Source organism: Blautia sp. aa_0143 (assembly GCF_004167315.1).
Lineage (GTDB): Bacteria > Bacillota > Clostridia > Lachnospirales > Lachnospiraceae > Blautia_A > Blautia_A fusiformis.
In genome coordinates this window covers 57,672-143,342 of record NZ_RCXU01000004.1, presented here as the reverse complement: position 1 = coordinate 143,342, position 85,671 = coordinate 57,672, and the positions used below count along the sequence as shown (strand labels likewise).

Sequence of the window (85,671 nt, the reverse complement as noted above, 5' to 3'; positions counted from 1 at the left end):
TCCTGTATCAGTTCCCGGATAAGTTTCTTAGCTTTATTCGCTCGTTTTCCTTGTAATTTGCAACTGAATACTGCGATCATCTGAACCAGATCTTCAACAAGTTCCTGCTGTTCGGATTTTTCAGTATTATCAATCTGTCGTTCCAGATCATCTTTCTGTTTATGGCTGGAAACGCGACAATATCCAATTGTAATGCGATTTTTAGGCTTTACATTTATTACCTGGTTGAGTTGCTCGTCAGAATAATATCTATAGCCGCTTACTGTAGTATGATGCGGATGAAGTTTTCCATTGGCATCCCAATTTCGTAATGTCTGGGCGGATACGCCTATAATTTTTGAAAATTCATGTATAGAATAATATTTACTCAAAGCATCAACTCCTTTCAATAATATTCTACTCTAATATCTTATAAAACCAAACATGTACTTATATGATTTTATAATTTATATTTAACTGTTAATAACCTCCTTATATAGAAATATAGAAATGAAAAACAGACTATAGGTGTAAAGTCCGATCCAGCTAATCTTAGCACAGTTTTTGACTGTGTGTAAAGAGAGGGAACGCAGATAAGTATCTTGTGCATCACGAAGCGTATTGCCGGTCACAGAATGAACAGCAATATGCTTCGCAGCGAATACGGATCGTCAATACACATCTGACGGTGAGAAAAACAGTACAGCCGGGAAATTTTTCGGCAGGAAAAACGCAGGATACAGAACGGTTTATAGGACTGTATAAAAAAATATGGAATTTTGCGTGCACATGTGGAAATGATAGCGTGCATGGAATTGTGTTAGGAACGGAAAAACAGATTATTCGGCAAATGACATTTATACATGTTTTGAGTTAGTAAAAACATACAAAAATACATATGTAAAAATGTTGGTTTTGCTACAAGGGGATAAATGAGCGCCAAAACATACTCAAAAATAGTAAAAATTGTGAGGGTATATAAAAAAACGTAAAAGAAACTGGAAAAATGACGGATAATTAACAAAGTGTGAACAAAAAATGGATAAAATGAATAAAAAGTAACATTTTTCCATATTGAAATGACAATAATCCATTTATCATTTTTCCATGTGCAATTATAATAATATCAACGGTCAGGGACGTGAAAAAATATAAAAACTGACCAAAAGAAAGAGGGAAAATAAGAAAGATTTAAAAGGAGGAAGAAGTTATGAATTTCAAAAGAGTAGCAGCATTATTGTTAGCAGGTGCCATGGTAATGACAGCAGTTCCGGTATATGCAAAAGGTGACGATGTTACACTTTCCGTATCCATCTGGGACACCAACCAGGAGCCGGGAATCAAAGAAATTCTCGCAGACTTCACAGAGAAGACAGGAATCAAGACAGAGATCTCCGTTGTTAAATGGGATGAGTACTGGACAATGCTCGAGGCCGGTGCACAGGGTGGTTCCCTTCCGGACGTATTCTGGATGCACTCCAACGAGAGTCAGAGATACATGTCCAACGATATGCTTCTTGATCTGACCGATAAGATCAAAGACAGCGATCTGATCGATCCGGAGAACTATCCGGAGGATATCTGGGGACTGTATACATACGATGATAAATATTATGCAGTACCGAAGGATATAGATACAATCGCTCTCTGGTACAACAAGACATTATTTGACGAGGCAGGACTTGATTATCCGACAGCTGACTGGACATGGGATGATGTTACAGAGGCAGCTAAGAAGCTTACTAAGGATGATGGTTCCCAGTACGGTCTCGGAATGAGAAATGATAACAACCAGGCCGGATACTACAACCTGATCTATGATAACGGCGGATACATCATCAGCGATGACAAGACAAAATCCGGCTGGGATGATGAGAAGACGATCGCAGCTATGCAGACACTGGAAGGATGGATCAAGGATGGCGTGATCCCGTCTCTTGAGACAATGTCCGAGAACAACGAGGACGTACTTTTCGAGGCTGGCAAGATCGCTATGACATGCCAGGGCTCCTGGATGCTTGCAGCATTTAAAGAGAACGAGTACACAGCAGCTAACTGTGATTGTGTAGAGCTTCCTAAAAACGCTGAGACGGGCAGAAGAGCTTCCTCATATAACGGACTTGGATGGGCAGCATCTGCTTCCGGTGAGCACACAGACGAAGCTTGGCAGCTGATCGAGTACCTCGGATCCAAAGAGGCTCAGGAGAAACAGGCTGAGCTTGGTGTTACAATGAGTGCATACAAAGATACATCTGATGCATGGGCTAAATCCGCAGACTTCAACCTTCAGGCTTATCTGAACATGATGGATGACATGGAGATCCGTCCATACTCCAAATCTACTGTAACATGGGAGAACGAGGACAACGAGATCCTTAAGGGCGTATACACAGGCGACATCACAATGGAAGAGGCTTGCAAGCAGATGGCTGATCAGATGAACGAGAAGCTGGCTGAGGAGTAAGCATTAAGAAACACCGATAATTAAGTGCAGTAATGAGAGGGGCCGCCGCACTCAGGTGCAGCGGCCTCATACATAGAAGGAATAGAAGGAGTGATTCTTATGGCTAAAACTACCAAGTCACAGGCACGGACAAAGAGAGAGCGCAGTGAGTTCCTCTGGGGCTGGCTGTTTATTCTCCCAACAACCATCGGATTGATCGTATTGAACATCATTCCGATCTTCCAGACTATTTACCAGAGCTTTTTCAAAACAGGAGATTTTGGTAAAGGAAATATCTTTATCGGTTTACAGAACTATCAGAAGGTTTTTGCAGATAAAGAGATCTGGCAGGCACTGATCAACACATTCAAATATGCGATCGTGGAGGTTCCTTTTTCCATTGTCATCGCACTTGTTCTTGCAGTACTTCTTAACAGAAAGATGAAGGGCCGTTCTGTTTACAGAACCATCATCTTCCTTCCGATGGTAGCAGCTCCGGCAGCGGTAGCCATGGTATGGAGATGGCTGTTCAACTCTGATTATGGTCTTATCAATAACGTTTTCCATGTTCATGTAAACTGGGTTTCTGATCCGAAAATTGCAGTATTTTCCGTTGCGATCATCGGTGTATGGTCTATCATCGGTTACAATATGGTTCTTTTTCTGGCAGGACTTCAGGAAATTCCGAGAGATTATTATGAAGCGGCAGAGATTGACGGAGCTACAGGTGTGAATGCATTCTTCAGCATTACGATTCCGCTTCTGTCGCCAACTATTTTCTTTGTACTTGTTACCCGTGTAATTGGATCCCTGCAGGTATTCGACCTGATCTATATGGTTATTGACAAGTCAAACCCGGCACTTACCAAGACTCAGTCACTGGTTTATCTGTTCTATAAATATGCATTTATCAATAAGAACATGGGATACGGCGCTACGATCGTAGTAGTACTTCTTATTATCACCATGATCCTGACAGTATTCCAGATGATCGGTCAGAAGAAATGGGTATTCTACAACTAAAAAGGGGGATTAACCATGGATAGTATGGAAACAAAAAAGAAATTAACCACTATTTTAATACATGTCATACTGATCATTGTGTCCATAACGATGCTTGTGCCATTTATCTGGATGATCCTGACAGCTTTTAAAACTGTAACGGAAGCAACATCTGTAGATCCTTTCACCATTTTCCCGAAAATATGGAGAAAAGACGCATTTATTTCTGTTATCAATAACATGAACTTCCTGCTTCTGTACAAGAATACACTGCTTCTGATCTTCTTCCGAGTAGTGTGTGCGGTTCTTACAGCAACTATGGCAGGCTATGCATTTGGACGACTGAACTTCAAGGGCCGTGATCTCTGCTTCAGTCTTGTACTGTTCCAGATGATGGTTCCGGTACAGATTTTCATCATCCCGCAGTACCTGATGGTCAGCAAGATGGGTATGTTGAATACGATCTTTGCCCTTGTATTCCCAGGTATGGTCACAGCGTTCGGTACCTTCCTTCTGAGACAGGGATATATGGGACTTCCGAAGGATCTGGAGGAGGCTGCCAGACTTGACGGATGTAACATCGGGCAGACCTTCCTTTACATCATGGCACCACTTACAAGATCCAGTATGGTTGCACTTGGAATTTTCACAGCTGTATTTGCATTCAAAGACCTGATGTGGCCGATGATCGTTAATACAGATAAGGATATGCTGGTACTTTCTTCCGCACTTGCAAAGATGCAGGGCCAGTACGTATCCAAATTCCCGGAATTGATGGCTGCATCTCTGATCGCCTGCATTCCGATGATCGTGCTCTACATGATCTTCCAGAAACAGTTTATCGAAGGTATTGCTACCAGCGGTGGAAAACTGTAATCAGAAATATTACATAAGGTAATATAAGACCGCTGACAATGTATATAACTGAGGATTTGGTTATTGAGATTGTCAGCGGTATTTTTATCGAAGCAAATGCCAAAATGCACAGTTATTTGATGATTCTTAAGGAAAGAGGCGGATATTTTTATCCGCAGTAAACGAAAAAAGGAGAAAATTATGCCGATCAAATTTCACGAGGGATCAAAGACATTCCACATTTATAACAAACATTTAAGCTACATCACCTGTATCATGGAAAATGGCCAGATGGAGAATCTGTACTATGGAAAAGCTATCCGCGATAAAGAGGATTTCAGTTATCTTCACGAGGAGATCATGCGTTCCCTGATGGCTGTATGCGTTCCGGAACCGGGACTTCTTTCCATGCAGTATACCAAACAGGAGTATCCTGTTTACGGAACCGGTGATTACAGAAATCCTGCCCTTACTGTTCGTCAGGAGAACGGAAGCGAGATCGTAGATTTCAAATATGTTTCTCATGAGATTTACGGCGGCAAGAAGAAGCTTGCCGGTCTTCCGGCAACCTACACAGAGAACGAGGAAGAGGCAACATCTCTGGACATTACACTTCATGATTCTGTGATGGACACAGACCTTGTTCTTACATATTCCGTATATGAGGATTACCCGGTGGTCACCAGAAGTGCACGCCTTGTTCAGAAAGGGGATCAGAAGATCCGTCTTGAGAACGTGATGAGTGCAGCAGTGGAGTTCCCGGATATGGATTATGAGATGATCCATCTTTCCGGTGCGTGGGCACGTGAGCGCTATGTAAAAACACGCAAACTTGAGATGGGTACACAGGCTGTACAGAGTCTTGCAGGAACCGGCTCCAGCTCTGAGCAGAATCCGTTTATCGCGCTGAAGCGTCCTCATACAACAGAAGATACAGGCGAGGTTTTCGGCTTCAGCTTTGTGTACAGCGGCAACTTCCTTGCACAGGTCGAGGTTTCCACCTACGAGATGACACGAGTTATGATGGGAATCAATCCACAGGGATTTTCCTGGGAACTTTCCAAAGATGAGGAATTCCAGGCTCCGGAGGTTGTTATGGTATATAGCGACAAGGGCTTAAATGGAATGAGCCAGGCTTACCACAGACTGTACCGTGACCGCCTGATGCGCGGAAAATGGAGAAATCATGCACGCCCGATCCTTCTTAATAACTGGGAGGCAACCTATTTTGATTTTGATGAGGAAAAAATCCTCAATATTGCAAAAAAAGCCAAAGAGGTTGGGGTAGAGCTTTTCGTTCTGGATGACGGATGGTTTGGAACCAGAAACGATGATTACCAGGGCCTTGGCGACTGGTTCGTAAATAAGAATAAGCTTCCAAACGGAATTTCCGGACTTTCCCGCAAGATCGAGGAGATGGGCCTGAAATTTGGCCTCTGGGTAGAGCTTGAGATGGTAAACAAGAACAGCGACTGCTACAGAGCACATCCGGACTGGCTCATCGGAGCACCGGACCGTTTTGAGTCCCACTCAAGACATCAGCACGTTCTTGATTTTTCCAGATCTGAGGTTGTGGATTTTATTTATGATTCCATCTCCAAGGTTATCGAGGAATCTTCCATTTCCTACATTAAATGGGATATGAACCGCTACATGTCCGAGCCTTTCAGCCGCGGCGCATCTGCAGCAGATCAGGGCAAGACTATGCATAAATATATCCTTGGTGTATATGAGCTGTATACAAGACTGACAGAGAGATTCCCTGACATCCTCTTTGAATCCTGCGCAAGCGGCGGAGCAAGATTTGATCCGGGAATGCTGTATTTTGCACCACAGACATGGACCAGTGATGATACCGATGCTGCTGAGAGAGAAAAGATCCAGTATGGTACTTCCTTCGTTTACCCCATCGTCAGCATGGGATCTCATGTATCAGCAGTACCGAATCATCAGCTGCACCGTACCACACCGCTTTCCACAAGAGCAAATGTGGCATATTTCGGAACCTTTGGCTATGAGCTGGATCTGAACCTTTTAAGTGCCAAAGAGATCGAAGAGGTAAAGGCACAGGTGGAATTCATGAAGGAACATCGTGACCTGATCCAGGTGGAGGGTGATTTCTACCGTATCTTAAGCCCGTTCGAAGGAAATGATACTGCATGGATGGTTGTTTCCAGAGACAAAAAGCAGGCAGTTGCCGGATACTATGAAAGACTGAACAAGGTCAATGCTTCCTGGATGCGTCTGCGCTTCAAGGGTCTTGACGAGGATCAGCTTTACAAAGTAAAATGGGAAGATAAGTGCCTGAAAGCTTACGGAAATGAGCTGATGTATGCAGGAATCCCGGTTGATCGTGACTACTGCAATAAGACAAACGGTGATTTCCATTCTGTATTGTATACAATTGAAGCAGAGGGCTGATTTCTGTAAATGATAGAATAAAAACTGTCTGCAGAAAAACATCCGCCTGACCAGAAAAATAACAGGCCGCCGGATATGGCGGCCTGTTATTGGGTGGCGAAGCAGCTCACAGGCAGAAACATAATATATGACATCAGGGAGGTGACAAGTTGCTTCATACAGTTGGTTTTACAAGCTCGGACAGCTTTAAATGTCTGGAGAATTTAAAGAAAGGTGCGGTGGATCTCTGTCTTACTTATTGTGGATGGGAAAAATGCGATCCGGGACATCGATTTGGACCAAATAACAGGATCTCTCATGTACTTCATATCGTGGAATCCGGAAGCGGAGTTTTTGAGATGGATGGCCATCAGTATCATCTGACAGGTGGAGAAGCATTTCTGATCCCATCCAGTGTGGAGGCCTGGTATGAGGCAGACATGGACAATCCCTGGACATATCGCTGGGTAGGATTTGAGGGAATGACTGCGGAGGAAGTGATCCATGTAAGCGGCTTCAGCCGGGAAAATCCGGTCCGAAGGATCCACTGTATGGAAAATGCTGCAAAATATATTGATGCAATGGTCCAGACCAACAAGCTCGTTTTTGAAAATGAGCTGAAACGGAACGGACTTCTGCTGCTTCTTTTTTCTGACCTGATCACAGATAACCGGGATGCATGTCTGAGAGAAGGCAAGCTTCTTCCATCCCACAGATATCCCAATTCCGTTTATGTGGAGCAGGCAGTGGATTACATTGCAGCCAACTTTGACAAGCGTCTGAAGATCAATGAGCTGGCAGACCGCATTGGTGTCAACCGGAGCTATCTTACCAGCTCGTTTAAAAAAAGCCTCGGATGCTCGCCGCAGGAATATCTTATGAATCTTCGCATCGAGAAGGCAAAGACTCTTCTGAAAAACGGAGATATTCAGGTCAGTGAAGTAGCTGCAAAAGTAGGGTATGGAGATCCGCTGGCTTTTTCCAAGGTATTCAAGGCAAGAACAGGAAGAAGTCCGAGAGAATACAAGGAAGAAAAGAGAAAACTTGTAGTGAAGGGGAAAAAAGGGGATTATACGGAATCTGAGGACTGATTCTGTGATATATTTCACGAAGAAAAAAACTCTCTGTCTGTGCCAGAATATATAAAATTCTGGTATCGGGCAGAGAGTTTTTTATGTCATAAGAAATGTTATAGAAAATTACTTCCAGGTATCTCATGCAACAAAACAACAATTATTAGCATCAAAGTACATATTTTAAACAAGTTTCTGGTAGTATGATAAGATCACAAAGAAAACGAAGCGGGACTGCACCGCAGAAATAGCAGAAAATCAGGAATTTTAAAGAAAAATATAACAATTCCGGATAAGAGATCCAACAAAGAAAGCAGGAGGAAACGAACATGATTAAAATTACATTCATGGGAGCTGGAAGCACGGTTTTCGCAAGAAATGTACTTGGCGACTGTATGTGCACACCGGCACTTCGCGAGAGCGAGATCGCACTTTATGATATCGACGAGAAGAGACTGGAGGATTCCAGGATTATCTTAAGTGCCATCAACCACAACGTAAATGAGGACCGCGCAGTGATCAAAACATATCTCGGTGCTGAGAACCGTAAAGATGCACTTCGTGATGCAGACTTCGTAGTCAATGCCATTCAGGTAGGCGGCTATGAGCCATGTACAGTAACAGACTTTGAAATCCCGAAGAAATACGGCATCAAACAGACTATCGCAGATACCCTGGGAATTGGTGGTATCATGCGTGCACTTCGTACCATTCCGGTTCTGGAAGAGTTCGCACGGGATATGGAAGAGGTCTGCCCGAACACTCTGTTCCTGAACTACTCCAACCCTATGGCAATGCTCACCGGCTATATGCAGCGTTTCACAAAGATCCGCACCGTAGGTCTCTGCCACAGCGTTCAGGTCTGCTCCCAGAAACTTCTTGAGGGAATGGGAATGGAAGACAAGCTTGAGGGACGTACCGAGCTGATCGCAGGTATCAACCACATGGCATGGCTTCTTGAGATCCATGACAAAGACGGAAACGACCTGTACCCGGAGATCCGCAGAATCGCCGAGGAGAAGAATACCTCCGACGAGAAGCATGAGGATATGGTACGTTACGAGTACATCCGTCATCTTGGATACTACTGCACAGAGTCCAGTGAGCACAATGCAGAGTATAATCCGTTCTTCATTAAATCCAAATATCCGGAGATGATCGAGGAGTTCAATATTCCGCTTGACGAATATCCGAGAAGATGTATCAAACAGATCGAGGGCTGGGAAAAAGAGCGCGAGGATATCCTCAAGGATGGCAAGATCGGCCATGAGAGAAGTAAAGAGTATGCTTCTTATATCATGGAGGCTGTTGTTACAAACACACCGTACAAGATCGGTGGAAATGTTCTTAACAACGGTTATATCGATAACCTTCCGTCGGATGCTTGCGTAGAGGTTCCATGCTATATCGACGGAACCGGTGTACATCCGGTAAAAGTGGGCAAGCTTCCTACACAGCTGGCAGCTATGAATTCATCCAATGTCAGCCCGCAGCTCCTTGCTATTGAGGCAGCAGTGACCAAAGACCGCCAGAAAATCTATCAGGCAGCCATGATGGACCCGCACACAGGTGCAGAGTTGAACATCAAAGACATCCAGGCAATGTGTGATGAGCTGATCGAGGCACATGGGGATTATATGAAGATGTACCGCTAAGGCAGGAAATGATCGGAAGGCAGCAAAAACTTTGAAATAAATATGCAAGGCGGCATATAAAGGCCGGAACACCAGAATGGGGAGGGTGTTCCGGCCTTTCTTTATATGGAACTTTTGATAAATAATAAAAACAACTTGTTCGCATGTATATACAAGTTATAAAATAATTACAGATGAAACGAACAGGATAAATACAGATCAAAATACAAACGAAGGGAGGAGCTTATGGCAGAAAACGGAAAAGCAAAATATTATGCACTGATGGAAGAAATGAAAACAGACATTCTTTCCGGAAAGATCCGTCCGGGTGAGAAGCTTCCCTCTGAAAACCAGCTCAGTGTACGCTATGGGCTGAGCAGGCATACGGTGCGAAAGGCTCTGGGGATCCTGGCAGGAGATGGATACATAGAATCCTTTCAGGGAAAAGGAACCTTCTGTGCGGATGTGCTCCGTCAGATTCACGGGACCGGAAACATCGCAGTGGTGACTACATATATCTCGGATTATATTTTTCCAAGGCTGATCCAGGGAATCGATGAGGTGCTGTCCGATAACGGGTACAGTATCATCCTGAAAAATACAGGAAACAGCCGCCAGAAGGAGGCAAGATTCCTGGAAGAGCTGATCAGCAAGGGAATTGACGGACTGATCATCGAACCCAGCAAAAGTGAGTTGTTGTGCAGACATGTAAGCCTGTACGAAACACTGGACAAGTATCAGATCCCCTATATTTTTATCCAGGGACTGTATACGGAGATGCAGGAAAAGCCCCACATCCTCATGGATGACGCAGGAGGCGGTTATCTTGTGACAAAACATCTCCTGGACTCCGGCAGGCGCAACATCGCGGGATTTTTCAAGGCAGATGACCGTCAGGGAATCGAACGGCATAAGGGCTATGTGAAGGCTTTGCAGGAGCATGAAATTGCCTATGATCCGGATAAGGTGGTCTGGTTTCACACCGAGGACCGGCGAAAAAAGCCGGCTCTTATGGTCCGGAACATGGTCCGACAGAACAGCTTTCCGGATGGGATCGTGTGCTACAACGACCAGATCGCTGTCCAGGTCATGGAAGAACTGGAACGTCAGGGCAAAAAGATCCCGGAGGATGTTGCGGTGACCGGTTATGACAATTCGCTGTACGCAAGACAGGGGCAGGGAATCACTACTATCACCCATCCCCAGGAAAAACTGGGTGAGATGGCAGCAAAGCTTCTCCTGGAAAAATTAAGTGGCGTGCCGGACGAAGAGAGTAAGGTGGAACGGCTGATCCGGCCGGAGCTGATCGTACGGGGCAGCAGTGTGAAGACAGGAATATGAACACAAATGCATGAGGGCAGAGAGATAATCACTTATCAGATAATGAAACATGACATATTTTACAGAGAACTTTATAACATTTCAGAAGGCTGGACACATGTTGGAAACAGAAATGTGTTACAGATTTTCAGGAATGTTATGCATATTATATAATTTTATATTTCAAGGAGGAATTTTCACATGAAAACAGGAAGAGATTACAAATTCTGGTTTTGCACAGGTTCACAGGATCTTTACGGAGATGAATGTCTCCGCAAGGTAGCCGAGCATTCAAAGATCATCGTAGAGGAACTGAATAAATCCGGTGTACTTCCGTTTGAGGTTGTATGGAAACCAACGCTGATCACAAATGAGCTGATCCGTAAAACCTTTAATGATGCCAATGCAGATGAAAACTGTGCCGGCGTGATCGCGTGGATGCACACATTTTCCCCGGCAAAATCCTGGATCCTTGGCCTTAAAGAGTATCGCAAACCGCTGTGCCATCTTCATACACAGTTCAATGTGGAAATCCCCTATGACACCATTGATATGGACTTTATGAATGAGAACCAGTCCGCACACGGCGGCCGTGAGTTTGGCCATATGGTAACCCGCATGGGAATCGAGAGAAAAGTCATTGCAGGACACTGGGCAGACAAAAAGGTCCAGGAGCGTCTGGCATCCTGGATGCGTACTGCAGTTGGTATCATGGAGAGCAGCCATATCCGTGTATGCCGTGTAGCCGACAATATGAGAAACGTAGCTGTAACAGAGGGCGATAAGGTTGAGGCTCAGATGAAATTCGGATGGGAGATCGATGCTTATCCGGTTAACGAGATCGCAGAATATGTACAGGACGTAAGCCAGGGAGATATTGATGTTCTGGTAGAAGAATATTATAATAAATATGACATGATTCTGGATGGACGTGACCCTGAGGAATTTAAGAAGCATGTAGCAGTCCAGGCAGGGATCGAGATCGGTTTTGAGCGTTTCCTTGAGGAGAAAAACTATCAGGCTATCGTAACACACTTCGGTGATCTGGGCGCCCTGAAACAGCTTCCGGGACTTGCGATCCAGCGACTGATGGAAAAAGGCTACGGCTTCGGTGGCGAGGGCGACTGGAAAACAGCAGCTATGGTCCGTCTGATGAAGATCATGGCAGCCGGCAAAAAGGACGCCAAGGGTACATCTTTTATGGAGGATTACACTTATAACCTGGTACCTGGTAAAGAGGGAATCCTTGAGGCACATATGCTGGAGGTTTGCCCATCTGTTGCTGATGGCAAGGTCAGCATGCGTGTATGCCCGCTTTCCATGGGAGATCGTGAAGATCCTGCAAGACTGGTATTTACTTCTAAGACAGGTCCTGGAATCGCAACATCCCTGGTTGATCTTGGAGACCGTTTCCGTCTGCTGATCAATGAGGTTGAGTGTAAGAAAACAGAGAAGCCGATGCCTGCACTTCCGGTAGGTACTGCATTCTGGACACCGAAGCCGGATCTTTCCACAGCAGCAGAAGCATGGATCCTTGCCGGCGGCGCACATCACACTGCATTTACCTATGACCTTACTGCAGAGCAGATGGGTGACTGGGCAGCAGCTATGGGGATTGAAGCGGTTTATATTGATGGCGATACAACGATCCGGAATCTGCAGAATGAGCTGAGATGGAACAGCATGTATTTCAGCAAATAATACGGGAGGTTTTTTACAATGGGATTAAATGAGACAAAAACAGCAATTCTTGAGAATCGCACGGCTCTTGGTATTGAGTTTGGTTCCACAAGGATCAAGGCAGTTCTGGTGGACGATAAGAACCAGCCCATCGCATCCGGAGCCTATGAATGGGAGAACCAGTATGTGGATGGTATCTGGACATACAGCCTGGAGGAGATTTGGAAAGGTCTCCAGGGCAGTTACCAGGATATGGCAGAAGATGTTCAGAAAAAATATGGAGTGGAGCTTACAAGCGTAGGTGCGTTTGGTGTCAGTGCCATGATGCATGGCTATATGCCGTTTAATAAAGAGGGAGAGCTGATGGTCCCGTTCCGTACCTGGAGAAACAACATCACAGGAGAAGCCTCTGAGAAGCTGGCAGAGCTTTTCCATTACAATATCCCTCAGAGATGGAGCATCGCACACCTGTATCAGGCGATCCTTAACGGTGAGGAGCATGTAAAAGATATCGATTATATCACCACTCTGGAAGCCTATGTGCACTGGAAACTCACCGGAAAAAGAGTCCTTGGTATCGGTGATGCGGCAGGTATGTTCCCGATCGACAGTGAAACGAAGGACTATAACGAGGAGATGGTTCAGAAGTTCGATGAACTGGTTGCGCCTTATGGTTTCCCATGGAAGCTTCGCGATATTATGCCGAAAGCTCTGGTGGCAGGTCAGGATGCAGGAGTTCTTACTGAGGAAGGCGCAAAGCTTCTGGATGTAAGTGGAAAGCTGAAAGCTGGAATCCCGATGTGTCCGCCTGAGGGAGACGCAGGAACCGGTATGGTTGCCACAAACAGTGTCCGCCGGCGTACCGGAAATGTTTCCGCGGGAACATCTGTATTTGCCATGATCGTTCTGGAAAAGGCTCTTTCCAAGCCGTATAAAGAGATCGACATGGTCACCACTCCGGCAGGAGATCCGGTTGCCATGGCACATTCCAACAACTGTACTTCGGATCTGAACGCATGGGTAAATGTGTTTAAGGAATTTGCAGAAGCTATGGGCATGGAAGTAGATATGAACAAACTGTTCGGAACTCTTTATAACAAAGCCATGGAAGGCGACCCGGACTGTGGCGGACTTCTTTCCTACTGCTATTTCTCCGGCGAGCATATGACCGGCTTTGAAGAGGGACGTCCACTGTTTGTACGTTCTTCTGAGAGCAAATTTACACTGGCAAACTTTATGCGAAATAATCTTTACACCTGCCTCGGCGCCATGCGTGTAGGTCTGGATATCCTTCTGAATCAGGAGCATGTAAAGATTGATAAGCTTCTGGGCCACGGCGGCCTCTTTAAGACAAAGGGTGTCGGCCAGCAGATCCTTGCAGATGCGGTAGATGCACCGGTATCCGTAATGTCTACAGCAGGAGAAGGCGGAGCCTGGGGAATCGCACTTCTGGCTTCCTATCTGATCAACAAAAAAGATGGTGAAGACCTTGCAGACTTCCTGGATGAGAATGTCTTCAAAGGAAACGAAGGCAGCACACTTGCGCCGGAAGCTGAAGGTGTGAAAGGATTCAACGCATTTATGGATCGCTATATGAAAGGTCTTGGCATTGAGCGTGCGGCTGTAGAGTCTGAGATCTGGTAAAACGAAGAATGGATTGAAATAAAAATCTTCGATTTACTGGCATAATAGAAAAATCCGTTAATTTCTTGTATGTGCTTAAAGAGGAATATAAATGAAGCAGATGGTTTATGAGAATAAGAAACCGACTCCGGGCCAGCTTGTGCATATCATGATCGACCGCCCAATGAACAGTTATCATCCGGAACACAAAGAGCTTTTTTACCCGGTAAATTACGGTTACATCGAAGGAATCATCGCTCCGGACGGAGAGGAACAGGACGTCTATGTTTTGTGTATCGATCACCCGGTAAAAGAATTTACAGGAAAAGTGATTGCCATCATCCATCGTCTCAATGATGTGGAAGACAAATGGGTGGCAGTGCCGGAAGATATGACTATGACAGCACAGGAGATCATGGAACAGGTTCAGTTTCAGGAGCAGTATTTTGAGACAGAGATAGAGATGCTGGAATAACAAAAATATAAAACAGGAGCAGACATGGTACGCCATGTGACTGCTCCTGTTTTTGTACAGGATCCATATATTATATATTTCTGTTATCTGCGATGCAGATAAACTGGATGACAGAGGATGCAAGGGAGCACCGGACTGGATTCTGTGAAAACAGAAATATATGAAGATTTGTGGATGGATTTTTCTGCTATGAAAATGAATGGATCTTATTGAAAATATTTCTTCATAATGTTATCATTGGACACGAAAAACACAGAAAAAATAAGAAAAAAAATTAAACGGTTGTATATGTGTCTGTAATATGACCAGAGACAGCCGGTCAGAGTGTCAGAGAGCAGAATGGTGGGTGGCTGAATGTTTGATGACCAGGGCTATACAGGAGGAGAACAGAATGAAATTAACCATGCTTGGAACAGGTAACGCACTGGTAACAGAGTGCTACAATACATGTTTTGTGCTCAGCGATGAGTACGGCCATTTTCTGGTTGACGGAGGCGGCGGAAATACGGTGCTTTCCCAGCTGAAGAAGGCTGGCGTTGATCTGATGGATGTTCATGAGATCTTTGTTACACATAAGCACGTAGACCATATCATGGGGATCGTGTGGGTGATCCGCATCATTTGCCAGAACATGAAAAAAGGCACTTATCAGGGCGAGGCAAACATCTATGCTCATGATGAAGTGATCGGACTTCTCAAAGACATGGCATTTAAGCTTCTGAATAAGAAGGAGACACAGTACATCGGTGACAGACTTCATCTGATCGAGGTAAAAGACGGCGAGAAAAAAACAATTCTTAATAAGAAAGTGACCTTCTTTGATATCGGTTCCACCAAGGCGAAACAGTTCGGTTTCCAGATGATCTACGACGGCGGTAAGGTGCTTACCTGCTGCGGAGACGAGCCATACAATGAATGTGAAGAGAAATACGCAAAAGGCAGCGACTGGATGTTCCACGAAGCATTCTGTCTGTATGGACAGCGTGATATCTTCAATCCATATGAGAAGCATCACTCCACAGTTAAGGATGCCAGTGAGCTGGCTGAGAACCTTGGAGTTAAGAATCTTGTCCTGTATCACACAGAGGATAAGAACATTAAGAAACGTAAAGAGCTTTACGGAGCAGAAGGCAGAGAGTATTATCACGGAAATCTGTTTGTTCCGGATGATCTTGATGTGATCGAAATGTAATAACTGTAAAAAGAAAGACTGGAAGTATGGCATATGCTGTATTTCCGGTCTTATTATATTTGGAAACAGAGAGGATACTAATAAATTTCATAGTACATCTGTCAGGTAGAAAAATACTTGTATGGCAAAAAGGTATCGTTTACAATAAAGAATACACACATAGCATTGCAAGAGCATGTCAATAAGAACAGATCTGAAAATTACAGATTCGGATCCGGCAAAAATAAGATTTTACAAATTACGAGGTGACAGAACATATGCCAGCAACAGATAACATCACACTTGAAAAAAAATACAGAAAACTCCAGGAAATCCTCCGTTCCCTTGGAAGTGTAGCCGTAGCTTTTTCCGGTGGAGTGGACTCCACATTTTTGCTGAAAGCTGCACAGGAAACACTTGGTGACAAAGCTATGGCCATTACCGCATGTCCATGCTCTTTCACCGACAGAGAACTGAAAGAAACGCAAGATTTCTGCCAGGAAAATCACATTTGCCAGGAGATATGCAAGATCAACGAATTCGACATCCCGGGGTTCCGTCAGAATCCGCCGGACCGCTGCTATATCTGCAAAAAAGCCATCTTTACCAGACTTTGGGAAGCTGCAAAGGCGCGCCATATGAACATGATCGTGGAAGGTTCCAACATGGATGATCTGGGCGACTACCGTCCGGGAAAAAGGGCTATCCAGGAGCTTGGAGTCCGCAGTCCGCTCCAGGAAGCAGGCCTCTATAAAGAAGAGATCCGGGAGCTATCAAAAGACATGAATCTTCCAACCTGGAACAAGCCATCTTTTGCCTGTCTTGCTTCCAGATTTGTATACGGTGAGACCATTACCGAGGAGAAGCTTCACATGGTAGATCAGGCCGAGCAGTTTCTGATGGATCTGGGATTCCATCAGTTCCGTGTTCGCATCCACGGTACCATGGCAAGGATCGAGGTTCCGGAAGAAGAGATCCTGAAAATTGCAGATAATGAAATAAGAACAAAGATCACAGAGAAATTCCGTACATTGGGATTTTCTTACGTGACTCTGGATCTTCAGGGCTTCCGTTCCGGAAGTATGAATGAAACACTGGGAAAATAAGTATCAGAAAATAAAATAATCCCCCGGAAATACCGCGCGAGAAGTATTTCCGGGGGATTGCTGCACGAATAGAACCGGAGGCTCCGTTACTGTGTTCAAATCTTAATTTTCGGATTGAGAATATTTGTCTGGCAGGCTGTATATCTTACATATAATCCTTCAGCACATCATGATCCCGCAGTACTTTCTCAACCACAGTACCCTTCACAACATTCAGAAGTGGTTTCTTCAGTGCATTCAGCGGCCCTGGCAGCTGGATCTCCAGCGGGGATTTTCCGTCCATCAGCTTCACACTGCTGTCCAGAAGCTCACGGATATCGTAAACGCTTCCCCATACTTCCGGAACCCCACGGTCTACACCGAAAAGTCCGTATACAGCCTCCATTGCAGTACGTACGGAATATTCTGTTGTGAATACGGTATCACGAGGAGTTTCCGCAAACTGGCCCAGGAATGCAAAGTTTACACAGCCATCCGGGATAACATCCGGGCGGTCACCTTTGGTACGCGGCATGAAGAAGGCGGTGATGTACGGCATCATGGTCGGAACGCAGACAGCGCTGTTTTCTGCCATATCGTCGATCTGATCTACCGGAACACCCAGGTGGTACAGCCATTCGGCGGTAATTTCCTTACCGGTACAATCCTTCATCGGCTTCTTGATATAATCACCGGGAACATCTGTGAACAATCCGTAAACCCATACACAGACCTTCTTCGGATCCTGTTCCCTGAACTGTCCCTGACGGTTGATGGTCCAGCTTAAGAGCCATTTGGAATCCTGGCAGCTTACGATACCACCGGTAACAACCTTGCCGGTACGTGGGTCACGCTGGCAGATATTGGTGATATAAGGGATAATACGGTCATCCAAAGTGGTGACAGTAGCGGATTCCCAGTTTGTTCTGGAAATGTCTGAGCAGAACTTTTCCGGATGTCCGAAGGAAGGATCCTGAGCTGCGATATTTTTCCACAGAGACCATACACCACTGGTACGGACCTCTGCATCACCGTTTGGTGCATGGTTCTGGTCGCCGTAGATCGTGCCCTCTGTACAGCTTCCGTTAGTGACGAAAACATAATCATTTTCTGTAAGAAGGATGCCCTGCTCCACATCTTTTACCTTGCATTCGATAGCAGTGGCGATCTTTTTACCATCTTTAAAATTAAAGATCACGTTTGTGACCTCAGTATTAAACTGGAAGTCAACACCTGCATCCTCCAGATATTTTTTCATGGGAAGGATCAGGGATTCGTACTGGTTGTACTTGGTGAATTTCAGGGCGCTGAAATCCGGAAGACCTGCAATGTGGTGGATAAAACGCTGGAAGTAAAGCTTCATCTCCAGAGCACTGTGCCAGTTTTCAAATGCGAACATGGTCCTCCAGTACAGCCAGAAGGTGGAATCAAACACTTCATCATCAAATACATCTTCGATGGTTTTATCGTAAAGATCCTCATCCTTTGTCATAAACAGCTTCATGATCTCCATGCAGCCCTTCTGGCTCAGGTTAAATTTTCCGTCGGTATGTGCATCCTGTCCACGGTTGACGGTTGCACGGCAGAGAGAATAGTTCGGGTCGTGCTTGTTCAGCCAGTAGAATTCGTCCAGAACAGAAGCACCCGGTTTTTCAAGAGAAGGAATACTGCGGAAAAGATCCCACAGGCACTCGAAATGGTTTTCCATCTCACGACCGCCACGCATGATATAGCCTCTGGACGGATCAAAGATTCCATCGCAGGCACCGCCGGCAATATCCATGGCTTCCAGGATGTGGATATGATCACCTGGCATCTGTGCGTCTCTTACCAGGAAGCATGCAGCAGCCAGGGAAGCAAGACCGCTTCCTACAATGTAGGCATGCTTGTCGTCCACACCTTCCGGTTTTTCCGGACGGGCAAAGGCTTCGTAGTTACCGTTGGAATAATAAATCCCTTTGCTGTTTTTGTCATGCTTTCCACGCTCGGTGTTGCGGTAGTTTGCAGTAGTTTCTTTCACATGGAGGGTTTCCTCTTCGTTGATCTCTCTTGTTTTTTTCATCAGCATGGCTGCGCCGGCTCCGGCTGCCGCAAGTGCTGCAAGTCCCATGAATCCTTTTTTATCTGACATATGACATCCACCTTTCGTAAATGAGATACCTGTTTGTATCGGATTAACTGTTCTTTGTTGCTGTTGAGGCTATGATAGCCCATCCGGAAAAAAGATTCTATTTACAAAATACCGAAAGTGTTCAGTTTTTTATCATTATGTCTGTTTTGATAAGTTTTTATTCTGTATGCATTTCTGCTGTTTTGTTTCTGGCGGCAAAATTGCGGATGGCGTTGTCGATGCTTCCGTACAGTGCGGTTGCGGTATCATCTGCGATTTCGCGATAATCTTCGCGCATGCCGTTTTTGATCCAGTCCAGCATGATCCCTACAAAGCTGTATTTATACAGATCTGCGATAAAAATTTTCTGTTCATCCGTGATGGGGATATCTTTTGATTTTTCTGTTACCACGCCCATAAGAAGATCGCAGGTAAGCTGGAACAGATAATTCTCGATCTGTTCCCGTCCCACACAGCGGTATACATTTAAGATAAACGGCTTGTTTTCCATCACGGCATCAGAGATCTGCAGAAGCCCTTCATGCCAGGTGGAAGAGGTTTTTTTGCCCTGAAGGGCAATTCTGGCATCTTCCAGACAGCACCACTCCACAAGATCATAGATATCTTTGAAATGATAGTAAAAAGTCATGCGGCTGATCCCGCAGTCCGTAGTCAGGTCGTTGATGGTGATCTTATCTAAAGGCTTCTTAAGAAGCAGATGTTTCAGGGATTCTTCCAGGGCAAGCTTGGTTGCGTTTGTCATGTCTTGCGGCCTCCTTTGGCAAGGTTATAGTTATTAATATAACATGAAAGTGCACAGAAAATCCATGTTAAACAGTGACTTTTCTGTGAGATTATGATAAACTGAGCCTGGAATATTTTGTGGAACAGAACGGAGCGTACTATGAAGAAAAAATCAGTTTGCATCCTGCTGATCTTTGCTGCCGTGATAGTACTTACTTATGTGACAGGAGAATCCTATTACAGAGGAATCAGTGAAAAAGCAGGGTTGGATAAACAGGAAGAGAAAATATATAAATACCAGTACGACATGATCGTGGACAGCCCCGATTCCCAGTTCTGGCAGGCAGTATATGACAGTGCGAAGAAAAAAGCAGCTCCCAATAATGTACTGATTGAGATCATGGGGCCGGACAGAGAAACATCCTATGATAAACTTGATTATATGAATATGAGCATTGCGGCCAAGGCGGATGGTATTATCCTGCAGTATAATGGAGAAGCCGGTCTGGAAGAAGCGATCAATACTGCAGTAAGAAACGGAATACCGGTGGTTACAGTCATGAGTGATGCGGTGCACAGCCGCCGCCAGAGCTTTGTGGGAGTCAGCGATTATCAGCTTGGCATGGCTTACGGGGAAATTGTTGCCAAATACGTGGATGAGAACACGAAGAAGATCCTGATCCTGCAGAAACGGGACATTGATGATATGAACGAAAGTCAGATATACACTCAGATCAGCAATGCGGTGAAGATGGCAGCTGGTTCTGAGGATATTGAGATCAAGGGAAGGAATCTTCTGTCAACAGGAACCTTTGAAACAGAGGAGGCAGTTACTGATATTTTTCAGCAGAAGCGGAATGTTCCGGATATCCTTGTGTGTATGGATGAGGAGACAACGGAGTGTGCAAGACAGGCAATTCTGGATTTCAACCTTGCAGGAAAAGTGAAGATCATTGGTTATTATACATCTGAGGATATTCTGGCGGCAGTTGAAAAAGGTGTTATTTCAGTTACCTGTGATGTGGACACGACCCAGCTGGGACAGTACAGTGTGGAGGCAGTTACCAGCTATATAGAAGATGGAAGAACCAATTCTTTCTACAACGTAGACATTAATTTTCTTGACAGAACAGCAGTGAAGAAGATGAGGAGGGAGGCAGTCACAGATGAAAAAGATCCGTTGGAGTGACTTTTCTCTTGTAAGCAAGATCATGATCGAGGTTGGCGTGCTGGCAGTTTTACTGTTCAGCATCAACATGCTGTTTTATGCGCGGATCAACAACTCCATGCAGGAGATGGATGATGTGTATGCCAGCAATGCCCAGATCACAGAGCTTGGGCAGGTTTTTGACGATGTGCAGGACAGTATGTACCAGTATCTGAAGGTAAAAAACTCTCAGGCACTGATGGATTATTATCAGAATGAGGCGAAATACAGGCAGGAGCTGGAGAAGTTAAATGAACGGAATATTGATGATTCCGTAAAACTTCTGGAGAAGAAGATACGTAAGATGTCGGAATCATATCTTTACTGTACCGCAGGAACTGTAGCTGCCAAGAGAGGCAGGAATGTGGAGAAATATAAGCAGGAATATGATGAAAGTCTGGAGCTTTACAGTTATATCCAGAGTTCTATGGATGAGCTGAACAAGCAGCTTTTTAAAGAAAATTCCCAGACTTATGCAGCTCTCCGGGCGGTTATGAGATATCTGGAGATCAGTAATATGATGATCATGCTTCTGGTGGTGATCTGTGGAATGTTCCTTCTGATCATGGCAACAAGGGAGATGTTCCTGCCGCTGACTAATATGGCAGAAACTGCACAGCTGGTAGGTCAGGGGAATTTTAATGTAAAGATGCCCCCAGCAGATTCCAGGGATGAGCTTGGAACGGTAACAAGAGCCTTTAATACCATGGTGGATAATCTTGGTCTTTACATTGCCAGGACAAAGGCCAGCATGGAAAAAGAACAGCAGATGATAGAGAGGGAGCTTTTGATGGAAACACATCTCAAGGAGGCACAGCTTAAGTATCTCCAGTCTCAGATCAATCCGCATTTCCTTTTTAATTCCCTGAATGCAGGAGTACAGCTTGCAATGATGGAGGATGCAGAAAAAACCAGTATCTTTGTGGAAAAGATGGCAGATTTTTTTCGCTACAATGTAAAGAAGGGTGAGGAAGATGCCACACTGGAGGAAGAACTGGAGGCTGTGGATAATTACATTTATATTCTGAATGTACGGTTTGCCGGGGACATCCATTTTTCAAAAAAAGTGGAATGTGATGTGGAAAATGTACGTGTTCCCAGTATGATCCTGCAGCCGGTTGTGGAAAACGCAGTCAATCATGGAATCCGGAATATAGATTGGGAAGGACATATTGATCTCAGTGTGGAGAAATGGAACGACCATATTGAGATCAGTGTTCGGGATAACGGACTGGGCATGACCGGAGAACAGATACAAAGAGTACTGTCAAAAAAAGTCCACAGCAGTTCAGGCGAGGGTGATTCCACGGGAATCGGAATGAATAATGTGATCAGCCGTCTGGAACTGTATTATGAGCGGGACGGATTAATGGAAATATACAGTGAAGGTGAAGGAATGGGAACAGAGGTAGTGATTAATATTCCTCTGGAGAGGAGCGAAAAAAATGTACAGAATCCTGATTGCTGATGATGAGGGGATCATGCTGGAATCCCTGAAAAATATTATAAGTTCCAACTATGGAAATGAATGTGAGATCCATACAGCCAAGACAGGCCGTGTGGTTGTGGAGGAGGCGGAGAAATATCCGCCGGATATCTGCTTTATGGACATTCAGATGCCGGGCTTAAGTGGAATCCAGGCAATCCGGGAAATTCAGAAATTTAACAGATCTGTGGTCTTTGTGATCATTACAGCCTATGATAAATTTAATTATGCCAGGGAAGCGGTAAATCTTGGAGTTATGGAATTTCTTACCAAGCCGGTAAACAAAAAGGTGATTCTGGAAATATGCTCCAAAGCTATGGAAAAGGTAGATTCCACAAGACAGAAGCGAAGCGATGATCTCCGTATCCGTGAAAAGCTGGAGACAGTTGTACCCATGATCGAAAGCGGATATATCAATAATATTCTTCTGCAGGATGATTTTCAGACATATCAGGATAATTACAGGGAGCTTCTGGATATCCGGGAAGAATATGGATATATGATCGTGGCTGAATTTGGGGATTCCACGGAAAATGGCGTTCTTACCAATGCGGTGGGGGCCAGTGTGAAGGCAAACAAATTTTATTCCACATTCCGGGAAATTGCTCAGGGATTTTTTGAATGTCTGGTAGGACCCATTATGGGAAACCGTATTGTACTGCTTGTTCCATACCGTAATTCCAGGGAGTCCTATGAGGAACGTGTGGAGGTTGTAACAAGAACCAGAAACATGGTACATAAGCTGGAAAGCAGGATCGACAGTAAATTTCGCTGTGGTATCGGCCGGGTGAAGGAGATGGGAAGCACCATGAAAGAATCCTTCAAGGAGGCCATGATCGCACTTCGGGAAAGCACCAGCCATGTGATACATATTGAGGATGTTCCGGCTGCACAGAAATATGACGGCGAATATCCAAGAGATCTGGAACGTCGCTATGAAAAGCGGGTGATGGATAAGGATGTGGCAGGAGCTTTAAGCTGTGCCGAGGAATTTATCCGGTGGATGGAGAAGCAGCCGGGAGTAGATCTGGAGGACATGCGCATCAAGATCCTGGAGCTTGCGATGGGGGTGGAAAAAAAGGCCTTTTTTGCAGGTACCGTGAAATATGCGATCAGCTGCCGCAGAAATTATATTCATGAGATCCAGGAATATACAGATATAGAAGGAATGAAAAAATGGTTCCTGGGCAAAACATCAGAAATCTGCAGTAACATGGAAAGTGCAAGGGAAAAAGAAGCGGTTTCTATTATCGAAAAAGCAAAGTCCTATATTCGGGACAATTACAAAAAAGATATTTCACTGGATGAGGTGTCACGGGAGGTGGATATCAGCCCTTATTATTTCAGCAAGCTTTTTAAGCAGGAGACCGGAGGAAATTTTATCGAGTATCTTACAGAAGTGCGGCTTCGGAATGCAAGAGAACTTCTCAAGGATTCAGGGCTTTCCATCAAGGAGATCTGTGCGGAATCCGGATACAGCGACCCAAATTATTTCAGCAGGATATTCAAAAAATACGAAGGCGTGACACCAAGTGAATTCAGAGAGAGGTTGAGGTAGACAATATGAGCGGGGGGAAAATGATCAGAAAGCTGTTGATCTTGCTGTGTCTGTTGACATTGATGCTGAATGGCTGCGCTTCCGAAAAAACAAAGCAGACAGCTGCACAGGAAAACGATACAGAGGAAGACAGTGGTGAAAAGAAAATTCAGATCGGTCTTACAGTGGATTCTTTTGTTATTGAGAGGTGGATTCGTGACAGGGATGTATTCGTGGCAACAGCAAGGGAGCTGGGAGCGGAAGTGAATGTTCAGGATGCGGGAGCAGATACAAAAGAGCAGATCAGCCAGATTGACTATTTTATCAAGAAGCATATGGACGTGATCGTGATCATTGCCAGAGACTGCAAAGCATTATCTGAGGCTGTGGAGCGTGCCCACAATGCAGGAATCAGGGTGATCTCCTATGACCGCATGGTAAATGATGCGGATACAGACATGTATATTTCCTTTGATAACCGGAAAGTCGGAGAGATCATGGCACAGTCCATGATGGAAGCGATCCCTGATGGCGGAAAGATTTTTATGATCCAGGGCTCTGCTTCAGATAACAATGTGGACATGGTAAAAGAGGGATTTGAAGACACTCTGAAAAACAGTGATCTGAAGGTAGTTTACGAAGCCAACTGTGAGGGCTGGATCGCAGAGCTGGCAGCAGATTATGTGGAGGAAGCACTGGAAGAGTATCCTGATGTAAAGGGAATCATGTGCGGAAATGATGATATTGCCAGCCAGGTGATACAGATTCTTGCGGAAAACCAGCTTGCCGGACAGGTGATCGTGGTAGGCCAGGATGGTGATCTGGCTGCATGTCAGCGTATTGTGGAAGGAACCCAGTACATGACAGCATTTAAATCTATCGAAGATCTGGCACGCCAGGCAGCTGAATATGCGGTGAAGATGGCAGAAGAGGGAAAGATTCCGTCAGATGTGACAGATACCATGAGCGATGGAAGCTATGATATCCCGGCGAAGGTGCTGGAACCGGTTGCCGTTACAAGGGATAATATTGATGAGGTGATCATTGACGGCGGTTTCCACAGACGAGATGAAGTATATCTCAATATAGATTACGATACAGAGTAATGCAGAACAGATTGCATACCGGCATATATGTGGCAGTGAAATTCTGCAAGTAATGTGGCAGTGTATCCATATGCGCAATAATACACAATTATGACAAAAATCAATAGCAGATTTTTGGTGCAAAAATGTCTTGCCTGATGCAGGGCATTTTTCTTTTGCAAAAAAATGTCTCTGTCCTTGCCAACTATGTCCAGACAGTCCTGTGTTATAGTAACATCATCAAAGGAAACGTGATTCCAAAAACAAATAATGAAACGGAGGATTTTACAATGAAAAGAAAAATGGTATCTGCACTTCTTTGCGCAACAATGGTAGCTGGTATGGTGGTAGTTCCGGCAGCAACAGCACAGGCAGCAGACAAGAAACTGATCGGTGTTACCATGCCGACCAAGGATCTCCAGAGATGGAACCAGGATGGCGATAACATGAAGAAAGAGCTGGAGGCAGCAGGATATGAGGTAGACCTTCAGTATGCATCCAATGATGTAAGCACACAGGTTTCCCAGCTTGAGAACCAGGTAGCAAACGGATGTGACCTTCTGGTTGTGGCATCCATCGATGGAAGCAGCCTTGGCGAGCCTCTGAAACAGGCCAAAGAAAAAGGAATTCCGGTTATCTCTTATGACCGTCTTCTTATGAATTCCGATGCAGTAACCTATTATGCAACATTTGATAACTACAAAGTAGGTCAGAAACAGGGCGAGTACCTGGTAGATGCACTGGATCTTGACAATCAGGACGGACCATTCAATATTGAGCTGTTCACAGGAGATCCTGGCGATAACAACTGTAACTTCTTCTTCGGTGGTGCAATGGATGTTCTCCAGAAATACATCGATGACGGTAAGCTGGTAGTAAAATCCGGTCAGACAGAGTTCGAGCAGGTTGCTACAGCTAACTGGGACAGTGCAAAAGCACAGGATAGAATGGATACTATCATCGCAGGTAACTACTCTGACGGAACAAACCTTGACGCAGTTCTCTGCTCCAACGATTCCACAGCCCTTGGTGTTGAGAATGCACTGGCAGCTTCCTACACAGGAGAATATCCGATCATTACTGGTCAGGACTGTGACACACCAAACGTTAAGAACCTTGTAGCCGGAAAACAGGCAATGTCTGTATTCAAAGATACAAGAGCTCTTGCATCTGCAGTAGTAAAAATGGTTGACTCCATCATGAAAGGTGAGGAGCCGGAAGTGAACGATACAAAATCCTATGATAACGGAACCGGTGTCATCCCGACATATCTTTGCGATCCGGTTGTTGTTACAACAGATAACTACAAAGAGATCCTGATCGACTCCGGATACTACACAGAGGATCAGATCAAATAATCAGAATTTTTAAGAAAGAAATTTATCACATGCAGGCGGGGAATATAACCGCCTGCATGAACAGTGGAAAGGGAGGGAAATTGAGTTGGCTAAGATACTTCTGGAAATGAAAAATATCACCAAAACTTTCCCAGGTGTAAAGGCACTGGATAATGTTAATCTCCAGGTCGAGGAAGGCGAGATCCACGCACTGGTAGGTGAAAACGGTGCCGGTAAATCTACATTGATGAATGTATTAAGTGGTATTTATCCGTACGGTTCGTATGAAGGAAATATTATTTATGATGGTGAGATCTGTAAGTTTAACACTATCAAAGACAGTGAACATAAAGGAATTGTAATCATCCACCAGGAACTTGCTCTGATCCCGTACATGACCATCGGGGAGAACATGTATCTGGGTAATGAAAGAGGCAAAAGCTTTTCCATCAACTGGAATGAAACTTATGGAGAAGCAGATAAATATTTGAAAATAGTAGGACTGGAGGAATCCTCCAGAACTTTGATCAAGGATATTGGTGTAGGTAAGCAGCAGTTGGTTGAGATCGCAAAGGCACTTGCAAAGAATGCAAAGCTGCTCATTCTGGATGAGCCTACCGCATCACTGAATGAAGATGACTCCAAAGCTCTTCTGGATCTTCTTCTGAAATTCAAGAAGCAGGGAATGACCTCTATCATCATTTCCCATAAATTAAATGAAATCTCCTATGTAGCAGATAAGATCACAGTTATCCGAGATGGATCTACCATTGAAACACTGGATAAAAAGAAAGACGATTTTTCTGAGCAGAGGATCATTCAGGGAATGGTTGGACGTGAGATGACAGATCGGTTCCCGAAACGTCCAAATGTAAAGATCGGCGATGTTTCCATGGAGATTAAAAACTGGAATGTTTATCATCCGCTGTATACAGAACGTAAGGTGGTAAATAACGTATCCTTTAAAGTACATAAAGGAGAGGTTGTCGGTATTTCAGGACTGATGGGAGCAGGACGTACAGAACTGGCTATGAGTATTTTTGGCAAGAGCTATGGAACTAAAATTTCTGGACAGGTGTTCATGAACGGAAAAGAAGTGAAGCTGAATACAGTTCAGGAAGCCATCGACAACAAGCTTGCTTATGTTACAGAGGATCGAAAAGGAAACGGGCTGATCCTTTCCAAGTCCATAAAGATGAACACTACGCTTGCAAACATGTCTGGTATCAGTAATGGAAAAGTGATCGATACGGATAAAGAATACGCAGTTGCTGAGGAATACAGGAAGAAACTGAAAACCAAGTGTCCGACAGTTGAGCAGAATGTCGGAAACCTGAGCGGTGGTAATCAGCAGAAGGTCCTTCTTGCAAAATGGATGTTTGCAGAGCCGGATATTCTGATCTTGGATGAACCTACAAGAGGTATTGACGTAGGAGCCAAATATGAAATCTACTGTATCATCAATGACCTGGTCGCAGCAGGAAAATCTGTGATCATGATCTCTTCTGAGCTTCCGGAAGTGCTTGGAATGTCAGACAGAATCTATATCATGAACGAGGGCAGATTCGTAGGAGAGGTAAGTGGTGAGGAAGCTACATCTGAGCTGATCATGTCCAGGATCGTGAAGTCAGGTAAAGGAGAGTAAGAAGATGGAGAAAAAGATTAGTTTTTCAGAAATATTAAAAAAATATACCATGGTCATTGTTCTGGTATTTGTTGTGATCATGTTTTCTGTGAACACAAAGGGCGTTATGCTTCTTCCGCAGAATGTAAATAACCTGGTAGCCCAGAATGCATATGTATTTATTCTTGCAACCGGTATGCTGTTCTGTATTTTAACAGGTGGTAACATCGATCTGTCAGTTGGTTCTGTTGTATGCTTTGTTGCTGCTGTCGGTGGTAAGATGATGGTTCTCAACAGTATGAACCCGTATCTCACTATGATCGTGATGCTTCTTGTGGGTATTGCCATTGGTGCATGGCAGGGATTCTGGATCGCTTATGTACGAATTCCTCCATTTATTGTTACTCTGGCAGGTATGCTTGCTTTTCGTGGCCTTTCCAACGTAGTTCTGGAAGGACAGACCCTGGCCCCGATGCCGGATGCTTATCTGGCTCTGTTCAATAACTATATTCCGGACTTCCTTGGTGGAGGTGAAGGATTTAACAGAACATGTTTCGTAGTTGGCATTATTGTCTGCATCGTCTATGTTGCACTTGTTATGAAAAACCGTGCAGACCGTGCAAAAAAAGGCTACAGTGTTGAGTCTTTCGGTGGTGTTGCAGTGAAGATGGTTCTGATCTGTGTAGTTGTTCTTGCATTCATGTTCAGACTTGCTCAGTACAAAGGTATCCCGAATTCTCTTCTCTGGGTTGCAGTGATCATCGCGATCTATACATACATTGCTTCCAAGACTACAACAGGCCGTTATTTCTACGCAGTTGGTGGTAATGAGAAGGCAACAAAGCTTTCCGGTATTGATACGAACAAAGTTTATTTCCTTGCTTACTTGAACATGGGTCTTCTGGCTGCTATCGCAGGTATGGTGACAATGGCCAGATTGAATTCTTCCAACCCGCAGGCTGGTACAAACTTTGAGATGGATGCGATCGGTGCTTGTTTTATTGGTGGTGCTTCTGCTTATGGTGGTACCGGTACAGTTCCTGGTGTTATCATTGGTGCACTTCTGATGGGTGTTCTGAATCTTGGTATGAGTATCATGGGTATTGACCAGAATATCCAGAAGGTTGTTAAAGGTATGGTTCTTCTGGCAGCGGTTATCTTCGATGTTGTCAGCAAGAGAAAATCTTTTATCGTAAAATAATAATAGTCAGCGAATCAGGACAGCAGGTTTTCGGAGTGATCCGGAACCTGCTGTTTTTGGGTGTATATACTGTTGTTTTATGTAAGGTTATTTTGTTACTGTTCACTGGTCAATGTCATTTAGTTAATTTTCAAGGTTAGATCTTATACATGAGGTCTAACCTCTTTTTTAGTTTTTCCCTAAATAGGGGTTGACACTTCAACTCAAATGTGCGGCCGCTCTCACTACTGATTGGTTTTTAGAAGTAGTGAGAGCGGCCCTTGTAGTTAAAGAAGCATCTGCACGATGCAAATACAACTACAAGGAGATTTTTTTATGCTACAAAACCAAATCAAAACCATATTTAAAAGGGCACTGAAAAAGTCTGATTCTAAAAAAGAATTGGGCTTTTTTGTGAAAATTTCGGTCGCCCGGCAAAGGAACCAGAAATGATGTTTAAACTGCTTTTCCTGAAAAAACTGTACGATCTTTCTGACGAAGCCCTGATTAGCAGCGCCCAGACGGACATGGCATATAAATTTTTCCTTGACCTGGAACCAGAAGCAAAAATGATAGATCCCAGTCTTCTCACAAAATTCAGAAAAACTCGTATTACAGAAGATATTCTGGAAGAAATGTTAAAAGAAACCATTCAACAGGCTTTGGATAAAAATCTGATCAAATCGGGAACCATTATCGTTGATTCCACCCATACAATTGCTTCTGTCTGGGCAAAATCTCCAACGCAGATTCTGCGGGATATGAGCAAACAACTTCGGAAAGAGGTTTATAAAACAGCTTTTGAATTATCAGAGCGATTTCCTGAGAAACCCTCTTTGGAAGCAGGACTGGATGAAGAAATTGCCTATACTAGGGAACTACTCCAGGTTCTGGAGGAAGGAATAAAATCCTGTGGAAATAAAAAGATACAGAAACTTTCTCATGAAATGAAAGAACTACTAGAAGATGAGCGGCTCAAAGAGATCCGATCCAAAGATGATAAAGATGCACGGTTTGGACATAAAACGGCAACCAGTACGTTCTATGGATATAAGAATCATCTTGCGATGACTGAAGAACGTCTCATTGCGGGGATCACTGTAACAGATGGAGGAGCACCAGATGGGCAGGAATTACCAAAACTGATAGAAAACGCGAAGGAAAATGGAATAAAAGTTACAGAAGTTATAGGCGATATGGCATATGTCAGTGATGACAATCTGGAAGTCTGCGGAAAAGAGATTACATTGATTGCCAGAACCAATACAGCAGTAGCTGCTGCAGCAAACGGGAACCTTGAGGAAGGTTTCTGCTTTAATAAAGATGCTGGGATGCTGCAGTGTCCTGCCGGAGAGCTTTCCACGCGTGTAGAAAAAAGAACGGCAAAAAATGGGAATACTTATTTAAGATATATATTTAGCAAAGTAACGTGTCGGAAATGTCCCCAAAGAGAAAAATGCCGTGTAGGAAGATCAAACGCTAAAACAAGAAGCTACAGTATCACGCAAGCAAGCGAGAAAAATCTTGAAAGGCTTAAATTTGAAGAAAGCGAATATTTTCAGGAGCGAATGAAGATTCGGCACAGGATAGAAGAAAAGAATGGAGAACTAAAGGAAGCTCACGGTTTGCGTAAAGCAGATTCGAGAGGTTTATTTGCTATGCATCTGCAAATGTATTTTACGGCATTTACAGCAAATGTAAAACGAATAGTAAGATTAGATGAGCTGGCTATGGAGTAAACCATAGCTTTTTATGATTTTCCTAAGTAAAGATTTGAAAATAATATAAAAGAAAAACTTCCACTTAAGAAGAAATGGAAGTTTTTCAGTGCCCTTCAAATACAAGGGGTGTGGCACTTTTATCTGCATACACGAAACATAGTAATGTTTTATCTCCGCTTACTTTTTTTCTGAATTCCTTTCATTTTCCGTTTTGTTATGAATTGATAGTCTGTTCTGAATCCACAGGTTTCGTGGAGATCGTCAGTGATTTTCTGACGTTCATATACCGGCATGAAACCCTGTTCTTCTACATCTGCAAATTTTATGTCTTTTAAAATATGGAGCAATTGTTCTGTAGTATAAGTTCCTTTCAAAGCGCGGTTTAATAACCGGATTTGTATAGGACTGAGTGATATAAAAGGACTCGGAATTTTTTGATTTTGATGTTGTTATACGCACAATAATTACCGCTTCCACTGTTATAGTACATATCACTAAATATTACTATATAATAAAAATAAAAATTTGACAAAAAAATAAGCCTGTTTCAAGGCTTTGCGGTACTTTTTTGAATTTCAATGTGTCAAACTCCCGTGTAACAAGAAAATAAAAAAATATAAAGTTTTAGTTGTTGCCCGTTATCTTTTCTGATATAATAAGTCCAAATCTTAATACTCTGCCGTGATAAAATGTGAAACTGTCACGAAGGAGGCTAAAAGGAGAAACTACAAATGAAAGAAAAGAAAGAACGGGCCAAACGTCTGCCCACTTTTGCGGAATCGATCACACCGATCGTCGCAATGCTCCTGATCCTTACCATCGGAAAAGGCGTATTCGGCTACAGCACAGAGCCGCTTCTGATCATGGTAGCTGCAATCGCAGCATTTATCGCGTTCCGTGTAGGCATTACCTGGGATGAGATGATGGATGAGATCTGCACCAAGATCGCAAAGGGCATGCCTGCCATCCTGATTCTTGTATGTGTTGGCGCTATGGTTGGTACCTGGATGGCATCCGGTACCATTCCGATGATGATTTATTACGGCGTCCAGATCGTAAACCCGAAATTCATGCTGGTTACCGCGTTCCTGATCGAGGCAGTGGTTTCGGTTGTTACCGGTACCTCCTGGGGTTCCGTTGCAACCATGGGTGTTGCCCTGATGGGAATCGCAAGCGCCCTTGGCGTATCCCTTCCGGCTACTGCAGGCGCCTGCATCGCAGGTTCCTACTTTGGTGACAAGATGTCTCCGCTGTCCGATACCACAAACCTGGCTCCGATCGCGGCAGGCAGCACACTGTATGAGCATATCGGACATATGTTCTACACCACTGTCCCAGCAACCATCGTTTCCCTGGTGGTATATGCCATTGTTGGTATGAACGCAGATGTAAGCGCAGATATTACTTCTGACACCGTTACTACTTTATTAAGCCAGCTTTCTTCCATGTACAGCTGGAACCTGCTGATCATCATTCCGGTAGTGATCGTGCTGGGCGGCTCCCTGCTTCAGAAGCCAACCATTCCGGTTATGCTTCTTTCTACTTTTGTAGCAGGCTTGGAGAGTGTCTTCATTCAGCACGTAGCGTTAGGAGATGTGTTAAAGGCAACCGTAAACGGTTTTGATGTATCCATGATCCACCGTGCAGGATTTGACACCGAGACCTGTTCCGAGGCCGTAACCAAGCTGTTAAACCGCGGCGGTATGAACGGCATTATGAGCACCACACTTCTGGTATTCTGCGCATTCTGCTTCGCAGGTATCATGAGCCGGGCTGGCTGTCTGGATGTGGTACTCCAGAAGATCTTAAGCGTGGCAAAGAGTACCGGTGCGCTGATCACCGCAACCGTTGCAGCCTGCATTACCATGGCACTGACCACCGGTAACTCTTACCTTGCCATTCTGATTCCGGGCGAGATGTTCCGTGACGCTTACAAAGAGCGCGGGCTTGCGGCAAAGAACCTGTCCAGAACCCTTGAGGATGCCGGTACCGTAGTTGTACCGCTGATCCCGTGGTCCGCAGCAGGTGCTTACATGGCTTCCACCCTTGGCGTAGAGACTTTGGATTACCTTCCATGGGCAATCCTGTGCTACACCGGCTGGATTTTTGCAATCATCTGGGGCTTTACCGGATTTGGTATTGCCAAGCTCGATGATGAGAAGAAAAAGGAGAACTAAATACGATGTCCAGAGTGCTTTTGATTAAAAACGCGAATCTGTATGATCCGGATCCAAAAGGAATCCGTGATATCCTGATCGTAGATGAAAAAGTATTTTCTGTGGCAGAACACATCGATCCACCGGAACTTTCTGCTCCGGTGGAAGTTGTTTCTGCAGATGGAAAAATGGTAATTCCTGGTTATGTGGACCAGCATGTTCATGTGATTGGCGGGGGCGGCGCAAAGCTTCTGGTTACACGGCTTTCTTCCCTGCATGAGGAAGTGCGTGATGCTGTAAAGGCAGGGGTTCCGGTGGAAAAAGCCATCCGCATCTGCGGGGAGAACCCGGCCAGAGCCAACGGATTATTCCCGAAAAAGGGCTGCATCCGTCCGGGCAGCGACGCGGATCTTGTGATCCTGGATGAGGAATTTCTGGTAGATACGGTATTTGTCCGTGGACAGAAAATGGTGGAGTATGGAAAAGCACTGGTAAAAGGCACCTTTGAGACAGACTGACAGAAGCTTTGAAATAGAAAAGCGGAAAAGAAAGAGACAGGAGAATTGACATTATGATCAAGTTACTGAAAAACGCGAATGTGTACGCACCGGAGAAACTGGGAAAGAAAGATATCCTTATTGAGGGGGAAAAAATCCTTCTGATGCAGGATACTATTGAGGGATATGAGGGACTTCCGGGAGTGGAAACCTATGATCTGGAGGGAAAGACCGTTGTTCCGGCTTACATTGACATGCACGTGCATATCACAGGCGGCGGCGGAGAGCAGGGGCCGGCATCCCGTGTACCGGAATCCCAGCTCAGTGAATTCTTCAAAAATGGTATTACCACGGTAGTCGGACTTCTGGGAACCGATGGCGTAACCCGCAGTGTGGAAAATCTGGTCGCAAAAGCTCGCGCCCTGACCGAAGAGGGCATGACCGTGTACATTCTGACCAGTTCCTATGGTTACCCGCCGACCACCCTGACCGGAAGTGTAGAGCGCGATATCATCCTGGTTCCACCGATGATCGGTGTGAAGGTAGCGGTATCGGACCACAGAAGCTCCAACCCAGGCGGAGAAGAGCTGATCGCGCTGGCTACTGCAGCGCGCAGAGCCGGCTTACTCAGCAATACCCCTGGCCTGGTAACCATGCACATGGGTGACGGAGAGGGAAGACTGGATCCGATTTTCTATGTGCTGGATCATTCCGACGTTCCAGCCAAGAACCTGCTGCCGACCCACATCTTACGCAATCCTGGACTGATTGATGCCGGCGCGGATCTGGTGCGCCGTGGCGGCTACATTGACTGCACCGCCGGCGCCGATGATGTGGAGGTCGAATCCGATGCTCTGAAGCTCTATGAGCTGTTGCACCGCGAAGATGTGAGCCTGGATCATGTAACCATGTCCAGTGACGCGTTCGGAAGCCAGCCGCGCTTCAACGAAGAGGGCGAGTGCATTGGCCTGACCTACGCGTCCCCGAAGTATCTGCACCGTACCATCCAGATCCTGGTAAGAGAGGGCATGCCGCTGGAGGATGCCTTACAGCTTCTGACCAGCACTCCGGCCGTACTCCTTGGCAAAGAAGGAATCAAGGGCTGTGTAGCGGAAGGCGCAGACGCAGACCTTCTGGTACTGGATGAGAATCTCAACATCAACAGCCTGTTTGCCCGCGGCAAGGTCGCTGTGTGGGAGCAGGAAGTGAAGATGAAGGGCAGATTCGAGCAGTAAGGAAAAACATACAGGAGAAGGACTGTGATTGACTTATTGGTGGTGCTTCTGCTTATGGTGGTACCGGTACAGTTCCTGGTGTTATCATTGGTGCACTTCTGATGGGTGTTCTGAATCTTGGCATGAGTATCATGGGTATTGACCAGAATATCCAGAAGGTTGTTAAAGGTATGGTTCTTCTGGCAGCGGTTATCTTCGATGTTGTCAGCAAGAGAAAATCTTTTATCGTAAAATAATAATAGTCAGCGAATCAGGACAGCAGGTTTTCGGAGTGATCCGGAACCTGCTGTTTTTGGGTGTATATACTGTTGTTTTATGTGAGGTTATTTTGTCGGTTTTCGTGGTTTTATGGGGGATGTGCTTGTTTTTAGGAGAACGTTATATTATAATAAGGGCAAGTGACAGAAAATACGAAATTATGTTGTCGGGAGGCTGTAATGGGAAATACAGTAACGATCTGTTTTGCAAATAATAAGGGCGGCAGCGGAAAGTCCACCAGCTGTTCCAATGTGGGAGCGGCACTGGCCGGCATGGGTAAGAAGGTACTGATGGTAGACGGTGATATGCAGCTGAATCTTTCCCTTTCTTTTTTTTCGGAGGAAGAAGTGCTTGAGATGGCAGCAGGGGAAAAGAATCTCTACTATGCTATCGGTCATCAGTCGGATCTCAGCGATTTTATCGTGCATACGAAGTATGAGAATCTGGATCTGGTTCCGTCGTCTACGCTGATGAGCTCCGTGGAATATGAGCTTTTTACAAAATGGCAGAGAGAGTTTATCCTGCGGAAATGTCTGCAGAAGGTTAAAGATTCCGGAGTGTACGATTACATTCTCATTGATGCACCGCCTACTCTTGGCGGCTGGGTGATGAATATTTTATGTGCATCCGATTATGTTCTTGTTCCGGTAGAGGCAAGTCCGTGGGGTATGTTTGGTCTTGCAAATATGTTTGATTTCCTCAATGAAGTCAGGGAGATCGCTCCGGATTTAAAGGTTTTGGGAATCGTAGTAACCAAGGCAGATGCCAGAAAGAATTATTTCAAACAGACTATGGAAACACTGAAAGAAATGGAAGGAATCTATCTTTTCGAATCTTTTATCCGTGTAGACAGCTCCATCGAATGGTCCCAGGACAGCAGTGAACCAGTTGTGGAGTTCAAAAAAAGCAGCCGCAGCGCAAAAGAGTACATAGCATTGGCAGAGGAGGTAATGAATCGTGTCAGTAGGTAAAGCAAGCATCGCAAGAGCAGTAAATGCAGAAAAAGCATCCAAAACAGAAACAAAAACAGAGGTAAAAGAGGCTGAGGTTAAAGCAGCAGAGAAGCCGTCAGAGGTAAAAGCTGAAACAGCTGAAAAAGCGGCAGAAAAAACTACAGCAAAGAAAACAGCAGCCAAAGCTCCTGCAAAGAAGACCACAGCAAAGAAAGCAGCCGCAACAAAAACAACAGCAAAGAAAACCACTACCAGAAAAACAACAGCACGTAAAACCGCAGCAAAGAAAACAGCTGCAGCAGAAACAACAGGAACTGTAGCCCAGAACGTGATCAGCGGAGGAAACGCCGACGAACTCCAGGCCAAATTCCTCACCCCAAAGAAAGATGAGCCGGACAACAACCAGCCAGTAGGAATTAAAGACGAGCTTCCGGTTTATCTGCTGTAATCTTTGATTGAATTTTTTGAAAAGATAGTAATTGACAAATAAAAAGACTGCTATATATCTATATCACTATTGATAAGGTATACAGCAGCCTTTTATTTTGCCCTATAAAAATCTCAGTGGGACAGCGAAGCGCCTCCCTCGTATCTTTCTACATATTGTAATATGCAGCATACAATCCATTCTTCTCAAGCAGTTCAGCATGAGTGCCTCTTTCGGCGATACCCTCCTCCGTGATCACAATGATCTCATCCGCATCACGGATCGTAGAAAGCCGGTGCGCGATCGTAATGGTAGTACGATTTTTTGAAAGTTCCTCCAGACTCTTCTGAATCCAACGTTCGCTTTCGTTATCCAGAGCGCTGGTGGCCTCATCCAGGATCAGGATCGGAGGATTCTTAAGGAATACACGTGCAATGGAAATCCGCTGCTTCTGTCCGCCGGAAAGGCGTGTGCCACGTTCTCCGACATAAGTGTCGTATTTATCCGGAAGCTCCATGATAAAGTCATGGATACTCGCACATTTGGCGGCTTTGATGATCTCTTCATCGGAAGCTCCGGGCTTTCCGTAGGCAATATTATCCTTGATGGTTCCATCAAAAAGATAGACATCCTGCTGTACCATACCGATCTGGCTTCGAAGGCTCTTAAGAGTCAGCCCGCGGATATCCTTTCCGTCTACAGTAATGGAACCGCCGGTCACATCATAAAATCTGGGCAGGAGAGAGCAGATCGTGGTTTTTCCGCTTCCGGAAGGTCCCACCAGGGCAATGGATTTTCCTGCCGGGATATCAATAGAGATATCGGAAAGCACAGGAGTTTCATCATCGTTGTAATGAAAAGAAACATGGTCGTAACGCACATGTCCTTTCACGTCCGTAAGCTCCGCAGCGTTGTCTGCATCCCTGATCTCGGATTCTGTTTCCATCACATCCAGGAAACGGCGGAAACCGGAAAGACCCTTCTGCATCATTTCCACAAGTTCCACCAGGATCTGGATGGGGCTGATAAAGATTCCGATATACAGGGCATACATGGCAAGATCTGCAGTCTGCATTTCACCCTGAGCAATCAGATAGCCGCCGTAAACAAGAGTTACCAGGTACATCATGCCCTGGAAGAAAAGATTGGAACTCATGAAGCTTCCCATGCAGTGATAATTATCTCTTTTGGAAACAAGGAACGCTTCATTGCTTTTCTTAAATTTGACACGTTCGATGTCCTCGTTTGCGAAGGACTGCACCACGCGGATTCCGGAAAGCGTATCCTGAAGGCTGGCATTTACATCTCCGATCTTACGACGGTTTTCCATGAAGGTTTCCTGCATTTTTGCATTCTGGCGGAAGGAAAACACAAACATTACGATCACCAGGAGGATCAGCGGCAGTGCAAGCTTCTTGTTGATGAAGACCAGGAAGATAAAAGCACCGACGATCTTTACCAGAGAGATAAAAAGATTCTCAGGACCATGATGTGCAAACTCGGAAATGTCAAAAAGGTCACTGACCAGCTTGCTCATCATCTGACCGGAATTATTCCTGCTGTAATAGGAAAAAGACAGCTCCTGGTAATGGTCAAAAAGCTCCCGGCGCATATCACGTTCCATCTTTGCACCCATCATATGTCCCTGACAGGTTACATAATATTTGCAGAGACTCTGCACAATGTACATAACAAAAAGAGAAGCTGCAATCACAGGGAGGGCATGAAGAATAATATCCTTATCCTGTGTAAAGAGAGTTTTTGTCATAGTACGAAGAATCTGGGGATAAGCAAGATCTACCAGACTGATAACGGCTGCACAGATCAGGTCAATAAAAAAGACCGCTTTGTACGGGCCGTAGTAGTGGATGAATTTCTTGATGGTATTCATCGGAAAAGTACCTCCGTTTTTATGAAATGTATAGTGTTGTCTGAGCAAAAAATATTGCTGCCGGACATTCTATGTTCATCTTATCATAAGTGAGAATAAAGTCAAGATAAGTGAATTTCTGGCCTGTTTCGTTTCTGTATACTTTCTGAGAACAGGAACTATATGGCTGCTGTTCACAGGAAATATTCCGCAAGAGATTGTTGGCAACGGAGCGGATAGTGATATGAGGAGATATTTTTTGGAAAAAATCAAATTACTCCTTGACACAGAAGAACAAAACCCGTATAGTGTATTTCAGATTTGGTGTGTAACTGATAAGCAGGCATTAACCAGTCATAAATGTTATTATTTTTATTTGACGTTTATGGGGGTTGGTGTCTTTTTTTGTTGCCCACTTAAAAGATTCCCGCTCCAAAACGTCGAAAGAAAAGGAGAGAGAACATGAAAGACAAAATTTTCGGAGTTTTGCAGCGTGTGGGACGTTCCTTTATGCTCCCCATCGCAATCCTTCCTGTGGCAGGCCTGCTTCTTGGATTCGGCAGTTCCTTCACAAATGAAACGACCATTGCAACCTATGGACTTCAGAAGATTCTGGGAGACGGAACCATCTTAAATGCACTCCTAGTCATCATGAACAAAGTCGGAAGTGCGGTATTTGATAACCTGCCTTTGATCTTTGCAGTAGGTGTGGCCATCGGTATGGCAAAAAAAGAGAAAGAGGTAGCAGCTCTTTCCGCACTGATCGCTTACTTCGTTATGAACGTAGCCATCAACGGTATGCTGGTAGTAAATGACAAGATCACAGCAGACGGACAGATCGCAAAAAGCGTTCTGGAAGGTACTGTAACTTCTGTCTGCGGCATTCAGTCTTTGCAGATGGGTGTGTTTGGCGGTATTATCGTCGGCCTTGGTGTTGCGGCTCTGCACAACCGTTTTCATAAGATCGTGCTTCCAAACGCACTTTCCTTCTTCGGTGGTTCCAGATTTGTGCCCATCATTTCCACCATTGTATATATGTTTGTGGGAATCCTGATGTATTTCGTATGGCCGGCAGTCCAGAACGGTATTTATGCTCTGGGCGGTCTTGTAACAGGCAGCGGCTATGTCGGAACCCTGATCTTCGGTATTATCAAACGCGCGCTGATCCCATTCGGACTTCATCACGTATTTTATATGCCATTCTGGCAGACAGCCGTTGGCGGGACTATGGAGGTTGCAGGCCAGATGGTACAGGGCGGACAGAACATCTTTTTCGCCCAGCTTGCAGATTCCGCAAATGTAGCGCATTTCAGTGCTGATGCAACAAGATATTTTTCCGGAGAGTTCATTTTCATGATCTTCGGTCTTCCGGGAGCTGCTCTTGCCATGTACCGCTGTGCAAAGCCTGAGAAGAAAAAAGCAGCAGGCGGACTTCTTCTTTCAGCAGCCCTTGCATGTATGCTTACAGGAATCACAGAGCCACTGGAGTTCTCCTTCCTGTTTGTAGCTCCTGCATTGTTTGCAGTACAGGTTGTTCTTGCAGGCGCGGCTTATATGATCGCACATATGCTGAACATTGCAGTAGGACTTACCTTCTCCGGCGGTTTCCTGGATCTGTTCCTGTTCGGAATCCTTCAGGGAAATGCAAAGACAAGCTGGTTCAGGATTATCCCGGTAGGTATCATTTACTTTATTCTCTATTATGTGATTTTCACCTTCCTGATCAAAAAGTTCAACTTTAAGACTCCGGGACGTGAGGATGACGACACAGAAACAAAGCTTTATACAAAAGCAGATGTAAACGCAAGAAAAGAAGCCGGAAAAGCCGGTGAAGCAGCAGGAAGTACATCTGCAGACCCGGTAAGCGAAGCCATCACAGCCGGCCTTGGAGGAAAGAAAAACATCAGTGATGTGGACTGCTGTGCAACAAGACTCCGTATCACCGTCCATGACGCAGCAAGAGTCAACGACGATATTTTGAAAACAACAGGTTCCAGAGGAATCGTGAAAAAAGGCCAGGGTGTCCAGATCATCTACGGTCCGCAGGTAACTGTGATCAAATCCAAGCTGGAGGATTATCTGGAGACAGCGCCGAATGAATATTTTGAAGGTGCAAATGAGAAAGAAACAGACAATGCGGAAAATCAGGCTCAGTCTGATACAGAGCGTACAGCAGAAAGTACAGGTGAGGCTACTCAGAACACAGCTCCGACATCCGAAGCCAGCACGCAGCCAGAGAAAAAGGTTCTCAGAACAGCGATTGTCTACAGCCCGGTAACCGGTATCGCCGCAGACCTTTCCACAGCGCCGGATGAAGGCTTTGCGGAAGGAATGATGGGAGAGGGTGCTGTAGTCACACCGAAGGACCCGGTGATCTGTGCTCCGGAAGACGGCGAGGTAGAGTTTATTTTTGACACAAAGCATGCCATCGGATTCCAGACAGATACAGATCTTCCTATGCTCCTCCATATCGGCATTGATACTGTAAAGCTGGAAGGAAAAGGCTTCGAGATCCTGGTAGAGCAGGGACAGCATGTAAAAAAAGGCGAGCCGTTGATGAAGATTGACATCCCGTATCTTATAGAAAACGCTCCGTCCTTATGTTCTCCGATCCTTTGCACAGAGATCGAGGATAATCAGAGAGTACGCCTTCTTGCCAATGGAGAGATCAAGGCAGGAGAGCCGCTGTTCGCAGTAGAGACTGTGGAAGAATAGGGAATTTTTCAGCAATAATATAGAAGATTGGTTTTGTGAAAAGCGCGCCTAATGCCCGGGCGCGCTTTTCCTGTGGCGAAGAAAATAACTGTCTGTCAGAAGGGCTTTACACAAAAGAAAGATTCTGTTACGATAAAGAAAATCAACAGCTGCAGATAAAAATGTCGACTGAAAATCCGGGGCAGACAGTGGTGGAATGTGGAAAAGCAGCAGGATATATAAAAATGGTGGGGAAAAAGATGTACAGAGTGAGCAAGGTATTGAACAATAACGGCATCATTGCCATAAATATGGAAGAAAACCAGGAATATGTACTTCTGGGAAAAGGTGTGGGATTTGGAAAGAAGGTCAGCCAGCGTTTTGAGGCTCCGGCAGACTGTACCATTTACAGGCTGGCTCAGGAGACAGAACGTGGCTCAGCAAAAGAACTGGCAAAGAGCGTAGCACCGGAATTTCTGGAGATTGCAGATGAGATATTGAGAGAAGCTGAGAAGACCTTTGGGGATACCATAGACAGAAGGATCCTGTTTCCCCTTGCTGATCATATTTCCTTTGCAGTGGGACGTATCCGGAATCATGAGCAGATCAGCAATCCCCTGACGGATGATATCAAGGTGCTTTTTTACAGTGAATTCAAGGTGGCGGAGGTATTGAAGAAGATCCTGAAGGAGAGGATGGATATTGAGATCGACGAGCATGAGGTGGGATATGTGGCACTTCATATTCACTCAGCGCTTGGAGATGAAAAGGTGTCTGTTGCCATGCAGACAGCAAGAACGGTACGGGAATGCATCGCCATGATCGAGATGGCCACAGGAAGAAAGATCGATGTGATCTCCCTGTCCTACAACCGTATGATGAACCATATCAAATATATGGTAGCCCGTGTCTCCACAGGGGAGACACTGAAGCTGGATATGAATGAATATATAGAAGAAAAATATCCGGAATCCTACAGGATCGCAGAGGATGTCTGCGAGAGTCTGGGCAAAAGCCTTGGGAAAAAGCTGGACCCTATCGAGATTGGTTATCTTGCCATGCATATTGAGCGGACAGTGGAACAATAAATGTAAATGGCTGATCCGCCTCAGGGATTTACACAATAAATTCAATAGCTTTTTTGACAGCAGTACTCATGGCAGTACTGCTGTTTGTGACTAAGCAGACCTCTCTCTGAGGGAGCGGTTCTTTAAGCTGAAGGGCAAAAATCTTCCCGTCATTGATCACTTCCCGGGCAAGGGGCTCGGGGTAAAAGCCGATTCCCAGATTGTGGACGATCATGGGAAGGACCTGGTCTGTAGTTGCTGCCTCGATGTCAGGATGAAAAGAAACACGGTTTTCCATAAAGTAATTCATATACATTTCTCTGGTGCTGGTCCCTTCCGCAAGACCTACAAAGGGCAGATCCTGAAGCTCATGGATGCTGATAGGGGCAGTAGCCAGATCCTTATATTTGCTTCCGCATGCAAGGATCTCCCGGTAACGCAGGAGACTTTTTTTCTGTAAAGGCTTGCGGATGGAGATCGGAGTGGTGACAATAGCGAAATCCACCGCATAATTTTTCAGTGCCTGTACAGCCTGTGGAGTAGAATGGTTAAAGAGGCGCAGGCGAACATGGGGATATTGCTCGCGGAACAGCTCCAGCTTTTCCAGAAGGATCAGACGCAGGGCATTTTCGCTGGCGCCGATGGAAACCAGGCCATGCTCCAGCTCTCCGTTCTGGCGGATCTCCTCTTCGCCGATGGACAGCTGCTCAAAAGCCAGGGCAACGTGTTCATAAAGCTGGCGGCCTTCCGGTGTAAGTGCGATTCCCTTGTTGGAGCGGAGAAAGAGCGTACATTTCAGCTCCTGCTCCAGGTTGTTCATACAGCGGGTGATATTTGGCTGATTGTTGTGAAGAGCTCTTGCTGCCTTGGTAAAGCTCTTATACTGGGCTACATAATAAAAGATCCGGTAGTAGTCGTAAGTGATCATATATTGTCTCCATCCTGTGATATGATTTTAATATGTTTACGATATTAATAATACTTTTTACATTTGCTTCTGAGCAAACTATAATACACCCGAGGAAAAAAATCAATGACAGGAGTGATTTAGAGTGGTTTCAGGAGGCAGAAAGCTGCAGAGCGCAGACCGGCAGATGTCAGAAGCTTTTATCACAAGTGTATTTCTGGCAATGTCCGGCGGATTTCAGGATGCCTACACATACTTTACAAGAGATGAGGTGTTTTCCAACGCCCAGACAGGCAACGTGGTTCTGATGAGCCAAAATTTTATGACAGGACAGTGGGGAGACGGTTTAAGGTATCTGTTTCCTATTTTAGCCTTTGCCATTGGTGTTGTAGCGGCGGAGCGGATCCAGAGTACCTTTAAATATGCAAAAAAACTTCACTGGAGGCAGATGATCCTGCTGATCGAGATCCTGATCCTTTTTGCGGTGGGATTTATGCCGGGAGAATTGGATATGCTGGCAACCGTACTGGTATCCTTTTCCTGCGCCATGCAGGTACAGACCTTCCGGAAGGTGGGCGGTTATTCCTATGCAAGCACCATGTGCATCGGAAATTTACGAAGCGGCACGGCGGCGTTGTCCGTGTATTGTCGTGAAAAACGTCCGGAACAGCTGAAGCAGGCTCTTTATTATTTCGGGATAATTTTCTTTTTTGCCATTGGAGCCGGCGGCGGAGGAAATCTGTCCATGAGGCTGGGGATCCCGGCAATCTGGGTATCGGATGTTTTGCTTCTGATCAGCTTTATTCTGATGTTTTCCAGTAAACATAGAGATTAGAAAGGGTGAGGAATTGTGGAAAACAGCACATTATTCCCAAGAGAGGAAAAGGCGGAGCTTTTATTTGAAAAGATCCTGAAGGATCCGGAGGCGTGCAGACGGCTGACGGAGACCTTCTATGAATCCATGGATGCGGATACAGACATAGAATGCGGATATCTTCCTCCGGAAAAATTCGCCTATGCATTGCTGGACGCATATAAAAACCGTGATCTGACAGCTCTCCTTATGGCAATCTGCCAGAACAGTATGTTTGATCTTCTGCGAAATTCTTTTCTGGCACCGTTCAGGTTCAATGCAGATGGACAGGAGAATCCGGTGTTTCTCACAGATGAAAAAGGAAATTTTCTGCGGGAAAAGGGAATTCATGTAAGTGACAGGGATTACGACCGGTTCCGCAGGATATACAGGGAGAAGCAGGGTGTAAAGATGTATTTGGCGTATGGCTACCGGAAGCGACATGCCTATGATGAAGCTACCATGGAAGTAGAAGAGTACAAAATGGGCGAACATATCGGTGTGTTGCTGGTGTATGAGCTTCCGGACAGCGTAAGGGAAAAGGAAACGGAGGCACAGGCCTATGCGGCTGTATGGGATATCATGATGGCAATTCAGAAGAAGCTTCCAAGAGCTTTTGTGTATTATGGGCAGGATTCTGTGGAGGATGGTGGAAAACGTTATGACGGACTGGGCGTTTTTCTCCCCATCCATAAATTTGCGGACCGCCTGGAAAAAATGATCGGGATCGCTGATGAGATCGTAATGAAATAGAATGTACAAAAAAGGACTGCTTTTGTATTGCTCCGGTTATCAGAAGGATAGCTGATGACCGGAAGCTACAGAAAGCAGTCCTTTTTGTATGCCCGTCAGGTGCAGTAGCGGAACATTTTGTCCGTAAGGATCCTGGCGAAAATAAGGCCCAGAGGAAGAGCAACGATGATCAGGATCGCAGCTGCAAACCAGGAGGCGGAAACATTCAGGGACATGATCCCCAGATTGTAGATCGCCCGGTAGAGATAAAGTCCGGGAACCATGATCACAATGGATGGTACGGTAATGGAAATCCTGGGATATCCCACTTTGGTTTTGATGAGGGAGGCCAGAAGTCCGGCTGTCAGTGCTCCGAAAAAAGCCGCGGCAGCAGGTGGGAAACCGGCAAGATCAACAAGCTCCAGACGTAAAGTGTTGGACAGTGCGCCGATGAATGCGGCAGCTGCGGCTAGACGGACAGGGCTGTTGAACATGACCGAAAAGCCGAATACCCCGCAGAAGCTTGCCAGAAGCCGGAACAGGATCCTCTGAGCTGCCGAAAGCTCCAGAGGCAGGAAATCCACAGGCTTCAGATGAAGAAGCAGTGCCATCAGCCAGGCAGAGACAGCAGCCACCATTACAACAATAATGGCGTAGGCCAGTCGTTCCAGACCGGAACGCATATCCAGCTTGGCAAGGTCGATCCCGCTTGTGATAAACGGAAAGCCCGGAATGATAAACAGCATGGAACAGATGTACCCGGCCTCATGCTGGACGGAAATGTGGAACAGAAGCTCTGCCAGCTTCAGGAAGCCTGCATATACAAGACAGGCGGAGGAAACAGAAACTGCAATGCACATAAACAGAGTAAAATGATGCTTGCCAAGCTTGCAGCGGATGGCGTTTCCGATGCCTGCGCCTGCAAAAGCCAGGATCATTTCCAGCGGGCCACCGCCCAGAAGAAAAGTAAATGCACCACAGGCCAGTGCAGAAGCCAGTCCCAGGGCGGCAGGGGAATAAAGCCCGTGGATCCGCTCGATCTCATCTAACTGACTGTGCAGTGCTTCACCGCTCATATGGATACCCTCCGCAGGAAAATCACTGACAAAATGTTCCAGCCTGTTCAGCCTGGAAGTATTTACGCCGGTGGTAGTCAGACTAAGTGCATGGGAAAAACTGCTCTCACCGTCAAAGCAGGTGTAGCTTATGGACATCAGTCCGATATCTGCGGAGCAGGTGATACCAAGTGCTTCTGACAAGGTATTCATGGAACTCCGTACCCGCCAGGCACCGGTCCCGCAGGAGAGAAGCATCATGCCTGTACGGCCGATCAGGGAAGCTTTTTCGGAAAGAGAAGCTTCGGTAATGGGCTGGCTGTTCCTGGCGCTTACGTAGTTGTGCCAGGGGATTTTCATATGATTACGTTTAACCGGAATATCTGACACAGAAATCACTTCTTTCTATATATTAAAATCATATAGTTACTATTATAAATATATATAATAACTATAATCAGATATATTGTAGCCATTATTCTGAAAAAGTCAAGTATAGATGGAGTAAAATCTGACAGTACCAAAACGTCACTGTTAAAGATTTATCATTTTTTTGCGGAAAATGAATTTTTTTGGTTGCTTTTACGTACAATTTATGTATAATTGTGGATAGGGATGTTGGAATGACCAATTCCTATGGCAGGATGACAAAAACCTGCAGCAGTAGGTGGCTATCATAATTACTATTAAAGAAGAGAGGTAAATGTTAAGATGGCAAAAATCGATTTAACAAAGTATGGTATTACCGGAACAACTGAGATCGTGTACAATCCTTCCTACGAGACATTATTTGAGGAAGAGACCAAACCGGAGCTTGAAGGATTTGAGAAGGGTCAGGTCAGTGAGCTTGGTGCTGTCAATGTAATGACAGGTATCTACACAGGACGTTCCCCTAAAGACAAATATATCGTTATGGATGAGAACTCCAAGGACACAGTTTGGTGGACATCCGATGAGTACAAGAACGATAACCATCCGGCAACTCAGGAAGCATGGAATGCAGTTAAAGATCTTGCCAAGAAGGAGCTTTCCAACAAGAAACTTTTCGTAGTAGATGCATTCTGCGGAGCTAACAAAGACACACGTATGGCTATCCGTTTCATCGTTGAGGTTGCATGGCAGGCACACTTCGTAACAAACATGTTCATTCAGCCGACAGCTGAGGAGCTTGAGAACTTTGAGCCGGATTTCGTTGTTTACAACGCATCCAAGGCTAAAGTTGAGAACTACAAAGAATTAGGACTTAACTCTGAGACAGCTGTAATGTTCAACATTACAAGCCGTGAGCAGGTTATCGTTAATACATGGTACGGCGGAGAGATGAAGAAAGGTATGTTCTCCATGATGAACTACTATCTGCCGCTTAAGGGCATCGCTTCCATGCACTGCTCTGCAAACACAGACCTTAATGGAGAGAACACAGCTATCTTCTTCGGTCTTTCCGGAACAGGTAAGACAACACTTTCCACAGATCCTAAGCGTCTTCTGATCGGTGATGACGAGCATGGCTGGGATGACAACGGAGTATTCAACTTCGAGGGTGGATGCTACGCTAAGGTTATCAACCTTGACAAAGAGTCTGAGCCGGACATCTACAATGCGATCAAGAGAAACGCTCTTCTTGAGAACGTAACACTTGATGCTGAGGGCAAGATCGACTTCGCTGACAAGAGCGTAACAGAGAACACACGTGTTTCTTACCCGATCAACCACATCGAGAACATTGTTCGCCCTGTATCTTCTGCACCGGCAGCGAAAGAGGTTATCTTCCTGTCCGCAGATGCATTCGGCGTACTTCCTCCAGTATCTATCCTGACACCGGAGCAGACACAGTACTACTTCCTTTCCGGATTCACAGCTAAACTTGCTGGTACAGAGCGTGGAATCACAGAGCCTACTCCTACATTCTCCGCATGCTTCGGACAGGCATTCCTTGAGCTTCATCCGACAAAATATGCTGAGGAGCTCGTTAAGAGAATGGAGAAGAGCGGTGCGAAAGCATACCTCGTTAACACAGGATGGAATGGAACTGGAAAACGTATCTCCATCAAAGATACTCGTGGTATCATCGATGCTATCCTTGACGGATCTATCCTTAAAGCTCCGACAAAGAAGATCCCATTCTTCAACTTCGAGGTTCCGACAGAGCTTCCGGGCGTAGATCCTGCAATCCTTGACCCACGTGACACATATGCAGATGCTGCAGAGTGGGAGACAAAGGCTAAAGATCTTGCTGCAAGATTCGTTAAGAACTTTGCTAAATATGAAGGAAATGCAGCTGGTAAAGCACTCGTTGCAGCCGGCCCGCAGGCATAATCAGTCATTCCAACTGAATACAGATCGTAGACTTAACCGGGAGCGGATTTATCCGCTCCCGGTTTTTTGACAAACAACTGAGGATCTATTGTTTGATATAGAACTGTGCAGTGCGAAGCATGTTTCCAGACATGGAATAAACAGAAAGTTGAAGATATCTACCTGTAAAATAAAAAACTTTGGCTTGACTAACATAAGGTTCATGGTGTATCCTTTCTGAGAAGTTGAGCGGGAGACCCGTAAGACTGTAAAAATTCTCTTTGCACTGCATTACATTCGAACAGGATGCGAGATCAACAGTACAAACTGAGCAGGCGATGCTTTTCGGAATCGAAAATATTTATCGAAGGCATGGGGCCGGGCCGCAGGAAGCGGCAGCGGATATGGATTTAAACGTAATTGCAAAGAACCTGCATTCACGGAATATGAGGTGAAGCAGAATGTGACTTTGCTTTCAGACATATCTGCGGGACAGTGTATGTTTCGCAGGTATGTCTTTTTTACTGCAAAATATGGATGGAACAGAAGGTAGAAGCTGGGATATCCCTATACAGAAAAGAAAGAACACCGGCGGAAAATCGCACTGCAGCGAGTAGTGAAGGAACCGCCGGTTTTTTCACGGAAAATGTTGTGCCATAAGAAGAACCTGATCATATATTTAAAAGGAGATTCTGTTTATGGAACACACAGAAAACAAAACAATTATACATGATACAGAAAAAACAGCTTCATGGGAACAGCAGACAGCAATGAAGGTATCCGGGATCAGTATTCTGGTAAACCTTTTATTATCTGTATTTAAACTGATCGCAGGTATTGTGGCACATTCAGGAGCGATGATTTCGGATGCCATTCATTCTGCATCAGATGTGGGAAGCACCTTCATCGTAATCATCGGTGTCCGTCTTTCAGCAAAGAAATCGGACAAAGAGCACCAGTACGGACATGAAAGAATGGAGTGTGTCTCTTCCATTGTCCTTGCAGGAATGCTGCTTGTCACTGGTCTTGGAATCGGAATTACCGGTGCCCGTGATATCGTAAAAAGCACATCCGGTGGAACCATTGCCATTCCGGGAACACTTGCACTGATTGCAGCAGTGGTATCCATTGTGGTAAAAGAGTGGATGTTCTGGTATACAAGAGGTGCTGCAAAGAAGATCAATTCAGGAGCCCTGATGGCAGATGCATGGCACCATCGTTCAGATGCACTTTCCTCTATCGGAGCGTTTGTCGGCATCTTCGGTGCAAGACTGGGATACCCGATTCTGGACCCGATCGCCAGTATCGTGATCTGCGTTATGATCGCCAAGGCATCGATCGACATTTTCAGGGATGCCATTGACAAGATGGTAGATCATTCCTGTGATGCAAAAACTGAGGAATTCATGAAGAGAGAGATCCTCAAGGTACCGGGCGTCAGAAGAGTAGACCTTCTTAAAACCCGTCTTTTCGGATCCAAGATGTATGTGGATATCGAGATCGCAGCAGATGGAAATATTTCCCTTTTTGATGCACATGATATTGCGGAAAATGTACATCATACGATCGAGAATAAATTCAAAGATGTAAAGCACTGTATGGTGCATGTAAATCCGATCAACGGATAAAAAAACAAGCTGCCGGAGCAACTGTGATCGTCATCCGGCGGCTTGTTTTTGTATAGAGAAACACCCGGTAGGGGAGCTACCGGGTGTTTCGAGGGGAGTATAAATAATTAAATAAGGGGTTATGTAAAAAAAATTTTTGAAGGGTAAATTCTTTTTACAAGAATGATTATAATATAAACTGGAAAAAAAAGCAATATGATTTTGGCGAATAATCTCCAAACTTTTTGGGATACTATTTCCTGTAATAAAAAGCGGCAGAAAGCTTCGGAAAGCCGTAAAATCAACTTCATCAGGAGGTAATTCAAATGGCGAAAAATTACGAAACAGACAGAAATGAGTCTAATTATGCAGGAAAAAATCACGGGGAAAGTGCTTCCAGAAATTGCGGAAAAAACAGCTCTAAGAACAATTCTGGAAATTCTTCCAGGAACAGTTCCAAAAGCAGCTACGGAAACAAAATTTCCGATGAATATGATTCTGAGAAGGACAGAGGCTCTGACAGATATTAAAGGATAAGAAAAGCGGGAAAAGTCAGAGATGGCTTTTCCCGCTTAAATACATATAAGGGAACATTCACCCGGAAGTTTCCATATAATATACCAAAAAGAGGAGATTTTTTCCATGTTTCAGATCGAAACTATCTCTGCAAAAATGCTGGATTATTATGTGGAGCGCAGCGACGCTGTTATCATAGATCTCCGGGATCCTGCCGCCTACAGAAGGGGACATGTCCGGAACGCGGTAAATATTCCATACAGAGAGCTGGAGGAATATCTTGAGAAAAAACAGGATCAGAAATATCGTTTTCCCAAAGATAAGCTGCTGATATTTTACTGCGACCGCGGCGGCGCCAGCATGCAGGCTGCCCGGAGCCTGGCAAGACAGGGCTGTCGTACCAGGTCCGTGATCGGTGGATTTGCAGCCTACAGAGGGAGAAATCTTGTGCGCGGATAAAAAAAGCGGACGATATCAAAATAGATTGCGAATGCATATCTGTAACAAATCTTGTATTTTAAAGGAAATCATGATAATGTAAAGAACAGAGATAAAAACCAATACAAATTACAAGGAGAAAAGCTTATGAAATATATGTTTGCGTCCGATGTACATGGTTCGGCATATTACTGCCGGAAAATGCTGGAAGCATATGACAAGGAGAAGGCGGAGAGACTGGTGCTTCTGGGAGATCTGCTTTATCACGGACCAAGAAATGACCTTCCGAAGGAATACGCACCAAAGGAAGTCATCCGCCTTTTAAATGAGAGAAAAAACCAGATCTATGCAGTACGCGGAAACTGTGAGGCAGAGGTGGATCAGATGGTCCTGGACTTCCCGGTTATGGCAGATTACTGTATCCTTGCCATCGAAGGAAAAACGATGTACGCCACACACGGTCATATCTATAATAAGGATAATCTTCCGCCGATGATGGACGGAGACGTTCTGATCCACGGTCATACACATGTGCTGAAGGCAGAAAATATGGGAAATTATATCCTTCTGAACCCAGGTTCCGTATCCATTCCAAAGGAGGGTAACCCGCCGACCTATGCAATTCTTGAGAACGGAATTTTTACCATTAAAGATTTTGAAGGAAATACAGTACGGGAGATCACTTTATGAATCTGTGGGAATTAACGGCGCCCTGTCATTTTGGAACAGAGGCGGTGCTGAAGCGTGAAATACTGGATCTTGGCTATGAAGTGACCAGGGTGGAAGACGGAAGAGTAACCTTTGAGGCTGATGCCCAGGGTGTGGCAGACGCCAATCTATTCCTTCGTACCACAGAACGTGTGCTTCTGAAAGTAGGCGAAGTAAAGGCTGAGACTTTTGATGAGCTTTTTGAAAAGACCAAGGCTCTCCCATGGGAGAATTACATACCGAAAAACGGTAAATTCTGGGTAGCCAAGGCAAACTCCATCAAAAGTAAGCTTTTCAGTCCATCTGATATCCAGTCCATTATGAAAAAAGCCATTGTAGAGCGTCTCAAAGGCATCTACGGGATTTCCTGGTTTCCGGAAGACGGTCCGGAATTTCCTATCCGTGTGGCCTTTATGAAAGACGTAGCTCTGATCGGAATCGACACTTCAGGAGTATCCCTCCATAAGAGAGGGTATCGCCAGATGACTGTCAAGGCACCTATCACCGAGACTCTTGCCAGCGCTCTTTTGATGCTCACCCCCTGGAAAAAGGATCGTATTCTTGTCGATCCGTTCTGCGGAAGCGGCACCTTTCCTATTGAGGCGGCAATGATGGCAGCGGATATGGCGCCGGGACTGAACCGTCATTTTCTGGCCGAGAGCTGGGAGCATCTGATCCCGAAGGAATGCTGGGAGGATGCAAGAGAAGAAGCCAGAGAACGTGTAAATCTTGATATTGAAACCGATATCCAGGGCTTTGATATCGATGCAGCTGCCATCAAGGCAGCACGCGCCAACGCAAAAATGGCAGGAGTGGACAGACTGATCCATTTCCAGCAGCGCCCGGTCAGTGAACTCCGCCATTCCAAACCCTTTGGTTTTATCGTGACAAATCCGCCATATGGTGAGCGGATCGAAGAAAAATCCAATCTCCCTGCACTGTACCGTGAGATCGGTGAAAGCTATAAGGGGCTGGATCGCTGGTCCATGTATCTGATCACTGCCTATGACAAGGCAGAGAATGACATCGGCCGAAAGGCAGATAAAAACCGTAAGATCTATAACGGAATGATGAAAACCTACTATTACCAGTTTCTTGGACCACGTCCGCCGAAGAAAGGAAGTATTAAAGAATGAAAAAGATCATTTTTGCTACCGGAAATGAGGATAAAATGAAGGAGATCCGAAGGATACTTGCGGATCCTTCTCTGGAGATCCTTTCCCTGAAGGATGCTGGGATCCATGCGGATATTGACGAAAATGGAAAAAGCTTTGAAGAAAATGCCATGATCAAGGCAGAAGCAATCAGTAAAATGACCGGCGAGATCGTTCTGGCAGATGATTCCGGTCTGGAGATCGACTATCTGAACAAAGAGCCGGGAATCTATTCCGCACGCTATATGGGTGAGGATACTTCTTACCATATTAAAAACGCAAACCTGATCCAGCGTCTGGAAGGTGTACCCGATGAGAAACGTACTGCACGTTTTGTATGTGCTATTGCGGCAGTTTTCCCGGATGGCAGAAGAAAGACAGTCCGTGCTGCCATGGAAGGCCGCATCGGCTACGAGGAAAAAGGGGAGAATGGCTTTGGCTATGACCCGATCTTTTATCTTCCGGAATATGGCTGTACTTCCGCAGAGCTTTCCATGGAAGAAAAGAACAGGATCAGCCATCGTGGAAAAGCTCTTTGCCTTATAAAGGAAGAGCTTGTATGAAGGTGCTGATCGTAAGCGATACTCACGGAAGAGATGAAAACCTGGAGATCGCGATAAATCGGGAGGCTCCTTTTGACATGCTGGTACATTGCGGAGATGTGGAAGGCAGAGAATTTTATATCGAAGCCCTTGCAGAATGTCCCTGCAGTATTGTGTCCGGAAATAATGATTTTTTCTCGGATCTTCCGAGAGAAGATGTGATCGAGGTCGAGGGAAATAAGATCCTGGTAACTCACGGTCATTACTACGGTGTATCCATGGCCTTTGATCAGCTGGCAGAAGCTGCCCGCTCAAGGGGATGCAATGCGGCTTTTTTCGGACATATCCACGTACCGGTTGTTGAAAAGGAAGCAGGTGTGCTTCTGGTAAATCCCGGAAGTCTGGCTTATCCCAGACAACGGGGACGCCGTCCAAGCTATGCAGTAATGGAGACAGATGGAAAGGGCGAAATGCACGTAGAGATCCGTTACCTCTGATTCCGGCAGAAAAAACAAATAAACTGTCATAATTGATAAAATTTGTGCCAATATTCAGCATATATTAGTCAAAAACGATTGCGAAAGTCAGCTATGTGCTATATAATGAACAAGTAGTTGTTTTCCAGTAATATAGAGCATTCTTTAGGGTACTGACCATGAATGGGTCTCGTTCCTGAGAATGCAGCAGAGCGGAATGAGAAGGTCCGCTTTACATAAATGAAGGGGGAAAATACGCATGACTGCGGTTATTATAGGGAGTATCGGCTTTTTATGCTGCTTCCTGTATGATCATAACAGTATCCGATTGAAAAAAAGCTTTCTTCATCCGTTTTTTAGCATAGGATGTTTCCTGATCGCAGTGTCAACAGGTCTGGTGATCCGGAGCTGCTGGCCGCGGCGGGGAAGTTCTTTTTTTATTTCTGCTGTTTTTCTGACAGCAGCGATCCTGTTTCTGGGACTGTTGATCTATACATTGTTTTTTGCGCTGCCCTTTGATGAGACATATGTCAAAGAAAATCATGAAAGGCTGGCCTATACAGAGGGTGTTTATGCACTCTGCCGACATCCTGGCGTTCTGTGGTTCGCCGGATTTTATTTTTGCCTGGCCGGATTTCTGGGATCCGGGAAGGCAATGGGGGCTTTTGGGGTCCTTATTGTATGGAACATATTGTACATTTTTTACCAGGACAGGATCGTGTTTCCGGAAACATTCAGTAATTACGGAGCGTATCAGCAGACAACTCCCTTTCTGATCCCAGACCGAAACAGTACAGCTGCCTGCATAAAAACATGGCGAAAAGGGGGGAAAAGGCGGTGAGTCTTGGCGAAAAGCTTCGAAAACAGCAGTATGATGCTATCTGGAAAGAATATTGCGGATTTCTTGATCTGACAATGCAGGATTACATGAAGATCCAGAATCGTCTGATGGAAGAGCAGATCCAGCTCTGGTCAGACTGTGAACTGGGCAAAAGCATTCTGAAGGGCAGGAGACCGTCCGGGATCGACGAGTTCCGTCGGCTGGTACCTCTTACCACTTATGAGGATTATGCGGATATGCTCCTCCAGAAGAGAAGTGAAACTCTTCCGGGGAATCCGATCATCTGGATACAGACGACCTGGGAAGGCGGACGCCATCCGATAAAGGTAGCACCATACACAAGAAGTATGCTGGATACCTACAGGAACAATGTAGTTGCCTGCCTCATATTAGCTACAAGCCGTGAAAAGGGCAAATTTGATGTGGAGGAAACGGACAAGATCCTTTACGGACTGGCACCGTTGCCTTTTGCTACCGGCCTTTTTCCACTGGCGCTGAAAGAAGATATCGACATCCGTTTTCTTCCGGAAGTGGAAGATGCGGTAAATATGAGCTTTGGTGAGCGGAACAAAGAGGGCTTCAAGATGGCTATGAAACAGGACGTGGAATTTTTCTTCGGACTTGGAAGTGTGGCCTATGCAGTAAGCCAGAGCCTCACCGGAAGCGTATCATCAGGAAAAAGCAAAACCTCCTTTTCGGAACTTCTGCAGTATAAACCAAAGATGCTGAAAAGGATCCTGAATGCCAAAAAGATCTGTAAGAAGGAGAAACGGGAGCTTCTTCCGAAAGACCTTTTTCACCTGAAGGGATTTATGGTGGCAGGAACCGACAACCAGTGCTATAAGGATGATCTGGAGGAAATGTGGGGAGTTCGGCCCATGGAGCTTTTTGCAGGAACGGAACCTTCCATTATAGGAACCGAGACCTGGACCAGGAACGGAATGTACTTTTTCCCGGATACCTGCTTTTATGAATTTATCACCGAAAAGGATATGCTCCATAATTATGAGGATCCCACGTTCACTCCTCCGACCTATCTTATGGATGAGGTTGTTCCCGGGGAGAAATATGAGCTTGTGATCACTGTGTTGAAGGGCGGAGCCTTTGCCAGGTACCGTGTGGGAGATATGTATCGATGCGTGGGTCTTACCAACCAGGAGGATCGGACACAGATCCCAAGATTTGAGTACATAGACCGTGTTCCGTGGATCATTGATATCGCAGGCTTTACCAGGATTTCGGAAAATGGTATCAAAAGTGTGATCCAGCTGTCCGGGCAGCCGGTTACGGATTGGATCGCAGTGAAAGAATATAATGAGAAAAAACGCCCATATCTGCATCTTTATATAGAAGTAAAAAAAGAAGCGCTGATGTATCAGGCTATGAGCACGGATATTCTGAAAGAACTTCTGACCACGTATTTCAAATATATCGATCAGGATTACCGGGATCTGAAGAAAATCCTGGGAATGGATCCCCTTGTGGTGACCATCCTGCGCTGTGGTACCTTTCATCTGTATGAGTCCAGAAAAGGACGGAAACCACGGCATATGAGCACTCCTTATTATGAGGTGGCGGAACTTTTGAGACTGCAGGATGAAATCGGATTCGGGAATATGAGGAAGTAACTATGGAAAGCTATATATCATTTTCAATCATTTCAGTTTTTTTCTATACATTTATGATACTGACTCTTCTGGCTGGTAAGCGCAGCCGGATCATCAACAGTTTCATGTGTGTGCTGGGAGGAATGCTCTGCTGGACGTTGGGCTCTTTTCTGATGCGTATGGAGGCAGGACCCTCTTACATCCTGTGGTATTATGTGTCTCTGGCCGGAATCCTGTTTCTGCCATATTTTTACTATGTGTTCATCAGTGAATTCATGGGAGTGCGTATGGGCAGAAAAAGCAAGATCCCATTGCTTTTGATGCTGCTGCTTTTTGCAATCAACATCCCGGGCGGGATCATCCTGCGCTGGCCGGATCTGATCCGTAAAAACGGTGGTGCGCATTTTGTTTATAAGATCACACCCTGGTTCCTTCTGTTCTTTGTGGTGGCAGGAATCACCATTATTCAGATCTTTATCACCATGTACCGCGGATGCCGGAGACATCCCGGATACCGCAAACAGATCGAACCGATCCTTGTGGGGATACTGATCATTTTTGTGGGAAACCTTGCGCTGGCAGTGCCGGTATTTTCCGGATTCCCCATCGATATTGTCAGCGGTCTGATCAATGCTGTCCTGATGCTTTATGCACTGACCAGAAGACGGCTGTTCCAGATGCGCCGTCTTGCGTCAGATGGGGTTTGCTTTGGTGTGGGCGTGGTCCTGACGGTAGTACTGTTTATCAATCTTTCACCGTACCTGATGAGTTATATCCGAATGCTGCTCCCTGCAGCCAGTGAGTATCATGTGCTGATCTTTTCTTTCGTTTTTCTTATATCTGCATGGCTGGTCACAGTGCTGTGGAAATGTCTGATGAACAATGTTTTTATCAAAAAAGAGATCCAGCAGTCTCAGGAGCTGAAAGATTTTAGCCAGTCAGTATCCAGGACACTCCGGGTAGGAGAGATCCTGCGCAATACGGTAAATGTGTTGAAGGAAACTACCAATGCAGGACGGATCTATATTTGTCTGAGAGACAAAAAATCAGGGGAATATCAGGCTGTTTACAGCAACCGTCCGTTGAACGATCTGACCTTTTCACTGAAAGCGGATAATCCGGTGGTCACCTGGCTTACCAGAAATGAGGACTGTGTGGTGATCCGGGATTTTCGTTCTTCCACAGCCTACAAATCCATGTGGGAGTCGGAAAAACATATGTTTTCAGAGCTGGGTATCGAATACTGTGCAGGTCTTCGCCAGAATGATGATCTGGCCGGGATTATTGCGATTTCCGGTGACGGACACAGAAATCTGAACCATAATGATCTGGCCATGCTGTCTTCGGTCAGTTCGGTAGCTTCCATTGCCATCAAAAATGCCAGACTTTATGAGGCGGCATGGACTGAGGCAAGGACCGATGAACTGACGGGCCTTCTGAACCGGAAATATTTTTATGAGATCCTGGATGAGGAATACGAAAAAAATAAAGAGGGTTCGCTTGCACTGATCCTGTTCAATATTGATGATTTCATGCTGTACAATCAGCTGTACGGAAATCAGCAGGGAGATGTTGCACTTCGAAAGGTGGCAGATATCATCCAGGCAAGTGTGGGAGAACAGGGATATGTGGCACGTCACAGTGCCAAGGAATTTGCGGTCCTGATGCCAAATTACGATATTTTTTCCGCCAGAAATCTGGCAGAATCCATACAGAAGCAGATCCTGCATATGCGCAACGATTCTGCAGACTACAAGCTGAAGATCCTTACGGTAAGCGTGGGGATCAGTGCGGCGCCTTATGCGGCACGCTCAGCAAAGGAGCTCTTGGATAATGCGGACCTGGCAGTATATCATGTAAAGCGCAGCGGTAAAAACGGCATCGAGATTTTTGACACCATGCTGAAGGAAAGCCTGGATGAAGAAAATGCGGGTAAGAAATCCGATCATGAACATATTTATCAGTCCTATGAATCCACGATCTATGCGTTGACTGCAGCCATTGATACCAAAGATCATTATACCTTCGGACATTCCAACAATGTGGCTTATTACGCAACAAGTCTTGCGAAGGCGCTGAACTATACAACGGAAATGGTGGAGATCATCCGTCAGGCGGCGCTTCTTCATGATGTTGGAAAGATCGGGATCCCGGAGCATATCCTGAACAAGGAAGGCAAGCTTACGGATGAAGAGTATGAGATCATGAAAGGTCATGTGGAGGCGTCCATCGGGATCATCCGTCACCTTCCGTCGCTGGATTATGTTATCCCTGCGGTTATCGGTCATCACGAACGTTATGACGGAAACGGCTATCCAAGGAGGATCGCGGGAGAAGATATCCCGGCATCTGCAAGGATCCTCTGCATCGCAGATTCCTTTGATGCCATGACATCCAAACGTTGTTATAAGGAACTGATGCCAGTGGAAAAAGCTCTTCGGATCATAAGAGAAGAGGAAGGAAAACAGTTCGATCCGGATATGGCGGAGGTATTTATCCACATATTTCGGGAAGGAAAGATCCATCTGGCAGAACCGGCGGAGCTGAAACGGGAAGAAAAAGCATAAAGAATATTAAGATTACGGGTCTGACAAGCTATGTCAGACCCGTTTTTGTGAAGAATATGAAGAAAGCTTTATTTATCATCTCCAGTAAGGCGAAGTACATCCCGGATCTCATCCACATTCATATCCAGGATCACGGCAAGCTCATCAATGGTGAATTTGGTGGCGTCATCATCGTCTGTGAGTTCTTTAACCGCAGCCTCCAGGTTTTCTACCTTGGATACCAGATAGTCGTCACGGAATTTCTGTTGTGTCTGTTCCTCAATGGCATGAAGGATCCCACTGCGGATACGACCACGCATCCAGGTGTCGTTTTTCTCCTGTGGGGCAGTTTCTTTGAGAGACGCCAGAAGGGCCAGATTTGCCTCCTGAATGAGATCGGCCAGGTGGATTTCCTCACAGTTCAGTTCAGCGGCCATCTGGGCTGCCTGAGCCATGTAGAACTGTGTCAGTGCACCTTCGGCAGCAGTGTCACCCTTTGCAAAGGCATGAAAGAGGGACGCAAGATCATCCGGATCAAGTCCTTCCGGGGAAAAGCTTTCCATATAGTCACTGAGATAAGCCTGTTCTTCGGCAGTAAGAGCAGCACGGGTACCCGGAAGCTCGTCCTTGTCGCTGGATTCGGATGAAACAGCATCTGCTCTGGCAGCGCCGGCAGCTTCATCGGCGCCTTCGATGGTGATCCCCTTTAATTTGAGATACTGCAGGATCTTTACAAGCTGTGAAGTGCTCAGATCCGATTCATCGAAATGATCACGGATCTGCTGCTGGGAGAGCTGCTTATTGTTTTCCTCAGCGATGGCACAGATGTCATTAAGCTTCTGCTGAAATAATTTTATATCCATGTAAAAACATCTCCTTATTATTTGCTTTTTTTCTTGACTTTAATTATGGTTTCATGATACCATAAGCCAGTCGCAAATGACAAGAAAACCTTTAAATAGGCGGAAAAAACGTGAAAAAAAGTTTTTTTAAAAAAATTCAAAAAAGGTGTTGACATTTGTAGATTGCTATAATATAATATCACTTGTCGTCAGGCAGGAAACGAAAACGAAACACAAACGAAGACGACAACAACTTAATAAAAACCATAAGTAAATGGTACATCGGGGTGTGGCTCAGCTTGGCTAGAGCGCCTGGTTTGGGACCAGGAGGCCGCAGGTTCGAATCCTGTCACCCCGACTGCTGTAAACTTATTACCGCAAGCATGCGGGTGTAGTTCAATGGTAGAACACCAGCCTTCCAAGCTGGATACGTGGGTTCGATTCCCATCACCCGCTTCTCTGAGAAGAGAGCATGTGTCTGTAGCTCAGCTGGATAGAGCAACGGCCTTCTAAGCCGTGGGTCGGGGGTTCGAATCCCTTCAGGCACGTTGTGGTGGGTATAGCGCAGTTGGTTAGCGCGCCAGATTGTGGCTCTGGAGGCCCAGGGTTCGAATCCCTGTATCCACCCTTCGCCCATTGGGCTATCGCCAAGCGGTAAGGCACAGCACTTTGACTGCTGCATTCGCTGGTTCGAATCCAGCTAGCCCAGTCCTTTTTATGGGGTATTAGCTCAGTCGGTAGAGCACTTGACTTTTAATCAAGTTGTCCGGGGTTCGAATCCCCGATGCCTCATTAGCGGAAAGCATTTGCTTTCCGTTATTTTTTTATCATCAGACAGGATGAAAATATAATTGAATATGCGGATATGGCGGAATTGGCAGACGCGCTGGTTTTAGGTACCAGTGGGCAACCGTGCAGGTTCAAGTCCTGTTATCCGCAGTGATCAAGAGGCTTTCTATAAATCTGATTTATGGAAAGTCTTTTAATTTTTAGAATTATATTCACAGAAAAATGCCACATATGCATAATGATATGTGGCATTTTGACTCTATCGAATTTCTTAAATGACGTTACAGTTTCTCCCCTTCATTCACTTCCTCAATAAACACCTTCCCTTCCGCCTGCTGTTCCACAAAATGAAATCGCAGTACAGCCTGAGGCCAGTTGAGTGTGATGATGGCTTTTTTGTCCCGTGTCTTTCCTGCGGCCTGGATCTGATCTACAAGGTCTGCGAGGACTTCACGGGTGAGATATCCGCCTCGCCAGTGGAAGGTGAATTCGCGGCCTTTTTTTGCGGCCTGGAGGGCACGTTTGTATACGTCTTCCAATTTGGTGAAGGACAGCTTTTTCTCACGGTAATAAAAGTGGTTTCCATCCGGGCAGGGAGGTGCCGGAGCGATCAGTGGTTCATGGTCACGGAAGATGTTTTTGTCATCCAGATTAAAATAATCGTAACGGATACTGGTTGAGCCGTCTTCGTTTTTGCCCAGAGTATTATCGAAGGTGGCATCCAGATGATAGTATTGTCCGTTGATCCGGACGATGTTCCAGGTATGACGGTATTTGATCCCTTTTTTCGGATTGTTCCCACAGATGGCGATAATACACCATACACCAAGGGCATCACAGAGGACCTTTACGGATTTGGCGATTCCCTCGCAGACACCGACACCATGGCCCAGAGGCCCGATGATCTCGTGGGAATATGGCTTTTTCAGCTTGTCGTAGCGGATATTTTCGCAGATGAAGTCATGGACATATTTTTCCTTATCCCACTCGGAAAACTTCATGGCGGTGCGCACAAGCTTGTCTACGCGGGCTCCCAGGGCTTTCTGATGCTCCCGGATTTTATTTTTGTCGAAGATATATTCAGGAATCAGTATCAGATTTGGCGAGTCCTTGTAATAACGGTATTTAAACCCCACAGCCCAGAAAATCTCCGGGTGATCCAGACGAAGCTGGAAAAATACATCATAGAGCCAGTTTCCATCGGTGGTTGGTACCTGCGGGATCAGGAACTCGTCGGAAAGCTCCATAAGCCCGTGAAGCATTGCACGGTACACGTTTTGTTTATCTTTCGGCATTTTGCCGTAGTAATATTCTTCAGTTTGTTTCATATATAAAAATACGGAGACTCCTTTCCGGAAAAATAGATTTCAATCAAAGATTATAGCATAAAAAAACATGCAGGACTATCAGAAAAGATACACCCTGCATGTTTTTGGTATTGAATATTTTAGATCGAAAATAACTGTGAGCCTGGATCAGCCGTTATACAGCTGATAATACCGGCCCTTCTGTGTAAGCAGCTCCTCGTGGGAACCACGCTCGATGATGTGTCCCTGCTCCAGGACCATGATGCAGTCACTGTTGCGTACTGTGGAAAGTCTGTGGGCGATCACAAAGGTCGTCCTGCCTTCCATCAGCTTATCCATACCATCCTGTACAAGCTTTTCGGTACGGGTATCAATGGAGCTGGTGGCCTCGTCCAGAATCAGGACGGGTGGGTCTGCAACGGCTGCACGGGCAATGGAGAGAAGCTGTCGCTGGCCCTGACTTAAGTTTGCACCGTTTCCGCGGAGAAGGGTGTTATAACCCTGCGGAAGCCTGCGGATGAAACCGTCGGCATTGGCAAGCTTTGCTGCTGCGATAACCTCCTCATCTGTGGCATCCAGCTTTCCGTAGCGGATATTTTCCATAACGGTTGCTGTGAACAGGTTGGTATCCTGAAGAACGATGCCCATGGAGCGTCTGAGATCGTCTTTTTTGATCTTGGTGATGTTGATGCCGTCATAACGTATCTTACCCTTCTGAATGTCGTAAAAACGGTTCAGAAGATTGGTGATGGTGGTTTTTCCGGCGCCGGTAGAGCCTACAAAAGCGATCTTCTGGCCTGGCTGTGCATACATGTTGATGTCATGGAGAACGATCTTGTTGGAATTATAACCAAAGTCTACATCCTCCAGGACCATATCACCCTTCAGCTCGATATAATCAGTGGTACCCTCAGCTTTGTGGAAATGCTTCCATGCCCAGCGGCCGGTACGTTTGTCGGATTCGGTAAGAACACCGTTTTCCTCTTTTGCATTGACGAGAGTAACGTAGCCTTCATCCACTTCCGGTTTTTCATCCAGAAGATCAAAGATACGTTTTGCACCTGCAAGAGCCATAACAATACTGTTGAACTGCTGGCTGACCTGGTTGATAGGCATGTTGAAGCTCTTATTGAAGGTCAGGAAGCTGGCAAGCCCGCCAAGTGTGAAGCTGCCGATGCCGTTGATAGCAAGGATACCGCCCACCATGGCGCAGATCACATAGCTGACATTTCCAAGCTGTGCGACCACAGGCATCAGGATGTTGGCAAAACGGTTTGCATTGTCTGCGCTGGTGAAAAGCTGGTCGTTCAGTTCATCGAATTTCCGGATGCTTTCGTCCTCATGGCAGAAGACCTTGACAACCTTCTGACCCTCCATCATCTCTTCGATATAACCATTGACAATACCAAGGTTGGTCTGCTGCTCCAGGAAATATTTTCCGCTTAAGCCCGCAAGCTTCCGGCTGGCAGTCATCATAATGGCAACCATAAGCAGGGTAACTACAGTAAGCGGAACATTCAGGATCAGCATACTTACAAGAACACTGACGATGGTGATCACACTGGAAAGCAGCTGCGGAAAGCTCTGGCTGATCATCTGGCGCAAGGTATCAATGTCGTTGGTGTAGATGGACATGATATCGCCGTGTGCGTGAGTGTCAAAATATTTGATGGGAAGCGTTTCCATCGTTGCAAACATATCGTTTCGGAGGTTACGTAAGGTTCCCTGGGAAACATTGATCATGATACGGTTATAAGTATAGGTGGCAATAACACCAATGGCGTAAAAGCATGCCACACGTGCGATGGCTGCAGCCAGAGGCCCGAAATCCGGTGTATCTGCTGAGAGAAGCGGTGTGATATACTGGTCGATCAGGGTTTTCATGAACATGGTTCCCTGTACATTGGCAAGAACACTGATAAAAATGCAGATCACCACGATTACGATATGGATACTGTAGTTTTTAAAGATATAACGGGCAAGGCGTCCCAGAAGCTTTCCCGGCTGCTCCGGTGTTCCCATACCCCTTGGGCCAGGAACGCCCGGGCCTTTCATGTTCTGTTTTTTCAAGCCGGCTCACCTCCCTCGTCAAAATCACCGGCGCCGCCGGTCTGTGAATGAAATACTTCCTGATAAATGGCGTTGGTCTTAAGAAGCTCCTCGTGGGTACCAAAACCGTTGATCTCACCGTTATCCATAACGATGATCCGGTCCGCGTTCTGGATGCTGGAAACACGCTGTGCGATGATCAGCTTGGTGGTATCCGGGATCTCCTCAGCAAAGGCACGGCGGATCCTTGCGTCTGTGGCAGTATCTACCGCACTGGTGGAGTCATCCAGGATCAGTATCTTCGGCTTCTTCAGAAGAGCGCGGGCAATACAGAGACGTTGCTTCTGGCCTCCGGAAACATTGGAGCCGCCCTGTTCAATGAAGGTATTGTATTTGTCTGGCATTTTTTCGATGAAATCATCGGCACAGGCAAGCTGGCATGCGCGGCGGCATTCCTCCTCAGTGGCATTTTTGTCACCCCATCGGAGGTTTTCCAGAATGGTTCCTGAGAAGAGTACATTCTTCTGAAGAACAACGGAAACCTGATTTCTGAGAGATTCCAGATGGTATTTACGGACATCGATGCCTCCTACGGAAACAGAACCATCCGTTACGTCATAAAGACGGCTGATCAGGTTGACAAGGCTGGATTTTGCACTTCCGGTACCGCCGATGATCCCTATGGTCTCGCCGGAGCGGATCGAGAGATTGATATCCTTCAGAACGGGTTCCTGACTGTCTTTCTTATAGCTGAAATTTACATGATCGAAGACGATACTTCCGTCCGGGACATCTGTTACTGGATCTTCCGGATCTGTGATGTCAGCAGTATCATTGATGACTTCCGTAACACGCTCTGCGCTGGCAATACTCATTGTTACCATAACAAAAACCATGGAAAGCATCATAAGGCTCATGAGAATGTTCATGCAGTAGGTGAGAAGGCTCATAAGCTCACCGGTAGTAAGGGAGCTGCCTACGATCATTTTGGCGCCGAGCCAGCTGATCCCCAGGATACAGGCATAAACGGTAAACTGCATCAGGGGCATGTTCATGACAACGATCTTCTCAGCACTTAAGAACATTTCGTATACTTTGTTGCAGGCTTTCTGGAATTTGCTGATCTCGTAGTCTTCGCGGACATAGGCCTTGACAACGCGTACAGCGCCGATGTTTTCCTGGACACTTGCGTTCAGGTCGTCATATTTACGGAATACGGCCTGAAAATATACCGTTGCTTTTCTCATGATAAAGATCAGACAGCCTCCCAGGAAGATAACAGCGACAAGATAGATGCTTGCAAGCTTTGCATTGATAAGAAATGCCATGACCATGGCACAGATCAGACTGGCCGGTGCACGGGTACACATACGAAGGATCATCTGATAGGCGTTCTGCAGGTTGGTCACATCAGTGGTAAGACGGGTGATCAGGCCGGCAGTGCTGTATTTGTCGATGTTGGAAAAAGAAAAGGTCTGGATGTTGGTGTACATGGCTTTTCGGAGGTTTCTGGCAAAGCCTGTGGAGGCCAGTGCTCCGTATTTTCCTCCCATGACGCCGGACCAGAGTCCGCACAGGGCAAGAGCTACCATAACTGCACCCATCCGATAGATATGGCCGATATTTCCGGCTTCCACACCCTTATCAATGATGGAAGCCATGGCCAGGGGGATCAGAGTCTCAAAGAGAACTTCCAGGATCATGAAAAAAGGCGTGAGAAACGATGCCTTTTTAAACTCCCTGACCTGGGCCAGAAGGGTTTTGAGCATAAAAAATCTCCTTTCTTTACTGTTCAAAAGACAGCACTACTGGAAAGGATTCCGGGCTGCTATAGAACAGATATATTGTTCAGCTACTATTATCGGGGAAATTATTTTTAATGTCAAGATAAACATGTGCGAAATGCTTGACACAACATCCTTTAAGCGGTATATTAAAAGTTAATATTCGCCTGTAGAACAGGGAAAGAATGGGCTTCAGGTCCCTTTAGAGGGTCTATATAGAGTTAAATTTTTGCAGGGAGGATTTTATATGGAGATCAGACAGTCAGCGGAGGATTATCTTGAATCAATTCTGGTTTTATCCAAAAAAGGAGGAGGAGTTCGTTCCATTGATATTGCGACCAGACTTGGTGTTTCCAAGCCAAGCGTCAGTCACGCAATGAAGCTTCTTCGTGAGGATGGTTATATTGCTATGGACCGTTACGGTACCGTGACACTTCTGGAGAAGGGGGCAGAGATCGCCAATCAGATTTATGAGCGTCACATTGTTCTTGCCAGGATGCTGGAGGGACTTGGGGTTCCGGCAGAGATCGCAATGGAGGATGCCTGCAAGATGGAGCACGACATCAGCCAGGAGAGCTTTGAGAAGATCAAGGCACATTATAATAACTTTATTAAGAAGGAAGAAACAGCAGACTAAGAAACATGCAGACAGGCAGCCGGAAGGTAAAATACCAAACCGGCTGCCTGTTTTTTATTTATTATCTTTTTCTTTTTCCGGCAGCTGTGCCAGGATGATGGCTGCAAACATGATGACACATCCAAGGAGCTCTTTTATGGAAAGCTTCTGATCCAGGAGCACCCAGCCTGCAAGCACGGAGATGCAGGATTCAAGAGAAAGGATCAGAGAAGCAACTGTGGGATTCACATTTTTCTGGCCTACGACCTGCAGGGTGTAGGCAACACCGCAGGACATCACACCAGCATACAGGATCGGCAGCCAGGCAGTGAGAATGGAAGAAATCTGCGGATGTTCCAGAATAAGTGCCGGGATCATGGACAGGATCCCGCAGACCAGAAACTGGATACAGGAAAGCTTTACACCGTCTGCCTTCGGGGAAAAATAGTCAATCACCAGAATGTGCAGGGAAAAGAGAAAAGCACATACCAGCACCAGAATATCTCCGAGGCCAATGGAAAATCCGTCTGTGATGCAGAGAAGATAAAGTCCGACCAGTGCCATGACAACGGCTGCCCATATAAAGGGACTGCATTTCTTTTTCAGGAAAATTCCGATGATCGGGACGATGACAATGTAGCAGGCGGTGATGAAGCCGGCTTTTCCTACTGTTGTGTACTGGATACCAAACTGCTGGAAGCTGCTGGCAGCAAAAAGAGCAAATCCGCAGGCAATGCCGCCCAGCCACAGGTCACGGCTGTTATATGGCGTGGGGGATACAGCTTTTTCTGAAGGGGTTGATGAGGATTCCGGTATTGCGGAGTCTGTGGCAGCAGAGGATTTATTTCCGGAACGGTTCAGGATAAAGAGCACCGGAACCAGGACAGCGGCGCCGATCAGGGAACGGACGCCGTTGAAGGTGAAGGGGCCGACATATTCCATGCCGACACTCTGGGCAACAAAGGCGATTCCCCAGATCGTTGCGGCCAGAAGCAGGCAGAGAGAATTTTTCAGAGGCATTTTCTGTGAGTTCATGATAAAAAATCCTTTCGTTTATTAGGTATTATGTGATCAAAGCAGTATATAACAAAAGACCCCGGGGAACTTATATAGCTTCCCGGGGCATTCTTATGATCTGTCGGAACAATGTCCAACAAAATTAGTTCTGATTCTGGTTATTCTTAACTTCTGCAAGCTTCATGGCACGAACCTTCAGCGGCAGACCGAACAGAGTGATGAATCCGTCTGCATCATGATGATCATACATATCACCGGTTGTGAAGGAAGCAAGAGACTCATTGTAAAGGCTGTACGGAGAGGTTGTACCATTCTTGATGATGTTTCCTTTGTAAAGCTTGAATTTAACCTCACCGGTAACATATTTCTGAGTGGACTCAACAAATGCCTGGATAGCCTCACGGAGAGGTGTGTACCATTTTCCTTCGTAAACAACCTGTGCAAACTGGCTGCCAAGCTTTTTCTTGGCTTCCATTGTCTCACGGTCAAGGATCAGCTCCTCAAGCTGGTCATGTGCTGCCATCAGGATCGTTCCGCCAGGAGTTTCATAAACGCCACGGGATTTCATACCAACAACACGGTTCTCAACAATATCAACGATACCGATGCCGTTCTCACCGCCAAGCTTGTTCAGCTCTGTGATGATCTCGGAAACCTTCATTGCTTTTCCGTTGAGTGTTTTCGGAACACCCTGCTCGAATGTCATGGTGATCTCAGTTTCTTTATCCGGAGCCTTCTCAGGTGTTACACTTAATACAAGCATGTCATCATAGTTCGGAGCCTGGGATGGATCCTCAAGCTCAAGTCCCTCATGGCTGATGTGCCAGAGGTTTCTGTCACGGCTGTAGCTGTGACTTGCATCAAATGGAAGAGTGATGCCATGAGCCTTACAGAACTCGATTTCATCTTCACGGGACTGCATGGTCCACAGATCTGTCATACGCCATGGAGCAATGATCTTGATGTCCGGAGCGAGAGCCTTGATGCCAAGCTCGAAACGGATCTGGTCATTTCCTTTACCGGTAGCACCATGGCAGATAGCAACGGCACCCTCTTTACGTGCGATCTCAACCAGCTTCTTGGCAATGACCGGACGAGCCATGGAAGTTCCGAGAAGATAGGAATGCTCGTATACAGCACCAGCCTCTACACACGGCATGATGAAATCATCGCAGAACTCATCGACGATATCCTCGATATATAATTTGGAAGCACCGGACATTTTGGCTCTCTCTTCAAGACCGTCCAGCTCGTTTCCTTGTCCGCAGTTTACACAGCAGCAGACAACGTCATAATCAAAGGTTTCTTTCAGCCACGGGATAAGGGCTGTGGTATCAAGACCACCGGAATACGCTAAAACAACTTTTTCTTTCATAATATATGTCCTCCTGGGATTTTTTTGATTTTGTATCGCTCCGGACATTTCCGGGACGGTGAATTTTTTTACGTTATCTGGAAAAAATTATGCTGTTTTATAACTTTACCAGAGTGAATAAATATTCATGTACAACAAAACAAAATTTTCGGCTGTCCTGTCGACATGGCTTAATATACACCAGATTTTATAAATATGCAAGAGATAATTTGAAAAATATGAAAAAAATTTTGCATAAAAATGCATCTGAAAGTAGGTGATATTATAAGAAAATACAGGAAAAACAGAAAAGACCATGAAAAATCAAAGAAAATGACTATTGCATAATATGCAGAGAAGATGTATAATCTATCCATTGATAAGATGGACATATGAGCTGGCAGTACAGACAGGTTTAAGATGTCCGTCTGACCTGTGCAGAAGATTCAGATATCAGAAGACATAAAAAAGAGGCATAAATAAGAATAGCAAGCGCTTCTGCAGGGTGTATTAAGCCGTAGGAAAACGGCAGAGGAGGAATGTGAAAGATGATTAAAGCAGGAATTATCGGTGCGACAGGATACGCAGGAAATGAGATCGTAAGACTTCTTCTTGGACACAAGGACGTTGAGATCAAATGGTTCGGCTCCCGAAGCTACATAGATCAGCAGTATGCAGATATTTATCAGAATTTTTTCAGGCTGGTGGATGCCAAATGTATGGATGACAACATGGCTGCACTTGCAGATGAGGTGGATGTGATCTTTACCGCAACACCACAGGGCCTTTGTGCATCCCTTATTAATGAAGAAATCCTTTCCAAATGTAAGGTGATCGACTTAAGCGCAGATTTCCGTATTAAAGATGTGAAAAAATATGAGAAGTGGTACGGAATCGAGCATAAGGCTCCGCAGTTTATCGAGGAAGCTGTTTATGGCCTCTGCGAGATCAACCGTGAGGATATTAAGAATGCAAGGCTGATCGCCAACCCGGGATGCTATCCGACATGCTCCACACTGTCTATTTATCCGCTGTTAAAGGAAGGCCTCATTGATCCGAATACCATTATCATTGATGCCAAGTCCGGAACCTCCGGAGCAGGAAGAGGAGCCAAGGTTCCGAATCTCTACTGTGAGGTAAACGAGAGCATCAAAGCTTACGGTGTTGCCACACACAGACATACACCGGAGATCGAGGATCAGCTTGGATATGCATGCGGACAGGAAGTGATGATCAATTTTACCCCGCATCTTGTTCCGATGAACCGTGGAATCCTGGTAACAGCATATGCCTCCCTGACCAAGGATGTTACCTATGAGGAAGTAAAAGCAGCCTATGACAAATATTATAAAGACGAGTTCTTTGTACGTGTCCTGAACAAGGATGTATGCCCGCAGACAAGAAATGTAGAAGGCAGCAATTTTGTGGACGTGAACTTCAAGATCGATCCGAGAACAAAGAGAGTCATCATGATGGGCGCTATCGACAACCTGGTAAAGGGTGCAGCAGGACAGGCTGTTCAGAACATGAACCTGATGTTTGGATTTGACGAGAACGAAGGACTGAAACAGATTCCGATGTGCCCGTAAAACAGGCAGATCACAAATAAAATATGGGGGATGCAGAAGGACTTTAAACGAATGAACTGCGATATTCGATTTGGCATCACCATTGAGAGGAGATATATAATATGAAGATCATCGACGGCGGCGTTACAGCCGCAAAAGGTTTTAAGGCAGCGTCAACTGCAGCAGAGATCAAATATAAAGGCCGTACCGATATGGCCATGGTATTCAGTGAGGTTCCCTGTGTGGCTGCAGGAACCTTCACGACCAATGTGGTAAAAGCAGCTCCTGTAAGATGGGATCAGGACATTGTATATAATCACCCGGGTGCAAGAGCTGTGATCTGCAACAGCGGAATCGCCAACGCATGTACCGGTGAGGAAGGATTCGGCTATTGCAGGGAAACCGCCAAGGCAGCATCCGAAAGCCTTGGGATCCCGGAAGACAGCGTACTGGTAGCATCCACAGGTGTCATCGGAATGCAGCTTCCCATCGACCGTATCGCAAACGGAGTAAAAGCCATGGCACCGAAGCTTGCGGGAAGCCGCGAGGCAGGCCTTGAGGCAGCAAAAGCCATCATGACAACAGATACCGAGAAGAAAGAGGCAGCGGTAGAGATCGAGATCGGTGGAAAAACCGTAACGGTAGGCGGTATGTGCAAGGGCTCCGGAATGATCCACCCCAACATGTGCACGATGCTTGGATTTATCACCAGTGATGTGGATATCTCAAAGGAACTTCTTCAGGAAGCACTCAGCGAGGATATCAAGGACACCTACAACATGGTATCCGTTGACGGCGATACCTCCACAAACGATACTGTCCTTCTCCTTGCAAACGGACAGGCCGGCAATCCGAAGATCACAGAGAAAAACGCAGATTATGAAGAGTTCAAAAAAGCTCTTAACTACGTAAACACAACCCTTGCCAAAAAGATCGCAGGTGACGGAGAAGGCGCAACTGCACTCTTCGAGGTCAAGGTCATCGGCGCAGCCACCAAGGCAGAAGCCGTAACCTTAAGTAAATCCGTAGTAACCTCTTCCTTAACAAAGGCAGCCATTTACGGCCACGATGCAAACTGGGGAAGAATCCTCTGCGCCCTCGGTTACTCCGGCGTCCAGTTCGATCCGGAAAAGGTAGATCTCTACTTTGAGAGCAAAGCAGGAAAGATCAAGATCATTGAAAATGGAGTTTCTACAGGCTACAGCGAAGAGGAAGCAACTAAGATCCTCTCAGAAGAGGCAGTGACAGCCATCGCGGATATGAAGATGGGAGATGCATCCGCAACTGCGTGGGGATGCGACCTCACATATGATTACATAAAGATCAATGCGGATTATCGTTCTTGATGTAAGAGCTTTGTAGAATGTTTTTTATGGTGGATTTTAGTTGTAGTTTTGTTTCAGTTTGTAAGCTGAGAAAACCCTTAGGGGGAGCGAGCTCAAAGTTGCGAAGCCCGCACGCTCCCCCTAAGAACCCCCTCCGTTGGGCACGCTTGGCTGTAGCATGTAGAACTTCAGTCGACGAAAACTGCCTGACGAACGTGAGAACCCGCAGGGCGGGAGCCCGGAAGTTGAGGCGTGTTGAACTTCAGTTGATGAAAACTGAGTGACGAACGTGAGAAACCTCAGAGCGGGAGCCCGGAAGTTATGTCGTGTTAAACGTCAGTCGCCGAAGGCAGACTGACGAGCTGTTCGCCTTCGGCGAAAGCGCGTCGGAAGCGGCTGTCTGCGACAGCCTGTCCGCAGTAGGCGCTTTGCCCGCAACGCGGGCAACAGCCCGTCCTCCCGTGGCCGGAGGGGAGGAGCGCGAGGAGGGGAAACGGCCTTCGGAACTCCGAGTGCCTCCCCTCCTCGCAAATCCACAGCTGTTAGCTGAGACAAAATTATAATAAAAAAGAAATCCCTCCAACATACAACAACAAAACCTTTTTCAATCCATATCATTTTTCAAAAAAAGGAGACACCCACATGGTAAATCAGAAATATCTTGACAAAGCAGAGGTTCTCATAGAAGCCCTGCCATACATCCAGCGGTTCAACCGCAAGATCGTAGTCATCAAATACGGCGGAAGCGCCATGCTTGATGAAGAATTAAAGCGTAACGTCATCAAGGACGCAGTCCTTCTGAAATTAGTCGGTTTCAAACCGATCATTGTTCACGGCGGCGGCAAGGAAATCAGCCGCTGGGTCGGTAAAGTTGGCATGGAGCCGCATTTTGTAAACGGTCTCCGTGTAACGGACAAAGACACTATGGAGATCGCAGAGATGGTTCTTGCAAAAGTAAACAAGGAGCTTGTTACTCTGGTAGAATCTCTCGGCGTACAGGCTGTAGGTGTCAGCGGTAAGGACGGCGGTCTTCTCCAGTGCAAAAAGAAGCTTTCCAAAGGCGAAGACATCGGCTACGTAGGTGAGGTTACAAAGGTTAATCCGAAGATCCTTCATGACCTTCTGGAAAGAGATTTCCTTCCGATCGTATTCCCGATCGGCTTTGACGAAAATTTTGATTCCTACAATATCAATGCGGACGATGCAGCCTGCGCCATTGCAGAGGCAGTTGAGGCAGAGAAGCTTGCCTTCCTGTCCGATATTGAGGGCGTTTACAGGGATGCAGATGATCCCTCCACTCTGATCTCCGAGCTTCGTGTAGATGAGGCTGAGAATCTGATCTCAGATGGTACTGTGGGCGGCGGTATGATCCCGAAGCTGAAAAACTGTATCGACGCTATCGAGCATGGCGTAAACAGAGTCCATATCCTGGATGGAAGGATCCCGCACAGCTTACTGCTTGAGATCTTTACAAACAAAGGTATTGGTACTGCAATTTTAAAAGATGATGGGGAGAAATATTACAATGAGCATGAATGAACAGATGGAAGAATCTGAAGCCAGTATTCTTCATACATATAACCGTTTTCCGGTAGTTTTTGAAAAAGGCGAGGGTTGTTACCTCTATGATTCCGAAGGAAAGGAATATCTGGATTTTGCGGCAGGTATCGCAGTAAATGCCCTGGGCTATCATTATCCGGGCTATGACGAAGCACTGAAATCCCAGATCGACAAGCTGATGCATATTTCCAACCTGTACTACAATGAGCCGATCATTGAGGCAGGTGCCAGACTTGTACAGGCAAGCCATATGGAAAAGGCTTTCTTCACAAACAGTGGTACAGAGGCCATTGAGGGTGCTCTGAAGGCTGCCAAGAAATATGCCTACGAAAGAGATGGCCATGCAGACCATGAGATCATTGCCATGAACCATTCCTTCCACGGCCGTAGCATCGGCGCTCTTTCCGTGACAGGCAATGCACATTACAGAGAACCCTTTGAGCCTCTGATGGGTGGGGTGAAATTTGCGGATTTCAATGATCTTGAGAGCGTAAAGGCTCAGATTACAGATAAGACCTGTGCCATCATCACCGAGACCGTACAGGGAGAAGGAGGTATTTATCCGGCTACAAAAGAGTTCCTGGAAGGCTTACGTAAGCTTTGTGATGAGAAGGATATCATCCTGATCCTGGACGAGATCCAGTGCGGTATGGGACGTACCGGACATTATTTTGCATGGCAGGCATATGGAGTACAGCCGGATATCATGACCTGTGCCAAAGCACTTGGCTGTGGTGTTCCGGTAGGTGCTTTTGTGCTGAACAAAAAAGCAGCTGCAGCTTCCCTGAAGCCAGGCGACCACGGAACCACTTACGGTGGAAATCCCTTCGTATGTGCAGCAGTCAGCAAGGTATTTGACATTTTTGAAAAAGATCAGATCCTTTCCCATGTGCAGGGACTTACTCCGTATTTTGAGGAGAAGCTGGACGAACTGGTTGCAAAGCATGACTGTGCAGAAACAAGAAGAGGCAAAGGTTTCATGCAGGGTATCGTGATCAAGGGACGTCCGGTAGGAGACGTGGTGAAAAAAGCTCTTGCAAAGGGCCTTCTGGTGATCTCAGCAGGAAGTGATGTTCTCCGCCTTGTTCCTCCTCTTGTGATCACAAAAGAGGATATCGACAAGATGGCAGAGATCCTTGACGAGTGTATGGAATAATAAAAAAATAACAGATACAAAAGCAGCAGTATTTTCCGGAAAGGGTAGTGTGCCGATGGAGAATACGGCTGCTTTTTTTTCAGAGAGACAATGTATATAAATTATATAACAGATATAGAAAACAGTATCCGAAAATCTGGTCGTGTGTTTGAAAACAAACAAAAACTACTATGATACACCGGCAAAATGTACAAAAAAGCGCGAAGGTTTGAGTATAAATTGCACATCTACACAGTTGATTTTAGAACGCCATATGTTATAATTTCACTGGTAAAAAAATTTATGTGAGGGGTGAAAATTTTGAAAAAATTATTAACCGTCATGTGTACTTTTCTGACAGTATTTCTGGCATGTCCTGTGGGTGTATGGGCAGCCGGAAACGGTGGGACAGGATCTGGTGTGCCGGTGTGGCTTTGTATCCCTTTTGCGGGTCTTCTTCTGTGTGTTGCAGTGATGCCGCTGGTAAAGGGTGAGTGGTGGGAGTCACATCAGCCCGTTGTAGTTGCATTCTGGATCGTTCTTATGATCATTCCGTTTGCAGTTGTTTACGGTGCCGGAAAAACTGCGGAAACAGTACTGGAGTGCGTGATCAATGACTATCTTACATTTATCATCCTGTTATTCGGACTGTTCTGTGTATCCGGTAACATTACAGTTGAGGGTGATTTTGCGGGCTCACCAAGAGTAAATGTAGGACTTCTTGCACTGGGAACCCTGCTTTCCAGCTGCATCGGAACTACCGGAGCCAGCATGCTGATGGTCCGTCCGGTGATCAAAATGAATTCCTGGAGAAAAAGAAAAGGTCATATTATGATCTTTTTCATCTTTATGGTATCCAACATGGGTGGCTGCCTGACACCGATCGGTGATCCGCCGCTTCTGATGGGCTTCATGCGAGGAGTTCCGTTCTTCTGGAGCCTTCATCTTTTTCCGGTACTGATCCTTAATATGGTGATTCTTCTGTTTGTGTTCTATCATCTGGATATGCGCTCTTACAAGAAGGATATCGCAGAGGGACGTAAACCGGATATCAGCAAACCGGGTACCGAGTTTAAGATCGAGGGTCTTCATAATATCATCTTCCTTGTGATGATCGTTGTGGGTGTTATCTTAAGCGGAATGCTTCCAGGTATGCCTGTATTCCAGGATGCAGCCGGAAATGTAAAGGGGATTCATATTTTCGGTGAGGTTACTTTAAGTTTCCCGTCGATCATTGAGATCGTCCTGATCCTGGCAGCTGCATTTTTGTCCTTTAAGACAACGGATAAGAGGATCCGTGTGCGGAACCATTTTACCTGGGGTGCGATCAAGGAGGTTGCAGTACTTTTCATCGGTATTTTTATCACCATGCAGCCGGCTCTGATGCTTCTGAAAGCAGTAGGACCGAATCTTGGTATCACCGAGCCGTACCAGATGTTCTGGGCGACCGGAGCTTTGTCCAGCTTCCTGGATAATACGCCGACCTATCTGGTATTTCTGACAACAGCAGGAACTCTTGGATTTACAAACGGAATCGCAACAACGCTGGGAACGGTTCCTGTAAAGCTGCTTTCTGCGATTTCCTGCGGTGCTGTATTTATGGGCGCCAATACATATATCGGCAATGCTCCGAACTTTATGGTCAAGACACTTTCTGACGAAAATGGTATCAACATGCCGTCCTTCTTCGGATATATGGCATGGTCCATTTGTTTCCTGGTACCGGTGTTCATCATCGATATGCTGGTATTCTTTTTATAAGGGAGGAGGATCAATATGCAGGATAATAACATTCGAGAGAAATGCAGAGAGCTTGCCACCAGACTTTATGAACTGGATGGCGAGGTTTATGAAAGCGTAGGATCTTCCCTTGGACGTACCTTCACCGGTGACAGAGAAGGCACTATCCGGAACTTAAGTGCTCTGATGTATACCAAACCGGACGGACATCTTCTTCGAAGCGAGATGGCACTGATCAGCAACATGGCCAGGACCATCAAGGATAAAGAAGAAAAAAGCCGTCTCATGAAGAAATATGATGAGATCTTTCAGGAGATCCTGACGCTGCCGGAGACTTTTGTTGCTACGGATATCATGGATAAGGAACGTGTGGCGCTGAATCATATGATCAAGCACAGGGAAAAAATCTCTGAGAATGACCATCTGGTCATCTGCATCAGCCGTACACAGGGAAGTGCCGGTAATGATATCGGTTTCGGACTGGCAGACAAGCTTCGGATCAACTATTATGATGTGGAGATCTTTGATCAGGTATTAAGGCGTCTTGAGGCGGAAAAGGGCGCTGTCAACGATGCGGAATATTTTGCGGATTTCAATAAATATGAGAAGAAGCATAAATTTGATCCCAAGGGCTGGTTCCGGGAATTCAACCGTTACCATGGTCTTCCGAAACAGGATGCGGTATTCTTTAACATGAGTGACCTGATCTGCGATCTGGCCTCAAAAGAGGACTGCATCATTATGGGAAGGTGTGCGGATGCGATCCTCAAGAACAATCACATTCCGCATATCAGTCTGTTTATCACAGCTCCTTTTGCTATCCGTGTGCAGCATGTTATGGATGTGAGGAAGATGAATATGAAGCAGGCAGTCCGTTTCCTGAAGAAGATGGATAGCCAGCACAGACGGTATTACAATTTTTACGGCGGAGCTCAGTGGGGCAAGCCGGATAATTATGATCTTTGTATCAACAGTGCAAGCTACGGAATCAATGAAACAGAGAATCTGATCCTGAAACTGCTAGATGATCAGATCCACTGAGAGATAAAAATATGAGCAGCCTGGAAGAAAGAAAAAGTTCCGAAGGGGATTTTAGCTTAACAGGCTGCAAACAGAAAAAGAATCAGAACAGAGTTCCTGCAAAGGAGAGGTAACCTTCTGCCAGCCAGAAGTACTTCAGAATGCAGGAACTTTTTTTATATGTTGTTTATAAAAACTTAATCTTGATTAACTTTTTTCATTTAGGGGATTGACATTCGAAAAAACTTAGTATAAACTAACCTATGAGTTAGGGCTGACTAATTAGACTGAGTTAATTAATAGAAAGAAACGGAGGGATTCCATGCAGCCGATTTTATTTTTACAGTCAGGTGATACTGGCACGATTAAGCGTATTTCCGGAGCGGAGGATACAAGAAGATTTCTTGCAGGCCTTGGTTTTGTTGAGAATGCGGAAGTGACAGTTATTTCTCAGTTTGACGGCAATCTGATCGTAAATGTCAAGGATTCCAGAGTAGCAGTCAATAAGGAAATGGCCAGACACATTATGGTGTGACCGGACTGTGCGGCAGTGACCGGTAGTGGATTTGCCCCAAACTGCGGAAGGCGCAGTTGAGGATAGATTAGGAATTGGAATATGAACAGGGAGGAAAAGAGAAATGACTTTACGTGATGCAGCAGTAGGTTCTACAGTAGTTGTTTCCAAGATCACCGGCGACCCGGCTTACAAGCGCCGTATCATGGATATGGGAATCACAAAAGGCAGCGAGGTTTATATCCGAAAGGTAGCTCCTCTTGGAGATCCGGTTGAGATCACCATCAGAGGTTATGAGCTTTCCCTGCGTAAGCATGACGCAGCATGTGTGGAAGTAAAGTAAATAAGCTTCGAAAAATGACAGAGCGTCAGGCTCTGACCTGAAAAAAGGAGGATGCAAAATGTCTGTAACAATAGCTCTTGCCGGAAACCCGAACTGTGGTAAGACTACAATGTTCAATGCTCTTACAGGCGCAAACCAGTACGTTGGTAACTGGCCAGGTGTTACTGTAGAGAAAAAAGAGGGTAAGCTGAAAAACCAGAAGGATGTAACGGTAACAGACCTTCCGGGTATCTATTCACTTTCCCCGTATACACTTGAGGAGGTTGTCAGCCGTGATTACCTTCTGAAAGAGAAACCGGATGTGATCATCGATCTTGTGGATGCAACAAACATCGAGAGAAACCTGTATCTTGCAACCCAGCTTCTTGAGATCGGTATCCCGGTTGTTATTGCTCTTAATATGGTGGATCTTCTGAAAAAGAACAACATCCATATCAATGTAAAAGGCTTAAGCTCCGCGCTTGGATGCCCGATCGTTGAGACCTCTGCTCTTAAAGGAACAGGCCTTAAAGAGGTTGTTGATGAGGCGATCAAATGTGCGAACCAGCACAGAGTACCATCTAAGCAGATGGAATTTCCGAAAGCAGTAGAAAAAGCTGTAAATGAGATCGAGGGATTTGTTCCTGCAAACATCGCTGAGGAGAACAAGAGATGGTATGCAGTAAAGCTTCTTGAGAGAGACAGCAAGGTAAAAGAAGGTCTGAACCTTCCGGCTTCTGCACAGTCCAGGATCGAGGAGATTGCTTCTGGCCTTGAGAAGGCAGAGGATGATGATACAGAGAGTATCGTAACGGATGGAAGATATCAGTACATCCAGAAGGTTGTTTCTGCAAACGTTAAGAGAAGCGGAAATAAGATGACAGTTTCCGATAAGATCGACCGTATCGTAACAAACCGTATTCTCGGTCTTCCGATCTTTATCCTTACCATGTTTATCGTTTATTATGTATCGGTAACAACAGTTGGTACCATGGTAACAGACTGGACGAACGACAGCTTTGTGGGAACCATCCAGGGTGTTGTATCGGATGGACTCGGCAATGCCGGCGTTGCGGATTGGCTGGTAAGCCTTGTATCAGATGGTATCATCGGTGGTCTTGGTGCAGTGCTTGGATTCGTTCCGCAGATGGCAATCCTGTTCCTGTTCCTTTCCATCCTTGAGGACTGCGGTTACATGGTTCGTATCGCATTCGTCATGGACCGTGTATTCCGTCATTTCGGACTTTCCGGAAAGAGCTTTATCCCGCTTCTTATCTCCTCCGGCTGTGGAATCCCTGGAATCATGGCTTCCAAAACGATCGAGGCAGATAATGACCGTCGTCTGACGATCATGACAGCAACATTTATCCCATGTGGTGCCAAGCTTCCGGTTATCGCCCTTATGGGTGGTATCATGACCGCTTATGCAACCGGTGACTATGTAGCTGCTGGTTTCATCACACCACTGATGTACTTCATCGGTGTTGTAGCAGTTCTTGTAGCTGCGATCATCCTGAAGAAAACAAAACCTTTCTCCGGTAAACCTGCTCCGTTCGTAATGGAGCTTCCACAGTATCACATTCCGTCTGTAAAGACAGTTCTGCTTCATGTTTGGGAGAGACTGAAAGGCTTCATCATCAAAGCCGGTACCATTCTTTTCCTTGCAACCGTTATCATGTGGATCCTTTCCAGCATCGGAAATACAGGAAGCGGAATCGGATTTGTTGAGGACAGCAACGACAGTATCATGGCTATCCTTGGCGGTATCCTTGCTCCGATCTTTGCTCCTCTTGGATTTGGCAAATGGCAGCCGGTTGCAGCCTCCATCTCCGGATTCTCCGCAAAAGAGTCCATCGTAAGTACAATGGGTGTTCTTGCAAACGTAGCTGGTGATGATGCAGAGGATACCATGATCGTTGGTGCAGCGATCAAAGCATGGTTCCCGACAGCAGTAGCAGCATTTTCTTTCCTGCTGTTCAACCTGCTTGACTCTCCGTGCCTTGCAGCTATTTCTACAATGGCACATGAGATGCAGTCCAGAAAATGGTTCTGGTTTGCAATTCTCTTCCAGAACATTTTTGCTTATGTTGTAACACTTTGTGTATACCAGATCGGTCTTGTTGTCACAGGTGCCGGTTCCTTCGGAATTGGAACGATCGTAGCGCTGATCCTTGCAGCGATCCTGCTCTTCCTTCTGTTCAGACCAGATCCGTACAAGAACCAGAACGATGTTACAAAGAGATCTGTACAGGCAGCAGAGTAATTGAAAACCGGTCATACAGTAACGATCCGGTACATATGATAGCTTTGAAATGATGCTGTAAGAACAGCTGAAATGATAAGAAATGCAGGAGACCGGGGATGTAAATACCTGGTCTTCTGTGCTATAATAAGCCTGAAGAAATATGGAAGTTTTTTTACAAAAGTATTCATCAGAGGCTGGCAGCAGTTCACAGGCTGTACAGCGAAAGAAAGGGTGACAGATATGAGTATGATAGCGGATATTATTGTACTGGCACTGGTGATCGCATATGGCGTATTTGTGATCAGTTATCTCTATTCAAGAAAGAAACAGGGGCTCAGCTGTGTCGGCTGTGCCGGTAACACACATACAGGTGGCTGTGGCGGCAGCTGCTCCGGTCATTGTTCCGGCTGCTCCGGCTGTAGTGGAATGCATAAGTAACCAGGAGGGAAAGAAATCATGGCAAATGCAATTGTTGTCATCGTTGTTATCATCATTATGCTGTTTGCCGGAAAAGGCGCATATAAACATCTGAAGGGCGAAGGCGCCTGCTGCGGAGGCGGCAGCAAGCCGGAGATCCCGAAGAAGAAGCTGGATGGAACCAAGCTGGGTGAGAAAACCATGAAGATCACAGGCATGCACTGTGAGAACTGTGTGGCCAGCGTCACAAGAGCGATCAACCGCATTGACGGTGCGGCAGCAAAAGTAAGCCTGAAAAAAGGTGAGGCAGTGGTTTCCTACGACAGAGAGATCTCCAACGAAGAGCTTAAGAAAGTAGTGGAAGACAGAGGATATCACGTAGTTTCTATCCAGTAAAGCTTTATCATAAGAATAACTTTGCCGCGGCTTCTGAGCCGGCAGATCAGAGAAGAGACTTCTCGGCGAAATGCTTAAAAATATTTCGCCTTGGGGTCTTTTTTTGTATAAAAAGTCAGAGTTGCAATTGACTCACTAATGTACACCATTGTATAATAAAAATAGAAAAATTCAGACGGAACGAAATATTTTCTTTCTATCCGGATGAGGCATTAAAACAAAATACAGCAGGAAACAGACTTTGACGGCAAGGAATATCCGAGCAGGAATCGTTGTTCATCCGGCACAGCTTAACCGAATCAGCTGCGAAGCAGTTATTCGGTTATGAACAAGCAGCAAATGCGGATCGCGAATATCCGCTTGACTTTGTTTTGTGAGCGGAATACGGGACTCTTTCACCTTGTGCGTGAAAGAGCTTTTTTTATGAAAAATACCTGCGGGAGCGAACAGAATGAATTAGGGAGGATTTTATGCTGAAGGTAGCAGTATACGGAAAGGGCGGTATCGGAAAGTCTACAGTGACGTCCAACCTGGCGGCGGCTTTTGCAGCCATGGGGAAGAGAGTGATCCAGATCGGTTGTGATCCCAAGGCGGATTCCACCATCAATCTTCTTGGGGGAGAACCTCTGCGGCCGGTAATGAATTATATGCGGGAAGAGGATGAGGAGCCGGAAAAGCTGGAGGATATTTCAAAGGAGGGCGTTGGTGGAGTCCTTTGCATTGAGACCGGCGGCCCCACGCCGGGACTTGGCTGTGCAGGCAGAGGTATCATCGCAACCTTTCAGCTTCTGGAGGATCTGAAGCTTTTTGAGACCTGGAAGCCGGATGTAGTGCTTTACGATGTTCTTGGAGATGTAGTATGCGGCGGTTTTGCGGCACCGATCCGGGAGGGCTATGCGGAAAAAGTACTCATTGTCACATCCGGAGAGAAAATGGCACTCTATGCAGCCAATAATATTTCCAGTGCTGTGCGGAATTTTGAGGATCGAAGCTATGCGAGAATCTTCGGGATCGTGCTGAATCACAGGAATGTGGAGAATGAAACGGAAAAAGTAAATGCTTTTGCAGAAAAAAATAATATCCCGATCGTGGGTGAGATCCCGAGAAGTGACGAGATCATCCGATGGGAGGATCAGGGCAAAACGGTGATCGAGGGAGATGAGAATTCTGAGATCAGTGAGAAATTTTTTGCACTGGCCAGGAAGCTATTGGAAAGTGAAGAAGCGGAGAAGGAGGATATATGAAAAAGGAAGCATATTTTGCAACTGCAGAAGAACTGGCCCGGGGCGGGCTGGAAGCGATCCCTCCGCAGATGATCTCCGGGAAGCATCTGATCTACAGCTCTCCGGCAACTCTGGCATTTAACTCTCCGGGAGCGGAGGGCTTTGGCGTAAAGCGGGCCGGGCTTGCAGTGCCGGATTCCATTATGCTGATCGTGGCACCGGGATGCTGCGGAAGAAATACTTCTCTTATCAGCTCCATGCCGGAGTACAATGATCGATTTTTTTATCTGATGATGGACGAGACGGATATTGTTACAGGCCGTCACCTGAAAAAGATCCCGAAAGCGGTAAAAGAGATCTGCGACTGCTGTGAGAAGAAGCCGTCTGTGGTGATGATCTGTATCACCTGTGTGGATGCACTTCTGGGAACGGATATGGAACGTGTCTGCCGGAAGGCAGAGGAAAAGGTGGATATTCCGGTGCGTCCCTGTTACATGTACGCACTGACACGTGAGGGCAGAAAGCCGCCTATGGTCCATGTGCGCCAGTCCTTATACTCCCTCCTTGAGCCACAGAAGAAAAAGGGAAATGTGGTCAATCTTCTGGGATTTTTTTCGCCGCTGGTTGATGACTGCGAGATGTATGAGCTGCTGCAGCAGGCAGGCGTAAAGACCATCCATGAAATCGCAAGATGTAAGGATTATGAAGAATATCAGACCATGTCACAGGCCAATTTTAATCTGGTGCTTCATCCGGAAGCAAGGTTTGCAGCGGAGGATTTTCATGACCGGCTGAAGATTCCTTTTATTGAGCTTCGGAGGCTCTACCAGACAGATAAGATCGAAAATCAGTATCGTGCCTTGGGACAGGTTCTTGGAGTCTCTTTTGATCAGGAAGTGTATAAAAAAGCAGCAGAAGAGGCAGTGGAGAGATTCCGGGAAGTCTGTCCGGATGCGTCTTTTGCTGTAGGGGAGTGCATGAACGGAGATTCCTTTGAGCTGGCCCTGGCCCTGGTGCGGTATGGTTTCCGGGTGCCGGAGATCTACGGAACTATCACAGCCGAGAATTTTGTATACATACGGCATCTTGCGGAATTGAGTCCGGATACAAAGGTTTTTTCCAATATGGAACCCACCATGCTGTATTACGATCCGTCCGGGAGCGGAGTGAACCTTACTATAGGAAAGGATGCAGGATATTATCACCGGGATCAGCCAAATGCCGTGTGGAATCAGGACCGGCAGCCCTATGGCTATGCGGGGGTACGCAGGCTGTTTGAAACACTGACAGAGAAAGTTTTGCAGAAGGGAGAAAAGGTATGAGAGGACTTCGAAAATATCTGACACCCTTTGCACCGGATCAGTCCGGAGCCGTGTCAGTGCTGTATGAGCTTGGCGGGATCATCGTGATCTGTGATGCAGGAGGATGTGCGGGAAATGTCTGCGGCTTTGATGAACCAAGATGGTTTGAACAGAAAAGTGCGGTATTCAGCGCAGGACTTCGGGATATGGATGCCATCCTGGGACGGGATGACCGCCTGGTTGCCAAGCTTGTGGATGCGGCAGAAAAGGTGGAGGCAGGCTTTGCAGCCATTATCGGAACACCGGTACCTGCTGTGATCGGAACGGATCATCAGGCACTGCGGCGGATGTGCGAGAAGAAAACAGATCTTCCGGTGCTTGCAGTAAATACCAACGGAATGGAGCTTTATGATGCGGGAGAGCGGAAGGCTTATCTGGAGCTTTTTAAAGCCTTTGCCCGGGAAAAGCTGTCTGCGGAGGCTGGTAAGACAGGAGTTCTCGGAATGACACCTCAGGATGTCAGTGACCTGAAAGCAGCAGACAAGATCCGTGAAAAATTCCGTGTCAGAGGACAGAGAGCAGTCTGCTACGGAATGGGAGAAGGGCTTGATGAGGTAAAAAAAGCCTCCTCTGCGGAAAAAAATATCGTGGTTTCTCCTGCGGCACTGGAATGTGCCAGATATCTGGAGAAAACCTTCGGAACACCTTATGAGGTGGGATATCCTCTGGCGGAAGAGCTGATTCCTGATATGGATTATACAGGAAAAAAGATTCTCATCGTGCAGCAGCAGGTGATGGCCGGTTCCATAAGAGAGGAGCTACGGAAACGTGGTGCGGACGGAGAGCTCACCGTGGCAAGCTGGTTTTCCATGGAAAAAGATCTCCTGGAGGAGGGCGATGTGTCATTAAGGGATGAGGAAGATTACATGGAACTGGCAGAGAAGGGCGGATATGACGTGATCTTTGCAGATCCATGTATGAAGCGGATGACAAAGGCTTTTTCAGGAGTGTTTGTGGATACAGTGCATTTTGCAGTATCCGGAAAATGCAGGTAGACCATAAGGGCAGGACATAAAGTTACATGCATGCTGCAGCCGGATCAGTGGAAACAGCTGCAGGGAATGGAGAAACATATGGAGCGGGAAATTACGAAAATGATCCGTGTTTACGGGATCGTACAGGGAGTGGGATTTCGCCCTACGGTGAGTCGTCATGCTATGGCAAGAGGAATCCGTGGCAGTGTGTCCAATAAAGGACCCTATGTGGAGATTTTTGCTCAGGGTAAGCAGCAGGATGTGGATGCCTTTATCGCAGATATCGGGAATAAGCCACCGAAGCGTGCAGCTATCCTGAAGCTTCTTGAAGAACCGGTGGAGGAGCCGGAGAAATTTACACAGTTTGATATCATCGAAAGTGAGAAGACAAAGGGGGAAATCTTTGTCTCCCCGGATATCGCGATCTGCGATGAATGTAAGGCGGAGATGTTTGATCCGGAAAACAGGCGGTATCTGCATCCCTTTATCAACTGTACCTGCTGCGGTCCGAGACTGACGATCCTGGATTCGCTTCCTTATGACCGTGAACGGACCAGTATGAAGGAATTTCCCATGTGTCCCTCCTGTGCGGATGAGTACCATAACCCGGATACCAGACGCTATGATGCCCAGCCGGTGTGCTGTAATGACTGCGGCCCTGAGGTATACCTGGCGGGAAGAGAGGAACGGGGACGGGAGGCTATCACTTATACAAGGAAGATCATTGCTTCCGGCGGGATCGTGGCCATCAAAGGGATCGGTGGTTTTCACCTTTGCTGTGATGCTACCAGTGAGGAGGCAGTACAGCGGCTGCGGCAGCGGAAACGGCGTCCGGGGAAGCCTTTTGCAGTGATGGCACAGGATATGGAAGCTGTGAAGAAGATCTGTAAGGTCAGCGAGGAACAGGAGAAGATCCTTACCGGTCATCAGAAGCCGATCCTGCTGTTGGATAAGCTGCCGGGAGAAACGGGGCTTTGTGAGAGCATTGCACCTGGGAATCCCAAGGTGGGTGTCATGCTTCCCTATGCACCGGTTCAGCTGCTTCTTTTTCATTACGATGATGGGATCCGGATGCCTGGGCTTCTGGTAATGACCAGCGGAAATACTTCTGGGGCGCCGATCTGCAGAGATGATGAGGAGGCGGCAGAGGAGCTTTCCTATCTCTGTGACTGCATTCTTTCCCACAACAGGAAGATACGTATCCGGGCCGACGATTCGGTGATGGATTTCTATAAGGGTGAACCCTATATGATCCGCCGTTCCCGCGGGTATGCGCCTCTTCCGTTTATGGTCTCCACACCCTGGAAGGGCCAGGTGATCGCAGCAGGTGGAGAACTTAAGAACACCTTCTGCATTGGTGTGGATAACCGTTTTTATCCTTCCCCTTATGTGGGAGATCTGGAGGATCTTCGAACGGTAAAAGCCCTGAAGGAAACGATCGGGCGGCTGGAAACACTTCTGGAGGTGCAGCCGGAGGTAGTGGTCTGTGATCTTCACCCTAAATATAATTCCACAGTGGTGGCAGAGGAGCTAGGGCTTCCGGTTCTGAGGGTGCAGCATCATTATGCACACATTTTATCCTGCATGGCAGAAAATGACTGCGAAGAAAAGGTGATAGGGGTTTCCTTTGACGGAACAGGCTATGGAACCGATGGAACCATCTGGGGCGGAGAGCTCCTGGTTGCAGACTGTCAGGGATTTACAAGGCTTGGAAGTATAGAACCCTTTGTCCAGGTTGGCGGAGACATTTCCGCAAAAGAAGGCTGGCGGATCGCCGTTTCCCTGATCTGGCAGAATATGGGAAATCTGGAAAAAACCCTGGACACTGTCCGTAAATTGGGACTTTGCACAGATCAGGAAGCAAAGGTACTGGTGACTATGGCACAGCGGAAGATCAATGCCGTGACT

General features: G+C 46.0%; 67 protein-coding genes, 7 tRNA genes, 3 pseudogenes and 1 riboswitch (1 of these 78 cut by a window edge). Of the genes and pseudogenes, 64 read left to right on the top strand and 13 right to left on the bottom strand.

Translation table 11 applies throughout. From position 1 onward, the window contains the following. Window positions 1–371 (bottom strand): MerR family transcriptional regulator (locus EAI83_RS03210; RefSeq protein WP_129974603.1); only part of this gene is annotated, 371 nt, incomplete at its 3' end. Between the two features lie 818 nt (window positions 372–1,189). Between EAI83_RS03210 and EAI83_RS03205 the strand changes: the two genes are divergently transcribed. The 12 genes from EAI83_RS03205 (at window position 1,190) to larE (ending at window position 16,761) form a co-directional block, all read left to right on the top strand. Beyond that, window positions 1,190–2,443, top strand: a complete 1,254-nt coding sequence (locus tag EAI83_RS03205) for an ABC transporter substrate-binding protein (RefSeq protein WP_021650446.1) — start codon at window positions 1,190–1,192, stop codon at window positions 2,441–2,443. Window positions 2,444–2,542: 99 nt separating this feature from the next. Beyond that, window positions 2,543–3,445 (top strand): carbohydrate ABC transporter permease, encoded by a 903-nt coding sequence (locus EAI83_RS03200; protein WP_015526053.1) that lies wholly within the window; start codon window positions 2,543–2,545, stop codon window positions 3,443–3,445. A 15-nt stretch (window positions 3,446–3,460) separates the two neighbouring features. Then, a complete protein-coding gene (locus EAI83_RS03195) occupies window positions 3,461–4,300 on the top strand; it encodes a carbohydrate ABC transporter permease (RefSeq protein ID WP_129974602.1) in 840 nt (279 codons plus the stop codon). Between the two features lie 180 nt (window positions 4,301–4,480). Continuing rightward, window positions 4,481–6,700: an alpha-galactosidase gene (locus EAI83_RS03190; RefSeq protein WP_129974601.1), complete on the top strand. Its 2,220-nt coding sequence runs from the start codon at window positions 4,481–4,483 to the stop codon at window positions 6,698–6,700. Between the two features lie 149 nt (window positions 6,701–6,849). After that, the gene (locus tag EAI83_RS03185) at window positions 6,850–7,770 is read left to right on the top strand and encodes an AraC family transcriptional regulator (protein WP_021976649.1); all 921 of its coding nucleotides are present in this window, start codon (window positions 6,850–6,852) and stop codon (window positions 7,768–7,770) included. 311 nt (window positions 7,771–8,081) lie between these two features. Further along, window positions 8,082–9,407 carry an alpha-glucosidase/alpha-galactosidase gene (locus tag EAI83_RS03180; RefSeq protein WP_129974600.1) on the top strand — a complete coding sequence of 442 codons (1,326 nt, stop codon included), beginning with the start codon at window positions 8,082–8,084 and terminating at the stop codon, window positions 9,405–9,407. A gap of 225 nt (window positions 9,408–9,632) precedes the next feature. Further along, window positions 9,633–10,727 (top strand): GntR family transcriptional regulator, encoded by a 1,095-nt coding sequence (locus EAI83_RS03175; RefSeq protein ID WP_129974599.1) that lies wholly within the window; start codon window positions 9,633–9,635, stop codon window positions 10,725–10,727. 180 nt (window positions 10,728–10,907) lie between these two features. Further along, complete coding sequence (gene araA, locus EAI83_RS03170; protein WP_021976651.1) at window positions 10,908–12,407, top strand: L-arabinose isomerase; 1,500 nt, start codon at window positions 10,908–10,910, stop codon at window positions 12,405–12,407. 18 nt (window positions 12,408–12,425) lie between these two features. Next, window positions 12,426–14,030: a xylulokinase gene (locus tag EAI83_RS03165; protein ID WP_129974598.1), complete on the top strand. Its 1,605-nt coding sequence runs from the start codon at window positions 12,426–12,428 to the stop codon at window positions 14,028–14,030. A gap of 91 nt (window positions 14,031–14,121) precedes the next feature. Continuing rightward, entirely contained in the window at window positions 14,122–14,484 is a 363-nt protein-coding gene (locus EAI83_RS03160) for an inorganic diphosphatase (protein ID WP_243113437.1), read from the top strand. Window positions 14,485–14,875: 391 nt separating this feature from the next. Beyond that, window positions 14,876–15,676 carry an MBL fold metallo-hydrolase gene (locus EAI83_RS03150; RefSeq protein ID WP_129974597.1) on the top strand — a complete coding sequence of 267 codons (801 nt, stop codon included), beginning with the start codon at window positions 14,876–14,878 and terminating at the stop codon, window positions 15,674–15,676. A 257-nt stretch (window positions 15,677–15,933) separates the two neighbouring features. After that, a complete protein-coding gene (gene larE / locus EAI83_RS03145; protein WP_129974596.1) occupies window positions 15,934–16,761 on the top strand; it encodes an ATP-dependent sacrificial sulfur transferase LarE in 828 nt (275 codons plus the stop codon). A gap of 145 nt (window positions 16,762–16,906) precedes the next feature. Here the strand turns inward: larE and EAI83_RS03140 are convergent, their stop codons facing one another. Continuing rightward, window positions 16,907–18,871, bottom strand: a complete 1,965-nt coding sequence (locus EAI83_RS03140; protein WP_129974595.1) for an oleate hydratase — start codon at window positions 18,869–18,871, stop codon at window positions 16,907–16,909. A gap of 157 nt (window positions 18,872–19,028) precedes the next feature. After that, window positions 19,029–19,613, bottom strand: coding sequence for a TetR/AcrR family transcriptional regulator (locus EAI83_RS03135; RefSeq protein ID WP_129974594.1), 585 nt, complete (start codon window positions 19,611–19,613; stop codon window positions 19,029–19,031). A 141-nt stretch (window positions 19,614–19,754) separates the two neighbouring features. Here EAI83_RS03135 and EAI83_RS03130 point away from each other — a divergent pair, with 141 nt between their 5' ends. From EAI83_RS03130 to EAI83_RS03095, 8 genes and pseudogenes are all read left to right on the top strand, one after another. Next, window positions 19,755–20,783 (top strand): sugar ABC transporter substrate-binding protein, encoded by a 1,029-nt coding sequence (locus tag EAI83_RS03130; protein WP_022426664.1) that lies wholly within the window; start codon window positions 19,755–19,757, stop codon window positions 20,781–20,783. Beyond that, window positions 20,761–22,269: a sensor histidine kinase gene (locus tag EAI83_RS03125; protein WP_092070233.1), complete on the top strand. Its 1,509-nt coding sequence runs from the start codon at window positions 20,761–20,763 to the stop codon at window positions 22,267–22,269. The genes EAI83_RS03130 and EAI83_RS03125 overlap by 23 nt, the downstream gene beginning before the upstream one ends. Beyond that, the gene (locus tag EAI83_RS03120) at window positions 22,247–23,845 is read left to right on the top strand and encodes a response regulator transcription factor (protein WP_129974593.1); all 1,599 of its coding nucleotides are present in this window, start codon (window positions 22,247–22,249) and stop codon (window positions 23,843–23,845) included. Before EAI83_RS03125 ends, EAI83_RS03120 begins: the two co-directional genes overlap by 23 nt. Window positions 23,846–23,865: 20 nt before the next feature. Then, the gene (locus EAI83_RS03115) at window positions 23,866–24,930 is read left to right on the top strand and encodes a sugar ABC transporter substrate-binding protein (RefSeq protein WP_044960739.1); all 1,065 of its coding nucleotides are present in this window, start codon (window positions 23,866–23,868) and stop codon (window positions 24,928–24,930) included. Between the two features lie 308 nt (window positions 24,931–25,238). After that, window positions 25,239–26,267 (top strand): multiple monosaccharide ABC transporter substrate-binding protein, encoded by a 1,029-nt coding sequence (chvE, locus tag EAI83_RS03110; protein ID WP_227588556.1) that lies wholly within the window; start codon window positions 25,239–25,241, stop codon window positions 26,265–26,267. An 85-nt stretch (window positions 26,268–26,352) separates the two neighbouring features. Further along, window positions 26,353–27,891 (top strand): multiple monosaccharide ABC transporter ATP-binding protein, encoded by a 1,539-nt coding sequence (gene mmsA / locus EAI83_RS03105; RefSeq protein WP_044960730.1) that lies wholly within the window; start codon window positions 26,353–26,355, stop codon window positions 27,889–27,891. 4 nt (window positions 27,892–27,895) lie between these two features. Beyond that, a complete protein-coding gene (gene mmsB, locus EAI83_RS03100; RefSeq protein WP_092070224.1) occupies window positions 27,896–29,071 on the top strand; it encodes a multiple monosaccharide ABC transporter permease in 1,176 nt (391 codons plus the stop codon). A gap of 389 nt (window positions 29,072–29,460) precedes the next feature. Beyond that, a pseudogene (locus EAI83_RS03095) lies at window positions 29,461–30,789 on the top strand (IS1182 family transposase); the annotation flags it as partial. Between the two features lie 149 nt (window positions 30,790–30,938). On the opposite strand, the pseudogene EAI83_RS17990 reads toward EAI83_RS03095, so the two are convergent. Then, a pseudogene (locus tag EAI83_RS17990) lies at window positions 30,939–31,166 on the bottom strand (IS1634 family transposase); the annotation flags it as partial. A gap of 336 nt (window positions 31,167–31,502) precedes the next feature. On the opposite strand from EAI83_RS17990, the gene nhaC reads away from it, so the two are divergent. The 6 genes and pseudogenes from nhaC (at window position 31,503) to EAI83_RS17155 (ending at window position 36,318) form a co-directional block, all read left to right on the top strand. Beyond that, window positions 31,503–32,948, top strand: coding sequence for a Na+/H+ antiporter NhaC (gene nhaC / locus EAI83_RS03085; protein ID WP_015526033.1), 1,446 nt, complete (start codon window positions 31,503–31,505; stop codon window positions 32,946–32,948). A gap of 5 nt (window positions 32,949–32,953) precedes the next feature. Continuing rightward, a complete protein-coding gene (locus tag EAI83_RS03080) occupies window positions 32,954–33,445 on the top strand; it encodes an amidohydrolase family protein (protein WP_015526032.1) in 492 nt (163 codons plus the stop codon). Window positions 33,446–33,498: 53 nt separating this feature from the next. Then, entirely contained in the window at window positions 33,499–34,659 is a 1,161-nt protein-coding gene (gene iadA / locus EAI83_RS03075) for a beta-aspartyl-peptidase (protein ID WP_129974592.1), read from the top strand. Between the two features lie 35 nt (window positions 34,660–34,694). Beyond that, window positions 34,695–34,895, top strand: a pseudogene (locus EAI83_RS03070) (sugar ABC transporter permease); the annotation flags it as partial. 201 nt (window positions 34,896–35,096) lie between these two features. Then, window positions 35,097–35,888, top strand: a complete 792-nt coding sequence (locus EAI83_RS03065; protein ID WP_015526030.1) for a ParA family protein — start codon at window positions 35,097–35,099, stop codon at window positions 35,886–35,888. Then, on the top strand, window positions 35,875–36,318 hold the full coding sequence (locus EAI83_RS17155; protein WP_021650455.1) for a hypothetical protein: 444 nt from the start codon (window positions 35,875–35,877) through the stop codon (window positions 36,316–36,318). Before EAI83_RS03065 ends, EAI83_RS17155 begins: the two co-directional genes overlap by 14 nt. Before the next feature lie 148 nt (window positions 36,319–36,466). Here the strand turns inward: EAI83_RS17155 and EAI83_RS03055 are convergent, their stop codons facing one another. Then, the gene (locus EAI83_RS03055; protein WP_114002205.1) at window positions 36,467–38,188 is read right to left on the bottom strand and encodes an ABC transporter ATP-binding protein; all 1,722 of its coding nucleotides are present in this window, start codon (window positions 38,186–38,188) and stop codon (window positions 36,467–36,469) included. Between the two features lie 441 nt (window positions 38,189–38,629). On the opposite strand from EAI83_RS03055, the gene EAI83_RS03050 reads away from it, so the two are divergent. Further along, window positions 38,630–40,882 (top strand): PTS transporter subunit IIABC, encoded by a 2,253-nt coding sequence (locus tag EAI83_RS03050; RefSeq protein WP_015526027.1) that lies wholly within the window; start codon window positions 38,630–38,632, stop codon window positions 40,880–40,882. Window positions 40,883–41,121: 239 nt separating this feature from the next. Then, window positions 41,122–41,949, top strand: coding sequence for a PRD domain-containing protein (locus EAI83_RS03045; protein WP_092070295.1), 828 nt, complete (start codon window positions 41,122–41,124; stop codon window positions 41,947–41,949). 28 nt (window positions 41,950–41,977) lie between these two features. On the opposite strand, the gene EAI83_RS03040 is transcribed toward EAI83_RS03045, so the two are convergent. After that, a complete protein-coding gene (locus EAI83_RS03040) occupies window positions 41,978–42,856 on the bottom strand; it encodes a LysR family transcriptional regulator (protein WP_129974591.1) in 879 nt (292 codons plus the stop codon). 166 nt (window positions 42,857–43,022) lie between these two features. Here EAI83_RS03040 and EAI83_RS03035 point away from each other — a divergent pair, with 166 nt between their 5' ends. Both EAI83_RS03035 and EAI83_RS03030 read left to right on the top strand, forming a co-directional pair. Next, on the top strand, window positions 43,023–43,670 hold the full coding sequence (locus EAI83_RS03035) for a YoaK family protein (RefSeq protein WP_092070292.1): 648 nt from the start codon (window positions 43,023–43,025) through the stop codon (window positions 43,668–43,670). Window positions 43,671–43,685: 15 nt separating this feature from the next. After that, window positions 43,686–44,441: a DUF4866 domain-containing protein gene (locus EAI83_RS03030; protein WP_173722818.1), complete on the top strand. Its 756-nt coding sequence runs from the start codon at window positions 43,686–43,688 to the stop codon at window positions 44,439–44,441. A 95-nt stretch (window positions 44,442–44,536) separates the two neighbouring features. On the opposite strand, the gene EAI83_RS03025 is transcribed toward EAI83_RS03030, so the two are convergent. Then, complete coding sequence (locus EAI83_RS03025) at window positions 44,537–45,835, bottom strand: threonine/serine ThrE exporter family protein (protein WP_173722816.1); 1,299 nt, start codon at window positions 45,833–45,835, stop codon at window positions 44,537–44,539. Between the two features lie 351 nt (window positions 45,836–46,186). Here EAI83_RS03025 and pckA point away from each other — a divergent pair, with 351 nt between their 5' ends. From pckA to EAI83_RS02970, 11 genes are all read left to right on the top strand, one after another. Further along, entirely contained in the window at window positions 46,187–47,791 is a 1,605-nt protein-coding gene (gene pckA / locus EAI83_RS03020) for a phosphoenolpyruvate carboxykinase (ATP) (RefSeq protein ID WP_015526024.1), read from the top strand. 296 nt (window positions 47,792–48,087) lie between these two features. Beyond that, window positions 48,088–48,268: riboswitch (NiCo riboswitch) on the top strand. Window positions 48,269–48,468: 200 nt separating this feature from the next. Then, window positions 48,469–49,398, top strand: coding sequence for a cation diffusion facilitator family transporter (locus tag EAI83_RS03015; protein WP_015526022.1), 930 nt, complete (start codon window positions 48,469–48,471; stop codon window positions 49,396–49,398). Between the two features lie 305 nt (window positions 49,399–49,703). Beyond that, window positions 49,704–49,907 carry a hypothetical protein gene (locus tag EAI83_RS03010; protein ID WP_015526021.1) on the top strand — a complete coding sequence of 68 codons (204 nt, stop codon included), beginning with the start codon at window positions 49,704–49,706 and terminating at the stop codon, window positions 49,905–49,907. A gap of 112 nt (window positions 49,908–50,019) precedes the next feature. Further along, the gene (locus tag EAI83_RS03005; protein WP_022426533.1) at window positions 50,020–50,352 is read left to right on the top strand and encodes a rhodanese-like domain-containing protein; all 333 of its coding nucleotides are present in this window, start codon (window positions 50,020–50,022) and stop codon (window positions 50,350–50,352) included. Window positions 50,353–50,478: 126 nt separating this feature from the next. After that, window positions 50,479–51,021, top strand: coding sequence for a phosphodiesterase (gene yfcE, locus EAI83_RS03000; RefSeq protein WP_129974588.1), 543 nt, complete (start codon window positions 50,479–50,481; stop codon window positions 51,019–51,021). Beyond that, window positions 51,018–52,175: a THUMP domain-containing class I SAM-dependent RNA methyltransferase gene (locus EAI83_RS02995; RefSeq protein WP_021650290.1), complete on the top strand. Its 1,158-nt coding sequence runs from the start codon at window positions 51,018–51,020 to the stop codon at window positions 52,173–52,175. Before yfcE ends, EAI83_RS02995 begins: the two co-directional genes overlap by 4 nt. Beyond that, window positions 52,172–52,756, top strand: a complete 585-nt coding sequence (locus EAI83_RS02990) for an XTP/dITP diphosphatase (protein ID WP_015526017.1) — start codon at window positions 52,172–52,174, stop codon at window positions 52,754–52,756. The genes EAI83_RS02995 and EAI83_RS02990 overlap by 4 nt, the downstream gene beginning before the upstream one ends. Continuing rightward, window positions 52,753–53,232: a metallophosphoesterase family protein gene (locus EAI83_RS02985; RefSeq protein ID WP_021650292.1), complete on the top strand. Its 480-nt coding sequence runs from the start codon at window positions 52,753–52,755 to the stop codon at window positions 53,230–53,232. The genes EAI83_RS02990 and EAI83_RS02985 overlap by 4 nt, the downstream gene beginning before the upstream one ends. 238 nt (window positions 53,233–53,470) lie before the next feature. After that, on the top strand, window positions 53,471–54,052 hold the full coding sequence (locus EAI83_RS02980; protein WP_118608104.1) for a hypothetical protein: 582 nt from the start codon (window positions 53,471–53,473) through the stop codon (window positions 54,050–54,052). Beyond that, window positions 54,049–55,680 (top strand): GH3 family domain-containing protein, encoded by a 1,632-nt coding sequence (locus tag EAI83_RS02975; protein ID WP_114002198.1) that lies wholly within the window; start codon window positions 54,049–54,051, stop codon window positions 55,678–55,680. The genes EAI83_RS02980 and EAI83_RS02975 overlap by 4 nt, the downstream gene beginning before the upstream one ends. A 2-nt stretch (window positions 55,681–55,682) precedes the next feature. Beyond that, window positions 55,683–58,226, top strand: coding sequence for a histidine kinase N-terminal 7TM domain-containing diguanylate cyclase/phosphohydrolase (locus EAI83_RS02970; protein ID WP_129974587.1), 2,544 nt, complete (start codon window positions 55,683–55,685; stop codon window positions 58,224–58,226). Between the two features lie 68 nt (window positions 58,227–58,294). On the opposite strand, the gene EAI83_RS02965 is transcribed toward EAI83_RS02970, so the two are convergent. Further along, the gene (locus EAI83_RS02965; RefSeq protein ID WP_015526012.1) at window positions 58,295–59,068 is read right to left on the bottom strand and encodes a hypothetical protein; all 774 of its coding nucleotides are present in this window, start codon (window positions 59,066–59,068) and stop codon (window positions 58,295–58,297) included. A gap of 262 nt (window positions 59,069–59,330) precedes the next feature. Here EAI83_RS02965 and EAI83_RS02960 point away from each other — a divergent pair. The 7 genes from EAI83_RS02960 to EAI83_RS02930 all read left to right on the top strand — a co-directional run bounded on the left by EAI83_RS02960 (window position 59,331) and on the right by EAI83_RS02930 (window position 59,986). Then, window positions 59,331–59,405: transfer RNA gene (locus EAI83_RS02960), tRNA-Pro, on the top strand. Window positions 59,406–59,432: 27 nt separating this feature from the next. Further along, window positions 59,433–59,503: transfer RNA gene (locus tag EAI83_RS02955), tRNA-Gly, on the top strand. Window positions 59,504–59,521: 18 nt separating this feature from the next. Further along, window positions 59,522–59,595: transfer RNA gene (locus EAI83_RS02950), tRNA-Arg, on the top strand. Window positions 59,596–59,600: 5 nt separating this feature from the next. Next, window positions 59,601–59,674 (top strand) — tRNA-His (locus EAI83_RS02945). A 10-nt stretch (window positions 59,675–59,684) separates the two neighbouring features. Next, window positions 59,685–59,756, top strand: a tRNA-Gln gene (locus EAI83_RS02940). Window positions 59,757–59,766: 10 nt separating this feature from the next. Beyond that, window positions 59,767–59,839: transfer RNA gene (locus EAI83_RS02935), tRNA-Lys, on the top strand. 67 nt (window positions 59,840–59,906) lie between these two features. Further along, window positions 59,907–59,986 (top strand) — tRNA-Leu (locus EAI83_RS02930). Window positions 59,987–60,117: 131 nt separating this feature from the next. On the opposite strand, the gene EAI83_RS02925 is transcribed toward EAI83_RS02930, so the two are convergent. From EAI83_RS02925 to EAI83_RS02915, 3 genes are all read right to left on the bottom strand, one after another. Then, the gene (locus EAI83_RS02925; protein ID WP_129974586.1) at window positions 60,118–61,164 is read right to left on the bottom strand and encodes a transglutaminase domain-containing protein; all 1,047 of its coding nucleotides are present in this window, start codon (window positions 61,162–61,164) and stop codon (window positions 60,118–60,120) included. Window positions 61,165–61,311: 147 nt separating this feature from the next. Beyond that, window positions 61,312–63,198 (bottom strand): ABC transporter ATP-binding protein, encoded by a 1,887-nt coding sequence (locus EAI83_RS02920; protein WP_129974607.1) that lies wholly within the window; start codon window positions 63,196–63,198, stop codon window positions 61,312–61,314. Between the two features lie 11 nt (window positions 63,199–63,209). Beyond that, entirely contained in the window at window positions 63,210–64,961 is a 1,752-nt protein-coding gene (locus EAI83_RS02915) for an ABC transporter ATP-binding protein (protein WP_118368619.1), read from the bottom strand. 262 nt (window positions 64,962–65,223) lie between these two features. Between EAI83_RS02915 and EAI83_RS02910 the strand changes: the two genes are divergently transcribed. Then, window positions 65,224–65,613: a metal-dependent transcriptional regulator gene (locus EAI83_RS02910; protein ID WP_021650299.1), complete on the top strand. Its 390-nt coding sequence runs from the start codon at window positions 65,224–65,226 to the stop codon at window positions 65,611–65,613. A 54-nt stretch (window positions 65,614–65,667) separates the two neighbouring features. Here EAI83_RS02910 and EAI83_RS02905 read toward each other — a convergent pair whose 3' ends face one another. Both EAI83_RS02905 and EAI83_RS02900 read right to left on the bottom strand, forming a co-directional pair. Beyond that, window positions 65,668–66,612: a DMT family transporter gene (locus EAI83_RS02905; RefSeq protein ID WP_129974606.1), complete on the bottom strand. Its 945-nt coding sequence runs from the start codon at window positions 66,610–66,612 to the stop codon at window positions 65,668–65,670. Between the two features lie 139 nt (window positions 66,613–66,751). Continuing rightward, window positions 66,752–67,984, bottom strand: a complete 1,233-nt coding sequence (locus EAI83_RS02900) for an argininosuccinate synthase (protein WP_015526007.1) — start codon at window positions 67,982–67,984, stop codon at window positions 66,752–66,754. A 527-nt stretch (window positions 67,985–68,511) separates the two neighbouring features. Here EAI83_RS02900 and argC point away from each other — a divergent pair. The 15 genes from argC to hypF all read left to right on the top strand — a co-directional run. Continuing rightward, window positions 68,512–69,552 carry an N-acetyl-gamma-glutamyl-phosphate reductase gene (gene argC, locus EAI83_RS02895; RefSeq protein ID WP_015526006.1) on the top strand — a complete coding sequence of 347 codons (1,041 nt, stop codon included), beginning with the start codon at window positions 68,512–68,514 and terminating at the stop codon, window positions 69,550–69,552. Between the two features lie 101 nt (window positions 69,553–69,653). Then, entirely contained in the window at window positions 69,654–70,877 is a 1,224-nt protein-coding gene (gene argJ, locus EAI83_RS02890; protein ID WP_022426392.1) for a bifunctional glutamate N-acetyltransferase/amino-acid acetyltransferase ArgJ, read from the top strand. Window positions 70,878–71,498: 621 nt separating this feature from the next. Continuing rightward, on the top strand, window positions 71,499–72,395 hold the full coding sequence (gene argB / locus EAI83_RS02885) for an acetylglutamate kinase (RefSeq protein WP_022426393.1): 897 nt from the start codon (window positions 71,499–71,501) through the stop codon (window positions 72,393–72,395). Then, window positions 72,382–73,572, top strand: a complete 1,191-nt coding sequence (locus EAI83_RS02880; protein ID WP_118368618.1) for an aspartate aminotransferase family protein — start codon at window positions 72,382–72,384, stop codon at window positions 73,570–73,572. The genes argB and EAI83_RS02880 overlap by 14 nt, the downstream gene beginning before the upstream one ends. A 300-nt stretch (window positions 73,573–73,872) precedes the next feature. Beyond that, window positions 73,873–75,312: a sodium:proton antiporter gene (locus EAI83_RS02875; RefSeq protein ID WP_114002193.1), complete on the top strand. Its 1,440-nt coding sequence runs from the start codon at window positions 73,873–73,875 to the stop codon at window positions 75,310–75,312. Between the two features lie 15 nt (window positions 75,313–75,327). Continuing rightward, entirely contained in the window at window positions 75,328–76,332 is a 1,005-nt protein-coding gene (locus EAI83_RS02870) for a cytidylate kinase-like family protein (protein WP_059086793.1), read from the top strand. Between the two features lie 301 nt (window positions 76,333–76,633). Next, entirely contained in the window at window positions 76,634–76,846 is a 213-nt protein-coding gene (locus EAI83_RS02865) for a FeoA family protein (protein WP_015525999.1), read from the top strand. A 103-nt stretch (window positions 76,847–76,949) separates the two neighbouring features. Further along, window positions 76,950–77,168, top strand: coding sequence for a FeoA family protein (locus EAI83_RS02860; protein ID WP_015525998.1), 219 nt, complete (start codon window positions 76,950–76,952; stop codon window positions 77,166–77,168). A 58-nt stretch (window positions 77,169–77,226) separates the two neighbouring features. After that, window positions 77,227–79,410: a ferrous iron transport protein B gene (gene feoB, locus EAI83_RS02855; RefSeq protein ID WP_022426397.1), complete on the top strand. Its 2,184-nt coding sequence runs from the start codon at window positions 77,227–77,229 to the stop codon at window positions 79,408–79,410. A gap of 72 nt (window positions 79,411–79,482) precedes the next feature. Further along, window positions 79,483–79,830, top strand: coding sequence for a FeoB-associated Cys-rich membrane protein (locus tag EAI83_RS17470; protein WP_021651584.1), 348 nt, complete (start codon window positions 79,483–79,485; stop codon window positions 79,828–79,830). Window positions 79,831–79,848: 18 nt separating this feature from the next. Then, the gene (locus EAI83_RS02845; protein WP_021651583.1) at window positions 79,849–80,205 is read left to right on the top strand and encodes a heavy-metal-associated domain-containing protein; all 357 of its coding nucleotides are present in this window, start codon (window positions 79,849–79,851) and stop codon (window positions 80,203–80,205) included. 470 nt (window positions 80,206–80,675) lie between these two features. Next, window positions 80,676–81,449, top strand: coding sequence for a nucleotide-binding protein (locus tag EAI83_RS02840; protein WP_129974585.1), 774 nt, complete (start codon window positions 80,676–80,678; stop codon window positions 81,447–81,449). Continuing rightward, complete coding sequence (locus EAI83_RS02835; protein WP_129974584.1) at window positions 81,446–82,750, top strand: nitrogenase component 1; 1,305 nt, start codon at window positions 81,446–81,448, stop codon at window positions 82,748–82,750. The genes EAI83_RS02840 and EAI83_RS02835 overlap by 4 nt, the downstream gene beginning before the upstream one ends. Then, window positions 82,747–83,784 carry a nitrogenase component 1 gene (locus EAI83_RS02830; protein WP_129974583.1) on the top strand — a complete coding sequence of 346 codons (1,038 nt, stop codon included), beginning with the start codon at window positions 82,747–82,749 and terminating at the stop codon, window positions 83,782–83,784. The genes EAI83_RS02835 and EAI83_RS02830 overlap by 4 nt, the downstream gene beginning before the upstream one ends. Before the next feature lie 78 nt (window positions 83,785–83,862). Continuing rightward, on the top strand, window positions 83,863–85,671 hold the 5' portion of the coding sequence (gene hypF, locus EAI83_RS02825; RefSeq protein WP_129974582.1) for a carbamoyltransferase HypF. The gene runs 564 nt beyond the window's last position; the window shows 1,809 of its 2,373 coding nt (coding positions 1–1,809); its start codon is at window positions 83,863–83,865; its stop codon lies beyond the right edge, outside the window.

Coding starts and splice junctions, on each gene's coding strand:
- EAI83_RS03205 (WP_021650446.1), top strand. CDS start 1,190: ATGAATTTCAAAAGAGTAGCAGCATTATTGTTAGCAGGTGCCATGGTA.
- EAI83_RS03200 (WP_015526053.1), top strand. CDS start 2,543: ATGGCTAAAACTACCAAGTCACAGGCACGGACAAAGAGAGAGCGCAGT.
- EAI83_RS03195 (WP_129974602.1), top strand. CDS start 3,461: ATGGATAGTATGGAAACAAAAAAGAAATTAACCACTATTTTAATACAT.
- EAI83_RS03190 (WP_129974601.1), top strand. CDS start 4,481: ATGCCGATCAAATTTCACGAGGGATCAAAGACATTCCACATTTATAAC.
- EAI83_RS03180 (WP_129974600.1), top strand. CDS start 8,082: ATGATTAAAATTACATTCATGGGAGCTGGAAGCACGGTTTTCGCAAGA.
- EAI83_RS03175 (WP_129974599.1), top strand. CDS start 9,633: ATGGCAGAAAACGGAAAAGCAAAATATTATGCACTGATGGAAGAAATG.
- araA (WP_021976651.1), top strand. CDS start 10,908: ATGAAAACAGGAAGAGATTACAAATTCTGGTTTTGCACAGGTTCACAG.
- EAI83_RS03165 (WP_129974598.1), top strand. CDS start 12,426: ATGGGATTAAATGAGACAAAAACAGCAATTCTTGAGAATCGCACGGCT.
- EAI83_RS03160 (WP_243113437.1), top strand. CDS start 14,122: ATGAAGCAGATGGTTTATGAGAATAAGAAACCGACTCCGGGCCAGCTT.
- EAI83_RS03150 (WP_129974597.1), top strand. CDS start 14,876: ATGAAATTAACCATGCTTGGAACAGGTAACGCACTGGTAACAGAGTGC.
- larE (WP_129974596.1), top strand. CDS start 15,934: ATGCCAGCAACAGATAACATCACACTTGAAAAAAAATACAGAAAACTC.
- EAI83_RS03140 (WP_129974595.1), bottom strand. CDS start 18,871: ATGTCAGATAAAAAAGGATTCATGGGACTTGCAGCACTTGCGGCAGCC.
- EAI83_RS03135 (WP_129974594.1), bottom strand. CDS start 19,613: ATGACAAACGCAACCAAGCTTGCCCTGGAAGAATCCCTGAAACATCTG.
- EAI83_RS03130 (WP_022426664.1), top strand. CDS start 19,755: ATGAAGAAAAAATCAGTTTGCATCCTGCTGATCTTTGCTGCCGTGATA.
- EAI83_RS03125 (WP_092070233.1), top strand. CDS start 20,761: ATGAAAAAGATCCGTTGGAGTGACTTTTCTCTTGTAAGCAAGATCATG.
- EAI83_RS03120 (WP_129974593.1), top strand. CDS start 22,247: ATGTACAGAATCCTGATTGCTGATGATGAGGGGATCATGCTGGAATCC.
- EAI83_RS03115 (WP_044960739.1), top strand. CDS start 23,866: ATGATCAGAAAGCTGTTGATCTTGCTGTGTCTGTTGACATTGATGCTG.
- chvE (WP_227588556.1), top strand. CDS start 25,239: ATGGTAGCTGGTATGGTGGTAGTTCCGGCAGCAACAGCACAGGCAGCA.
- mmsB (WP_092070224.1), top strand. CDS start 27,896: ATGGAGAAAAAGATTAGTTTTTCAGAAATATTAAAAAAATATACCATG.
- nhaC (WP_015526033.1), top strand. CDS start 31,503: ATGAAAGAAAAGAAAGAACGGGCCAAACGTCTGCCCACTTTTGCGGAA.
- EAI83_RS03080 (WP_015526032.1), top strand. CDS start 32,954: ATGTCCAGAGTGCTTTTGATTAAAAACGCGAATCTGTATGATCCGGAT.
- iadA (WP_129974592.1), top strand. CDS start 33,499: ATGATCAAGTTACTGAAAAACGCGAATGTGTACGCACCGGAGAAACTG.
- EAI83_RS03065 (WP_015526030.1), top strand. CDS start 35,097: ATGGGAAATACAGTAACGATCTGTTTTGCAAATAATAAGGGCGGCAGC.
- EAI83_RS03055 (WP_114002205.1), bottom strand. CDS start 38,188: ATGAATACCATCAAGAAATTCATCCACTACTACGGCCCGTACAAAGCG.
- EAI83_RS03050 (WP_015526027.1), top strand. CDS start 38,630: ATGAAAGACAAAATTTTCGGAGTTTTGCAGCGTGTGGGACGTTCCTTT.
- EAI83_RS03045 (WP_092070295.1), top strand. CDS start 41,122: ATGTACAGAGTGAGCAAGGTATTGAACAATAACGGCATCATTGCCATA.
- EAI83_RS03040 (WP_129974591.1), bottom strand. CDS start 42,856: ATGATCACTTACGACTACTACCGGATCTTTTATTATGTAGCCCAGTAT.
- EAI83_RS03035 (WP_092070292.1), top strand. CDS start 43,023: ATGTCAGAAGCTTTTATCACAAGTGTATTTCTGGCAATGTCCGGCGGA.
- EAI83_RS03025 (WP_173722816.1), bottom strand. CDS start 45,835: ATGAAAATCCCCTGGCACAACTACGTAAGCGCCAGGAACAGCCAGCCC.
- pckA (WP_015526024.1), top strand. CDS start 46,187: ATGGCAAAAATCGATTTAACAAAGTATGGTATTACCGGAACAACTGAG.
- EAI83_RS03015 (WP_015526022.1), top strand. CDS start 48,469: ATGGAACACACAGAAAACAAAACAATTATACATGATACAGAAAAAACA.
- EAI83_RS03010 (WP_015526021.1), top strand. CDS start 49,704: ATGGCGAAAAATTACGAAACAGACAGAAATGAGTCTAATTATGCAGGA.
- EAI83_RS03005 (WP_022426533.1), top strand. CDS start 50,020: ATGTTTCAGATCGAAACTATCTCTGCAAAAATGCTGGATTATTATGTG.
- yfcE (WP_129974588.1), top strand. CDS start 50,479: ATGAAATATATGTTTGCGTCCGATGTACATGGTTCGGCATATTACTGC.
- EAI83_RS02995 (WP_021650290.1), top strand. CDS start 51,018: ATGAATCTGTGGGAATTAACGGCGCCCTGTCATTTTGGAACAGAGGCG.
- EAI83_RS02990 (WP_015526017.1), top strand. CDS start 52,172: ATGAAAAAGATCATTTTTGCTACCGGAAATGAGGATAAAATGAAGGAG.
- EAI83_RS02985 (WP_021650292.1), top strand. CDS start 52,753: ATGAAGGTGCTGATCGTAAGCGATACTCACGGAAGAGATGAAAACCTG.
- EAI83_RS02980 (WP_118608104.1), top strand. CDS start 53,471: ATGACTGCGGTTATTATAGGGAGTATCGGCTTTTTATGCTGCTTCCTG.
- EAI83_RS02970 (WP_129974587.1), top strand. CDS start 55,683: ATGGAAAGCTATATATCATTTTCAATCATTTCAGTTTTTTTCTATACA.
- EAI83_RS02965 (WP_015526012.1), bottom strand. CDS start 59,068: ATGGATATAAAATTATTTCAGCAGAAGCTTAATGACATCTGTGCCATC.
- EAI83_RS02925 (WP_129974586.1), bottom strand. CDS start 61,164: ATGAAACAAACTGAAGAATATTACTACGGCAAAATGCCGAAAGATAAA.
- EAI83_RS02920 (WP_129974607.1), bottom strand. CDS start 63,198: ATGAAAGGCCCGGGCGTTCCTGGCCCAAGGGGTATGGGAACACCGGAG.
- EAI83_RS02915 (WP_118368619.1), bottom strand. CDS start 64,961: ATGCTCAAAACCCTTCTGGCCCAGGTCAGGGAGTTTAAAAAGGCATCG.
- EAI83_RS02910 (WP_021650299.1), top strand. CDS start 65,224: ATGGAGATCAGACAGTCAGCGGAGGATTATCTTGAATCAATTCTGGTT.
- EAI83_RS02905 (WP_129974606.1), bottom strand. CDS start 66,612: ATGCCTCTGAAAAATTCTCTCTGCCTGCTTCTGGCCGCAACGATCTGG.
- EAI83_RS02900 (WP_015526007.1), bottom strand. CDS start 67,984: ATGAAAGAAAAAGTTGTTTTAGCGTATTCCGGTGGTCTTGATACCACA.
- argC (WP_015526006.1), top strand. CDS start 68,512: ATGATTAAAGCAGGAATTATCGGTGCGACAGGATACGCAGGAAATGAG.
- argJ (WP_022426392.1), top strand. CDS start 69,654: ATGAAGATCATCGACGGCGGCGTTACAGCCGCAAAAGGTTTTAAGGCA.
- argB (WP_022426393.1), top strand. CDS start 71,499: ATGGTAAATCAGAAATATCTTGACAAAGCAGAGGTTCTCATAGAAGCC.
- EAI83_RS02880 (WP_118368618.1), top strand. CDS start 72,382: ATGAGCATGAATGAACAGATGGAAGAATCTGAAGCCAGTATTCTTCAT.
- EAI83_RS02870 (WP_059086793.1), top strand. CDS start 75,328: ATGCAGGATAATAACATTCGAGAGAAATGCAGAGAGCTTGCCACCAGA.
- EAI83_RS02865 (WP_015525999.1), top strand. CDS start 76,634: ATGCAGCCGATTTTATTTTTACAGTCAGGTGATACTGGCACGATTAAG.
- EAI83_RS02860 (WP_015525998.1), top strand. CDS start 76,950: ATGACTTTACGTGATGCAGCAGTAGGTTCTACAGTAGTTGTTTCCAAG.
- feoB (WP_022426397.1), top strand. CDS start 77,227: ATGTCTGTAACAATAGCTCTTGCCGGAAACCCGAACTGTGGTAAGACT.
- EAI83_RS17470 (WP_021651584.1), top strand. CDS start 79,483: ATGATAAGAAATGCAGGAGACCGGGGATGTAAATACCTGGTCTTCTGT.
- EAI83_RS02845 (WP_021651583.1), top strand. CDS start 79,849: ATGGCAAATGCAATTGTTGTCATCGTTGTTATCATCATTATGCTGTTT.
- EAI83_RS02840 (WP_129974585.1), top strand. CDS start 80,676: ATGCTGAAGGTAGCAGTATACGGAAAGGGCGGTATCGGAAAGTCTACA.
- EAI83_RS02835 (WP_129974584.1), top strand. CDS start 81,446: ATGAAAAAGGAAGCATATTTTGCAACTGCAGAAGAACTGGCCCGGGGC.
- EAI83_RS02830 (WP_129974583.1), top strand. CDS start 82,747: ATGAGAGGACTTCGAAAATATCTGACACCCTTTGCACCGGATCAGTCC.